102 protein-coding genes and 3 pseudogenes (2 of these 105 cut by a window edge) are annotated in these 115,343 nt (G+C 60.2%); 35 read left to right on the top strand and 70 right to left on the bottom strand.

Annotation, left to right across the window (positions count from 1 at the left end; translation table 11 throughout):
• The 5 genes in view from J2Y86_RS29205 to J2Y86_RS29190 are tightly spaced (at most 30 nt apart) and all read left to right on the top strand, a layout consistent with a single transcriptional unit that may run on beyond the window.
• Nucleotides 1-1,975: the 3' portion of a toxin VasX gene (locus tag J2Y86_RS29205; protein WP_253439601.1), read on the top strand. It extends 1,466 nt beyond the left edge of the window; the window shows 1,975 of its 3,441 coding nt (coding positions 1,467-3,441); its start codon lies off the left edge, out of view; it ends in the stop codon at nt 1,973-1,975.
• Nucleotides 1,968-3,023: an oxysterol-binding protein gene (locus J2Y86_RS29200; RefSeq protein WP_253439599.1), complete on the top strand. Its 1,056-nt coding sequence runs from the start codon at nt 1,968-1,970 to the stop codon at nt 3,021-3,023. The genes J2Y86_RS29205 and J2Y86_RS29200 overlap by 8 nt, the downstream gene beginning before the upstream one ends.
• Nucleotides 3,024-3,049: 26 nt before the next feature.
• Nucleotides 3,050-3,412, top strand: a complete 363-nt coding sequence (locus J2Y86_RS30300; RefSeq protein WP_367399722.1) for a hypothetical protein — start codon at nt 3,050-3,052, stop codon at nt 3,410-3,412.
• Between the two features lie 30 nt (nt 3,413-3,442).
• Nucleotides 3,443-4,153 (top strand): DUF6708 domain-containing protein, encoded by a 711-nt coding sequence (locus J2Y86_RS29195; protein WP_367399732.1) that lies wholly within the window; start codon nt 3,443-3,445, stop codon nt 4,151-4,153.
• Nucleotides 4,150-5,223: a DUF6708 domain-containing protein gene (locus tag J2Y86_RS29190; protein ID WP_367399721.1), complete on the top strand. Its 1,074-nt coding sequence runs from the start codon at nt 4,150-4,152 to the stop codon at nt 5,221-5,223. The genes J2Y86_RS29195 and J2Y86_RS29190 overlap by 4 nt, the downstream gene beginning before the upstream one ends.
• 495 nt (nt 5,224-5,718) lie before the next feature.
• Here the strand turns inward: J2Y86_RS29190 and J2Y86_RS29185 are convergent, their stop codons facing one another.
• The 7 genes from J2Y86_RS29185 to J2Y86_RS29155 form a co-directional block, all read right to left on the bottom strand.
• Entirely contained in the window at nt 5,719-6,303 is a 585-nt protein-coding gene (locus J2Y86_RS29185) for a hypothetical protein (protein ID WP_253439597.1), read from the bottom strand.
• Between the two features lie 86 nt (nt 6,304-6,389).
• Nucleotides 6,390-6,563, bottom strand: coding sequence for a hypothetical protein (locus J2Y86_RS29180; protein WP_253439595.1), 174 nt, complete (start codon nt 6,561-6,563; stop codon nt 6,390-6,392).
• An 11-nt stretch (nt 6,564-6,574) separates the two neighbouring features.
• Nucleotides 6,575-6,817: a hypothetical protein gene (locus tag J2Y86_RS29175; protein ID WP_253439593.1), complete on the bottom strand. Its 243-nt coding sequence runs from the start codon at nt 6,815-6,817 to the stop codon at nt 6,575-6,577.
• Nucleotides 6,818-6,882: 65 nt separating this feature from the next.
• A complete protein-coding gene (locus tag J2Y86_RS29170) occupies nt 6,883-7,950 on the bottom strand; it encodes a lipocalin-like domain-containing protein (RefSeq protein ID WP_253439591.1) in 1,068 nt (355 codons plus the stop codon).
• Nucleotides 7,940-10,411: an ABC transporter permease gene (locus J2Y86_RS29165; RefSeq protein ID WP_253440488.1), complete on the bottom strand. Its 2,472-nt coding sequence runs from the start codon at nt 10,409-10,411 to the stop codon at nt 7,940-7,942. Before J2Y86_RS29165 ends, J2Y86_RS29170 begins: the two co-directional genes overlap by 11 nt.
• Before the next feature lies 1 nt (nt 10,412).
• Nucleotides 10,413-11,081: an ABC transporter ATP-binding protein gene (locus J2Y86_RS29160; protein WP_253439589.1), complete on the bottom strand. Its 669-nt coding sequence runs from the start codon at nt 11,079-11,081 to the stop codon at nt 10,413-10,415.
• Between the two features lie 191 nt (nt 11,082-11,272).
• Complete coding sequence (locus J2Y86_RS29155) at nt 11,273-12,079, bottom strand: class I SAM-dependent methyltransferase (protein WP_253439587.1); 807 nt, start codon at nt 12,077-12,079, stop codon at nt 11,273-11,275.
• Between the two features lie 170 nt (nt 12,080-12,249).
• Between J2Y86_RS29155 and J2Y86_RS29150 the strand changes: the two genes are divergently transcribed.
• Complete coding sequence (locus J2Y86_RS29150; protein ID WP_253439585.1) at nt 12,250-12,645, top strand: hypothetical protein; 396 nt, start codon at nt 12,250-12,252, stop codon at nt 12,643-12,645.
• Here J2Y86_RS29150 and J2Y86_RS29145 read toward each other — a convergent pair.
• The 5 genes from J2Y86_RS29145 to J2Y86_RS29125 form a co-directional block, all read right to left on the bottom strand.
• Nucleotides 12,636-14,066, bottom strand: a complete 1,431-nt coding sequence (locus J2Y86_RS29145) for a sigma-54-dependent transcriptional regulator (protein WP_253439583.1) — start codon at nt 14,064-14,066, stop codon at nt 12,636-12,638. The genes J2Y86_RS29150 and J2Y86_RS29145 overlap by 10 nt on opposite strands.
• Complete coding sequence (locus J2Y86_RS29140; RefSeq protein ID WP_253439581.1) at nt 14,035-15,528, bottom strand: sensor histidine kinase; 1,494 nt, start codon at nt 15,526-15,528, stop codon at nt 14,035-14,037. The genes J2Y86_RS29145 and J2Y86_RS29140 overlap by 32 nt, the downstream gene beginning before the upstream one ends.
• A 101-nt stretch (nt 15,529-15,629) precedes the next feature.
• A complete protein-coding gene (locus J2Y86_RS29135; protein ID WP_253439579.1) occupies nt 15,630-16,643 on the bottom strand; it encodes an SCO family protein in 1,014 nt (337 codons plus the stop codon).
• Nucleotides 16,644-16,660: 17 nt separating this feature from the next.
• Entirely contained in the window at nt 16,661-19,468 is a 2,808-nt protein-coding gene (locus J2Y86_RS29130; RefSeq protein WP_253439577.1) for a multicopper oxidase domain-containing protein, read from the bottom strand.
• 183 nt (nt 19,469-19,651) lie between these two features.
• Nucleotides 19,652-21,097 carry a sensor histidine kinase gene (locus J2Y86_RS29125; protein ID WP_253439574.1) on the bottom strand — a complete coding sequence of 482 codons (1,446 nt, stop codon included), beginning with the start codon at nt 21,095-21,097 and terminating at the stop codon, nt 19,652-19,654.
• 279 nt (nt 21,098-21,376) lie between these two features.
• Here J2Y86_RS29125 and J2Y86_RS29120 point away from each other — a divergent pair, with 279 nt between their 5' ends.
• Genes J2Y86_RS29120 through J2Y86_RS29105 form a run of 4 tightly spaced genes read left to right on the top strand, consistent with a single transcriptional unit; the run spans nt 21,377 to nt 27,002 of the window.
• Entirely contained in the window at nt 21,377-22,723 is a 1,347-nt protein-coding gene (locus J2Y86_RS29120; protein ID WP_253439573.1) for a hypothetical protein, read from the top strand.
• 35 nt (nt 22,724-22,758) lie between these two features.
• Nucleotides 22,759-25,008, top strand: coding sequence for an Ig-like domain-containing protein (locus tag J2Y86_RS29115; protein ID WP_253439571.1), 2,250 nt, complete (start codon nt 22,759-22,761; stop codon nt 25,006-25,008).
• Nucleotides 25,009-25,067: 59 nt separating this feature from the next.
• Nucleotides 25,068-25,529: a curlin gene (locus J2Y86_RS29110; RefSeq protein WP_253439569.1), complete on the top strand. Its 462-nt coding sequence runs from the start codon at nt 25,068-25,070 to the stop codon at nt 25,527-25,529.
• Nucleotides 25,530-25,556: 27 nt separating this feature from the next.
• Nucleotides 25,557-27,002: a curlin gene (locus J2Y86_RS29105; protein ID WP_253439567.1), complete on the top strand. Its 1,446-nt coding sequence runs from the start codon at nt 25,557-25,559 to the stop codon at nt 27,000-27,002.
• A 1,122-nt stretch (nt 27,003-28,124) separates the two neighbouring features.
• Here J2Y86_RS29105 and J2Y86_RS29100 read toward each other — a convergent pair.
• The 20 genes from J2Y86_RS29100 to J2Y86_RS29005 form a co-directional block, all read right to left on the bottom strand.
• Nucleotides 28,125-28,979 carry a CsgG/HfaB family protein gene (locus J2Y86_RS29100; RefSeq protein ID WP_253439565.1) on the bottom strand — a complete coding sequence of 285 codons (855 nt, stop codon included), beginning with the start codon at nt 28,977-28,979 and terminating at the stop codon, nt 28,125-28,127.
• A gap of 30 nt (nt 28,980-29,009) precedes the next feature.
• Nucleotides 29,010-29,444, bottom strand: coding sequence for a curli assembly protein CsgF (locus J2Y86_RS29095; protein ID WP_253439563.1), 435 nt, complete (start codon nt 29,442-29,444; stop codon nt 29,010-29,012).
• Nucleotides 29,441-29,830 carry a curli production assembly/transport protein CsgE gene (gene csgE / locus J2Y86_RS29090; RefSeq protein ID WP_214382344.1) on the bottom strand — a complete coding sequence of 130 codons (390 nt, stop codon included), beginning with the start codon at nt 29,828-29,830 and terminating at the stop codon, nt 29,441-29,443. Before csgE ends, J2Y86_RS29095 begins: the two co-directional genes overlap by 4 nt.
• Nucleotides 29,827-30,366, bottom strand: coding sequence for a type II secretion system protein (locus J2Y86_RS29085; protein WP_253439561.1), 540 nt, complete (start codon nt 30,364-30,366; stop codon nt 29,827-29,829). The genes csgE and J2Y86_RS29085 overlap by 4 nt, the downstream gene beginning before the upstream one ends.
• On the bottom strand, nt 30,341-30,715 hold the full coding sequence (locus J2Y86_RS29080; protein WP_253439559.1) for a type II secretion system protein: 375 nt from the start codon (nt 30,713-30,715) through the stop codon (nt 30,341-30,343). Before J2Y86_RS29080 ends, J2Y86_RS29085 begins: the two co-directional genes overlap by 26 nt.
• Before the next feature lie 4 nt (nt 30,716-30,719).
• Nucleotides 30,720-31,193, bottom strand: coding sequence for a type II secretion system protein (locus J2Y86_RS29075; protein ID WP_253439557.1), 474 nt, complete (start codon nt 31,191-31,193; stop codon nt 30,720-30,722).
• Between the two features lie 2 nt (nt 31,194-31,195).
• A complete protein-coding gene (locus J2Y86_RS29070; RefSeq protein ID WP_253439555.1) occupies nt 31,196-33,034 on the bottom strand; it encodes a secretin N-terminal domain-containing protein in 1,839 nt (612 codons plus the stop codon).
• Complete coding sequence (locus J2Y86_RS29065) at nt 33,031-33,549, bottom strand: hypothetical protein (protein ID WP_253439553.1); 519 nt, start codon at nt 33,547-33,549, stop codon at nt 33,031-33,033. The genes J2Y86_RS29070 and J2Y86_RS29065 overlap by 4 nt, the downstream gene beginning before the upstream one ends.
• A complete protein-coding gene (locus J2Y86_RS29060) occupies nt 33,549-34,097 on the bottom strand; it encodes a GspMb/PilO family protein (protein WP_253439551.1) in 549 nt (182 codons plus the stop codon). The genes J2Y86_RS29065 and J2Y86_RS29060 overlap by 1 nt, the downstream gene beginning before the upstream one ends.
• Nucleotides 34,084-34,629: a PilN domain-containing protein gene (locus J2Y86_RS29055; protein WP_253439548.1), complete on the bottom strand. Its 546-nt coding sequence runs from the start codon at nt 34,627-34,629 to the stop codon at nt 34,084-34,086. The genes J2Y86_RS29060 and J2Y86_RS29055 overlap by 14 nt, the downstream gene beginning before the upstream one ends.
• Nucleotide 34,630: 1 nt before the next feature.
• The gene (locus tag J2Y86_RS29050; RefSeq protein ID WP_253439546.1) at nt 34,631-35,434 is read right to left on the bottom strand and encodes a hypothetical protein; all 804 of its coding nucleotides are present in this window, start codon (nt 35,432-35,434) and stop codon (nt 34,631-34,633) included.
• Complete coding sequence (locus tag J2Y86_RS29045) at nt 35,415-37,121, bottom strand: GspE/PulE family protein (protein WP_253439544.1); 1,707 nt, start codon at nt 37,119-37,121, stop codon at nt 35,415-35,417. Before J2Y86_RS29045 ends, J2Y86_RS29050 begins: the two co-directional genes overlap by 20 nt.
• Before the next feature lie 84 nt (nt 37,122-37,205).
• A complete protein-coding gene (locus J2Y86_RS29040) occupies nt 37,206-37,739 on the bottom strand; it encodes a response regulator (RefSeq protein ID WP_253439542.1) in 534 nt (177 codons plus the stop codon).
• 222 nt (nt 37,740-37,961) lie between these two features.
• Nucleotides 37,962-38,915: a peptidylprolyl isomerase gene (locus J2Y86_RS29035; RefSeq protein WP_253439540.1), complete on the bottom strand. Its 954-nt coding sequence runs from the start codon at nt 38,913-38,915 to the stop codon at nt 37,962-37,964.
• A 15-nt stretch (nt 38,916-38,930) separates the two neighbouring features.
• A complete protein-coding gene (locus tag J2Y86_RS29030) occupies nt 38,931-40,481 on the bottom strand; it encodes a cytochrome c/ABC transporter substrate-binding protein (RefSeq protein ID WP_253439538.1) in 1,551 nt (516 codons plus the stop codon).
• 9 nt (nt 40,482-40,490) lie between these two features.
• The gene (locus tag J2Y86_RS29025) at nt 40,491-41,111 is read right to left on the bottom strand and encodes an SCO family protein (RefSeq protein ID WP_253439536.1); all 621 of its coding nucleotides are present in this window, start codon (nt 41,109-41,111) and stop codon (nt 40,491-40,493) included.
• The gene (locus J2Y86_RS29020; RefSeq protein ID WP_253439534.1) at nt 41,108-41,764 is read right to left on the bottom strand and encodes an SCO family protein; all 657 of its coding nucleotides are present in this window, start codon (nt 41,762-41,764) and stop codon (nt 41,108-41,110) included. Before J2Y86_RS29020 ends, J2Y86_RS29025 begins: the two co-directional genes overlap by 4 nt.
• Before the next feature lie 13 nt (nt 41,765-41,777).
• Nucleotides 41,778-43,724 (bottom strand): cytochrome D1 domain-containing protein, encoded by a 1,947-nt coding sequence (locus J2Y86_RS29015; protein WP_253439532.1) that lies wholly within the window; start codon nt 43,722-43,724, stop codon nt 41,778-41,780.
• Nucleotides 43,725-43,941: 217 nt separating this feature from the next.
• A complete protein-coding gene (mnxG, locus tag J2Y86_RS29010) occupies nt 43,942-49,770 on the bottom strand; it encodes a manganese-oxidizing multicopper oxidase MnxG (protein WP_253439530.1) in 5,829 nt (1,942 codons plus the stop codon).
• Between the two features lie 206 nt (nt 49,771-49,976).
• Entirely contained in the window at nt 49,977-50,585 is a 609-nt protein-coding gene (locus J2Y86_RS29005; RefSeq protein ID WP_253439528.1) for a lytic transglycosylase domain-containing protein, read from the bottom strand.
• A gap of 193 nt (nt 50,586-50,778) precedes the next feature.
• Here J2Y86_RS29005 and gspG point away from each other — a divergent pair, with 193 nt between their 5' ends.
• The 3 genes from gspG to J2Y86_RS28990 all read left to right on the top strand — a co-directional run bounded on the left by gspG (nt 50,779) and on the right by J2Y86_RS28990 (nt 53,127).
• Nucleotides 50,779-51,228, top strand: coding sequence for a type II secretion system major pseudopilin GspG (gene gspG, locus J2Y86_RS29000; protein ID WP_253439526.1), 450 nt, complete (start codon nt 50,779-50,781; stop codon nt 51,226-51,228).
• A 12-nt stretch (nt 51,229-51,240) separates the two neighbouring features.
• Nucleotides 51,241-52,428 carry a type II secretion system F family protein gene (locus J2Y86_RS28995; protein WP_253439524.1) on the top strand — a complete coding sequence of 396 codons (1,188 nt, stop codon included), beginning with the start codon at nt 51,241-51,243 and terminating at the stop codon, nt 52,426-52,428.
• Between the two features lie 150 nt (nt 52,429-52,578).
• Nucleotides 52,579-53,127, top strand: coding sequence for a hypothetical protein (locus J2Y86_RS28990; protein WP_253439522.1), 549 nt, complete (start codon nt 52,579-52,581; stop codon nt 53,125-53,127).
• A 75-nt stretch (nt 53,128-53,202) separates the two neighbouring features.
• Here J2Y86_RS28990 and J2Y86_RS28985 read toward each other — a convergent pair whose 3' ends face one another.
• Nucleotides 53,203-54,099: a LysR family transcriptional regulator gene (locus tag J2Y86_RS28985; RefSeq protein WP_253439520.1), complete on the bottom strand. Its 897-nt coding sequence runs from the start codon at nt 54,097-54,099 to the stop codon at nt 53,203-53,205.
• Nucleotides 54,100-54,258: 159 nt separating this feature from the next.
• On the opposite strand from J2Y86_RS28985, the gene J2Y86_RS28980 reads away from it, so the two are divergent.
• Nucleotides 54,259-55,278, top strand: coding sequence for an alpha/beta hydrolase (locus J2Y86_RS28980; protein WP_253439518.1), 1,020 nt, complete (start codon nt 54,259-54,261; stop codon nt 55,276-55,278).
• Between the two features lie 169 nt (nt 55,279-55,447).
• Nucleotides 55,448-56,884, top strand: a complete 1,437-nt coding sequence (locus tag J2Y86_RS28975) for a mechanosensitive ion channel family protein (RefSeq protein ID WP_253439516.1) — start codon at nt 55,448-55,450, stop codon at nt 56,882-56,884.
• 171 nt (nt 56,885-57,055) lie between these two features.
• Here the strand turns inward: J2Y86_RS28975 and ycaC are convergent, their stop codons facing one another.
• From ycaC to J2Y86_RS28945, 6 genes are all read right to left on the bottom strand, one after another.
• Entirely contained in the window at nt 57,056-57,682 is a 627-nt protein-coding gene (gene ycaC, locus J2Y86_RS28970; RefSeq protein ID WP_008032694.1) for an isochorismate family cysteine hydrolase YcaC, read from the bottom strand.
• 70 nt (nt 57,683-57,752) lie between these two features.
• Nucleotides 57,753-59,591 (bottom strand): amidohydrolase, encoded by a 1,839-nt coding sequence (locus J2Y86_RS28965; RefSeq protein ID WP_253439514.1) that lies wholly within the window; start codon nt 59,589-59,591, stop codon nt 57,753-57,755.
• Complete coding sequence (locus J2Y86_RS28960; protein WP_253439512.1) at nt 59,588-60,178, bottom strand: antibiotic biosynthesis monooxygenase; 591 nt, start codon at nt 60,176-60,178, stop codon at nt 59,588-59,590. Before J2Y86_RS28960 ends, J2Y86_RS28965 begins: the two co-directional genes overlap by 4 nt.
• Nucleotides 60,171-60,587 (bottom strand): DoxX family protein, encoded by a 417-nt coding sequence (locus tag J2Y86_RS28955; protein WP_253439510.1) that lies wholly within the window; start codon nt 60,585-60,587, stop codon nt 60,171-60,173. The genes J2Y86_RS28960 and J2Y86_RS28955 overlap by 8 nt, the downstream gene beginning before the upstream one ends.
• A gap of 1,109 nt (nt 60,588-61,696) precedes the next feature.
• Nucleotides 61,697-62,617, bottom strand: a complete 921-nt coding sequence (locus J2Y86_RS28950) for a LysR family transcriptional regulator (RefSeq protein WP_253439508.1) — start codon at nt 62,615-62,617, stop codon at nt 61,697-61,699.
• Between the two features lie 31 nt (nt 62,618-62,648).
• Entirely contained in the window at nt 62,649-63,632 is a 984-nt protein-coding gene (locus J2Y86_RS28945; protein WP_253439506.1) for an MBL fold metallo-hydrolase, read from the bottom strand.
• Nucleotides 63,633-63,842: 210 nt separating this feature from the next.
• Here J2Y86_RS28945 and J2Y86_RS28940 point away from each other — a divergent pair, with 210 nt between their 5' ends.
• Nucleotides 63,843-64,259 (top strand): helix-turn-helix domain-containing protein, encoded by a 417-nt coding sequence (locus J2Y86_RS28940; protein ID WP_253439504.1) that lies wholly within the window; start codon nt 63,843-63,845, stop codon nt 64,257-64,259.
• 167 nt (nt 64,260-64,426) lie between these two features.
• Here the strand turns inward: J2Y86_RS28940 and J2Y86_RS28935 are convergent, their stop codons facing one another.
• The 3 genes from J2Y86_RS28935 to J2Y86_RS28925 all read right to left on the bottom strand — a co-directional run bounded on the left by J2Y86_RS28935 (nt 64,427) and on the right by J2Y86_RS28925 (nt 67,373).
• Nucleotides 64,427-65,869 (bottom strand): catalase, encoded by a 1,443-nt coding sequence (locus J2Y86_RS28935; protein WP_301308807.1) that lies wholly within the window; start codon nt 65,867-65,869, stop codon nt 64,427-64,429.
• A gap of 71 nt (nt 65,870-65,940) precedes the next feature.
• Nucleotides 65,941-66,765: an alpha/beta fold hydrolase gene (locus tag J2Y86_RS28930; RefSeq protein WP_253439500.1), complete on the bottom strand. Its 825-nt coding sequence runs from the start codon at nt 66,763-66,765 to the stop codon at nt 65,941-65,943.
• 32 nt (nt 66,766-66,797) lie between these two features.
• Nucleotides 66,798-67,373, bottom strand: coding sequence for a flavodoxin family protein (locus J2Y86_RS28925; RefSeq protein WP_253439498.1), 576 nt, complete (start codon nt 67,371-67,373; stop codon nt 66,798-66,800).
• 332 nt (nt 67,374-67,705) lie between these two features.
• Between J2Y86_RS28925 and J2Y86_RS28920 the strand changes: the two genes are divergently transcribed.
• The gene (locus tag J2Y86_RS28920; RefSeq protein WP_253439496.1) at nt 67,706-70,510 is read left to right on the top strand and encodes an ATP-binding protein; all 2,805 of its coding nucleotides are present in this window, start codon (nt 67,706-67,708) and stop codon (nt 70,508-70,510) included.
• Here J2Y86_RS28920 and J2Y86_RS28915 read toward each other — a convergent pair.
• Together J2Y86_RS28915 and J2Y86_RS28910 are read right to left on the bottom strand one after the other, a co-directional pair.
• Complete coding sequence (locus J2Y86_RS28915; RefSeq protein ID WP_253439494.1) at nt 70,475-71,959, bottom strand: ATP-binding protein; 1,485 nt, start codon at nt 71,957-71,959, stop codon at nt 70,475-70,477. The genes J2Y86_RS28920 and J2Y86_RS28915 overlap by 36 nt on opposite strands.
• A 177-nt stretch (nt 71,960-72,136) precedes the next feature.
• Complete coding sequence (locus tag J2Y86_RS28910) at nt 72,137-73,087, bottom strand: GlxA family transcriptional regulator (protein WP_253439492.1); 951 nt, start codon at nt 73,085-73,087, stop codon at nt 72,137-72,139.
• 324 nt (nt 73,088-73,411) lie between these two features.
• On the opposite strand from J2Y86_RS28910, the gene J2Y86_RS28905 reads away from it, so the two are divergent.
• Nucleotides 73,412-74,134 (top strand): pirin family protein, encoded by a 723-nt coding sequence (locus tag J2Y86_RS28905; RefSeq protein WP_253439490.1) that lies wholly within the window; start codon nt 73,412-73,414, stop codon nt 74,132-74,134.
• Nucleotides 74,135-74,228: 94 nt separating this feature from the next.
• Here the strand turns inward: J2Y86_RS28905 and J2Y86_RS28900 are convergent, their stop codons facing one another.
• Nucleotides 74,229-75,104, bottom strand: coding sequence for a LysR family transcriptional regulator (locus J2Y86_RS28900; protein ID WP_253439488.1), 876 nt, complete (start codon nt 75,102-75,104; stop codon nt 74,229-74,231).
• A gap of 112 nt (nt 75,105-75,216) precedes the next feature.
• Between J2Y86_RS28900 and J2Y86_RS28895 the strand changes: the two genes are divergently transcribed.
• The 3 genes from J2Y86_RS28895 to J2Y86_RS28885 all read left to right on the top strand — a co-directional run bounded on the left by J2Y86_RS28895 (nt 75,217) and on the right by J2Y86_RS28885 (nt 78,543).
• On the top strand, nt 75,217-76,428 hold the full coding sequence (locus J2Y86_RS28895; protein ID WP_253439485.1) for a YbfB/YjiJ family MFS transporter: 1,212 nt from the start codon (nt 75,217-75,219) through the stop codon (nt 76,426-76,428).
• Between the two features lie 58 nt (nt 76,429-76,486).
• A complete protein-coding gene (locus tag J2Y86_RS28890; RefSeq protein WP_253439483.1) occupies nt 76,487-77,485 on the top strand; it encodes an NAD(P)H-quinone oxidoreductase in 999 nt (332 codons plus the stop codon).
• A 101-nt stretch (nt 77,486-77,586) separates the two neighbouring features.
• Entirely contained in the window at nt 77,587-78,543 is a 957-nt protein-coding gene (locus J2Y86_RS28885) for an alpha/beta hydrolase (protein ID WP_253439481.1), read from the top strand.
• Nucleotides 78,544-78,546: 3 nt separating this feature from the next.
• Here J2Y86_RS28885 and J2Y86_RS28880 read toward each other — a convergent pair whose 3' ends face one another.
• The 3 genes from J2Y86_RS28880 to J2Y86_RS28870 all read right to left on the bottom strand — a co-directional run bounded on the left by J2Y86_RS28880 (nt 78,547) and on the right by J2Y86_RS28870 (nt 82,319).
• Entirely contained in the window at nt 78,547-80,361 is a 1,815-nt protein-coding gene (locus J2Y86_RS28880; RefSeq protein ID WP_253439479.1) for an ABC transporter ATP-binding protein, read from the bottom strand.
• Between the two features lie 162 nt (nt 80,362-80,523).
• Nucleotides 80,524-81,120, bottom strand: coding sequence for a DUF6338 family protein (locus J2Y86_RS28875; protein ID WP_253440485.1), 597 nt, complete (start codon nt 81,118-81,120; stop codon nt 80,524-80,526).
• Nucleotides 81,121-81,290: 170 nt separating this feature from the next.
• A complete protein-coding gene (locus J2Y86_RS28870; RefSeq protein ID WP_253439477.1) occupies nt 81,291-82,319 on the bottom strand; it encodes an AraC family transcriptional regulator in 1,029 nt (342 codons plus the stop codon).
• Between the two features lie 168 nt (nt 82,320-82,487).
• On the opposite strand from J2Y86_RS28870, the gene J2Y86_RS28865 reads away from it, so the two are divergent.
• The 3 genes from J2Y86_RS28865 to J2Y86_RS28855 all read left to right on the top strand — a co-directional run bounded on the left by J2Y86_RS28865 (nt 82,488) and on the right by J2Y86_RS28855 (nt 84,507).
• Nucleotides 82,488-83,339 carry a 3-hydroxybutyryl-CoA dehydrogenase gene (locus J2Y86_RS28865; protein WP_253439475.1) on the top strand — a complete coding sequence of 284 codons (852 nt, stop codon included), beginning with the start codon at nt 82,488-82,490 and terminating at the stop codon, nt 83,337-83,339.
• Nucleotides 83,326-83,928: a TetR/AcrR family transcriptional regulator gene (locus J2Y86_RS28860; RefSeq protein WP_253439473.1), complete on the top strand. Its 603-nt coding sequence runs from the start codon at nt 83,326-83,328 to the stop codon at nt 83,926-83,928. The genes J2Y86_RS28865 and J2Y86_RS28860 overlap by 14 nt, the downstream gene beginning before the upstream one ends.
• A 165-nt stretch (nt 83,929-84,093) precedes the next feature.
• Complete coding sequence (locus tag J2Y86_RS28855; protein ID WP_253439471.1) at nt 84,094-84,507, top strand: VOC family protein; 414 nt, start codon at nt 84,094-84,096, stop codon at nt 84,505-84,507.
• 60 nt (nt 84,508-84,567) lie between these two features.
• Here J2Y86_RS28855 and J2Y86_RS28850 read toward each other — a convergent pair whose 3' ends face one another.
• On the bottom strand, nt 84,568-85,794 hold the full coding sequence (locus tag J2Y86_RS28850) for an RtcB family protein (protein ID WP_253439469.1): 1,227 nt from the start codon (nt 85,792-85,794) through the stop codon (nt 84,568-84,570).
• 81 nt (nt 85,795-85,875) lie between these two features.
• Here J2Y86_RS28850 and J2Y86_RS28845 point away from each other — a divergent pair.
• Nucleotides 85,876-85,965: pseudogene (locus J2Y86_RS28845) on the top strand (LysR substrate-binding domain-containing protein); the annotation flags it as partial.
• A 17-nt stretch (nt 85,966-85,982) separates the two neighbouring features.
• Here J2Y86_RS28845 and J2Y86_RS28840 read toward each other — a convergent pair.
• Complete coding sequence (locus J2Y86_RS28840) at nt 85,983-86,198, bottom strand: TOBE domain-containing protein (RefSeq protein WP_038983759.1); 216 nt, start codon at nt 86,196-86,198, stop codon at nt 85,983-85,985.
• Between the two features lie 313 nt (nt 86,199-86,511).
• On the opposite strand from J2Y86_RS28840, the pseudogene J2Y86_RS28835 reads away from it, so the two are divergent.
• Nucleotides 86,512-86,729: pseudogene (locus tag J2Y86_RS28835) on the top strand (contractile injection system protein, VgrG/Pvc8 family); the annotation flags it as partial.
• 384 nt (nt 86,730-87,113) lie between these two features.
• Nucleotides 87,114-87,401 (top strand): DUF6124 family protein, encoded by a 288-nt coding sequence (locus tag J2Y86_RS28830; protein ID WP_253439467.1) that lies wholly within the window; start codon nt 87,114-87,116, stop codon nt 87,399-87,401.
• Nucleotides 87,402-87,455: 54 nt separating this feature from the next.
• Here J2Y86_RS28830 and J2Y86_RS28825 read toward each other — a convergent pair whose 3' ends face one another.
• On the bottom strand, nt 87,456-87,650 hold the full coding sequence (locus J2Y86_RS28825) for a hypothetical protein (protein WP_253439465.1): 195 nt from the start codon (nt 87,648-87,650) through the stop codon (nt 87,456-87,458).
• A 235-nt stretch (nt 87,651-87,885) separates the two neighbouring features.
• Here J2Y86_RS28825 and J2Y86_RS28820 point away from each other — a divergent pair, with 235 nt between their 5' ends.
• A complete protein-coding gene (locus J2Y86_RS28820) occupies nt 87,886-88,092 on the top strand; it encodes a hypothetical protein (protein WP_253439463.1) in 207 nt (68 codons plus the stop codon).
• 6 nt (nt 88,093-88,098) lie between these two features.
• On the opposite strand, the gene J2Y86_RS28815 is transcribed toward J2Y86_RS28820, so the two are convergent.
• The 11 genes from J2Y86_RS28815 to J2Y86_RS28765 all read right to left on the bottom strand — a co-directional run bounded on the left by J2Y86_RS28815 (nt 88,099) and on the right by J2Y86_RS28765 (nt 99,174).
• Nucleotides 88,099-89,577 carry an aldehyde dehydrogenase family protein gene (locus J2Y86_RS28815; RefSeq protein WP_253439461.1) on the bottom strand — a complete coding sequence of 493 codons (1,479 nt, stop codon included), beginning with the start codon at nt 89,575-89,577 and terminating at the stop codon, nt 88,099-88,101.
• On the bottom strand, nt 89,570-90,535 hold the full coding sequence (locus J2Y86_RS28810) for an NTP transferase domain-containing protein (RefSeq protein WP_253439459.1): 966 nt from the start codon (nt 90,533-90,535) through the stop codon (nt 89,570-89,572). The genes J2Y86_RS28815 and J2Y86_RS28810 overlap by 8 nt, the downstream gene beginning before the upstream one ends.
• An 18-nt stretch (nt 90,536-90,553) precedes the next feature.
• Entirely contained in the window at nt 90,554-92,062 is a 1,509-nt protein-coding gene (locus J2Y86_RS28805) for an aldehyde dehydrogenase family protein (protein WP_253439457.1), read from the bottom strand.
• On the bottom strand, nt 92,043-93,116 hold the full coding sequence (locus J2Y86_RS28800) for an aminoglycoside phosphotransferase family protein (protein WP_253439455.1): 1,074 nt from the start codon (nt 93,114-93,116) through the stop codon (nt 92,043-92,045). Before J2Y86_RS28800 ends, J2Y86_RS28805 begins: the two co-directional genes overlap by 20 nt.
• A gap of 5 nt (nt 93,117-93,121) precedes the next feature.
• On the bottom strand, nt 93,122-93,466 hold the full coding sequence (locus J2Y86_RS28795; RefSeq protein WP_084317822.1) for a cupin domain-containing protein: 345 nt from the start codon (nt 93,464-93,466) through the stop codon (nt 93,122-93,124).
• Nucleotides 93,467-93,605: 139 nt separating this feature from the next.
• A complete protein-coding gene (locus tag J2Y86_RS28790) occupies nt 93,606-93,974 on the bottom strand; it encodes a cupin domain-containing protein (protein WP_253439453.1) in 369 nt (122 codons plus the stop codon).
• Nucleotides 93,967-95,250 carry a glycosyltransferase gene (locus J2Y86_RS28785; RefSeq protein ID WP_253439451.1) on the bottom strand — a complete coding sequence of 428 codons (1,284 nt, stop codon included), beginning with the start codon at nt 95,248-95,250 and terminating at the stop codon, nt 93,967-93,969. The genes J2Y86_RS28790 and J2Y86_RS28785 overlap by 8 nt, the downstream gene beginning before the upstream one ends.
• A gap of 34 nt (nt 95,251-95,284) precedes the next feature.
• Nucleotides 95,285-96,364, bottom strand: coding sequence for an ABC transporter ATP-binding protein (locus J2Y86_RS28780; RefSeq protein WP_253439449.1), 1,080 nt, complete (start codon nt 96,362-96,364; stop codon nt 95,285-95,287).
• Complete coding sequence (locus J2Y86_RS28775; RefSeq protein WP_253439447.1) at nt 96,357-97,163, bottom strand: ABC transporter permease; 807 nt, start codon at nt 97,161-97,163, stop codon at nt 96,357-96,359. The genes J2Y86_RS28780 and J2Y86_RS28775 overlap by 8 nt, the downstream gene beginning before the upstream one ends.
• Nucleotides 97,160-98,020, bottom strand: a complete 861-nt coding sequence (locus J2Y86_RS28770) for an ABC transporter permease (protein WP_253439445.1) — start codon at nt 98,018-98,020, stop codon at nt 97,160-97,162. Before J2Y86_RS28770 ends, J2Y86_RS28775 begins: the two co-directional genes overlap by 4 nt.
• 98 nt (nt 98,021-98,118) lie before the next feature.
• Nucleotides 98,119-99,174 (bottom strand): polyamine ABC transporter substrate-binding protein, encoded by a 1,056-nt coding sequence (locus J2Y86_RS28765; protein WP_253439443.1) that lies wholly within the window; start codon nt 99,172-99,174, stop codon nt 98,119-98,121.
• Between the two features lie 194 nt (nt 99,175-99,368).
• On the opposite strand from J2Y86_RS28765, the gene J2Y86_RS28760 reads away from it, so the two are divergent.
• Both J2Y86_RS28760 and J2Y86_RS28755 read left to right on the top strand, forming a co-directional pair.
• Nucleotides 99,369-100,301 (top strand): GntR family transcriptional regulator, encoded by a 933-nt coding sequence (locus J2Y86_RS28760; RefSeq protein WP_253439441.1) that lies wholly within the window; start codon nt 99,369-99,371, stop codon nt 100,299-100,301.
• A 96-nt stretch (nt 100,302-100,397) separates the two neighbouring features.
• A complete protein-coding gene (locus tag J2Y86_RS28755) occupies nt 100,398-101,681 on the top strand; it encodes a glycosyltransferase (protein ID WP_253439439.1) in 1,284 nt (427 codons plus the stop codon).
• Between the two features lie 107 nt (nt 101,682-101,788).
• On the opposite strand, the gene J2Y86_RS28750 is transcribed toward J2Y86_RS28755, so the two are convergent.
• Together J2Y86_RS28750 and J2Y86_RS28745 are read right to left on the bottom strand one after the other, a co-directional pair.
• Nucleotides 101,789-102,148 carry a cupin domain-containing protein gene (locus tag J2Y86_RS28750; RefSeq protein ID WP_253439437.1) on the bottom strand — a complete coding sequence of 120 codons (360 nt, stop codon included), beginning with the start codon at nt 102,146-102,148 and terminating at the stop codon, nt 101,789-101,791.
• A gap of 18 nt (nt 102,149-102,166) precedes the next feature.
• On the bottom strand, nt 102,167-103,564 hold the full coding sequence (locus J2Y86_RS28745; RefSeq protein ID WP_253439435.1) for an NAD(P)/FAD-dependent oxidoreductase: 1,398 nt from the start codon (nt 103,562-103,564) through the stop codon (nt 102,167-102,169).
• A gap of 158 nt (nt 103,565-103,722) precedes the next feature.
• Between J2Y86_RS28745 and J2Y86_RS28740 the strand changes: the two genes are divergently transcribed.
• Together J2Y86_RS28740 and J2Y86_RS28735 are read left to right on the top strand one after the other, a co-directional pair.
• Nucleotides 103,723-104,547 carry a helix-turn-helix domain-containing protein gene (locus J2Y86_RS28740; protein WP_437180671.1) on the top strand — a complete coding sequence of 275 codons (825 nt, stop codon included), beginning with the start codon at nt 103,723-103,725 and terminating at the stop codon, nt 104,545-104,547.
• Between the two features lie 57 nt (nt 104,548-104,604).
• Nucleotides 104,605-106,311 (top strand): hypothetical protein, encoded by a 1,707-nt coding sequence (locus J2Y86_RS28735; RefSeq protein ID WP_253439433.1) that lies wholly within the window; start codon nt 104,605-104,607, stop codon nt 106,309-106,311.
• A 244-nt stretch (nt 106,312-106,555) separates the two neighbouring features.
• Here the strand turns inward: J2Y86_RS28735 and J2Y86_RS28730 are convergent, their stop codons facing one another.
• Together J2Y86_RS28730 and J2Y86_RS28725 are read right to left on the bottom strand one after the other, a co-directional pair.
• Nucleotides 106,556-109,645, bottom strand: coding sequence for an efflux RND transporter permease subunit (locus J2Y86_RS28730; RefSeq protein WP_253439431.1), 3,090 nt, complete (start codon nt 109,643-109,645; stop codon nt 106,556-106,558).
• The gene (locus J2Y86_RS28725) at nt 109,642-110,751 is read right to left on the bottom strand and encodes an efflux RND transporter periplasmic adaptor subunit (protein ID WP_253439429.1); all 1,110 of its coding nucleotides are present in this window, start codon (nt 110,749-110,751) and stop codon (nt 109,642-109,644) included. Before J2Y86_RS28725 ends, J2Y86_RS28730 begins: the two co-directional genes overlap by 4 nt.
• 217 nt (nt 110,752-110,968) lie before the next feature.
• Here J2Y86_RS28725 and J2Y86_RS28720 point away from each other — a divergent pair, with 217 nt between their 5' ends.
• A complete protein-coding gene (locus tag J2Y86_RS28720; RefSeq protein ID WP_253439427.1) occupies nt 110,969-112,426 on the top strand; it encodes an efflux transporter outer membrane subunit in 1,458 nt (485 codons plus the stop codon).
• A gap of 316 nt (nt 112,427-112,742) precedes the next feature.
• Here J2Y86_RS28720 and J2Y86_RS28715 read toward each other — a convergent pair whose 3' ends face one another.
• Complete coding sequence (locus tag J2Y86_RS28715; RefSeq protein WP_253439425.1) at nt 112,743-113,363, bottom strand: TetR/AcrR family transcriptional regulator; 621 nt, start codon at nt 113,361-113,363, stop codon at nt 112,743-112,745.
• An 80-nt stretch (nt 113,364-113,443) separates the two neighbouring features.
• Nucleotides 113,444-113,722, bottom strand: coding sequence for a hypothetical protein (locus J2Y86_RS28710; RefSeq protein WP_253439423.1), 279 nt, complete (start codon nt 113,720-113,722; stop codon nt 113,444-113,446).
• A 101-nt stretch (nt 113,723-113,823) separates the two neighbouring features.
• Here J2Y86_RS28710 and J2Y86_RS28705 point away from each other — a divergent pair.
• A pseudogene (locus J2Y86_RS28705) lies at nt 113,824-114,009 on the top strand (integrase); the annotation flags it as partial.
• Nucleotides 114,010-114,084: 75 nt separating this feature from the next.
• On the opposite strand, the gene J2Y86_RS30235 reads toward J2Y86_RS28705, so the two are convergent.
• On the bottom strand, nt 114,085-114,507 hold the full coding sequence (locus J2Y86_RS30235; RefSeq protein WP_301308806.1) for an AMP-binding enzyme: 423 nt from the start codon (nt 114,505-114,507) through the stop codon (nt 114,085-114,087).
• A 162-nt stretch (nt 114,508-114,669) separates the two neighbouring features.
• Between J2Y86_RS30235 and J2Y86_RS28690 the strand changes: the two genes are divergently transcribed.
• Nucleotides 114,670-115,095: a type II toxin-antitoxin system HicB family antitoxin gene (locus J2Y86_RS28690; RefSeq protein ID WP_253439421.1), complete on the top strand. Its 426-nt coding sequence runs from the start codon at nt 114,670-114,672 to the stop codon at nt 115,093-115,095.
• A 100-nt stretch (nt 115,096-115,195) separates the two neighbouring features.
• Here the strand turns inward: J2Y86_RS28690 and J2Y86_RS28685 are convergent, their stop codons facing one another.
• A protein-coding gene (locus J2Y86_RS28685; RefSeq protein ID WP_253439419.1) for a hypothetical protein crosses the window boundary here: on the bottom strand, nt 115,196-115,343 show its 3' portion. 140 nt of this gene lie beyond the right edge of the window; the window shows 148 of its 288 coding nt (coding positions 141-288); the start codon falls outside the window, past its right edge; the stop codon is at nt 115,196-115,198.

Here is a 115,343-nt window from a genome sequence, read left to right as displayed (position 1 = left end):
GGGGTTTTCTAGTCGTCTCGACGGAGCGTTCCTATTTAAAAAAGCAGGGGATGTCCGAAAATGGTTGGACGACGCAAAAAATCTACAACCAGGACTCGATGATGCAAAAGCCAGACTCAACGAAGTTGGTACCTTGCTGGGTCGTCACTGGACCACAAACTTAAACCCAAACGCTCTGAGCACAAGCCATGCGATCAATGCAGCTTATTCTCCAGCGATTGCTTTACGTTTACAAACATGGCTTGCAGAGATTCAAGGCAAGCTGAACGGCCCAGAACTAAAAGCACACCTCGATAAAATTTCAACGCATAGCAACCGAGCACATCGCTTAGGAACACTATATGCGTTGAAACATGGAGGCGCGACGCTAAAAATATCCAACGCTCAAGATAAACAAATCTTCCTTGGCCGACTTGGAAGCCTAGGAACTATTCTAGATACAGAGCAGCAGTTAGTACGCGAACGAAATCGAGCACAAAAGGATAGCAAGCGCCGTGTAGCAAGCAGCGACCAACTGGGAAAAGCAAGGCAAGCTAATGCAAAAGCAGAAAAAAACGAGTTAAATCGCCAACTTCTGCTATTGCGAAAAAAACGTCTTGCCCTGACAACCAAAATCCAAGATAGCTTAATTACAACCAATACACTTGCATCCGGCTATGTTGGAGTTCAACTCAACATCGACGCAGCCCAACAAAACCTACTAAACAATGAAATACAACGATTAAAAATCGGAGCACTTCGTAGCTATGGAGAACCTGGCGGTTCCGCCGTACTAAAGAGCAGCTTTGTTCCGATGGCCGCATTATTATTTCAAGCGTGGAACTTCAGAGAAGCATTGGATGCTTGGAGCAAAGTTTCAGGCAACCCCACGACCAAAGAAAGCGTTGTATTCTTCGGGGCATTTACGGGCGTCGTTTCCGCAGCATTGTCGGTATACCAGAACGCGTATATTTCATTAGTAGACAAGGGGTTCAAAGCAACAGTCGCCAGCACCGGAGGTAAAGGCGGAGCCTTATTTATGGTAAAACTTGGCAAGCTTGGGCTAGGTCTGGGAGCAGTGATAGCGCCGTTGGGCCTGCTAAGTTCCGCTGGCACGACTTTGGACAACTGGAACAAATGGACAGACGCGTTGCTTACTGGTACAGCAGGCGAAAAAGCAGGGGCATTGTTAGCTCTTACGGGAGACGTAGGAAACACTAGTGTGGCCGGGATTACTACGGCTAAGTCGTTAAAGGATATTGGCACAGTTGGTCGAATTTACGTAACTACGCCTAGGGCTGATCGAGTTGTCGCAGTGGGACGAGCATGGGGCACCCGCGGAGTACGATTCTTAAGCTTCTCATCCCGACTAACGCCATGGTCTTTAGGTTTTACCGCCCTTCAATTGGGTGGCGAAGCTCTTTACAATTATTTCAACCTTGATGATCAACAACGTTGGATGCAGAGTTGCTGCTGGGGTATAGAGAACAAGCAATGGGATATGAAAACGCATGCTCAAGGATTGGCCGAGGCCAACTTACGCCCTGTCGTTACAGATATTGGAATAGTAAAGCGCGAACTGGATGGGGAAGGTGTTCGAACAGTTGGAATCACATTTCCAGGCTTATCTTTGGAGACATGGAATGAAAATCCAATTCAAATGCAGGCAGAATTGTCGGCTCAGCTTGCCCATCCGGCGAAAGATGTCAGTGAATCTGTGCGAGATATCTTGCAACTGGCGAGTAGTGACCCGTTACTCCTAAAATTAGATATACCGGAGGAATGGTGCGGAGAGCAATCCGAACTAAGATTACGCCTGAGTGTACAGCCGGATGTAGCAAGTGCACCGCTCAAAGCCAATGATGGATTTCTTTACTACCCTATATCACTACGCTTTTCGGGTACTAACAACCCAATTAAAGGTGAATCTTCGGTCAGACAGAGCAGAACCACGTTGAAATGGGTCGAGATTAAATCGGAGAATCTAAATGCTTGATAGTAAATACGAGCGACTGCCCCATGCGGGAGACTTTGAGAATGATTCGGGCATTGAGGTGGTTTACTTATCCCCCAAGCCAGTACCCACAGGCATGCCTGCGGTTAGCTCTCGCCAACTGCACCGCACCACCAATGAAACCTTTTTAGACTTTGCCGTCGGACAAGGCAATTTTGAATTTATGGCTAGAGTCGGTATCGGCGCAATAATGCTTATTGTGACTTTGCTATTTTTTTTCTCTGCTTTCGCCTCCTATCTTAGAAGAAATGCAGAGCCATTTTTGAGTGGTTGGTTCAATTTTTTTTTCAACCCTATACTTTGGCTTATTATTGGCGCCATCGCACTGACCTATCTTTATTTTTTCCATCAAGCTGCTCGGCAAGTTTCCGCGCACCCACCTGTTCGCTTTAACAGACAGCGCCGCGAAGTCGTGTTTGTGCCTCAAAAGGGCCATAAACCACGATATGTACCTTGGGAAGATGTTATAGCCTGTGTATCAGTGGGAAAACTCATTACCCAATATGCAGTAATGCCAGAATACAAACTGATGATTGGCCTACGAGATGCCAGTACCGGCAATGTATTGTGGTCCGTTATACCGAGCAGTAATTTGAGCCTTGCCGTCTCTGAATGGGAGGCAATTCGCGCCTATATGGAGGATGGTATGTCTGCTCTCCCCCCAGATCAATCGGACGAACTAGAAGAAGGCACAGTCGAATTCTTCCATCTGTGTCGGCGTAGCTATCGGGCGGATCATTCATATTTACGTTATTTATGGGGTTTTTTGACAATACAATTTTTTAGCGGCTGGACACTACCGTGCTACTTATCTAGTTGGGTGAACAATCGGCCAAAGGCAGGTTTCCCTAAAGAAGTCGTGGAATGGTCAAGACCTCTCCCCGTCGAGCAACACGCTAAGCCAAGCGAAGCGTTGCTTAAGGAGAGCGCCGAAATCCGGAAGGCATTTGCCAAAGGGCAGAACCTGTTGGATTACTTCAAGATCAAATTTGCCGAAACGGATAAAGAGACTGCCGTGGACGCGTCCTAGGCCGAACCCACCTTATGGTTTCCTGCATGTCACCTACCTCTCCGCAGTACGATGAGTTCGATATCCGACAGCTGCGCCCTGTCGCTGGGGAAACTCGTCGTTTTCCCACTGGTGAAGCATTGTTCCTCTCACCTCTACCGGTTCCTACCGGACAGACTCCAATGGATCTAGGCGGTAGTTTTGTTGAAGTCAACGACACCTATCTGGACTTGGGCAGCAGCAATCTCACCAAGTCTTTCCAGGCACGATTAGCGGTGTCACTCCCGACAGTCGTAGTTATCGTTTGTTTATTTGTTCTCCCAACCTTGATGGGCTTCGCAGCATTCATAAATCCATTCGACAGAAGCTTTTGGTTTTACTTCAACGATTTTTTTGAGTTCGGGCTATAACTAGCGCTCTGGTGTGGAGGGGGAGCGGCGCTGATTGGCCTGTACGCGATTGTCAGCACCACAAGAAGCAAAGCCCGCACCCGTCCCATCCGATTTAACCGTCAACGCCGAGAGGTCTGTTACTTCCCGAACGACTCCGATGAAGCCGTGATCCAGCCTTGGGAAGACATGGTTGCGTGGATCTCAGTCAGCACCGGATTCACCGGAGTAGGCGTAATCAGTAGCTACACCTTTGGTATGGCCATAGATAATCCCAAGGCCGATACGGTGCACTTTCTTACACAGGAGGTCATGACTCCTTTTCATGGACTAGGCAAATGGGAAGCCATACGTGTCTATATGGAAAAAGGACCGGAGTTTTGCCCTGGCAAAGCACCGTACGAGGGTCGCCACACCTTCGATAAAGAACGACAAGACATGCACGAGGAATACCAGCACAACGAACGTTCCGCTTTAGGAGTTGGTTGGTGGTACCTGACACACCTGATCACCTGGTGGCGTTTTCCGTACTGGGTAGCGGAATGGGACCATCGATTCAGCATGAAATCTCTACCGAAATCCATTGCTGAGTGGTCTAAACCTCTTCCGCCTGAGCAGTGGGCGAAGCCAAGCCAAGCTTTAAAAGAGCAAAGCGCGAAGATCGAAAAAGCCTTTGCTCAAGGACAGGATTTCATGACGTACTTCAACGCAAGCTTAAGTAGAACCGAAGCAAAAGAGTCAGCGGTTAGCTCGGCATTATGAGCGCAGAAATCAAACAGCCCGGTGATTGGCGGGACTTCAGCAGTCAGCGCCCTGTCGCTGGTGAGTCCCGACGCTTTGCCACTGGAGAAGCATGGTTTTTATCGCCTATGCCGGCGCCCACCGGGCAAATACCCTTGGATTTGGGTGGGATCATTGTTGAGGTCAATGACACATATCTGGACATTGGCAACAGCAATTTTGGGAAAGCGTTCCAAACCAGAGCAATGATTGGTCTGTGCATGGGCTTCATCGTTTCATGCCTGCTGGTCCTACCTACAATTATGGGATTTTCAACATTCAACAACCCTTTTGGACGCAACTTCTCATGGTACTTCAGCGAGTTTTTTGAATCTGGAATGTGGATTTCCGGTTGGGGCGGCGCGGCATTTGCCATCATCGGCTGTTACGTAGTGATCAGCTCTACACTCACCAACTCCCGCACCCGCCCCATCCGCTTCAACCGCCAACACCGCGAAGTCTGTTTCTTCCCCAACAACTCCGACGACCCCGTCATCCAGCCATGGGAAGAAATGGTCTCCTGGCTCTCCGTCAGCACCGGCTCAACCGGCGTAGGCACAATGAGCACTTACACCTTCGGCATGGCCTTCGACGACCCAAAGGCCGACAAAGTCCATTTTGTAAATCAAGCTGTGGCGACACCTATCCATGGGCTCGGCACGTGGGAAGCGATCCGCGTTTATATGGAAAAGGGACCGCAATACTGCCCCGGCAAGGTGCCTTACGAGGGTCGGCATACTTTCGATCAAGAACGTGCCGATATGCACGAGGAGTACCGGCACAACGAGCGCTCAGCGCTAGGTGTTGGCTGGTGGTATTTTTCGCATGTAATGACTTGGTGGCGATTCCCGTATTGGGTTGCCGAGTGGGATCATGGCTACAGCATGAAAAGCCTGCCGGACTCGATTTCAGACTGGTCCAGGCCCTTGCCAGCCGAGCAATGGGTGAAGCCAAGTGCTGAGTTGAATATACAAAGCGCCAGGATTGAAAAGGCCTTCGCCCAAGGGAAGAGCTTTAGTGCGTATTTCGAAACCGGGATAAAACCCGAGTAAAAACCAAAAAAAATGGCGATCTAATTGATCGCCCGTTTTTTTCCCCTCGCCTCCAACAACCAATGACGACGCGGCGCAAGGTCGGAGTTGCCAAGTTTGCGGATCAGCGTGGAGGTGTGTTTGAGGTAGCGGAACGGCAAACGCTCAAACGAGTCTTGCGGCCGGCGTAGTGCTTGCGGGAGAAGCGCCAGGCCAGTTGACGGAACAGTCTTTTCTGCCAACGGATCGGCGTACCCGAAGAAGGTGTTCGCCCAGTGTAATGGCCTTGGCAATCCATGCACTGGTAAAGAGCCTTGCCACTGGGCGAACGGGAAGCATTTTAGTAGAACTGTTTGAATATGTCCGCGCATATAACATGAAATTTATCGAACAACGATTAAATGTCATTCCAAATATGACTTACATACACCCACAAAACTCACTGGTTAGGCCATAAAGCCGATTATTCTTGTACAAAAAGTTATACAAGAACAATCGACACTATAGAGTCAATACTCAACTTTCGTGTTGAGTGGTCACTTTCAATACATCGGTGTAAGTCACGACAACGCTTTGCCCTACTTTCAAGTCCTTCAGTTTTTTCTGCACTTCAGGTTTTTCGACGTTGACGGTTTTCGACTGGCCCGCCGGGTTTTCGAAAGTCACCTGGTTTTTCTTCAGATCGATACCTGTGATTTTCAGCTGGACCTGTACCTGGCGGAACGCTTCACCGCCCGGATTGGGGTTGTATTTTGTCGCGCGGATTTCGCCGGTGTGCTCGATGGAGCCAGGCAGTCCTTTGTCGACATCGGTATCGAGATAGGCCGCCACCGAGCGGGTCACTTCGATCTTGACCTGATCCCCGACTTTCAGGTTGCCCAGATTCTTGGCCTTGTCGGTGAGCTGGACATGAACCTGCCGACCTTCGGCACCTTCAAGGACCACTTGATGTTTGGCGGCGTCAACGGCCAGGACTTTGGTCGTGACCTGATCGGCCTCTACGACGGCGGACAGCGGGATATCCGCTGCCACGGCGCTGAAACTGGCGGCGGACAGCACGGTAGCGAGGGCGATGGCTTTGGTCAGTGCATGAAGTTTCATATGCGGTACGTTCCCTGTGATGAATGGCAGCGGACGGCTCTGAACCAAGGCTCAGCGCCGTCCGTGCCACTGAGCATAGACGCTGTTCAGCGATTTTCCGCCGTTTCTTGCGCGGTGGATTCGCCGCGGTCGGTGCCTTTGCCACTGTCCTTGCGGCGAGTGGGATCGGTGGGTCGCAAGGCGTCGTTGTCGCGCTCGACTTCTCCGGGTGGACGCGGTTCGTCGGGGTGTTCCGAGGTGTCAGGCGATTGGCGGTTCACGTTGGTTCTCCTCAGGCGTCGGGGTCGTCGACCTCGTGGGCGACGTTCACGGCAGGCGAGTCTTTGTGGGATTGATCGGCCTTGGCCTTCAGGGTCTGCCACTGGTCGAGGTCGATGGCGCCCTGCCCCAGCAAATCGTCGGCCACACGCAGCAGCTCGGCGTAATGGGCGTCGGGGGATTGCTGCCAGTAGGCCTTGTCTTCAAACAGGCGCTGCCACGCGGCAAGGTCGGGTGGTTTGAGGTCGTCGCTCATGGCGGGCTCCTGTGAACGCGGGCATTCTTGAATTAGGAGGACGCCGCGCTGCCGAGAGTTCCGACTTAATAACCGGTCATTTCCAGATAGCCCTGCCCCGCATGGCTGCCGCGGAGGCGTACCGGGCCTTCCCAGTACGGAATGCGCAAATCCATCCAGGCATTGGGGTTGAGCGCGTTGATGGTGATGTCTAGGTGTTTGGCGGGGATGTTGATCGACCAGCGCACGGGCATCGAGCGCCCAGCGACGGTGGCAGTGTCTTGCGGAATCAGGCGGATATCCGTGGCGTGCAGTAACTGAGTCTGGCCCTGGGCGTCGATCCAGGTGCCGGTGAGATACGGCTCGCCGTTCTTCTGCCGCATGCGGTACAGCATGACCTGTTCGCCGCTGTCCAGATGCAGGGAAAACCAATCCCAACCGCTCTGGTTCGCGGTCAGCGGCTGGCTGCTCCACTCGCGGTCGAGCCACGCCGGGCCGCTGACCTGATAGGTCTTGCCGTCGATCTCCAGCGTACCGCTGGCCTGAAAAAACGGCTGACTGTAGTAGTACGACGCCTGGCCCTCCTCGGATTTCTGGCTGAAGCCCTTGTCGCCTTGCAGCACTGGTGCACGCGTGGACGTGAGCCGCAGTTGGTAGCTGAAAAGCTTGTCACGGGCACTGAGTTGAAGATCAGCCAACGCATCGGTGCCCTGACTGCTGAACCGCCAATCGTCGATCCACGCATTGAAGGGCTGCACGCTCACCCCGGCCTGCCCGACGCCGCCACGGGCGTAGCGTTCGGCCGCGTGATGCGCCGTCGCCGAGGTCACTGCTGCATGGCCGAGCCAGATTGTCTGGTTACCCCACCCTGCCACCTCGGGCGTGGCTTTCAATGCACTGCGAAACAGCGTCCATTGCACGCCGAACTCGCGGCCCTGATCGTCCTTGAGGTTGGCGGTGACGTACCACCACTCGATGCGAAAACCATCGTGAGGCCCGTGATCCGCCGGAAAGCTGAACACCCGACCGGGCACTACCGGGGTAAACGCGGCCGCTTCACCACCGAGGCCGGCGAAGCCTTTTTCGACCGGCGTCGAGTCATCGCAGCCGCTCAAGAAAAGTGCCAGCAACAGCACGCCGAGTTTAATCCTCATGAGCAAACGTCCTCAGCAGGTCCGCCGGTTGCGAGCGATACAGCGAGTACAGCGGCCACGCGGACGCCAGCAAGGTCGCCAGCAACGCCAGCCCCATCAACTGCGCCAGCTGCAACGGAAACACCCGCAACGGCAGGCGCCAGCCGAATGCCTGAACGTTGATCACCGTGTCCAGGCACCACGCCAGTGCGATGCCCAGCGGCAAGGCCAGCACCAGCGTCAGCACCGCCAGCAACCAGGTTTGCCCGAGGTTGAGCAGCATCAATTGTCGGCGCGTCACGCCCAACGCCCACAGCGGTGCGAGTTGCCCGAGGCGGCTCTGGCTCTGGGTCAGCAGGCTGATGAACAGTGCCACGCCCGCTACGCCAAGGGTCAGGCTGTTCAGCGCGGCGGTCGCGGCGAAGGTGCGTTCGAACACTTGGGTGGACCATCCTTTGAGCCGGGCCTGATCGACGATGCGGCTGTCGTCCAGGGCGAAGCGTGTTTGCAGCGTTTTCAGGAACGCCGGGATCAGCGGCGGCTCGATGCGCAGGTTGAAGCGGTTGGGTGTCAGTTGTGGCCAGCCGCGCAGCAGGTGGTCGACATTGACCAGGAGGTGGCCCTTGGGATTGCCGTAGTCAGCGTAGATCCCGACGATGCGCGGTGACCACGTGCCGGTCGGCGTGGGCAGCGTGAGACGGTCACCGAGACGCACCTTCAGGCGCCGGGCCAGTTGTTCGCTGAGCATCAGCGCGTCGTCCTTGGCCAATCGGTCCCACGGGTTGTCGCCCAAGGCTTCCAGCAACGGCCAGTGCTGGCGATAGTTCGGGTGGTCGATCACGCCAAAAACGTCCGCCGGCCAGCCCTGCAACTGGATCGACACCTGCCAGTTGGGCAGCACGGCGCTGAGTGATGGTTGCTGTTTGAGCCAGCTCTGCAGTTCTCTGGCCTGGGCCGGGTTTTGCGGGTTCACGTACAGTTCGGCGGTCAGCCTTTGTTCGAGCCAGTCACTGAAGGTCTGGCGAAAACCGGCGGTCATGCTGCCGGCGCCGATATTCGCCGCCAGTGCCAACAACAGCGCCATCAACGCCAGGCTCAGGGCCGGCAGTTGCTGACGGCAATCGGCGAGAAACCATTGACCGAGCACCGAACGGCTGCGATGCAGCACCAGGTTCAGCACCGTATCGAGCACCACCGGCAGCGCCAGCGCCGCGCCGATCAGCAGCGCGGCCATCAGCAGGAATCCACTGGCCAGGCTGTCGCCAAAGATCAACGCCAGCACTGCGATCACGCCCGCAATCGCCGCCACCCAACCTTGACGCCGCAACCAGCGTGCATAGGCCTGATGCCACGCCTGCGGATCGGCCAGGGCCAGCAACGGCAAACGCGCCGCCCGCAACAGGCTGTTGGCACCGGCCAGCATCGCACCCAGCAGGCTCAGGCCAATACCGCTGAGCCACCACCCTGGACTGAGGCTCAACTGCCCCGCCACTTCGGCGCCGTACAACCCGCGCAGACTGGCGGCGACGTCCGGCAGCAGCACACTGGCCAGCAGGTAGCCACTGGCGACGCCTGCAAGGCCGCCGATCAGCGCCAGCCCACCCAGTTCAACGGCGAGGCAAGCAATCAACATTCGAGCGCTGACCCCACAGGCGCGCAGGGTTCGCAGCAGCCCTCGACGTTGCTCCAGAGCCAGTCCGATGGCGGCGTGGACAATGAACAGGCCAACGACAAAAGAGAGAAAACCCAAGGCATCGAGGTTCAGGTGAAAGCTTTCGGTCAGGCGCGAAAGGTTGTTCTCTTCGTCGCTGGCTTTCAGTTGGAGCTGGCCTTTGAATTGATCAGGCAAGGTGGCAGTGAAATCCTTGGGCAACAGCAAGCGCGACAGTTGATCCGGCAGCCCCAGAATCTGCTGAGCAAAGCCGATGTCCACCAGCAAGACGCCGGGGGCCATGTCGGTTTGCACCTGCAGTGGCGGCAACATCACACCGTTCAAACTGGAAGGACGGTCGCCTTCGCGCAACCCCAACGCCTGCAACATCTGCGGAGAAATCCAGGTCCTGCCCGGCGGGCTGAAAAACTCGACCACCTGCTCGATCGCCAACGCCTGCCCGGCCACGGCGGAACCAGATGGGAGCGACACCGGCTCAATGCCCATCAACTGCAATCGCTGGTCTTCATGCCCCTTGAGCGTGACTCTCCCCTGCAGCACCGGCGACACCGGCCAACCCGCGCGGCGCAGCTCGACAAACAAGGCCTGGGGAAACGTCCCGCCACCCGGTGCACTGAGACTGGCCTGGGGTTCACCGCCGATCAACTGACTGGCCCGCGCGTAACTTTCCCGCGCCTGGCTGTTCAGCGCCTGCACGCCGGTCAACAGGCTGGTGGCGAGCCAAAGCCCGGTCAGCACACTGAAAAACTGCACCGGGTGCTGCCGCCAATGGCTGAGCAGTGCGCGCATGGTTTCGCGAAAAACCCGCACCTCAGCGATCGTCCGCGCCAGCCAGGCGACCACGGTGCAACACCACTTTCTCCGCCAGTCGCGCCGCCACCCTTGGGCTGTGAGTGACCATCAACAACGTCGTGGGGCTGTCGTCGAGCAGCTCCAGCAACAACTTCAGCACTTCATCGCTGGTGGCTTCATCGAGGCTGCCGGTGGGTTCGTCGGCCAGCAGCAGTTTGGGTTGCGACGCCAGCGCCCGCCCCAGTGCAACCCGCTGCTGTTGACCGCCGGACAACTGCTCCGGATAACGCCGCAGCAAATCCCCCAACCCCAGGCGCTGCACCAGATGCGCCTGCCAGCGCGGATCGTGCCGCCCGGCCAGCCGCGCCTGGAACGCCAGGTTGTCCTCCACGCGCAAGCTGCCGATCAGGTTGAACTGCTGGAACACCAGACCGATTTCAGTCCGCCGCCAGTTCGCCAGTTGCCCTTCGTTCATCTGATCCAGCTGATGCACACCACTGCGGATGCTGCCGCGATCGACCTTGTCCAGCCCGGCGATCAGGTGCAGCAAGGTGCTCTTGCCGCTGCCCGACTCGCCCATCAACGCCAGGCTGCTGCCGGGTTTGAGCGTCAGGTCGACACCTTGCAACACCGGCAGCGGACCTTGCGGAGTGGCGTAGCTTTTGAAGACGCCTTGGACCTGAAGCATGGGTGGACCTGAATGAGGGGCGTGGGGCAAAGGATAGCGGGCCTGCATGGGTTTTGTCGGCCCTGCCGCCGCCAATCTGATCTTGGAGGCTGGTGGGAACGATCATGAACCTTTGCATGTGCATTGAATGGGCCGGCCTCTTCGCGGGCAAGCCACGTTCCCACAGGTACAGCGGTGTTACCGATTTGGTCTCAATGCTTCAACGCCACCCACGTAAAACACAACGGCAACTGCGCCGCGTGCTTCTCATAGCGGTCATACAGCTCCTCACGATTGGAGTGCGGATACTCCTTGAAGTGGCTGATCTGCAACCCCGCCTCGATGGCGCCGGTGAAGATCGCGCCCAACGTGTGGACGAACCAGTAGGACGTCGCAGCCTGCTGCTCGACCTTGCCTTCGTAGACGATCGGCTGGTCTTGCACGAATGGCTCGCTGCGAAAGTAGGAACTGGCCAAACCATACGGATCAGCGGCTTCGGGGTCGAACATCTCCAGGAACGGATGGGTTTCGTACACCACCAGCGCGCCGCCGGGCTTGAGGGTGTGTGCGACGTGGCGGAAGAATTCGCCGATGTCCGGCATCCAGTTCAGGACGCCGATGGTGATCAGCGCCACATCGAACCGGCCATGCAGTTCGCTCGGCAGACGATGGATATCGGCCTCGATGAACTCGGGTGCGTGCGGTGAGCGTGACGCCAGCTCCCGCGCCTGTTCGAGAAAGGCCTCGGACTGGTCAATGCCGACGACACTGCGGGCTCCCAACGCAAACAGTGAAAGACTTTCGCGCCCGTTGTTGCAGCCCAGTTGCACCACGGCCTTGCCGTCGACGCCGACCTGTTCCAGCACACCGCGCAAGGTGTCATCGATGCAGGAAAAATCGCCTTGAGTGACCGCCTTCAGAAGTGAGGGCCATTCGGGATTGTCTTTGTGGTGTCGGGCGGAGTCATTCCAGGCATCGCGGTTGCTGGCGATGGCCTTTTCTTTTGACGGCATTTCCATTGCACACTCCAGAACTCGGGGGTTATCAGACCGGCCCGAGTCTAGATCAGCGTTTTTGAAAAACCCATGTGGCGTTTGTTGGAATGTTGTAAGCCAGGCATCGCCCACGTCCGGCAGCTATAGTTAATGACCTTGGGGAAATGCGGGAAAACGATTTCGCAGGTGCAGCCATGAAACACACCGATCTGCCGCTGATGTTCGCCCTCTGCCTGACCGCCGCCACCGGCGTTCACGCGCAAGACAGCCTGGTACCCACGTCCGAGTACAGCAGCGAGTTCAACTATTACGGGGAAAACCAGCCGTTCGCCCACCCCGTTCCGCCGACCCTGAGCACCGTGCCGCCGCGCTCGTACATCCCGACAGCCCCTCCGGATTTCATCCCGATCGCCAGCCAGCATGAGTTCTCCGACTCACGGTTGCCGACGGTCGCAGATGCCACCGTCCGGGTGTTCATCCGCTCCTACGACGCCGAACGCGGCGTCTACGTGAACGAAGAAGTCATCGACCCCACGTGCCTGCTGGCCTGCCTCAGTCGCCAGGGCCAGGCGACGCCCGTTTACCACTGACGTTTGTCCGGGCGCGCGAGGCCGAGTTTTTCGATCCGGTAGCGCAGCATGTCGCGGCTCAGGCCCAGCAGCCGTGCGGACTTGGTGACATTCCAGTCGGTCTTGTCGAGCATCTTGCGCACCATGTCGCGCTCCACTTCCGGCAGGTTCATCGACTCGTTGCCGTTGTAGACCGGTCGTGGCTCGCTGTGGTGTGGCGCCTCCGGCATCGCCAGCGGTTCATCTACCAGGCTCAGGCAGACGTTCAACTGGTGGGCGGCGATGGTGTCGCTCTGGGCCAGCAGCACGGTTTGTTCGAGCATGTTGCGCAGTTCGCGCACGTTGCCCGGCCAGGTGTAGCTGAGCAACAAATCTTCGGCCTGATCACTGAAATACAGGTTCGGTTTGCCATAGCGTTTGCCATGGATCGCCAGGAAATGCCGGGCCAGCAGCAGGATGTCTTCACCACGGGCGTACAGGCGCGGCACCTTGATCGAAATGATGCGCAGGCGGAAGAACAGGTCGCGGCGGAACTTGCCCTGCTGGACCATTTGCTCAAGGTTGCAGTTGGTGGCGCTGATTACCCGTAAATCGACCTTGCGCTCCTTCACCGATCCGACCCGGCGAATGGTCCGGTCTTCCAGCAGCTTCAGCAGTTTGGCTTGCAGCAGCAGGTCCATTTCACCCACTTCATCAAGAAACAGCGTGCCGCCATCGGCCGCTTCGACCAGGCCGACGCGACGGTCCTTCGCGTCAGTGAACGCGCCCTTCTCGTGACCGAACAGCTCCGACTCCACCAGGTTGGAAGGAATCGATGCACAGTTGAATTCAATGAACGGCCCCTTGGCACGCGGACCGTCAAAATGCAGCGCGCGGGCCACCAGTTCTTTCCCGGTGCCAGTCTCGCCTTCCACCAGTACGGGCGGCAGATCGGTGTTGGCCATCCGGCGCTCGGCGTCGAGCAGCTGACCAATCGTGCTTTTCAGATAGAGCATCGGCCCTGATTCGCCGATCAAGGCCTGCACCCCTGACTTCTGCGCTTCACGTTCCTGATAGAACGACAACGTGCGCTCCATCCGGTCGGTGGCCAGGGCCTTGTCCAGCAACAGCTTGAGCTCCGGCAACGCCACCGGTTTTGTGACGTAATGAAACGCGCCCTCTTTCATCGCCACCACGGCGTCTTCGACATTGCCGTAGCCGGTCATCATGATCACTTTCAGGTCCGGCGCGCTGATGCGCAGCTTCTGGATCAGATCGTGCCCGCTCATGCCCGGCAGCGAATTGTCGGTCAGCACCACGTCCGGAGCGACCGTGCGCATTTGCTCCAGCGCCTCTTCAGCCGAGTGGCAGACCGTCACCTCGAAGTCTTTGCGTTCCAGGTAGGTCTGAATGTTCTCGGCGAGGAGTTCATCATCCTCGACCAGCAGAATGCTCTGCCCCATATACCCCTCCCGTTGCCACTTTAAAATTAAGACTGACGCGGGTCCCTTGCTGCTCCTGACTGGTCAGTTCGACCGAGCCCTCGAAGCGTTCCATTATTCGTTTGACCAGGGCCAGGCCCACGCCCAACCCGCCTTGTTTGGTGGTGAAAAACGGCTTGAAGACCATTTGCTGCTGCTGTTTGGTCATGCCCTTGCCGGTATCGCTCAGGGTCATACGCACGTGTCCGGCTTGCGGCGATTCAATCTCGATGCTCAGCAGACCGCCCTTGGGCATGGCTTCCAGAGCGTTGGCAAACAGGCTATTGAGAATCTGCGTGAGCAACACCTGTTGGCTGACTACCGGCGGGCAGGCGTTGGGGGTGAAACGAACGTCGACATTGGAGCGGTTGATCAGCGCGTCGAACGCACTCAGGGTGTCGTCGATGGCGAGCACCAGATCCACCGCTTCATACTCGTCAGTCATCGGCCGCAACGACACCAGCAGCTCGCGAACCCAGCGCGACATGCGATCGACCTGACTGATGATGTCGCCGATGTTTTTCTGTGAGCTCTGGCTGGCGATTTCCTGGGCCAGTTCGGCGCTGGAGCGAATGTTCGCCAGCGGATTGCGCAAACTGTGGGCCACGGCCGAGGACATTTCCCCAAGGGCCACGAAGGTTTCGTTGGCGATCAGCTGTTTCTGCTGGCTTTCGAGCAGCTTGGCGGCACGCTGCACAATCCAGAACAGCCCGAGGTAGATAACGGCCCCGCCGAGCACGGTCGCCACCCATATCGACTTGAAACCACGCTGGATGCGCGCAACCAGATCAACCGGCTCCTTGTAGACCTCGACCATGGCGATGACCTTGCTCCTGTCGGAATTGAACATCGGAATGTAGTTTTCGATGAACAGATACTCCGGCTCGCGCAGCAGTCTTTGCTCGGGACGTTCTTCATCGATCTCGTGGTAGCTGGTGGACACGGCTTCCTTCATCTCGAACGATTCGTCCAGCTCCTCGTCATCTTCAATTCGCACGCCGATCAACTCCGGGTTGGTCGACCAGACCACGGTGCGATCCAGCGCGTACACCGTGGCCAGCAGCATGTCCGGCAGATGCCCTACATGATCGAGAAACTCGTTGCGCGAGGCGGCACGGGCGCCCGGATTGACATCGGGGTAGGCGTTGTCCTGACGCGGGTCGAGCATTTCGCCCATGGTTCTGTTCGGGTTGATCGATGCGTGGCGGATTTCGGCGTCACCGATGGCCTGAACGAATTGCGCGGTCAGCATGGAATCGCGTTTGATGCTCTCCTCGACCACGAAACGCGTGGAAATGTAGCCAAGCCCCAACGCCACGACGGCGATGATCAAGAAGCTGCCGATGGAGAACCAGCGCAGAAGATTGAAGCGGCCCCGCCAGCCCGCGTCTCCCACCGGCGTGTTCGGCGGCGCAGCTACTTTGTGTTGTTCGAGTATCTGCATGGGCGGGTCCTGGTGGCTGGCATAAAGCCTTTTCCGTGGCGTTTCGGATCAGTGTAGGTGGCATTGATCGCGCCTGACGGCTCGATATCAGTAATTAGTCGCTATGGAACCTGCGCGGCCTGCAACGGTTGCTGACGATCGGTTTCCTCCTGCAGGAATTCGACGATGGACTGCGCCGAGCGCTCATCCAGGCGCAGGTTTGGCATCGGGATCCGGTCAAAGCGTTGAAACAGCTCCAGCGCAATCGGGTCCTTTTCGGCGAGCATGCGATCCGGTTCGCGGATCCAGCGATTGAGCCAGGCGGGCTCCCGCAGACGGGTCACGCCGATCAGGTCCGGGCCGATGCTGCGCATGCCGATGCCCTGCCCGTCTTGCGGCCCGAGGCTGTGACACGACGCACAACGGGTACGGAACAACTCTTCGCCGTTGCTCGGTGGGCGGATCTCGGGCGCATCGGCATAATTTTCTTCAATGCTGGGTTGCTTCCAGTTCTGCAAGGTATTGGCCAACTGATCGGCGAGGATCCACGGATTCTCGAACGGTGAGGCTTTCATCCAGCGACCGGTACTTTGGTTGCCCACGATCAGGCTCAGGTTGTGGTCCTTGCTGCGGCCGTTGTCGACGCCTTCGATGAACAGCCCGAGCTTTTTGCGCAAGTCGGTAACGGCCTCGAATTCGCCGGTGAGAAACTGCCAGCCCGGTCCGACCTTGAACCGTTGCGAGTAGGCCTTGAGCACTTCGGGTGTATCGCTCAACGGGTCGATGCTGATCGAGTAGAAAAAAATGTCCTGGCCAACCCGCCCACCCAGCAACTGTTGCACCTGGCGAAGGCGCGCGGTTTCAAGCGGACAGGAGTCGCTGCACGTGGTGAAGATGAAGTTGATCACCACCACTTTGCCCTTGATCAGGTCATCGAAAAAACGCACCTGCCGACCGTCCTGGTTGGTCAGCAAGGTATTGGGGAAGTAATCACCGCCCCAGGGTGTCGCCGATTCCTCCGTCGGCGACAGTTCACCTTCATGAGCGAGCAGCACCCAAGCGGCCAGCCCACAGGTGACCAGCAGCAAAATCAGGTGCATGCCCAGGGCGCGGGAGCGCGGCGTACGTGATGTCATGTCGGCTCCCCTGCGAATCATGGTGTGACCTCTGCTTTGGTGCCGTAGCCGTCGCCGGTGCGGAAGGTTGGCAGCGCCGCAGAGTTTACGTAGCGCACGCCATCCCAGCTCGGCAACGGAGTCGGCATCAACTGCAGTTGCCCCGGTTTCTCAAGGTCCCACCGCAGCAACATGGAGTTGTCCTCGTGTTGCGTGTTGTGGCAGTGCTCCATGTAGGTGCCGGCGAATTCGCGGAAGTTGATCGCAATCTCGACATTGTCCGTACCATCCTTTTCCGAACCGATGCGATACACGTCCTTGCGTGCCCATTTTTCCCATTCCGGTGGTGCCTTGCCGCCACGGCTGAGGATGATCCCTTCCTCGAAGTGCACGTGCACCGGGTGGCTCCAGCCCGTGCCGCTGCCCTTGATGTGCCACACCTCCAGCGTGCCGAAACCCGTGACGCCGGCGTCGGTCGGACCGCTGGCCAGTTTGGTCGAGGTGTTCAGCCGGCGCGGGTCCATGCGAAACCCGAAGCCGCCGTCGGTCTTGATCGTCCAGGGCGCTTCATCGGTGCCGTCGGAACGGCCAAAGGTGTAGGTGCGGTGGCGGGATTTGGCCAGCAGCGCCTTGTCGGCAGCATTGTCGTAGTGAATCTTCAACGGGATCATCATCAAGCCCGCAGCCTTGCCCGGTTTGGCCGGTTCATAAGCGGCCGGGTCCATGGCCAGGTCCTGACCGGTGTAAGCCTTGACGTTGAGTTGCAACACCTTGCCTACCACCGGATCACCGTCTTCCCATTTCGGCCCCTTGCTGGTTTGCTTGATGATCGCCTTGTATTTCTCGGACAGCACGTCAGCCAGGGAGACGGGTTCTTCCGGACCCTTGCCGTCTTCGTGCACCAGCAGGTTGACGAAGAACAGCTTGTCGCCCGCCTTGATCCCGTTTTTCGCGAAGTTGACGATGATGTCGTGACGCTCGGCGATGCCCAGGGTTGGCAGGATCGCGTTGTGGTTCTGTTTATCACCGTCGGCATCCAGGTCCATGCTGCCGTCGAACGGCACGCTGTGTTCCATGATATTGCCGTCGTTGGCAATCATGTGGAACGGCACCCGGGCATACGACACGCCCGACCCGGCAGGCCCTGGGAACTCGCCGGTGGTGCCCTTGATCTCGCGCACCAGCGCCATTTTGAAGTAGCGCGACACTGAACCATTGAGCATGCGGAAGCGATAGCTGCGCGCACGCACGTCCAGGGTCGGTTTCCACCTCCAGTTGACCAGTACCTGGTCACCGAGGAAGCCGTCAGTGTTGAAGGGGTTGAACCACAGTTGACCGTTCTTATCCCATGCCTTGTCGGAAAACATCAGGTTGACGTCGTAGTCGCGGTTACCCCAGGGCAAGGCGCTGCCGCTGGGGAGGCGCAGGTTGACGCCGTCATTTACGGACTCATTGCCGCGGTCCAGGGCGCTGTAGTAGTTCATCATCGCCGCGTTGCCCTTGTAGACGTTCTGCGCGGTGAAATCGAGCATGTGGTCGTGGAACCAGTGGGTGCTCATGGTTTCGCGCCAGTCGCCGCGGACCTTGATCATGCCGTTGTCGCAAGTCTTGCGGCCGGGGCTGAGGTCGTTGGTCCACAGAGTTTCACCCGGTGAGCACGGAAAGGCTGCACGCGGGTCTTCAGCCTTGGTGTTGATGCTGTCGTAGCCAGCCAACTGGATCGGCCAGCGATAGTCGTAAAATTGCCCGGGGAAGAAAAACGCATTGGCATAACCGTCGCTTTCCGCCGGTACGTGACCGTTGTGTTCGTGGGTGGTGATGGTGTGCAGGCCAAAACCCATGTTCGCCGACGGATCGATCGGCAAGCCGTTGTAATGGCGCATCAGCACCGGTTGCCCATAACGGACCATGAGCAATTTGGGCGGCAGGGTGCCGTCGAAGGTCCAGACCGATTTGTGGTTCTGCACTGGCATTTTCGGGTGAAAACGCGGTTCAAATCCTTTGGAGGTGCCTGCGGTCGCCGGCACGCCAGCCACGTTGTAATAGAGGCCACCAGGGCCAAATTCACCCATGGCATAGCGGTGCATCTGACGACTGTCACGCAAGCCGGTATTCACCCGTGCGCCGGTTTGCACGGTCTTGTAAGCCACCTGCGGGTAAAACTCGTTCCAGCGCTGGTGCGACCAGCCTTTTCCTGGCGGACGGCCTTCCGCCGACGAGCCGATACGGCGGTTGAGGAAAAACTCAATCTGCTTCTGCCAGGGGTTGCGGTCGACCACGTTGGAATAATGGCTGGGGAACGGAGTCAAGCCTGGTTGACGCAAGAACGCGTCGAGCGACGCACTCGGTGGGGCACTACGAGCGACGCTGGTGGGATCTTGTTGCGGCAGCGGTCCGATCGCGGCGGGTGGAAACGGCAACAGCGCCGCCGGTGTCGTGGGGTCGAGTTTTTCCAGGCCGAATTCTTCGAACAGCGCCAGTGGCTGAGTAAACGGCAACGCACCATACAGCGGACTGGGTTTTCCGTTGGTGGGGTAATTGAAGCTGGTCTGCACCGCCGGCGGCAGGATGTTTTCCTTGAGTGGGGTGTCTCGGTCGCCTTTGACGCCAGCCGGCAAGTCGAAGGCATCCAGGTTGGCCGGAGGCATGGTCAAAATGGCGTTCAAGGCTCCCTGTCTGTCAGCCGGTTCGTCGTAGTACGCCGAAGGGTCGGACGGTCCGGGCTGTCCTTCGTCGTCGATCGGGCCGGCGCGCAGGCTCGTTGTGCCGAGCATCATTGCGACAAGGACGCTCAGGGGCGTCAGAAGGCCAAGCCTATTGCAGGGGTGCCGCGCTTTTCTGTCCATCACCAGCCGCCTCGAAGTTGTGAAGGGGGTAATGGAGGTTTTGCAAGGAACTCGCCAGATCTGTAACAACTTTATACAAAGCATTAATACCCAGCGAAACAATGGCTTATCAACATCAATTTGCCATACCCGAAAAAACGACTGGGGAAGGACACCCGCTACCGGGGAAAGTTCATCCCCATTTCAGGGAATCCGCTTGAATGACAGGCGTGCACAGGTGCCCTCGCCCTCACAACTTTCAAGGCTCACGGCACCGCCGTAGCGTTCCATGATTCGTTTGACCAGCACCAGTCCGACACCCAGCCCGCCTTGCTTGGTGGTGAAAAACGGCCGGAAGGCCAGGTTGCGTTGTTCCTCGCTCATGCCTTTGCCCGTGTCCCTCACAACCACACTGGTGCCTCGGGCATCAGTGGGCTCCAGGGTGATGGTCAGCGTGCCCCCCTTGTCCATGGCTTCCAGCGCATTGGCCAGCAAACTGTTGAGGATTTGCGACAACTGGATTGGCTGGCTCAGGACCATCGGCGTGTCCTTCGGCTCGAACACCACGTGAACCCCGGCGCTGGCGATCTGCCGTTCGAAAGCCATAAGGCTGTCGTGCAACGCCGCCACCAGGTTCACCGGTTCGGGCTCGTCATGGAGCGGGCGCAAGGATTGCAGCAGTTCCCTTATCCATTTCGACATGCGATCCGCCTGGCCGATGATGTCGGTGATGTTTTTGTGCGCCGGGCCGCTGTCGAACTCCAGCGCCAGCTCGGCGCTTGAGCGAATGGTCGCCAACGGATTACGCAAACTGTGGGCCACCGCCGACGACATCTCACCCAGGGCAACGAACGTCTCGTTGGCAATCAATTGTTTTTGTTGCTCCGCCAGCAGCATCGCCGCCCGGCGCACGATCCAGTACAGCCCCAGGTAAATCAGCCCGCCGCCCAGTGCGGTGGCCAGCCAGATCAACACCAGGCCGCGCTCCATGCGGTCGATCAGGTCCTTCGGTTCCTTGTAGATCTCCACCATTGCGGTGACGTTCTTGCCATCGACATCGAACAGCGGAATGTAGTTTTCGATGAAGATGAACTCCGGTGGCGATATGAACTTCTGTTCCATGCGTGTCTTGTCGACATTGTGATAGCTGGTCGACACCGGCTTCATGGAGGCAAACGCCTGCTCCAGGTCTTCATCGTCGAGGATCGTGGTTCCCATCAATGTCGGGTTTGTCGACCAGACCACCATGCGATCGGGCGCATAGATGTTGGCCAGGATCACGTCCGGCAGGTGCTCGATGTGGTCGAGAAATTCTCCCCGGACACTGGCGCGGTCCAGCGGGTCGACGTCCGGGAAATCCCTGTCCCTGCGCGGGTCCAGCAGCTCGCCCATGGTTCGCACATTCGGAATCGACACATGACGCATCTCGGCGTAAGCGATCGTCTGAATGAACTGCGAGGTCAACATCGCATCGCGCTGTACGCTTTCGGTAATCACGAACCGCGAGGACACGGCGCCCAGCGCCACCGCCACCGTGCCGATCACCGCCATGCTGGTGAGCGAAAACCAGCGCAGCAAATTGAATGGCTGTTTGCGCGAGCTCAGGCGAGTGCCCTCCTCGGACGGGAGCGTTTGCGTAGGCAAGTTCATGGGCGTACTTCTCGGCGGTTCCCCCCATTGGTTATAGCCCACTCATGGCTGTTTGCCCGACCCTGGGACCGCACTTCCCCAGCCTGCCTCCTCTCCCCATCTACCCCCAATGCTGGGGACAGAAGCCCGTATGCCCGAATGCCAAGCAGCCATCGTCTGAGCCTGACAAGCCCTGATTACGGGCCTCTGGCGGCCTTTTTCAGCGATTGGTATGGAAGTTGCCGAAGGACCCTCAACTGACCCATCCCCACGGGCAGGTCTCTGATAGAGGGAATACTCATGCACCCTTTACTGTCCAAAAGCGCGATCGCCCTGGTCGTGTCCGCTCTGGCCCAAGGCGTCACGCAGGCAGCGCTGTTCGCTGTCGACCCGGGGCCTTATGTACCCGCCAATGGTTCGTTCGCTGCCTGGTACCAGGACTCCCACGGTCGGACCCTCGATCTTTGCCTGTCCAAGGCCGTCAGTTCCAGGGTACCGGGCGCGCCCGGTGCGCCCTCCTACATGTGCCTTTTGAATCCGACCCCCGGTGTTTTCGACGACACGCAGCCCATCGTTTTCCCGACCAACTTTCCCGATGAATCGTTCTGGTTCACCGGCGACGGAGCCATCGTCGACGCGGCACGGGGCATCGACCTGACGTATGTCAGCGCCGTCGAAGCAGCCTTCGCCGCCGAAGATCCGGTTGAAGGCGACCAGGTCAGTTTTGGCCGTATCCGTATTCGGGTCGACGTGCCCACCGCGGGCACCTATGTCATCACTCATCCCTACGGCGTCGATGTGTTCAACGTCGATACCCCCGGGCGTCGTGCGATCAACATGACCCGGGACATTGGTATCGGCTCGCCGAAAACCTATGACGGCGCACTCAAAAGCGACATTGGCCCGTTCCTGCGCAGCGTCAATGGCCCCTATACCGAGACCAACCCGGTCACCGGTTCGGCCGAGCAATTCGTGGGTGACCCGAACGTGGAAGAGGCTTTCACCGGCAGCCCTTTCAACACCAACTACATCCGCATTGAAGGACCTAACGGACTGGACCTGCGCACCACGGTGATGGCCATTTCCGGCAAGTTATCGACCGTGACTCGACCCACTCCGATCATTGCCGAACGCAGCACTTACTCACGCAAGCCCGGCACCAGCGCCCCGGTGGCCCAACAGGATGTCTTCGTCCTGGCCCCGCCACCGCCGGCCACCGTGACCCTGGACAGCAACACCCCGGCGCTGCACTTGACCGAGGCCAATACCACCGGCCACTGGTACGTCCAGTCAGCCACCAACCCGACGTTGCCGAGCAATTTACTGGTGACCGCCGACAACCATCTGGCCATCCCCAGCAGCACGCCGACCTCCCTGTCCATGCCGTTGACCGACCTGGTGGTGATTTCACGGGCCGAGTACAGCCTCGGCAGCGGGCAAATCACGGTCGTGGCGTCGACCAGCGATGAAACGTCGCCGCCGGTACTCACCGTCACCTCCGGCACGGGTGTCGCCATTGGCGCCCTCAGTGGCAACGGCGCAGAGAAATCCCTGTCGACCGGCATCTCGCCGATTCCACCGGCCAAGGTTCGGGTGACGTCATCCAATGGCGGCAGCGACACCGAAGAAGTGGTCATCGTGCAATGAACGCTATCATGCCCAGATCCGCATCAGGAGGCATCATGAACAAGTGGCCACGCTTCGCGCTCAACGCGCTCGGGCTGACGCTCTCGCTGTCCGGCAGTGCGTTCGCGCAACTCAATGCCGTCGATACCGGCCCCTACACCTTTGCCACGGGGAAATTTCCCATGTGGTATCAGGACAGCAATCTGCTGTCGCTGGAACTGTGCCAGTCGCGGGCGACCAGCTCGCGCTCACCCGGCGCTCCTGGCGCGCCCTCCTATATGTGCATCCTGAACCCGGAACCTGGGATCTTCGACGACACCCAGCCGATGGTGTTTCCGGATAACTGGCCACCGGAGGCGTTCTGGTTCCTCGCCGAGACCAGCATCAACGATGTCGGAGGCTATGGCGTGGATGCCTACGTGGCCGGGATCGAAGCGGCATTCGCTGCGGAAAACCCGGTCGACGGCGACCAGGCCAGCTTCGCGCGGATTCGTCTGCGGGTGAACATTCCTGTCGCGGGGACCTACACCATCACCCACCCGTACGGCGTGGAAACGGTCAACGTCACCACGCCGGGCCGTCGGGCGATCAACATCACCCGCGATATCGGCATCGGCGCACCGGGCAACTTCTCGGGTGCGCTCAACGGCGAGGTCGGGCCTTTCCTGCGCAGCGTCAACGGTCCGTACACCGAAGTGAACCCGGACACGGGCTCCATCGAAACGTACGTGGGCGATCCGAACCTCACCGAAGCGGTCACCGGCAGTCCGTTCAACAACAACTTCCTGCGTGTCCAGGGCCCGGCCGGGACCATCCAGACCAACCTCTTTACCGTGTCCGGCAAAGTCCTCGACAGCCGTGCGCAAACCCCTGCGGAAATCGGCCGCGCCACTTACCGCCGCACCGCTACAGGTCCCGGCACGAGCAGTACCCGGGTAGAGGTGTTTGGCAAATCGTCCAACAGTTCGAGCCTGTGTTTCCGCGAAACCGTGGCCCTGGTTCCCGGACCACCGCAGACGCCATGCCTGGTCAACATGCTCGGCGACAACACCGGCCAGTTCTTCGCTCATCGCCTGACAGGGACTACCGTTCCTCCGGTGGTGGTGGTCACCGCTACCGACCCGAGCGGCACCAGCCGGCCAACCGCGGTGTCAAGCAAAGTCACCGACGTGGTGAAGATCCAGACCGCTCGCTACAACTGGAGCAATCACAGCCTGCTGATCGAAGCCACTTCGTCTGACGAAGTGGTGGTGCCGGACATGGTTGCCCAAGGCTACGGACGTCTGAGCAAAACCGGCACCCTGCAACGGTTGACGGTTGCCGATCTGACGCAGCCACCGGCCAGTGTCACCCTCAAGTCCGCCGCGGGTGGCAGTGACACCGAACCGGTTGTGGTGGTTGGAACGGCACCGAATAGCGGTGAAAACCAGGCTCCGCTGGCCGTTGCCGACACCGGCAGCACCAGCTTCGGGGTGCCGATCACCCTCAACCTGCTGGCCAACGACAGCGACCCGGACGGCAACACGCCGTTGAGCATCACTGCGCTGACCCAACCAGCCGCCGGGCAAGGCACCGTGGCATTGAGCGGCACGACAGCAGTGGTCTACACCCCGCCAGCCGTGGTCAATGCACCGCTGACCACAACCTTCACCTACAAGGCTCAAGACATCAAAGGCCTGGCCTCGACCACGGCAGCGACCGTGACCATCACCGTGGCGCCTAACCAGCCACCGGTGGCCGTCGCCGACAGCATCGCAACGCTGGGCGTGGCGGTACCGATCAACGTGCTGCTCAACGACACCGATCCGGAAGGCAACGTGCCGCTGACCGTCGCCAGTTTCACCCAACCAGCAGCCGGTCGCGGCACCGTCAGCAGCAACGGCACGGTGCTCACCTACACCCCGCCGGCCACTGTTACCACGGCGTTCACCACGACCTTCACCTACATCGCCCGGGACAACTTCGGCGCTCTGTCGGTGACACCGGCCACGGTCACGGTGCAAGTCTCGCCACGGCCACCGGCAGAAGCGTTCACGGTGACCACGGCGACGGTGTCGGCGCGCTCCAACAACCGCTTCACCTGGGACTTTGCGGGCACCTCATCGGTGATCACCGGCAACACCATCACCGTGCGGGTTTCCACCCCGACCGGGCTGGCAACCCTGGGCACCGCCACGGTGCCAGTGACCGGTCGCTGGCGGCTGACGGTGAGCAACACCACCACGGTGATCCCGTCGGTGAACCCGACCGCCACCATCACCTCGTCCCAAGGCACCGTGCGCTCGGTGTCAGTGATCTCCAACTGAGTCTTCGCCCCATCGACCACGTGGCCGATGGGGCAAGCCTCATCCTGAAGGACAACGTCATGAAAACGTCGACCGCCACCCTGCTCTGCCTGCTTCTGCTCTGCAGCAGCGCGGGTGTGCGCGCCGACGATTTGATGGAGAACGACGACCTGGGCCCCGGCACCGATCTCGGCGAGTTGCCACCGCCGATTGGCCAGCAAGCGCTGATCGACCAGACCGGCCAGGCCAACGTGGCGCTGCTGCAACAGAACGGCCAGTCGTTGCTCGGCACCATCGTCCAGTCGGGAAGCAATCAGGAAGCCTGGATCCTGCAACAAGGCAGCGACCTGATGGCGATGATCACCCAGCAAGGTTCCGGCAACTCCGCCTCGATCACCCAGACCGGCAGCCAGAACCGTGCGCAGATTTCCCAGAACGGCAACAACAACGACGCCAGCATCGACCAGGCCGGAACGGGGCTTTCCAGCGCCGTGAGCCAGTCGGGAAATGGCATGAGCGTTTCGGTCAAACAATACCGCTAAAGCACTGCACCCTCTGGAGGTTTCATCATGTTCAAACTGACGCCCCTCACCGCCGCCATCCTGGTCATTGTCAGTGCCCAGGCGATGGCCGATGACAGCATTTCCAGCCAGGACCAGGTCGGCACGGCCAACGTCGCCGATGTGAAACAGACCCTGGCGCCTTTCAGTACCGCTACCCAACAGCAACTCGGCCAGGGCAACGACGCGGCCGCCGTGCAGGACTCGGCCACCAGCACCATCGACCAGAACCAGATCGGTGATTACAACGCCGGTTACGCCGAGCAGTTGTTCGAAAACAACAGCACCATCAACCAGCAACAGACCGGCAGCTTCAACACCAGCCACGCCAGCCAGTCGATCGGCGTGGGCGGCAGCGAAGTGCTGCAACAACAGCAAGGCTCCGGCAACTTCTCGTTCGTCTATCAGGACAGCCAGGACGGTACGACCGGTCAAACCTTCCAGTTCGGTGACAGCAACGAAGCCAACATCGAACAGATTCAGATCGGCATCGCCAACACCGCGGTGATCATCCAGTACGGCACCACCAACTACGCCACCGCCGAACAGATCAACCACATGGGTGGCCAGATCAACCTCAACCAGGCTGGCACCAGCAACTATGCCTACGGCGACCAGCGCAATGGCGACGGCGGCAACCTGACCATCAACCAGTTCGGCGAAGGCAACGGCACTGAAGTCTGGCAAGACGGACAAGTCGGCAGCGAAACCACTGTCGACCAAATCGGCCTGACCAACGAAACCGTGGTCGACCAGAGCTTCGGCGAAAACAACACCGCCCAGGTCTTCCAGGTCGGCGACCTCAACGCGATCTATGCCGATCAGTTCGAATCCACCGGCTCGACCATCGCGCTGTACCAGACAGGCACGGGCAACACGCACTTCACCTACCAGACCGGCGAGGGGCATTCGCTCACTGCGACTTCGGTGGGTAACGACAACAAGGTCTATGCCAGCAACTGGAAAGGCCCGCAAAAAGGTGGGCAGTTCGGCAGCAACCAGCGCGCAACCATCAACCAGACCGGCAACGCCAACATCGCCAACTTCACGCAAGACGGCGTCGGCCACGTCATGACCACCAACCAGACCGGCACCGGCAACAAAACCACCGTCAGCCAGGCTGAAAACTACAACGAGCTGTACTTCGACCAGAACGGCAGCGACAACATCCTCGTCGCCGATCAGCGCGGCACCACCAACCTGGCCCAGGGCAGCAGCAACGGTATGGGCAACAGCACCGCGTTCGACCAGTCCGGCACCGGTAACCAGGCCTACACCACTCAGTGGGGCAGCGATAACCAGATCACTTTGAAACAGGCTGACACGATGAACGTGGCGTATGTGACACAGGGCGGCACCGGGAACATTGCCAATGTTGATCAGAGCGGCATGACGCAGATGGCGACTGTTCAGCAGTTGGGGACGGATAACCGGGCGACGGTGTTGCAGCAGTAAATGCGGGGGATAAAAAACCGCGGCCCTGGGTGAGGGTCGCGGTTTTTTTGTCTGAGGTTTGTAGGGCTCACCGGTTCCTGTGGGAGCTTGGCTTGCCAGCGAAGGCGGCCTGATAGCCGACGTGTTTTTTTGACTGAGTACATATCCATTTCTGCGGTAACGGCGGCTATTGGTTTCGCCCTTACGGCGAGTCACTTGGAGAAGCGCCAAGTAACCAAGCGCTTTTGCCCCTTTCGTTCGGTGCCTCGCCTAGGCTCGGCATGCCCTCCTTCCGGTCCTGCTCCGTGGGCCCGCCGCCATCGGCCATCCATGGCCGGGGGCGGCTAACCCGGCATCCATGCCGGGTTGCCCACTGCGCAGAACCTCCACTCGGCCTCACGAGGGGGCGACCACCGCCACAGCACCGCGAGGCGGCCTGCGGGCCGACCTGGTTCTTCAGGTATATGCATTCCCCTGTGGGAGCTGGCTTGCCAGCGATGGTCGTTAACGATGACGTGTGCTGCCTGAAGGAACGCGGTGTCTGGACGTCTATCGCTGGCAAGCCAGCTCCCACAGGGTTCTGGGTACATCCGCAAAAACAGATCGTCTCCCACAGGGTTCCGGGTACATCCGCAAGAGCAGGTCGTCTGCGAGGCCGCCTTCGCGAGCAAGCCCGCTCCCACAGTGGATTGTTGGCGGGCATGACATTGGTGTTCTCCCCGATGATCCTGACGGACTTCAGGCCGGCTATCAGGCCGCCTCGCTTTGTTTTTGATCTTGATCTGCCCCGTCGGAAGGCCGAGCGCAGGTTCTGCGCAGTGGGCAACCCGGCATGGATGCCGGGTTAGCCGCCCCCGGCCATGGATGGCCGATGGCGGCGGGCCCACGGAGCAGGACCGGAGTGAGGGAATGGCGAGCATTAGCGAGCCACCGTACGTCAGGGGCGCCGGGCGCTTGGTTACTTGGCGCTCTTCCAAGTAACCCGCTGTAAAAGCGGAACCAATAGCCGCCGTTACCGCAGCAACGGATATGTACACCATCAAACCCTATACTGCCCAACACACAGCCATCGCGGGCAAGCCCGCTCCCACATGGATCGTGGTGAATCTACAAGAGCCTGGTCGGCCCGAAGGCCGCCTCGGCTCACTGTTCTTCAGGCACCTTGTTCTGAGTCAGGTACCGATCAAGCGTCTCACTGCTCTGCGGCGAATTATCCCCCGCCACCTGCCACAAATGCCGCTCGATCCCCTGGGCCAACAGATGCCCCACCGCCGCCTCGATCGCCGACAACACACACAACTGCGCCGGCTCGTTGGTGGTGTACCCGACCTCAGCCTCAAGCAACTTCTTGAACTCGATAAACTTGAACACCCCGGCACTACGGCCCACGGAGTAGATGGTCTTGCTGGTCATCACATTCGCCAGCACCTGCCCACTGCGCACATCCACCGCCCGCAGGTTCACCGTCACCTGATCCACCCGATACTCCCGGGAAATATCGATCCCCAGGTAACGCGCCCCTTCCCCGCCGCTTTTCACATTGGTGTCGTAGGCAATGATCCCGCCCTCGAGCATCATGTTCGCCGCTTGCAGCGGCGGCAGTTCACCCTGGATATTCACCGGCGTGTTCGGTTTTTTCTGCGAGGCGCGGATGATCTTGCGCTCGGTCAGCAGGTTCTGCAGCCCCTCACGTTCCAGCACCACAAACCAGCCGCTGGCCTGCAACGCATCCATGAGCATGCTCGCCGCACCCTGGGTCACGCTGGTGGAAAACGAACTGGCCGGCGTCGGTTTGTATTGCCCGGTCTGGTCGCGAAAACCGTACACCACCGCCATCAACCGGCCCTTGGGTCGTGGCATGTTGATCAAGTCGTAATAGGTCGAAGCCCTCGGGGTCAGCGTCGGGGTTTCGGTGTCCTGCTCAGCCCCGACAGGGTCGCGCAGACTGCACCCTTGTAACGCCGCCAACATCAGCCCTAGCACTATTATTCTTTTCATGTCCTTCACTCCCCATCAACCCGGATCCCGTCAAGGGGCCAGGCCGCTTACCTGAATTTCGGAGACTTCACCGGTCGCTCGGTCAGTCACGACGATGGTCAACTGCCCGGAGTCGTCAACGACGTTGACGATAAAAGCGTCGGTAGTCAGGCTCCCGGTATTGCCCGCGGAGATGTTGTCCAGCAACTGCCCGAGCAACCGCGACTGCAACTGACTGGTGAACCGCTCCAGGGCCGACGTCCCGGCCGCAGCGGTGCGTTTTTTCAAATCAGGATCGTCGTAATCGTTCTGGGCCTGGGCGTTGTTGAGCAGCCAGGTCCCGTTCAACGGGTTGCCGCCAAACGATGGATTGATGGGCGTGTAGACCAGCTCGGTGGCCTGGACCAGGCCGCAACTGCCAAGCCCGAGCAACCAGACGCCTGCCCTTGAAAACAGGGCGCGCTGCGAGAAGTGTATTGTTTTCATAATTCGTCCCTCTCAAGGTCCGTTGTGTCCTGCAACATGGCTTCCAGCTTGCGCTGGACGATCTGCCCGCGAACCCAGTCGGCGGCGTCATAGGCCTCGTCCTTGAGTTCCACGGTGTTCGGCGGCAGAAAACGCCGGTAAACCAGACGCTGCTGATATTCCACGGTGACCAGGGCGCCCCAGCGCGCCGAAGGTCGTTCGCGCACCACCAGGTTGAAATCCATCGGGCTGGTGGCGCGCAGGCGTTCACTGAACGAGTAGTAAAAGTCGTGACCGATGTGCGAGATCGTGTCATCGACGATGAACCCCATCATTTCGTCCTCTTCGCCGGCCGGAGCGGCAGCGGACGTCAGCATCAGGATCACGACCCAACAGAATCTGTTCATGGCTGTAACGCCTGAGGCAATTTCGACTGCCCTTTGGCAGGTCCGGATGTGCCATCGAGGAAGGCCTTCTCGGCCACGAACTGCCAGTCTTTGTAACTGGCCATGCCGGTGAAGTCCGACCATTGCGTGGGGAAATCCGCCTGCTTCAGCGGCTTGTCCGTGGAGGCGCTGTTGAGGCCGGTGATGCGCCCGTCGAAACCGCGCATCAAGACCCATTCGCCGCCGCCAATCGGGTCCGGGTAAAGCTGCCGCAGATGATGTTTCGGGTTGGGAAAGCGCTCGTCCTGCAACAGGTCTTCGAGGGCTTTCGGGTATTGGGCCAACCCGGGCGAACTGCGGTAATAGCTGCGCAATGCCTGAGCGTATTGCGTACCGACCCAGAGCAACTGCCGTTCGCGATCACGGCGCGAAGCGGTCGACCACAACTCCCCTGCACTGGCCAGGCCCATGCCCATCAGCATGATCAGGAACAGCACGCCCAGGTAGGTGAAACCACCCTCGCCGGCCGGCTTACCACTCGGAATAAAGGCTGCCATCACGCGCCCTCCCTGTGGCTCCGCTTTTGATATCGGCGACCCCGCCCGGTACGCCGTCCGGCGGCGCGACCATGACCCAGAGGTCCTTGCGCTCGGCAATCGGGTCCATCGGCGGGTTGCGCAGGTAACGCTGCTCCACCAGTTGCTCAAGGGAATCGGGATAACGCCCGGTGTCGCCGTAGTAGTGATCCAGGGCTTCACGCATCGCCGACAGGCTCTGGCGCAGCGTGGTCTCTTTCGAAGCCTCGAGGCTGTTGAAATAACGTGGCATGGCGATGGTCATCAAGGTCGCGATGATTGCCATGACCACCATCAGTTCCAGCAGGGTAAAACCCTTTTCCCGACGCATAAGCTCACCACTCCCGGTATGCGATGCCGTTGAGACCCTTGCCACGCGCCTTCGAATAAACGTCAAAGACGTCTTCGCCTTCGCGCGGGTTTTGAGCCGTGCTGTCGTAGGCGCGCAGGCCCCAGCCGCCCTCATCGTCGCGCTTGACCGGGGCCAGCGGGTCATGGGGCACGCGGCGCAAAAAGTAAAACTTGGCGCCCTTGGCGCTGCGCACGTCGCGCACACCGTCCACCAGCACCTTGAGGTTCGGCGGATAGCCGCTGCTGTTCAGCGTCTTCTCGATGTAACCGGCGTCGAAGGCGCGTTTGTAGGCGTCGATGGCATCGCGTATCTGGTACAGCGCCGTGCGCAAATCCTGCTCCTTGCCCCGGCGCACCACGGTCTCGGTCAGCGGTGCGGCCATACCGGCCAGCAAGCCGATCAGGGCCAGCGTCACCACGACTTCGATCAGGGTAAAACCACGTTGCGAGGCGCTCATGATCAAGGCTTCCCGACGCTGACTTGCACATTGGTGGTCGCCACCGGCCGGTCGATGGGCGAATTCTGATCCGCTGATTCCATCCGCCGGTCCGGTGCCTGAATGTGCATGCTGGTTTCGGTGCCGGTCGGGAACTCCATGTCCGACGGGCTCTGGTACGGCAGGTTGCGCACGATCCGCGGCGTGATCGACAGCACCAGTTCCGATTTGCTGACGTTATCCTTGTTGCTGCCGAACAACCGGCCCAGGCCCGGGATGTCGCCGAGGCCCGGAATCTTGTTGCCGGTGGCGCCATGGTCGTTGCGCATCAGGCCAGCGAGGATCTGCGTTTCGCCGTCATGCAGGCGCAGGGTGGTCTGGGCATTGCGGGTGTCGACCTGAACCGGAATCGTGCCCTGCCGGGTCGGCTCCAGCGGCGTTGCGTTACTGACTTCCAGGGCGATCTTGATCGCCACTTCGTTGTTCAGGTGCACGGTCGGTTGCACTTCCAGTTTCAGACCGACGTCCAGGTACGTGACGCTTTCGGTGATCACCGGGCCTTGGGTCGACGGCACAGAGGTGGCACTGATGATCGGCACACGCTGACCAATGTGGATGCGCGCCTGCTCGCGGTTACTCACGCGAATCACCGGGCTGGCCAAAGTATTGATGTCGTTGTCCTGGGCGTTGATCTTGAGCTGGGGCGATGGATTGATGGTGATCCGGCTCGAGTCGATACCTTTCAATTGATTGAGCAACGACACCGGCGAACCGTCGCTGTTGACCACGCCAAAGGTGTTCGGCCATTGCAGGCCGAGGTCGAGAATCCGCTGGGTCGCGACCTCCATCACTTCCACTTCCAGCACCACTTCAGGGTTGGACTGGTCTTGCGATTGCAGGAGCTTTTCCGCCATGCGGATGGCGTCTTCGGTGTCGCGCATGGTCAGGGTGTTGAGGCGCTCGTCGACAAACACGTCGCGGGTCTTGAGCATGGTCTTGATCATGTTCAGTGCGGTGTTGGCATCGATGCTGGTGAGGTAGAACGTGCGCATCACCAGCTCCTGGTAATCCTTGAGCTTTTGCGGCGAGTCCGGGTAGATCAGCAAGGTGTTTTCGTTCACCACTTTCTGGTGCAGCTGGTTCTGTTGCAGCAGCAGTTCCACGGCGTCTTCGATGCGCACGTCACGCACGAAGATCGTGGCTTTCATGTCCGGGCGCAGGTCTTTGTCGAAGATGAAATTCAGACCGGCGACCTGGGACAGCACTTCGAAAATGGTCTTCAGGTTGGCGTCGCGAAACTCCAGGGTCACGGGCCGTTCCAGGCGGGTGCGCAGCTGTGGATACGGAATCACGTTGCGGCTCTGGACCAGGCGAATGTTGCTTTGCAGTTCCAGCGCGCCGTCGTTTTTCGGGTCCAGTTCGAGGATCTGTTTGACCTGGCGGTCGGCCCCGTAGATATCGCCACGACGTAAGTCGCCACGGGCCAGCTCGAGTTTTTCATCCAGGCTGCGCATGTAATCGAGCTGGCGCATGGCGTCCTGGGCGCGACGGTTGTTCGGCTCGATGGTCAACACCCGGCTGTAGTTGACGCGTGCTGCGGAAAAGTCCCGGTGCGCACGATCCGTATCGGCTTCGGTCAGCAGTGCGGTAATGGCTTTGGAGTGTGCGGTATTCAGGGCCAGATGCAGTTCGGTATTGCGAGGGTTTTCCCGCAACCCTTCTTCGATACGCGCCAGACCGGCTTCGTATTGCCCTTGCTCGATCAGCTCGGACGCTTCCTTGTTGGCGATCCGCGCGGAACTGCACGCGGCCAGCCCTGCGCAGAGGCAGGCAAGGCTCATCAGCAAACGGCATCTGTTCATGGTGCGCTCCCCACAGACAAGGTCTGGGACACATGCAAAGGCAGGTAGACGAAGCTCAGTTCCACATCGGAAATGCCCTCGATTCGCCAGGTTTCGTCGATCACATCCCCTTTGCGCACGACGTATATTTTTTCGCCGTTCTGCAAAAACACTTGCAGGTCGGAACGGTCATCCAGCCTGCCGACAAACTGGAAAGGCATCGGCGGTACGCTGGGGACTTGCACCACCGGGGTTACGTTGACGGGTTGTTCGATGACGCTGGCGAGGGTCGGTGCCGCTTTCCAGCTGCGGGCGGCGAACAGGTCGCCAGCCGGGCTCAAGTCCTTCACCACCACCGGTTTTCCAGTGGCCGCTGCGGCAGGCAGCGCCCCCCGGGTTTTGCTCTTGCTCACAGTCGTCACGGTGGCAACGGCCGTATCGCCCTCGTCGGCCGGCATCAGGTAGTCAGGCAGCCAGGCCAGCGCCGCCGCAACGCCGAAGAAACTCAGCCAGCCCACTACGCGCTTGGTATTCATCATGACCTCGACAGGTAAAGGGTCATGCGGATCCGCCCGGTCAGGTCGGTGTCGGCGATTTTCTTGCGCTGGAACTCCACGTCCTCCACCACCACCGCCGGCAACTGGCCGAGCAAGGCATGCAGGAAGCGCCGCAGTTGCGGGTAGCTGCCCCGCACCGGCAGCAGAATCTGATAGCGGGCCAGATGCGTTTTAGGGTCGATGCCCAGGGCATATTCACCGCGCGCCAGGGTGATGTGTTCCTGTGCCGCCAGTGCGTAGATCCTGTCGATGGCCACGGTGGCCTGAGGTTGCGAAGGCAGCTTGCTGCGGAAGTCATCGAGTTGGCGTTGCGGCACCACCGGGGCGGCGACGCTGCCGTCTTCAACCCTGGCCAGGTACTCGCCGGCTTCACGGGTCTGCTGGCTGAGCTGTTGCAGCGACTGCCAGTCCGGCATCAGGCCTGCCAGGCCATAGACCAACGCCAGCACCAGCATCGCCAGCCCCGCCAGACCGGGAATGCCCAGGCCTTGCAGGTATTCGTGGACGATCAATCTAGGGATTCGCATCGCCAATCTCCCAGGTAGCCGACAAGTTGAATTGCACCGGGTGCTCCGGCACGTTGGCCACGATTTCGTGGCTGAGCAGCGACACATCGGACAGCTCTTCGCTGGCTTCGAGGTTGCGGTGGAAGTCGAGCATGGCGTCGAGGTCTTTCGCCTCGGCGCTGATCCTCAGTTGGCCCTTGCGGGCATCGGGCGTCAGGGTCAGCAAGGCGATGTTGTCGCGCGGCATGGCCTCGAGCAGGGCGAACAGGTTTTCCCAGGGCCGGCGCAGTTGCTGCGAGACCTTGCGCATCTCGGCGAGGTTTTGCGCCTGCTCGCGGGTTTCTGCCGGAGTCAGGCTGACCTTGCCTGCGGTGTCGCCGGTGAGGACGCGCTGGGCGGTTTGCAGATGGCCCTGCTGTTGCGCGGTTTCAGCACTGATATGCTGCTGAACCAGGATGCAACCCAGCACCAGCATCACGCCCACGGCCAGCAGGCTCCAGCCCAACGGGCCGCAGCGGCGACGCGGCTGAAAATCGAGGTTCAGGGCGCGCATCTCAGGCCACCGCCCGGGACATGACGTACAGGCAATCGCGTACGGGTGTCCGGCCTTCTTCCAGGGTGCGCAAATGCACCTCGGGTACATCGGGCTGCACGTCGATGCGCGCAGGGGCATGCAGGTAGACGTTCAACGGCCGCTCACTGGTGGATGCCTGCAACTGGCTTTCGCGGCCGATCAGCGCGGTGAGTGCGGCGTCGCTGTCGCTGCTGCCCACCGAGCGCACCGAGGTCCAGCGGCCTTCCCGGGCCAGCAGCAACACGCTGCGTACCGGTTCGGCGACTACGAACAGGAAGTCGCCGGCATCGAGGCTTTTATCGAAGTGATTGAACGCCGCCATCAGGTACGGCTGCACCGAACGCAAGCGCAGGCCACGGACGCTGACCAGCGTGCGTAGACGCGCCAGCAACTCCTGGGGCAGCGCGCTGGCGATCCGGTCATGCCCCGCCGGTTCTGCCGACAGCACCAGGCTCCAGGGTTGAGTCGGCGCACCGTAAAGGTCTTCAAAGCACAGCTGGGCAAAGCCGCGCAGTTCATCGGGGCTGCTGATCTGTTCGCTCCAGGGCACCAGACAGAAGCGGCTGAAGTGCCCGGAAATGACCACGCTCAACTCGGCACCGGCACGGGTGTGATCGGCCAGCAAGTGGTCGAGGGTGTCCAGCGCCACCGCCCAGGCATGGAAGCCTTCGTCGATGAAACCGACGCTGCCCAGCCACAGGGTTTCGCTGCCACGGCGCTGGCCGAGGCCGACACTACTGGCGCCGAGCACGGCGACAAAACAATCACGAGACAAAAGTGACACGATTGATCTCCTCGAGCGTGGTCCGCCCATCCGCCACCAGTTCCAGCGCCGACTCGCGCAACAGGCGCAAGCCACGTTTGCAGGCGTGGGCCTTGATTTTCGAAATCGGTTGACGCTCGACGATCATCTGCCGTAACTCGTCATCCAGGTGCAGCAGCTCGGCAATCGCCGTGCGTCCGCGGTAGCCGGTGCCCCGGCAATGGCCGCAACCCTTGCCGTGAACGAAGCGGTAGTGATCGACGTCGTGTGGATCGAGGCCCGAGGCGCGCAATTCGTCGTCGGTCGGGTGGCTCGGTGCGCTGCACGTGGTGCAGACCAGGCGGATCAAACGCTGGGCCAGCACCGCATTGAGCGCGGAAACGAGGCTGTAAGGGTCGATTTCCATCTGGGTAAACCGGCCGATCACGTCGAACACGTTGTTGGCGTGGATGGTGGTGAACACCAGGTGCCCGGTGAGCGCCGATTGCACGGCGATCTGCGCGGTGTCGGGGTCACGGATTTCACCGACCATGATCTTGTCCGGGTCATGGCGCAGGATCGAGCGCAGACCCCGGGCGAAGGTCAGGCCTTTCTTCTCGTTGACCGGAATTTGCAGGACGCCCGGCAACTGGTATTCCACCGGGTCTTCAATGGTGATGATCTTGTCCACGCCATGGTTGATCTCGGTGATCATCGCGTACAGCGTGGTGGTCTTGCCGCTGCCGGTGGGGCCGGTCACCAGCACCATGCCGTAAGGTTCGGCGGCCAGCCTGCGCAGTTGGCGCAGGGTTTCGTCTTCAAAGCCCAGCGCCTGCAATTGCACGCCGCAGACCTTGTCCGCCAGGTCTTGTTTGTCGAGCACCCGCAGCACCGCGTCTTCACCGAAGATGCTCGGCATGATCGACACCCGAAAGTCGATCTGCCGACCGCTGATGCCGATCTTGAAGCGACCGTCCTGGGGCACGCGTTTCTCGCCGATGTCCAGTTCGGCCATGACCTTGACCCGGGAAATCACCTGTTCGGCGAACTCGCTGCCCTGGATTTTGCTGATGTTGTTGAGCACGCCGTCGATGCGGTACTTGATCACCAGACCGCTGCCGGTGGTGCCCAGGTGGATGTCGCTGGCGTGCATTTTCAGCGCGTCGTACAGCGTCGAGTTGACCAGTTTGACGACGACGCTGGCGTCCTCGCTGATGCTGGTCAGGGACAGGCTTTGCAGGGTATCGATTTCGATGTTGGCGTCGGCCTGGGCGTTGAGCGACTCCACCGCGTGGAAGCTCTCTTCGTGGCGCGCCAGATAGGCTTTCAGGTCGTCGGCATGCACCAGGTACAGCGGCGCGCCGTGCAGGCAGTCATCGATCCAGGCCAGACGGGACGTATCGAACGGATCGGCAAACACGCCAATGACCGCATCGTCGTGGCGCAGCAGGATAAATTCGCGTTTGAGGCATTGGGCCAGAGTGACCCGGTCGAACACCGGGGTGGCCTTGAACAGGCTGTCGGTGTCGAGCACCGGGTAATGCAGGGTGGCGCCGAGGCGCTGGATGAACGGCATCGGGGCCAGTTCGCTCAGGCCCCCGAGGGCCTCAAGCATACGTTCGCCGGAACTGGCGGCCAGCGATCGTGCCTGGGACAGTTGCTCACTGGAAAAGCGAGACGGTACACATTCCGACTGCGCCGGTTCGACGGCAAGGGATAGACGGTCCATGGCTTGCTCTCCAACGCCGGGGGCTTTGAGCCCTGTCGACGCGGCGAGCAATTACGGCGGTTACCGGAACGGCTTGTCGCGCCACTACTCCCCGGTGAGCAATTGTTCGTCGTCCGGTGCCCTGGAGGTCGATGAACTTCGTCGACGATCCGCCAGCACCCAACTGCCATCGTACAACTGCAGCGGGAAACTCTCGGTCCTGCTCTGGCGTCGTTCGACAAAACCTTCGGATGTGCTCACGCCTGCTTTGGGTTCGCGCTCCATTCCCAGAAGGTCACAGACTGCACGGGCCAGTTCCGCCAATGGAAACGGTTTGAACAGGATATGGCTGACTCCCAGTTGCCGGGCCCGCTCACAGACTTCAGCGGTGGGGTGCCCGGTAATCAGCACAAAATGACAGTTCCTGTTCTGGCGGACGGCATCGAGCACCTCAAAGCCTTCCATATCGGGCAAGCGATAATCGAACACCATCACATCGGGTGCAAACTGTTCGGCTTCACCGATACCCGTCGCACCGTCATGTGCAATCCGGACGTCCAGTTCTTGCGCCTGAAGGTAATCCTTGAGGTTTTCGGCAAGAAGCTGTTCGTCTTCGACAACCAGTACTTTGTTTAACAAGGTGGACTCCTTGAAACCGCAGGTCCGAGTTCCGAGCCTGGTGGAGTGCGCGCCTTACTGAGGCTAACGCACACTTCATGCCAGGCTGAGCACCGGCTGTTTTACCGCTGCATGTAATTGATATCCATGGAAAAGCCTTTTCGTCCACGCACCCCTCGCCCCCAAAGGCGGGGAAGCACACGGATTCGCGCTGAAGCTTTCCCCACTATTGGGGGGGAACCTTCAGTCATCGTCAATCCGTTCGATTCGATTGCGCGATCGCAACTGCGCCAGAACCTGAAGACGAACCTCGGCCTGTTGCTGTCGGGCAAGGTACGCCCGAACCCTTTCAAGTCCCTGTTGCTCTGAGACATCGGCCGCCTCCAAGTGGTTCTGTAAACCAATCAAGTGCCAGCCCAGCGGTGTGCGAACAGGTTCACTGAGCTCACCGGGCGCCAGGGCAAAGGCTGCCGCTTCAAATTCAGGCAACATACGCCCACGAGGAAAATAGCCCAGATTTCCGCCTTCGCTTGCGGAAGCATCCTCTGATCCGGCCCGCGCCACGTCGGCAAAGTCGGCGCCCTGGCTGATTTTCACTTGCATCTCCACTAAGCGTAGCCGCGCCGCTTCGACTGTGGCGGCATCGGCGCCCTGAGGCACTTTGATCAGGATGTGCCGCGCCTGCACGGCTTCGGGCCGAGTCATTTCGCCGCGGTGTTCCTCGTAAAATGCGCGGACCTGCTTTTCGTCCGGCTCGGCCATCCGGGTCAGCTCGGTGAACACCTGTTGCGCCGCGAGCTCTCGGCGCGTGTATTCGGCAAAACCGGCCTCGTCGAAACCGGCATCTTCCAGGCGGCGAGCGAATTTCTCGGCACCGCCGATGGCTTGCCGGGTCTGTTCAACCTGGCGTTGCACCGTGGCGTCGCTGATCACCACCCCGCGCTTGAGCGCTTCCTGCCACAGCACCTCACGGTCGATCAACGCGTCCAGCGCCTTCTGGCGCAATTGCTTGTACGCCTTGGGATTGCGAATGCTGCCCAGCGCGCGGCCCTGATCCTCCAGGTACTCGGCGAAATAACGCTCGAGGCGAAATTCGGAAATCTCCTCGCCATTGACCCGCGCGGCGACCGGGCCGTTATTGGCGAACGCCACGGGCACCCACATCGATAACAGGAGCAGCAGAGTCTTGAGCTTCATGATCGAGGCCTCCGGTCAGGGTGTCGCAGTAATGGGCTTGTAAGGCGCGACCAGGTAGAAGCGCTGGTCAGGCAGGTCCACGGTGACGATATGCGCGCCGTTCAAGCCCAGGCGGCGGCCCGGTCCGAAGCTGATGCGCGGAGTCAGCCCGGTATCGAAGTCATGCAAGCCTTCCAGCGCATTGATCAGCTTTTCGCGGCTGGCGTCGCGCCCGGCCTGTTTCATTCCTTCGCTGAGCAGCAGCATCGAACTGAACGCGCCGACTTGCAGCACCGCATGCTGGCCGCCAAGCCCCTGCTGTTCGCGCACTTGGGTCAGGGCCAGGCGTCCGGCCAGGGTCCAGTCGCTGGGCACGAAGGGATAGGACAGGAACACCCGCCGGGAAAAACTGCTGGGCACCTGTAAAAGGTCACCCGCCACCTGGTTCGACATGGCGAACAGGTAAGGAACCTGCCCCGCCGTCTGCAACCGATCGGCGAGGTGGCTGAAATCACTACCGCAGCCCAGGTAAAACACTGAGCGCGAGCCCAGCGGCAGTTCGTCCTGTGCCGAGTCGTACGCCTTCAGGCTGACATTTTGCCAGGCGTGATCTTGCAGGTACTGGCTGAGGGTCTGCGCCGCCAGTCGTTGACCTGGATCCTCGGTATAGGTAATCAGCGTCGGGCCCTGGAGTACGCGCAAACTGGCGGTGGCGTAATCGGCCAGGGCGATCAGTTGTTCGCGCACCCCCGGCATCGGTTCAAAAATCTGCCGACTGCTCTGCGCCGTACCCTGTAACGAGAGCGGGCCGATCAGCGGAATGCCCGCCTGCTCCAGACGCGAAACCAGTTGCGTGTCGAGTGCCGGTGCCAGTGGCGCGATCAGGGCAAACACCTGCTCCTGATCGATCAACTGATCCAACGCCCGCTCGGCAGTGATACGGTCCGGCCCCGGATCAAGGATCGTCAGGCGCAACTGCCGGCCATGAATCCCGCCCGCCTTGTTGATTCGCGCCACGCTGCCGTTGAGCACCGCGGCCACCGTCGAGCCCTCTTCCGCCAACGCTCCCTGACTGGGCAACAGCGTGCCCAGGTGCAGGCTGTCAGGCGTCAAGCCGGGATCGCGCTCATCGGCCAGGCGTTTGAGGTAGGCCGTGAGGTTGCGCTGATCGTTCATCGACAGCACGAACCGCGGCATCGCCGGGTCGAGGTGATTGTTGCCGGGATCGCGCCCCTCCTGGATCGCCCGCGCCAGGGTGCCTTCCGTGTAAGCCGGGTAGTTGCGGCCATTGACTTGCCGTTGGCCGTAGGTGCTGGTCAGCCGCGACCAGCTCAGTTGCGGCGGTCGCACCCCGCCCTCGGGCCGGCCCAGACCATCGGCGCCGTGGCAGTTGGCGCACGGCAGGCTGGTGGCCGGCAGCAGCATGCCCGCCGCCCCGACCCGGGCCATGATCGGCTCGCCGCTACTCGACACGCCCTCGCGGTACAACCGCTTGCCGGCGCTTTCGTCAGGGCTCAAGGGCAACGTATCGGCGGCGCAATGAAAACTGCCGATCAGGAGCAGGCCGAGGATCAGGGAGGCTTTCATAGGGCGGTCTCAGCGACCGGCCACGGGCATTGTCAGCAACTGCAAGCGCTGGGCAATGGCGGCGGCCGGGGCATCGGGACGGATTTTGCTCCAGCGCTTGTTGGCCACGTCGCCGACGATCAGCTGTGTCGAATGTTGCTCGGGGGTCGGCACGATCTGGCCGATGCGCCCCAGCACCAGGTCCATTTGCGCCTTGTCGCCGGTGAGAAAAAGCCAGTGGGGGCCATCGACGCCCTGCTTCAAGGTGTAAGCCTTGAGTACCGCCGGGGTGTCCCGCAGCGGATCACTGGTAAGGGAAATAAAGGTGATGCCGTCCGCCTTGTCGCCCAGCAACTCACGCACTTCCTTGAGCTTGCGGGTGATCAGCGGGCAGGCATCCGTGCAACTGGTGAAAATCACGTTCAGCAGCACCACGCGGTTTTGCAATGCATCGCTGTAGAAACGCAGGGTCTCGCCGTTCTGGTCCTGCAACGGTGTGTCGGTGAACCAGGTTTTCGCATCCCGTGTGCCGGTCGCGGGTTGGGCGGCCGCTACTGTCGGCGCGGGTTCTTCGTGGCCTTCGTGGGCAAACGCCATCGCGCTGAAAATCCAGAAGCACACCGTCAGGGTGACCCAGTCGAGGGTTCTCATGGCTGATGCTCCATGGCGATGGCGGTGTGTTTGGCGTGCGCGTTGCGCTGGCCGCTGAGTTTTTCCACTTCACGGGTCAGCACCGCCGGGTCGGTGAAGCCGTAATAGCGCGTCCAGCGGCGGCTGTTGCCGTCGCCGACGAGGATCAATGGCTGATGGTTTTTGAAGTCACCGCTGAAGGTGCCGAGGCCTTTGAGGGTGGCGTTGATCGATTGCGCGCTGCCGGTCAGCCAGCTCCAGCCCGGGCCGTTCTGAAAGGCGCGGGCGTAGTCGTTCAGACGCTTGGCGTCATCGCGCTGCGGGTCGATGCTGATCGACACCAGTTGCACCTCGGTGCCCACTCGCGCACCCAGCTGTTTCTGCACTTTGCCCATGATCGACGACACCACCGGGCACACCGTGGTGCAACTGGTGTAGATGAAACTCATGACCACGATTTTGTTGGTCACCAGGTCTTTTTCCAGACGCACCGCCTGGCCGTTCTGGTCCACCAGCGCCACGTCGGCGAATTTGACCTGGGCACTTTCCGAGCTGGCGCTTTTGGCGGGCATGTCATGCCCGGCGTGTTCATCCGCCGAGTGCGCCAGGGCTTGTCCGGTACCGGCAGCCAACAGGCAGAAGGTCAGCAGTCCACGGTGTGCGAATCGGTTCATGTCGATTTCCTCTTCAGTGGGCATCGCCGGGCTGGACCCGAACGCTGGCAAAAGTCTTGTCGTCGAAACCCGCGCCGAGTGACGCGGCGCGCACGTGCAGGTACCAGGCGCCCTGCTTGTCGAGGGTCACTGGTGCTTCATAGATCCCGTTGCCGATCTCAAGGGCGGCGACTTCCCGGGCGCGCGAAGTCGGGGCGCGGAAGTAGCGCACCTGAACATCCTTCACGCCGCTGCGCTGCGCCTTCTGTTGGCCTTGAACGATGCGAAAGCGCACGGTGTAAGGGCGGTCGAGGACAGCGGTGGACTTGTCGAGCATGAACTCGACTTTTGGCACGCCGGGAAGACGTGTGAGGCTTTTGTCCGGTTCAACCAGCGCGGTGAAGCAATGGATGATGTTGGGTTGATTGAGCAGGAACGCCACATCGAACCGCCCGGCGTTTGGCAGTTTGATCCGCGCACCGTACACCCCCGGTTCGACTTCTCGCAGGCTGCGATCAATGACCATCGCCGCCCGCGCCACTTGCCCGCGATTGGGATAGCCGGACATCGGCGCGTTCATGCCTTCGGCGTAGAAATAGGTGGTGTTGTCCACCGGGTTGACCACGAACACCGCGTTGTCATCCCGCGACACCGCGAGGCTCGACGCCAGCGGCAAATCGCCGGCCAGCCGTGGCGCCTGCGGGCCGGCTTCGAAGCCCTGGCTGATCGGCGTGCGGCCTTCACCCAACGAAGAGAGATTGATCATGGTGACTTTGGCCGAGGCCAGTCCGCGCACGTAGGCGTAGGCCTTGGTGAACACCACTTGGTAGGGTTCGGCGGACACGTCCAGCTCATGGATCAGCGAGTCGGTGGCGGCGTCGATCACGGCAGCCTGGTTCTCCAGCGTGTTGAGCACGATGCCGAAACGACCGTCGGCGCTGAACCCCATCGGGCCCAGGCCTTGTTTGACGTTAATCACACGGCGCACGTCGAGGCTGGCGCCATCGACCACGGTGATGGTGCCGTCCTTGCCATCAGCGACATACACCGCCTGGGACAGCGGCGAATAGGCTACCGACAGCGGGTTCGAGCCGGTCTTGAGTTGCTTGCTGATGGTCAGGCTGGCGATGTCGATGATGCTCAGCGTGCCGTCATCGCGGTTGCTGACGAAGGCAAAACGGCTGTCCTTGCTGAAGGCGATTTCGTGATGCCCGCTGCCGGTGGCCAGGTGTTTAAGGGGCTTCAGGCTTTGGCTGTCGATCACCGTGACGCCGGACGCTTCGGCGTTCACCGCATTGTTGCCGACCCACAGCAAGCGCTCGTCGGGTTGCAAGGCCAGGCGTACTGGCTGGCTGCCGGCGGTGACCGAGTCGATCAGCTTGAATTGCTCACTGTCGATCACCGCCACTTCGCCGGCGGTGGGCATGGAGATGAACACGCGTTTGTTGTCCTTGCGGGTCACCCAATCCATCGGCGGCTGCTTGATGTCGATGCGCGCCAGGGTGCTGGTGATGCCGCCCACCGAGACCGACGGATCGACCACCGAGACGCTGGCATCGCGGTTCATCACCAGCAGGAAATAACTGTTGAGGTCGAGCAGCGGACGCGCGCCGATGCTCGATTTAAGGAACACGCCGACCCGGGACTTGCAGCTCCGGTCACGGCCCTGAGCCTGATCGGCGGCGACGGTTTCCGGGTCCAGCCAGGCACCGGGATTGACGCCTGAAAGGGGTTGGCCCGAAGTGCTGTCACTGACCCGGAAAAGCACGTCGGCAAACTGGCCTTCGCGCAATACGCCGTCCTCGGCCAATGGCCGCAGCTCCAGCGCCACCGACACGCCATCGCGCTGCAGCGTCTGACCGCTCCAGGTGTCGGGCAGCGCCACCTCGCTGAGCAGGGTCGCCGGTGTCGTGCGCCAGACGCCGAGCCAGATCAGCGTCACTCCGAGAATCAACGCAGCAATTCCAATGGTCCTGTTCATATCACCTACTCCCCTTACAGATCTGTGCCTGCCTTGTGGCGAGGGGATTTATCCCCGTACGGCTGCGCAGCAGTCGTAAAAACGTTGCATGCGGTGTACCTGGTCCAATGTAATTGCTGGCTTTGGGGCTGCTTCGCAGCCCAACGGGACGGTGCGCCGTTTCGCTAAATCCCCTCGCCACATTGGTTCACTCCTGCTCGGTGGATGCGCCCTGCCGCTACGGCGCCGGGGCCGGTTCTGGTTCATTGGTGACCCGCAACAATCCCCACAATCCGGCGGTGTTGCCGTACGCGCCGTAATCGCGGAACAGGTAATCGCCCGGTATCGCGTTGCTGCCCCCGGCGCTCGGGAGCATGAAGCTGAAGTGCGCCGCTGGCAGGATGCTTTCACGCGCGCCGATGTACATCGACATCGGGTTGTAGCCGAACCGCACCGAACCCACGCCCGGCGAACTCATCGGATACCCTCCGGTATCGCTCTTCTCCGACTGGAACGGGTTGACCGACCAGACGTGACCGTCCAGTTGGAAGGTCGTGCCGCGGCTGCCACCGGTGGGCATCATGATGTGCGTGCGGAACGGTTGCCCCGGTTTCACATACAGCACTGGTGTCTGCGGATCGCCCCCGATCAGCGCATTGCTGTAGGCCATATGCGCGTTAGGCACGTCCCCGTAACCGGCACCGTCGGCGTGCCCGAACGGTGCATCCGGCGCCAACCCGAAGCGGAACCAGAGTGGCTCGGCCTTGTAGTTGATGGCCATGCTCGAGTTGTCCTGTGGATCGGTCGGTACACCGAAGCCTTCGGCGGCAATGCCTTCCACCGGCCGACCATTGGCCCAGCGGATGTTCAACGCTTTCTGCCAGACCATCGCAAAGTCGCGGTAAGTGGTCTGCCCTGGCGCCGTGACCGTTGCGTTGGTTTTGCGCGCATCCTCAACCCAGGTCGCGCCGACCGGCAGGATGGTCATCGCCCCACCCAAGCCTTTCTGCGGTTGTTTGATGAGGTCCGCCGGCGTGATGTTCAGTCCGCCGAACTCCACTGCCGTGGCGTTGATGTTGTCGACACTGCGGCCCAGTTGCGTGACCGGTTTGCCTTCACGTTCCAGGTGCCCGGCGTAGTACTGATAAGTACGGGTCGGGTACGCGCCGCTGTTGCCGATGCGCGGTGGCACGGTCTGGATCGGGTTGGCGCCGACGTTGGTGCCATCGGATTTGGTGATGTCGTACGCCAGCAATTGCGCGTGCAGACCCACGTGGCTCGACGGCCGGAGCAGGTTGTTGGTGAAGATGGTCGAGCCCTGGCCATTGTTGCGATCACGCTTGACCAGCCCTTGCATCACGGCCGTCTGGGTCAGGTCGGGCATGACCACAGGCAAGCGGTTTTCCAGGGTGACGTTGATGCAATCACCCGCCGTTGCGCGCAATACCAGCGGTTCGACAGGCACGCCGGCTTTCAGCTTGCCGCTGACCGGATCGAGGTCGGACTTGCGCACGTACAGGATCGCAGTCGGATCATGCAACGGGCCGCTTTGACCGCCGATGGTGATGGTTTCGCCATCTTCAGGATCGACCACGGTGACCTGAGGGATGTTCACCGGCCGCGAGTTGAACACCAGGGTGCCACCCGCCGGATTCAGCGGCCCACCCACGTGTTGCCCGATACCGGCCGGATCGCCGATGGTCAGGTTCAACGGATTGCGCAGGATGTCGTTGGCCAGCGCCGCAACCACTTCATAGTTGCGTTGCACCGTCGGCCGGGTGCCGATGCCGTTGGGGTTGGCACTGATCCGTGGGCAGGAGCCATCGAATGCCACGGTATTGCGCATGCCCGCCGGCTTGGGATTGTTCGGCACCGCGAACAGATCACTGCGCTGGGCCGTGTAGTTGCGCATCACGCCCCAGATACCGTTCCAGTAACCTTCAATGGAAGCGTCCATCGAGTACAGGTAATCCCCCGTGGTCGCCGCCGAACTGGACAGCATCGAGACCGGCGCATTGAAGCCCATCTGTTCGGAGATACCGACCATCTGCGACGAGCGCCAGCCTGAGTTGGAGCTGTTGCCGAAACCGGAGCCGCTTTGCAGCCATTTCACGCCGTGCAGGGTCACGTTGTGCTCTTCTTCATGACCGCCGGCATGCACCCGCAGCCGCACGTTGTCACCGGTGTAGGTGCGCAACATTGGGGTGAACGGGTCACCCGGCTCCGCGCCGCCACGGTTGACGTGCGGCGGGAACAGCGTGGTGCCGCCGGTTGGACCGGTGGCCGCGGTGACCAGGTTCGGTGCCAGGTTCATCGCCGGGATGGCGCGGTCGGTGCGGCTTTGCATGGCGTACGCCAGGTCGCCGCCGAGGCCGTCGGCCTGCATGCCGCGCTTGCCGTCCGGGCCGACCTTGTTCGGGTCGTACACCCGCAGGGCCAGTGGTTCATTGCGGTAGTTGACCACGAACATGCCAGGGTCATCGACCGAGATCGCCTGTGGGCATGGCCGAGTCGGACAACCCGGCACCATGCCGCCCTGCACTTCGATGATGCCATCGAGCAAGGTGCTGGCGTTGTTACGCACCGGCGGATTGATCGCGTAGCGGAAGCTGTCGGCGGTGGCCGGGAAGGCTTGCGGATTAGGCACGCCGTTAGGGCCGGCGCCCACATACACACCGGCTTCATAGGCGTGCTGGAAGTCGCTGTATTCGAGGAAGAACTCACGGAAGCTGTCGTTCTTGCCGTCGCCGTCGATATCCCCGGTGGACACCACCGCTTGCCACGACGTCGGCCCGCCGTCCTGGCGCGCGCCGCTGTACAACGGTTCGCCGGTTTCCGCGTGGAACCAGGTGGAACCGGCCGGTTCAGCCAGCACCGTGGCGTACAGACCAATCTGCTGGTGAGTCGATGGGCCGAGGTGGTCGTGGGTGAAAATGGTCCCCAGGCCACGGTCGACACCTTTGACGTTCACCACCGGATCGACGAACCAGCGCTGCATCGCCGTGCGCGCACCGACCCAGTCGGCCCGGCCGAATTGACCGAAGTACGGGTGATTTTTCGCTTTCGGACAGGCCGGTGTGCCGTCACGCGGGTCGCTGCCCGTGCATTGGTTGAACTCGCGAATGGCGTGGATGCGTTCTTGCACCGCACCGGGGGAAAGCACGCCGTCTTCGTAGTTCCAGCCGTTGGCCGAGCCATCGGCGGCCGTCAGGTCCCATTTCGGCAGGTGGATGTGCTGGCCGATCACGTCGGTTGGCGTGCGCACCTGATAGTCGTCCATCTCATAGGTGGCCGGCACCAGGTTGGTTTGTTGATATTGCACGCAGTCGAAGGTGTTCATGCGCATCACCAGCGGCTCTGGCGGACGCTGCTTGGTAATGACCGGCCAGGCGTCTTCCCACAGCGCCAGAATGCGCGCTTGCGGGAAGTGGTAGCCGACCTTGTTGTACACCGCGTCGAACTGGATGTTCGCCGCTTTGTAAACGCGCGGGCGGTCGGCGGTGAAGGTCGAGGCACCGGTGTAGGACATGCCGTCGATTCGCTCGCCGCTATTGAACTCACCGGTGCCGGCGCTGCTGGTGAGGCGTTTTTGCCGGTCATCCATGCACGGTTCGTAGTAAGGCGCGCCGGCTATTGGCAAGGCACCGTTGGTGCGGAAGTTGCGCGCAACGATTTGATTGCCGGGGAGCAAGGCAAAGCTTGGGTGGTCTTTTTTGGCGTGGAAGGCCATGGCGGCCTGTTCGACTTCGGTGCCCTCTTCCGGCATGTAAATCGGTTTGGCGCGGGTCACTTCCTTGGAGAAATCCAGGGACGTGGTCACGGTGTTTGCCACGCCACCGGCAGAGAATCCGTCGAGGGAGTGACGTCCCAGACCACCATCCCAACCACCGGACTGCGCCGGGTCGAGATTCGCCCACAAGGCATTGCCACTGGTCTTCAAGGCTTGGGCCTTGGCGGCGTCAAGCATGTCCAGCGGTGGGGTCGGCGGACGTTGGCCGACCGAACTTTCCATGCCGCCGATCCAGAACGGATAACCAGGGTTTTTCAGGCTGCCGTCGGCGTTGCGGTTGGCCTCGCTGCGATCCACCAGCGCCAGGGAACCGATGGCTTGCGGGCCACCGTTGCCGCCATGGTGTTCACCGTCATCGTCGTCTTCATCGTCGTCATTGCCGGCCACCAGGGTTTCACCGATTTTTGGCACGACTGCGACTTTGCCCGGCATCGGCGCCATGGCTTTGCCCGGCAGCGGCACGACCGCTGGAATCGGTGTGCCGGCAACGATCTCGCCATCGGGCAAGGCTCGGGCGCCAGCGGCCGGTTTACCGCTGCGCAGTGCGTAAGGTTCGCTGTGATAACCATCGGCGCCTTGCTGGGAAACTTCCAGTCTGGTGCCTTCTTCGAACACGTCGTGCACCCGCCACATGCTCCACATGCCCTGGGCGAAGTGCGGATAGAAGTGACAGTGATAGATCGCATCGCCCGCCACCCGGTTGCGGTTGCCTGAACCGCCGTTGGCGATTTCATAGGTGTAGCCGGCGCCCGGGCCGATGCCTTGCGCGTCCACATAGTCGGAGTTGTCGTCATTGGGGTTGAACAGCCACTGATGCCCGTGCAGGTGGAAGATGTGCTGCTCGTGGCCGTTGTGGGTGTTGCGGAATTTGACGAAGTCGCCGATGTAGCTGTGGTTGACGTTGGACGGCTCGGACGGATACAGCGCCATGGTCGCCTTGACCCCGACCTGATCGGCGCGCGGCACTTGACCAGGAAGAATGCCTTCCAGACCGGCGTTGGCCGGTACGTCCACCAGCATCGCCACGTCACCGACGGTGTGGGAACTGAGGAAGAATTCTTCATAGGCGCAGGACAGGCAGTCGTGCATCGGCCCCACGCCCAGTCGGTTGGCGACCACCTCGGCGCCCATGCCACCGGAGCCGTAGTTGATCATGAACGAATCGCGGGTCGGCTCCAGCACGTGGGCCATGACCGGGTCTGCCCAATAGGCAGGGAATGCCTGGGTCGCGGCGGTCTCATCCTGGAACTGCGAAGCAAAATCGCGGAACGGTTCCAGCCGGTTGGGCAGCGCCGGGTTGCGCTTGCCGATGGCTTCCAGCGGATAGGTCGAGGGCGGGAAGCTGCCATCGGCATTGCTGCCCATTACGATCGCATCACTTTCGCTGGAGATAATTTCGTTGCCGTCGACCATGTTGATGATCGGCGTACCAGCCTTGCCTTCACGGATCCACGGTTCGCGCTGCGGGTAACGTGCCTGGTAATCGACAATCGGTTGGCCGGCCGGGGTGCGACCGGTGCTGGCGAGGCGCATTTCTTCTTCGGTCACGGTGTTGCGATAGGTGCGGCCGCCCTTGGGCACCACCACCACTTCGCCGAACAGGCCGTTGGCGACGTTGCCCGCATCGCCTTCGCCACCGAACGTTGCACCGCGGCTGCTGGCGGCGAAGGCACCTTCGCGCTCGGCGTACAAGGTGTAGGAACGGGTTGCGCCCGGCGGGATCAAGGTGTTGGCGTTGCGCCCGGTATAGGACGCGATGTCGTCAATGCTGTTGACTGCCTGCAAGCCATTGACCTGGAAGCCGACGTGGCGGTCGGTGACTTGCTCATCGACTTTGAAGTCGTCTGCGGCGCCGATTTCTACCTCGCCTTCGATCTCGCCCTCTTCCTCCCCGCCGTTGTCGTGGCTGCCGGGATTGGCCTGATAGGCGAGCAGGTTCTGCAGATTGATGGTCAGGCAATCACCGGCAGCCACCCGCAGCACCAACGGACGCGGACGCTTGTCGGGCCGCAGCGAGACTTTGCCCGGCACGGCCGCACCGCCGCGCGTCAGGGACACGTCATGGTCATCGACCACATCGCGACGCAGCGCGAACATCATGCCGTTGGCATTCTGCGCACCCAGGCGGTTGAACATCAGCGGCTGATCCAGCGCCACGACGTTCGCCACCAGATTGCGCTCGCAGCGCAAGGCGGCTTCGGCCATCCCGATGCCCAGCATCGACGCCGTCAACAGCAGCATTTTTAACAAGGACGGAGCGTGGTGCATGCCGGTCATGATCGCGGGCCTCGCTGTGGGTGCTCACAGGGAATAATTCTCGACAACTCCCCTTGAGCAATCCGCATGCCATAAATATTGTTGTTGTTTTTCAGTTAGTTACGTAAACGACTTGATAAGTCGGGGGATATACCCCACCCATTCCCCACTTTCCGGCCGGGGCCACCATGCCCCACTGTTGGGGCAAGGTTCCCCACGTTCGCCAATCACAACGGCGCATCCACGGCCAGGCCCTGCAAGCGACGGTATTGGCGCAGTACGCTCGGCACATAACGCTGGGTTTCGGCGAACGGCGGGATCACTCCGCCACGGCTGAGCACCGCTTGTGGCCCGGCGTTGTAGGCCGCCACAGCAAGGGCAATGTCGTTGTCGAACAGGGTCATCAGGCGCTTGAGGTATTTGGCCCCGCCCTGGATGTTGGCCTTGGGGTCGTAGACGTTGGTCACGCCCATCTCCCGGGCGGTGTCGGGCATCAATTGCATCAGCCCGCCCGCCCCTTTGGCCGACCGCGCCCGGGCGTCGTAGGCGGACTCGGCCTGGATCACCGCATGCAACAATGCCGCCGGCAATTCATTGGCCGTGGCGGCCGCCGACACCAGCTCGGCGTAGGGTTGCCGGGCAATCATCTGCGGCTGTTGATCAAGGCTGACCAGTGACGATTCAGGCTCGTGAATCACCCGTTCATAGGTGCGACCGGGACGGTGGACATTGGACAAAACGTAGCTGCCCTTGGTGTCCACGGAAACGAATACATCGGCCTGAGCTGTGCCTGCCAGCAGCACGCAGCCGAGCAGCCCTGTGGTGAGTGTTTTCATTTTCTGCCTCCCCTGACCGACCCCGAAAAATGGGGCTAATGCCCCAATGGCCGGTAGTGAACCAGCCGTACGCAAGCACTGTGCCGAATGCGCGAAGGCCGGTAATTCAGGGGCTGCAGAAGGAGGTCCGGTGGTGAGCATGGCAATTGCATGAGCCCCATGGCGACTCTTCTGCCGACTGTGTGAGGTCATCATGAATCAGCGTCTGTGTAGTGCACCGCGTCACTGTTCACCGCGAGCTCAGCGCGGGTTCACCCTGCTCGAACTGTTGGTGGTGCTGGTGGTGCTGGGGCTGTTGGCCGGCATCGTCGCGCCGAAGTATTTCGCCCAGTTGGGCCGCTCCGAAGTGAAGGTGGCGAAGGCGCAAATCGAAGGCCTGGGCAAGGCACTGGATTTGTATCGACTGGAGGTCGGCCATTACCCCTCGACCGAACAGGGGCTGCAGGCACTGGTCACCGCCCCCAGCGACGAAACCCGCTGGACCGGCCCGTACCTGCAGAAAAAACTGCCGCAGGACCCGTGGGGCCGTAACTACACCTACCGCTACCCCGGCGAAAACGGCGAATACGACTTGCTGTCCATGGGCAAGGACGGCCAGCCCGGCGGCGAAGGCGAAAACGCCGAAGTCACCAGTTGGCAGTGACGGGAGGCGACCATGCGCTTTCATCTCAAGGCGGTCGGCAAGGCCGGCGTGGTCGCGATGACTGTCGAGGCCCAAGGGGACAGCGAGGCCCGGCGCATCGCCGAAGACCAGGGCCTGCGAGTGGTCAGCCTGCACGCCGAGCGCCATTGGCGCGCCTTGCGATTGCACAAGCGCGAGACGTTCAACCTGGTGTTGTTCAGCCAGGAACTGACCACCCTGCTCAATGCAGGCCTGCCATTGATCGATGCACTGGAAAGCCTGGCGGAAAAAGAAACCGCGCCACAGGCCCGCAAGACGTTGAGCGAACTGGTGCGCCTGCTTTACGAGGGCAAATCGTTCTCCCAGGCGTTGGCCCAGTTATCGGCGGTGTTTCCTCCTCTCTACGTGGCGCTGGTGCAGTCCAGCGAGAAGACCGGCGCCGTGGGCGATGCCCTGGGCCGTTATGTCAGCTATCGCCAGCGCATGGACGAGGTTCGACAGAAGATCGTCAGCGCTTCGATCTACCCCCTGCTGTTGCTGGTGGTGGGAGGTGGCGTGGTGTTGTTTCTGATGGGCTACGTGGTGCCACGCTTCAGCCTGGTGTTCGAAGGTCTGGGCAACAATCTGCCGTGGCTGTCTCAAATCCTGATGAGCAGCGGGATGTTCCTGCATGCCCACCAGGGTGAATTCTTCGGCACCTTGGCGGCCATCGTCGTCGCCCTCGCCTTCCTCCAGCGCCAACCGGCCTTTCGCCGGGGCGTGGACCGGGTGATCGAAAAACTCCCGGCGGTCCATCAACGCATCTTCATGTATGAACTGGCGCGCTTCTACCGCTCTCTGGGGATTCTGCTGCAGGGCGGCATCCCCCTCGTCACCGCCATGGGCATGGTCCGCGGCCTGCTCACCGTCGCCTCCCGCGTGCGCCTCGACCAGGCCTGCGAACGGGTGCGCGAAGGTCAGTCGCTGTCCGCCGCACTGGAGCTCAACCACCTCGTCACCCCGGTGTCCTTGCGCTTGCTGCGCGCCGGCGAGCAGTCCGGCAATCTCGGGCAGATGATGGAACGCAGCGCCGATTTCTACGACGAAGAAATCAGCCGCTGGATCGAATGGTTCGTGCGGTTGTTCGAACCCTTGCTCATGACCTTCATCGGCCTGTTGATCGGGGTCATCGTGATCCTGATGTACATCCCGATTTTCGAGCTGGCCTCGAGCATTCACTGATTCCTGGAACAAGGTCGGGTTGTACCGTTCATCGTTCATCGGCGTTGCAGCCTGAATAAATCAGTTCGCTGCAGTGTTCATCCACTGAATCGAGCAGCACGTTGCATTGTTCATCAACGTTCCAACCTGAATAAGAAGACGGAGAACGACATGCACATCAACAAGCTTTTACTGGCATTAGCTATTGGCGCAGTTCTGTCGGCATCCACGGTATTGGTGCCGGACAGCCTGTCCGGCCTGTCGAGCGCTCAGGCCAAGGATGGAGGGAGTGGTGGTGGAGGCGGCGGTAGCGGAGGTGGTGGTGGCGGTGGTGGCGGTGGTCACGGTGGCAATGGCGGCGGCAGTGGTGGTGGCGGCAGCGGCCACGGTGGTAGCGGTAGCGGTCATGGCGGCGATGGGCGTGGCGGCAATGGCAGCGGTCACAGCGGCAACGACCATGGCTCGGGGCATTCCGGGCATTCGGCCGACTCAGGGCGACACGGCAATCACGCCGAACCGGGTGATGATCACGGGGTTCATCATGCGGGTGAAGTTGGCCATAACCGCGGCGTTCATCATGCCGGTGAAATCGGTGATGACCATGGCGTTCATCGCTCCGGTGAAATTGGCGATGACCACGGCGTTCATCGCTCCGGTGAAATTGGCGATGACCATGGCGTGCATGTCGGTGGCGAGCCGGGGGATGACAAAAGGTCCTGACGAGCACTGAGCAAAAATTCGCCACAATCCCTGTGGGAGCGAGCAAGCCCGCTCCCACAAGGGACCGCGTGAAACCTACAGACCTCCTTCAGCCTGATCCAGCCGCTCGCGCAAAAACTCGATCAGCGCCTGCACCGGTCGCGAACTCTGGCGATGCTGCGGGTACACCGCCGATAACGTCAGCGGCTCGGGTCGGAAATCATCCAGGACCGGCACCAGTCGTCCGTCTTTCAACGCCGCCCCGACAATGAACGTCGGCAGATACGTAATCCCCATCCCCGCAATGGCCGCATCCTTGAGCAACTCCCCGTTATTCACGCGCATCCGCCCGGTGACGTTGACCGCCAGTGGCTTGCCCTGCCCTTCAAAACGCCATTGCACCTGACGCCCGTGGCCGTACGGCAGGCAGTCATGCGCGTGCAAGTCTTCAGGTTTGAGCGGCGTGCCACGCTCGGCCAGGTAAGCCGGGCTGGCGCAGTACACGCGCTGGATGGAGGCGATGCGTCGGGCGATCAGCGTCGAGTCTTCGAGGGTGCCGATGCGCAACGCCAGGTCGTAGCCCTCGCCGAGCAAATCCACCGGGCGATCGCTCAAATCCACTTCCACCGTGACATCGCGATAGCGCTGCAAGAACACCGGCAGCAGGCAGCCCAGGTGCGCCAGCGCAAACGATAACGGCGCACTCACGCGAATGGTGCCGCGCGGTTCGGTGGTCTGGCCGGCGATGCCCTGCTCCACTTGCTCGACCTCGCCGAGCAGGCGCAGCGCCGACTCGTAATAACTCTGGCCCAGCGGCGTGACGTCAAGCCGTCGTGTGGAACGGTTGAGCAGTCTCACGCCGAGGCGCTCTTCGAGTTGCATCAAGCGTCGGCTGACGAACTGCTTGGACAGGCCCAGTTGATCGGCCGCAGCGGTGAAGCTGCCGGAGTCCATCACCTGGCAAAAAATGCGCATATCTTCGAACGGGTTCATTGTCACGCCTTGGTTGACAGTCAAACGCTTTATAGCCGCTTTTTCCTTTTTCGGCATCCTATTAATCTGTGTCCACGGTGTTGCTGAGGCCTGAATCCCAGCGCAGCAGCAACCTGGCCCTTAGGTAAACGATCTCTAATTATTTAAAAGGATTTGCTCATGAACCTCGTCAAGAAAACCCTGACCGCTTCCCTCCTCGCCCTCGCCGTCGGCAACGCTTTTGCCGCGGGCAGCCCAGGTGTCGAACACAACACTCAAGCCTTCCTCGAAGCCCTCGCTGCCGGTGGCGGTAAACCACTTGAACAGTTGAGCCCGAAAGAGGCCCGTGCGGTGCTCACCGGCGCGCAAAACTCGGTGAAGGTTGATCTGTCGGGTGTGGACGTCAGCGACCGTGCAATCAAGGTCGATGGGCAAACCATTAACCTGAAGATCGTGCGTCCGTCCAAGGTCAAAGGTGAATTGCCGGTGTTCATGTTCTTCCACGGTGGCGGCTGGGTGCTGGGCGATTACCCGACTCACCAGCGCCTGATCCACGACCTGGTGGTCGGCTCTGGCGCTGTCGCAGTGTATGTCGATTACACGCCGTCGCCGGAAGCGCACTATCCGACGGCAATCAATCAGGCCTACGCCGCGACCCGTTGGGTGGCCGAGCATGGCAAGGACATCGGCGTCGATGGCAAGCGCCTCGCCGTGGCCGGCAACAGTGTCGGCGGCAACATGGCGGCGGTCGTGGCGTTGATGGCCAAGGAACAGAAAACCCCGGCGCTGCGCTTCCAGCTGTTGATGTGGCCGGTGACCAACGCGCAGTTCGACACCGGGTCGTACCAGCAATTTGCCGAGGGCCACTTCCTCACCAAAGGCATGATGAACTGGTTCTGGGACAACTACACCACCGACCAGGCCGAGCGTGCGCAGGTCCATGCCTCGCCGTTGCAGGCCAGTGCCGAACAGCTCAAGGGCTTGCCGGCAGCGTTGGTGCAAACCGCCGAGTTCGACGTATTGCGTGACGAAGGCGAAGCCTATGCCCGCCACCTCGATGCGGCCGGTGTTCCGGTGACAGCGGTGCGTTACAACGGCATGATCCATGACTTCGGCTTGCTGAACCCGCTGAGCCAGATTCCGGAAGTGAAGGCGGCGGTGCGTCAGGCAGCGCTGGAACTCAAGACTCACTTGAACTGAGTCCAAACGTTTCGCCACACAGAAATGTGTGGCGAAGTTGCCTTTCTGTAGGAGCACGGCTGGCCGGCGAAGGCGTCCTCAAGGACGACTTCGCCGGCCAGCCGTGCTCCTACAGAAAAGCAAAGCGATCCCACATGACAACAAAAAACCAGTCTCCCGGAGTTCTCCCATGTCCTTCATCTACGCCCACCTGCTCTCCTGGAGCGCCCTGCTGCTGGTAATCGACGCCGTGATCTGGCACCTCGCGCCATTCAAGCATCGCGTCACACGGGTCGGTGTGCGCCTGGCACTGTTCCTGATGTTCAGCGCGGTCATCATCAACGCCGGCGTCAGCCCCTTGCAGGCGCCGCTGTTTGCCGATGACCGCGTGGCGCAACTGGGTGCCACGGCACTGGGGATCCTCTGGTGGTTGTACGCCGCGCGTGTGCTCACCGAAGTCATCGGCCTAGTGCTGATGCGCCGCATCGGTCATAGCGGTCGCTTGCTGCAGGATGTCATCGGCGCACTGGTGTTTCTGATCGCCATCGTTGCGGCGGCCGGCTATGTGCTGGAGCTGCCGGTGAAAGGGTTGCTGGCGACGTCCGGCGTGGTGGCCATCGTTGTCGGCCTGGCGTTGCAAAGTACCCTGAGCGACGTGTTTTCCGGGATTGTGCTGAACACCACCAAGCCGTATCAGGTGGATGACTGGATCATGATCGACGGCGTCGAGGGCAAAGTGCTCGACATCGACTGGCGCGCCACGCACCTGCTGACCAGTGCCGGCAGTACCGCAGTGGTGCCGAACTCGGTAGCGGCCAAGGCAAAGATCGTCAACCTGAGCCGCCCCGGCAACATGCATGGCGTGTCGATCAGCATTCAAGTGCCCAACCACATTCGCCCGCGCCGGGTGCTCGATGCACTGGATCGCACGCTTCAGGGCAGCAGCAGTCTGCTGCTGAATCCCGCACCGAAAGCGGTGCTGAAAGAGGCCGGCGAAACCATGTCCGAATACGTGGCCAGCGGGTTCATCGCCGAACTGGGCAAGAAAAGCGAAGTGCGTAATCAACTGTTCGACCTGGCCCATCGGCACCTCGAAGCGGCCGGCATTTCTCGGCAGCTCGATGGCGTGATCGAACCGACAACCCGTGCACGGGCGTTGCTGGATGAAGTGAAAGTTTTCCGTTCCTTGAGCGAGGAGGAACGCGATCAGATGGCACAGTCGATGGTTGCTCAGCAATACGCGGCCGGTCAGGTGGTGCTGGAGTTGGGCGAAGTGCCGGACAGTCTGATGGTCATCGCCACGGGTGTGGTCAGCGCCACCGTTCCCGACGGCGCCGGGCAAACCGAGGCAGGTCGAATGGGGCCAAGCGAAGTGATGGGCGAACAGAGCATCCTCACCGATACGCCATCCCAGGCGACCTTCACCACGCTGACCTCGTGCATCATCTACCGGATCGATAAATCCCTGACCCGTCACTGCATGGAGCAACGGGTTGAAGTCGGTCGGGCGTTGAACAAGTTGCAGGCGGTACGGCAGCAGAACAGTCGGTTGGCGTTGCTGGCGAAACCGGTGCCGGTCAAGAAAGGCGGCTTCCTGAGTTGGCTGCAGAAACGCCAACAGGCCTGACCTTCGGGAACGTTCGCCTGTAGGAGCGAGGCTTGCCCGCGAAGAAGATCACGCGGTCCAACTGAAACACCTGGGCGCCTGGTTCGCGGGTAAGCCTCGCTCCTACAGAAACCTTGTTCGTCAGAAAAAAAATACCCGCACAGTGGCGGGTATTTTTTATGTCCGGTCGGCTTACTTCGAGGTGAGCACCGAATAGCTGTTCATCAGGTTGCGGTAGTTCGGAATGCGTGGCGACAGCAGGTTCGCCAGGCCTTCCATGTCGTTGCGCCAGTCGCCCTGCAGCTCGCACGCCACCGAGAACCAGTTGACCAGTTGTGCACCGGCCGCCGCCATGCGCGCCCAGGCTGCCTGTTGTACGGTTTCGTTGAAAGTACCCGAGGCGTCGGTCACCACGAACACTTCAAACCCTTCGGCCAGTGCGGACAGCGTCGGGAAGGTCACGCACACGTCAGTCACCACACCGGCGATGATCAGTTGCTTGCGGCCAGTGGCCTTGACGGCCTTGACGAAATCTTCGTTGTCCCAGGCGTTGATCTGGCCTGGACGCGGGATGTACGGCGCGTCCGGGAACTGCTCTTTCAATTCCGGCACCATCGGGCCGTTCGGGCCGTTTTCGAAGCTGGTGGTGAGGATAGTCGGCAGTTTGAAGAACTTGGCCACGTCACCCAGGGCCAGCACGTTGTTCTTGAATTCGTTCGGCGAGAAATCCTGGACCAGCGAGATCAGGCCGGTCTGGTGGTCGACCAACAGGACAACCGCATCGTCTTTATTCAGGCGTTTGTACGGAACGTTGCTCATGTGAAGCTCCTCGATGGATGGGTGTTACATAAGGCGCCGACACCGCGGCATCGGCGCTTTTTTGTGATCGTCAGAACGCGAAGCACGAGCAGCCAAAGGCACCCCAGAATCCCGCGAAATCGCTGACCGGCGCATTCGACAAACGCGCCTTTTCATGGCTATGGGAATGCACGCCGCACGGCCCGCTGCAATGGTGAACCTGCGTCTGCATCGGCGACGTCGGGCGCCAGTGACCCGGCACCTTCACCACCGGCGACCAGTCCGGCAGCACCGGCACACTGGCCGGCCCGAGTTTTTCGAAATCACCAGCGGCATACACCACCTTGCCGCCGACCACGGTCAACACCGATTCGATCCACTTGATCGCTTCTTCGTCGACGCTGAAAAAGTCCGCGCTCAGGGCCGCGACGTCCGCCAGCTGGCCGACCTTGATCATGCCTTTCTTGCCCTGCTCGGAAGAGAACCAGGCGCTGCCGTGGGTGAACAGTTCCAGCGCGGTTTGCCGGGACAGCCCCTCGGCGTGCAGCTCCAGACCGCCGACGGTGCGACCGCTGACCATCCAGTACAACGAGGTCCAGGGGTTGTAGCTGGACACTCGCGTAGCGTCGGTGCCCGCGCCGACCGGCACACCTTCGGCCAGCATGCGCTTGATCGGTGGCGTCGCTTCGGCCGCCTTGGCGCCGTAACGCTCGACGAAATACTCACCCTGAAACGCCATGCGATCCTGAATCGCAATGCCGCCGCCCAGCGCCCTCACCCGCTCGATGTTCTGCGGGGTGATGGTTTCGGCGTGGTCGAAAAACCACGGCAACCCGTTGAACGGAATATCGCGGTTAACCTTCTCGAACACATCGAGCATGCGACTGATGGATTCGTTGTACGTGGCGTGCAAACGGAACGGCCAGCGTTGCTCGACGAGGTGGCGGACCACCGGTTCCAACTCGTCTTCCATGGTTTGCGGCAGGTCCGGACGCGGTTCGAGGAAGTCTTCGAAATCCGCCGCCGAAAACACCAGCATTTCCCCGGCGCCGTTGTGCCGCAGGTAATCGTCGCCCTGGTGCAGGGTCACGCTGCTGGTCCAGTTCTTGAAGTCGGCCAGCTCTTCCTTGGGCTTCTGGGTGAACAGGTTGTAGGCGATGCGGATGGTCAGTTGCTGGTCTTTCGCCAACTGCTCGATCACCTGGTAATCGTCCGGATAATTCTGGAAACCGCCGCCGGCGTCGATGGCACTGGTCAGGCCGAGACGGTTGAGTTCGCGCATGAACTGACGGGTCGAGTTGACCTGATACTCCAGCGGCAGCTTCGGCCCTTTGGCCAGGGTCGAGTACAAAATCATCGCGTTCGGTCGCGCGACCAGCATGCCGGTCGGCTCACCGTTGGCATCGCGCACAATCTCGCCACCCGGCGGATTCGGCGTGTTACGGGTGTAACCGGCCACGCGCAACGCGGCGCGGTTGAGCAAGGCGCGGTCATACAGATGCAGCACGAACACCGGCGTATCCGGCGCGGCCTGGTTAAGTTCCTCGAGGGTCGGCATGCGCTTTTCGGCGAACTGGAATTCGTTCCAGCCACCGACCACGCGCACCCATTGCGGCGTTGGCGTGCGGTCGGCCTGATCCTTGAGCATGCGCAAGGCATCGGCCAGCGACGGCACGCCTTCCCAACGCAGTTCGAGGTTGTAGTTCAAACCGCCACGGATCAGGTGCAGGTGCGAGTCGTTGAGGCCGGGAATGACGCAACGGCCCTTGAGATCGATGACCTGAGTGCCGGAACCGCGCAGGGCCATGGCTTCGGCGTCAGTGCCGACCGCGACGAATCGGCCGTCGCTGATGGCTACGGCACTGGCGCGCGGGTTTTCACGGTCAACGGTATGAAATTGGCCATTGAATAGAATCAGATCGGCGTTCATCGCGTTTCCTTGGGCTGAGTGGAAGAGGACAGCCAAGGCGCGAACAACCGCGTCGCCATCGGCATGAACAGGTACACCACCGAAACGACGATGGTCAGCGTGATCAGGAACGTGGCGACCACGTAATTCGAGAGCAAAGCATTGAGCTGCAACAGCGGCCCCCAGATCAGCGGCACCAGCAAGGTGTGCGGCAGAATCACCAACAACGTCACCACGGCCTGCTTCCAGCGCGGCGGCGGTGAACTGGTGTCAGCCTGCGGGGCGAACCAGAACTCATTGACCGGATTGACCTCGGTCTGATCGCCGTCCGCCAGCATCGGTGTGGCTTCATTGACCAGTTGCAGCCGTTGCGGCGAATCGAGCCAGTGCTGCATCGACTCGGTGGAACAGAAGCGCAGCACGCAGGTGTAGAGGTCGAGGCCGGCGCTTTTGCCGCGAATCACGTCAACGCCCAAGTGCCCTTCCTGCTGCCCGGCGATGCTGACGATGTTGCGCAACCAGGCTTCATAGGCCACTTCAAAACCGGCCTTGACCCGATGCTTGATCACCAGGGTCACGACTTCCTCGAAACGATTGGATTCAGGCATAACGCAAAGCTCCGGCGAATCGGACATTGAGCGCCAGCCGTCCCGGCCCGGCGATAAGAATGCTGGTGAACAGAATCAACAGCAGCCAGCCGAACTGCCCTTCATCGAGACTCCATTGCGGATGCACCACCAGCAACGCGACCCACAGCAGACACAGAATCGGCAGGCACGCCAGACGCACCAACACCCCGAAAATGATCAGCAGAGGACACAACACCTCGGCAAAAATCGCCAGCATCAGCGTGACATTCGCGCCCAGGTGAAAAGGGTCTTCGATGACTTGCAGCTGAGCGCTGTAGTTAAGCAGCTTCGGCAGACCATGCACCCACAGCAGAAACAATCCACCGCTGACCCGCAAAAAAAACAGCCCGACGTCCTCAGCCCGTTCATTCCATCGCGAAGCGTTCATGGGATACCTGCACAAATGAAAAACCACCGGCGTCAGTGCGCCGGGACCTCGTTTGATAGTGCCGGTGTGGGAATGAGGAAAATTGAATGTACGTGCTCTTTTTGGATTGCCGTTGCTAATCCACCACCCACAGGGGCTGGAGGCATCTGCGGAGATTGGGGCGGCTGTCAGGTCGCTTTCGCTGGCAAGCCAGCTCCCACAGGGACCGAGGGCATCAGCGGGGTATGGGTCGGTTGGCAGGCCGCCATCGCGGGCAAGCCCAGCTCCCACAGGGATTTTGGTACATCCGCGAGAGCAGGTCGGTTGGTAGGCCGCCTTCGCTGGCAAGCCAGCTCCCACAGGGATTTTGGTACATCCGCGAGAAGAGGTCGGTTGGTAGGCCGCCTTCGCTGGCAAGCCAGCTTCCACAGGGACCGAGCGCATCAGCGGGTTATGGGTCGGCTGTCAGGCCGCCTTCGCGGGCAAGCCCAGCTCCCACAGGGATTTTGGTACATCCGCGAGAAGAGGTCGGCTGGCAGGCCGCCTTCGCTGGCAAGCCAGCTCCCACAGGGATTTTTGGTACATCCGCGAGAACAGGTCGGCTGTCAGGCCGCCTTCGCTGGCAAGCCAGCTCCCACAGGGATTTTGGTACATCCGCGAGAACAGGTCGGCCGGCAGGCCGCCTTCGCTGGCAAGCCAGCTCCCACAGGGATTTTGGTACATCCGCGAGAACAGGTCGGCCGGCAGGCCGCCATCACACGCAATGGATCGGCGTACCCCCACCAAACCACGAGGCCGAGCGTTAGCTCGCCTTGCGCTTTTGATTTTGATCTGCCCGCCCCTTCGGAAGGCTGAGTGGAGGTTCTGCGCAGTGGGCAACCCGGCATGGATGCCGGGTTAGCCGCGCACGGCCATGGATGGCCGATCGCGGCGGGCCCACGGAGCAGGACCGGAGCGAAGGAACGCCGAGCCTAAGCGAGGGGCCGGACGCTCGGGGCAAGACTTTTTGGTTCCTTTTGTGGCGTTTGACAAAAGGGACTCGCCGTAAGGGCGAAACCACCAGCCGCCGTTACCACAGAAATGGATATGTACACCTGCAAAGAACCTGGTCGGCCCAAAGGCCGCCACGTTCACCCCCCAATCGGCAAAGACCTCGACATAAACTCACTGATCCGGGACCGCAGCCACCGCTCCGCCGGATCATTGTCATGCACCCCACTCCAGGCCATCGACAACTGCGCCGCTTCAATCGGAAACGGCGGATCCTCGGCACGCAAGGCACACCCCTCAACCAACGCACACGCCGCATAATCCGGCACCGTGGCAATCATCTCGGTCCCGGCCAGCAACGCCCGCAACCCACTGAACTGCGGAACCCCCAGCACCACCCGCCGACTCCGCCCGATCTTGGCCAGATCCAGATCAATGTTGCCGCTCAAATCACCAGAGAACGACACCATCGCATGAGGCCGTTCGCAATACTCGTCGAGCGTCAGCGTCCCCGGCCGCTTGTCTCCGCGCAGCACCTTGCACGGAATGTCCCGCAACTTCTTGCACTTGGCATTCGCCGGCAAATCCGTGGTGTAACTCACCCCCACAGAAATCTCCCCCGACGCCAGCAACGCCGGCATCAGCAGATAGTTGGCGCGACGCACCACCACGACAATCCCCGGTGCCTCCTCCTGCAATTGCCGCAGCAACGGCGGAAACAAGCCAAACTCGGCATCGTCCGACAACCCGATGCGAAACACATCGCAGCTTGTCGTCGGATCGAATTCCTTCGCCCGGCTGACCGCCCCGGAAATGACATCCATTGCCGGCTGCAACTCCTTGAGAATCGCCAGCGCCCGCCCGGTCGGCTCCATGCCGCGACCATTGCGCAGCAACAACGGATCGTCGAACAGGTCCCGCAACCGTCCCAGCGCAGCACTCACCGCCGGTTGCCCCATGAACAGTTTTTCAGCGACGCGGGTCAGATTCTTTTCGAACATCAACGCCTCGAAAATCACCAACAGGTTCATGTCGACGCGACGCAGATCGTTACGGTTCATAGGCACGGTTTCCTTGGGAGGGCATCGGACTTTACTCGATCAGCGGGACTTTCGCCGCTCGTTTGTAGGGGCCGTATTCGACCGGCACCCACTGGAAGTGCTTGCCCTCTGCGGCGATGTGACCGATACCCGGAAACGGCAAATGCGCCGCCGTCACCCAGGTTTTACTCGCGGCGGCATCGCTGAAGACTTTGGCGCGGCTTTTGATCGCCTGCTGACTGTTGACGTCGAATCCGATCGAGACTTCGGGGTGCAAGAACTGCACCGCGAGGTTATGCACCAGATCGCCCATGAACAGGATGCTCTGCCCCTGAGAGGTGAAACGGTACGTGGTGCTGCCCGGCGTATGTCCGGCTTCCAGCGTGGCCTCGACACCCGGCACGGGCGACTGACCGGCGTCGAACGTTTTGAAGCGCCCTGCCGCGACATACGGTGCCGTCGAGTCCTGGGCAATTTTGAAATACGGTTTGGCACCCTCCGGCGCCTTGGCGAGGGCTTGAGGATCGAGCCAGTAATCGGCTTCTGCCTTCGCGGCGTAGACCGTGGCGTTGGCAAACACCTGTTTCTGCTGGCCGTCGACCAGTCCGCACACATGGTCCAGGTGCAGGTGCGTCAACAGGATCGTGTCGACCTGCGAAGGCTCGTAGCCGGCCGCTTTCATGTTGTGCGAGAGCATGCCCGCCGTCGCACCGATGCATTGACCGGCGCCGGTATCCACCAGGATCAGTTGCTTGCCGGTGTTGATCAGAAAGGCGTTGAACGCGGTCTGCACGCCCGGTGTTTCAATCGAGCGACGGGCCAGCAGCGCACGAATCTGGCTTTGGGTCATGCCCTTGAGCAGTTTGGGCGACAGGTCGTTGTAACCATCGAACAGTGCCGTCACCTCAAAATCGCCTACGGCCAATCGGAAGTAGCCAGGCACTTGCGAGCCGACTTGTGCCGGTGCCTGAGCCGAGGAAACACCGGACGCCAGCGCCACCGCCAGCCCCAACGCGCAAACCAGAGAATGTTTCATGCCTTAACCCTTGATCGAATCGCCAAAGCGGCCCTGCACAGGTCCGCCACATGCCATCAATCATGCAGGGCCCCGCCTCCTGAAAATTGCAGCAATGTGCTGAGTTGGCACGCGGGTCCTTAACTGCGAACAGACGAAATTAACAACGTTTAACTCGCACGGCAGAGCGCTCGCGCCCAAGAATGACGCTCACCGACACGGACATTTGTCATGGCTCATTCTCAGCAAAACGTCGCCTGCGCGACCGTCACTGAAACGCCAAAGAAAAACACGGGAGGCCTGACCCCGTGGCGTGAAAGCCTGGCCAAGCAACTGATCTTCGAACGTCTGGGTGAAACCATCGAAGTGACCGAACTGGCCCGCGCCTGCGCACTCTCACGCAGCCATTTCTCCCGCGCGTTCAAGTGCAGCACCGGCCTCTCGCCCCAGGACTGGATTCGCCACCAGCGCATCGCCCGCGCCAAGCAGCTGATCCAGAGCACCGACCTCAGCCTCACCCAGATCAGCCTCGAATGCGGCTTCTGTGATCAGGCGCATTTCTGCCACATCTTCACCCGCAGCGAAGGCATCAATCCGTTCGCGTGGCGTTGCCGCGCCGTGCGTTCCCTCCCCCGCATAAACCTGTAGGTGCCAGCTTGCGGACGATGGCGATTTCACTGGCGCCTTCGCCGGCAAGCCGTGCTCCTACGGGTTGGCTGGATGTCCGGCATTCACGGTTCACACAAAATCTGTAGGAGCACGGCTTGCCGGCGAAGGCGCCAGTGAAATCGCCATCGCGAGCAAGCCAGGACCGTTTAAACCAGCGGAACCAACCGTTCCAACGCCTCGGCCACGCCAAACCCGTATGCCGGATCAGCCTTGGTGCAATTGTCGATATGGCGCTGGCGAATCGCCTGCGGTACGCCATTCATGGCCCGCGCAGTGTTGTCGAACAGCAACTGTTTACGCACCGGGTCCAGCAAACGAAACAGATTGCCCGGCTGCTCGTAATGATCCTCTTCCAGCCGATGATCATAGTGCTGCGCAAAACCTTCCAGCGGCAGCGGCGGCTCGGCCAGTTCCGGCGAATCCTGCCACTCGCCGACGCTGTTCGGGAAATAACTGGCGGTGCCACCCAGGTTGCCATCGGTGCGCATGGCGCCGTCGCGATGGTAACTGTGGGCCGGGCAGCGCGGTGCGTTGACCGGAATGTGATTGAAGTTCACCCCCAAGCGATAGCGCTGGGCATCGCCGTAGGAAAACAGCCGCGCCTGGAGCATGCGGTCCGGCGAGAAGCTCACCCCCGGCACCAGGTTGGCAGGCGAGAACGCCGCCTGTTCGATTTCGGCGAAGTGGTTCTCGGCGTTGCGATTGAGCTCCATGATGCCCACTTCAATCAGTGGAAACTCGCCGTGCGGCCAAACCTTGGTCAGGTCGAACGGGTTGTGCCGGTAGTTGAGCGCCTGCTGTTCTTCCATCACCTGAATGCACAGTTTCCAGCGCGGAAAGTTGCCCTGCTCGATGACTTCGTACAAGTCCCGCAGATTGCTTTCGCGATCCTTGCCGACCACCGATTCTGCCTCGGCGTCCGAGAGGTTTTCGATGCCCTGCTGGCAGACAAAGTGAAACTTCACCCAAACCCGTTTGTTGTCGCGGTCGATCAGGCTGAAGGTGTGACTGCCGAAGCCGTGCATGTGGCGGAAGCTGGTGGGTATCCCGCGATCGCTCATCACGATGGTCACCTGGTGCAGCGCCTCGGGCAGCAGGGTCCAGAAATCCCAGTTGCTGGTGGCGTTGCGAAGGCCGGTGCGCGGGTCGCGCTTGACCACGTGGTTGAGGTCGGAGAAACGCAGCGGGTCGCGGAAGAAGAACACGGGCGTGTTGTTGCCGACAATGTCCCAGTTGCCTTCGTCGGTATAGAACTTCACCGCGAAGCCACGGATATCGCGTTCGGCATCCGCCGCGCCACGCTCGCCGGCCACCGAGGAAAAGCGCACGAACAGCGGTGTTTCCTTGCCCACGGCGCTGAAAATGCTCGCCTTGGTGTAGCGGCTGATGTCATGGGTGACGGTGAACGTGCCGTAGGCGCCCGCACCCTTGGCGTGCATACGTCGCTCCGGGATCAGTTCGCGGTCGAAGTGGGCGAGTTTTTCCAGCAACCAGATGTCTTGCAACAACGCCGGCCCACGAGGGCCGGCGGTCTGGATATTGAGGTTGTCGACCACCGGCGCGCCGGTGGCGTTGGTCAGCTTTTTCATGGTCATGTACTCGATAAATTCAGCTCATCAGGAGCAAAAGCGGCGCGGATCTACGCCCGCGCCGGTGAGCATCAACCCTTGAGAAACGCCAGCAGATCGGCGTTGAGCTGATCCTTGTGGGTGTCAGTCAAGCCATGGGGCGCGCCGGGGTAGACCTTCAGCGTAGAACCTTTCACCAGTTTTGCTGAGGCAATGCCGGCGGCTTCGATCGGCACCACCTGGTCCGCATCGCCGTGAACCACCAGGGTCGGCACGTCGAACTTCTTCAGGTCTTCGGTGAAGTCGGTTTCGGAGAACGCCTTGATGCAGTCATAGGCGTTCTTGTGGCCCGAGGTCATGCCCTGCATCCAGAACCAGTCGATCATGCCTTGCGACGGTTTGGCGTCCGGTTTGTTGAAGCCGAAGAACGGACCGCTGGCGAGGTCGATGTAGAGTTGCGAACGATCGACCAGGGAGGCCTGGCGAATGCCGTCAAACACTTCAATCGGCAAACCACCGGGGTTGGCTTCGGTCTTGAGCATCAGCGGCGGCACCGAGGAAATCAGCCCGGCCTTGGCCACGCGCCCGGTGCCGTGGCGACCGATGTAGCGCGCCACTTCGCCACCGCCGGTGGAGAAGCCGAACAGAACGACGTCTTTCAGGTCCAGCAACTCGATCAGTTGCGCCAGGTCATCGGCGTAGGTGTCCATGTCATTGCCGGTCCACGGCTGACTGGAACGGCCGTGGCCACGGCGGTCGTGCGCGATGACCCGATAGCCCTCGGAGGCGAGGAAGATCATCTGCGATTCCCAGCTGTCAGCGTTCAGCGGCCAGCCGTGGCTGAAGACGATGGGCTGACCGGTGCCCCAGTCCTTGTAGTAAATCTCGGTACCGTCTCGGGTCGTGAACGTACTCATGCGATATCTCCTTTGGTGAGTGTCGGGGTGAATCAAACCGGTGAGTGGCTCATGCGGTCAGCCAGCCGCGCCACGCGCTCGCCCAGGTGTGCGGCGGTGCAGCGGTCTTCGGCGGGCGGTGCGAATTCGGGGGACTGTTCGACATTCGATTGCGCCATGGCGCCCAGCGAGCTGCCGAGGCGGTTCAGTTGCCCGTCGAACACGCCGATGCCGGAGCGCGCGGGCAGCAGGTCGAGGCCGACCCAGATCATTGAATGCTGCGCGGCGAAGACCGCCATCTGCAGCAAGGTATTGAGTTTGTCGCCGCACAGGCAGCCGGAATTGGTGAAGCCGGCAGCCAGCTTGTCGCGCCAGGGCTGAGCCAGGTAGAACGCCGCCGTGGCTTCCATGAACCCCTTGAAGTGTGCCGAAGCGCTGCCCATGTAGGTCGGCGCGCCAAAGATGATCGCGTCGGCGTTGTGCAAGCGGTCCCACTGCTGGTCCACGTCCTCGACCGATATCAGCTGGCAAGTGCTGCCCAGGTGCCGTTCCACACCTTGGGCCACGGCTTCGGCCATGACCCGGGTGTGCCCGTAGCCACTGTGATAGACCACCACCACGTTGCTCATTCCGGCGTCGCTCCCTGTGTGTTCAATCCCTTTGCATCAATCCCACAGGTTTCAGGCTTTGCTGACCGGTGGGAGTTGAAGAGCCAGAGTTTTGGGCGTAGACCAGACGCAGCACGAGTTAAACGTTGTTAATTTTCCCTGGCGCGCCAAAAGCCCCGGCGACACCTTTGCGAGTGCCCCGCCCAATAAATACGGAACTCGCGAACAGAGACGGCAAACGGCCAGCCAGACGAACACCCGGAAATCGCTGCACCGCGCATTGCGCTGATCAACAAACCTGACGAATATGCTCGAAAACCGCATACCAGACGGTTGCAAGCAGGAGTGCCGCGTTGCCCTTTTCCCCCGTACAGGCCATCCATTTCGGCCCCTACCGAATCTATCCCGGGCAACGTCTGGTGATGGAGGCCGACCACCCGCTGCGCCTGGGGCGGCGTGCCATGGACATTCTGCTGATCCTTCTGGAGCACGCCGGGAATGTGGTCAGCAAACAGGAACTGATCGCCAGGGTCTGGCCCAAAAGCGTTGTCGAAGACATCAACCTGCGGGTGCACATGGCGGCATTGCGCAAGGCGCTGGGCGATGGTCAGGCCGGCCAGCGGTACATCGTCACCGTGGCCCAGCGTGGCTACAGTTTTGTGGCGCCGTATTCGCTGGACTACATCGAGCAACCCACGGAGAGTCAGGCACCGGCGCCGAGTGGCCACAATCTGCCGGTGCGTAGAACCCGCTTGATCGGACGTCAGTCCCTCGTCGACAGCCTGGTGGTCCAGCTGTCGCGCCAGCGTTTCATCACCCTGGTCGGTCCCGGCGGGATCGGCAAGACCACCGTGGCCCTGCGCGTCGCCGAGCAGCTGATCGGGCGGTACCGGCACGGCATTCGCCTGCTGGATCTGGCACCGATCAACGATCCGGCGATGATCACCGCGCATCTGGCGACTCTGCTTGAACTGTCGTTGCACGGCACTGAACCGATGAGCGGCCTGGCGGCGTTTTTGCGCGACCGGCACATGTTGCTGGTGATCGACAACTGCGAACACCTGATCGACGCCATCGCATTGCTGAGTGAAAACCTCCTGCGCGCCGCGCCCGAGGTGCATATTCTGGCCACGAGTCGCGAGAGCCTGCGGGCCGAAGGTGAATACGTTCAGCGCCTCGGGTCACTCGATTGCCCCCCGCCCATCGCTGTGCTTGACCGTGCTCAGGCCCTGACGTTTTCGGCCCTGCAGTTGTTTGTCGAGCGGGCAATGGCCAGCCACGACAGTTTCGAACTGAACGATGACGAACTGCCGCAGGCGATTGAAATCTGCCGGCGCCTGGACGGCATTCCACTGGCGATCGAACTGGCGGCCGCGCAAGTCTGCGGTCTCGGCCTGAACGGAGTGCTGACACAACTGCAAGGCAGCTTTCGTTTGCTGACCCAGGGCTCTCAGACCACGCTGGGCCGGCATCAGACCCTGCGTGCCACGCTGGACTGGAGCTTCGAACTGCTCAGCCCTTGTGAGCAAGTCTGCCTGCGCCGACTGGGTGTGTTCAGGGGCGGTTTCACCCTGGAATCGGCCGCTGCGGTGATCGTCGGCGAACACATCGAACCCCGCGAGGTGTTTGGTTCGATCACACAACTGGTGGCCAAGTCGCTGTTGAATGTGGAGGTCGGTGATGAAGAGGTGTTCTACCGTCTGCTCGACACGACCCGCAGTTATGCGCTGGAAAAACTCGACCAGGCTGACGACCTGCCGGACACCCGCAAACGTCATGCCGAACGCTGCCTGGCCTTGATGCATCAGGCCCAGCATGAATGGGAGGCGATCCAGACGTGCACGTGGATCGAGCGTTATGCCCGCAGCCTGGAGGACATTCGTTCCGCCCTCGACTGGGGATTGAACGCACAAGGGTCGCAAGTATTGGCGATCCGCCTCACGGCGACCTCAGCTCCGCTGTGGCAGGAATTGTCGCTGCTCAGGGAGCACGGCGTGTACGTGCGCAAGGCGCTGATCCTGCTGGACGCCACGCCCGAGCCTTGCCCCCGGCTGAAAATGGCCCTCAAGCTGGCCCTCGGCAGCTCGTGTTATCACACCCAGGGTGGCACGGCGGAGACCGTTGAAGCCTTCGTCAGTGCCAGAACCCTGGCGAGACAGTGCAACGACCTGGCCGGTCAACTGCGAGCCGTGTCCGGCCACATGGCGGTCAACCTCAGTTGTGCGCACTATCAAACGGCCCTCGAGCAGAGCCAGCAGTTTGATCGGTTAGGCGTGCATGGGGATCCGGTGTTGTCCCTCAGCACCCACCGCTTGCGGGTGCTGGCGCTACACTTTGCCGGGGACCAGCCACAGGCGCGCTTGAATGCCGAACAGGTTCTTCAGCGCATGACCCAGAGCGGGCATCTCAACCGCTTCACCCACGGTTTTGGCGTGCAATACGACCAGAGCGTCGCCGCCCTGACCATTCTGGCGCGCATCCTCTGGATGCAAGGTCAACCGGAACAGGCGTGGCGCACTGCCCGACAGGCACTGGACATTGCGCTGCAGATCAACCACGGCACCTCCATCTGCTACACCCTGGCACTGGCCAGTTGCCTGATCGCTCACTATAACGGTGACACCCGTACCGCTCGCGAACTCTTGCGCTTGTTGCTGGAACAAGCGCAAAAACACTCGGTGCTGCTGTTCTACACCTGGGCCTTGCACTACGCGCAGGTGATCGACCACACCCAGGTTCGCTCATCCCTTCTGCCGGGTGAGGGGCTGATCAAGGACATCATGGTCACGCTGGACACCGGCTTCGTCGATGACGCCTTGTTGCAACGGGCGGACACCGGCACAGCCGGCTGGAGCACGGCGGAAATCCTGCGCGCCAGGGCTGATGCGCTGCTGGCGCAAAATTGCCCGTTGAACACCGATGCGGCCGAAGCCGTGCTGATTCGGGCCTTGAACGTGGCAAGACATCAAGGCGCCCTTGCCTGGGAACTGCGTAGTGCCACTTCACTGGCACAGCTTTGGCAACGACAGGGCCGGCACCGGCAAGCCCATGCACTGCTGGCGCCGATCTACCATCGGTTCACCGAGGGTTTTGCCACACCGGACCTGACCAAGGTGCGCCGGTTACTCGACGAGTTGCAGCGCCACCTGCCCGCTTGATGTCCAGCGCGTCCGGCTGATATAGCGGGCGTAACGCATTTCAAAGGCACGCAGCTCACCACTGTGTTCAAGTTTTTCGAGGGCGTAGGCACGCGTGGTGTTGAGGAAGCGGTATCGACTCAATCCACCGCCCTTCTCAAGCGACAGCAGCGATTTGAGCGCCAGACTTTCTACCACTTCAACCAGCCGGCCGGGCAATAACGCCGCGCAACCGAGCACGCCAATCGCCGCGTCCAGTGTAAAGGCCATTTTGAATACCGCCAGACGCTGCAACACCGTTTGCTCCAGCGGACACAGCTGTTCATAGCTCCAGTCCAGCGCCGCTTTCAGGGTTTGATGGCGCGGCACGGCGGTGCGCCGGCCGTGGCTCAGCAGCTGAAAACAGTTGTCGAGTTGAGCTTGCACCCCCACCAGCGCCAACGCGTCGATTTGCGCGGCCGCCAGCTCGATGGCCAACGGTAATCCATCGAGGCGGCGACAGATTTCACCGACGGCCTTGAGGTCCTGTTCACGCAGGGCAAACCCTTGCTGACGGGCGCGGGCGCGACTGACGAACAGCTGCACCGCCGAGTAGCCCATGGCCTCGGCCACACTGTGCAATGCCGACGCCGGTGGCACCGCCAGTGGCGGCAAGCGCTGGACCGATTCCCCCAGCGCATTGAGCGGCTCTCGACTGGTGACCAGGATCGACAGCCGCGGTGCGAATTGCAGCAGGTCCTCGACCAACGTGCGGCAGCGTTCGTGCAGGTGCTCGCAATTGTCCAGCACCAGCAAGGCATGGCGTTGCTGCAACGAATCGAGTGTCGTCCCGACCTCCAGTTCAAGCGCCCGGGTCACCTGATCGACCACACTGGCGGGATCATCGATTACCGCGAGATCGACCAGCCAGACGCCATCCTGATAGTGCTGCAAAAGCAATTCGGCCACACGCAACGCCACGGTGGTCTTGCCGATGCCGGCAGGACCGACCAGGGTCATGAGGCGCCGAACCGGCAACTGCCGGACCAGGCTGCCCACAATCGAGTCGCGGCCAGTCACTGGTGTCAGCCGCGCAGTCAGGTTGTGCTGAGGTTTCTGAACGGTCTCGATCGACGCCAGAGAACAGGCAGGCACGCGCTGCACCACCGCGATAAAGCGGTAGCCATGCTGGGGAATGTTGACGATATAGCCCTGCCCGTCCGGCCCATCGCCCAAGGCACGACGCAGCGCCGCGATGTGCACGCGCAGGTTGATGTCCTCGACCACCGAAGTCGGCCAGACGAGGGCGATCAGTTCTTCCTTGCTGACGACGGTGCCTGCACGCTGGACCAGCACCTGCAGAATATCCAGGGCTCGCCCGCCCATGCGCAGCGGACGGTCGCCGTCCAGGATCAACCGTTGCCGCAGGTGGAATGCGTAGGGGCCGAATTGCAGCACCGCGTCGCTGTTCAAACTTGTCATGCTGTTCATGCACGTCCACGTGCGCAAACCCGGGGTGGCTCGAAGGACTGCACATCCATCGCGCGCCAGGCTCCCGCACCTCCATTGCAAAGAGTTCAACGGTATCTTGGCAGGCCTCGGTGACGGTACAACTGCGATGATGGGAGCGTCACGGCCATCACGGTGCGCAAAACGGACAAGAGGGCTCTAACTCGACTGTTCCCGATACAGGGTCGGCGTCAACCCAAGCTTTTCACTGAACAAAAACCGCATGTGCCGCACACTGCCGAAGCCACTTTTGAACGCCACGGTCTTGAGCGGCAAGTCCGTGGTCTCCAGGAGATTTCTGGCGCAGTCGATGCGCGCGCTTTGCAGAAATTCCATCGGGGTCATGTTCACTTCCCGGGCGAAGACCCTGGCGAAATGACGGGGACTCATGGTGGCCAGGCCCGCCATGCGTTCGATGCTGAACGCCTCATCCAGATGCTCAAGCACATAGTTCTGCACGCGGGTCACCGGCGTTTCATGGGGCGAAACAGCGGCCATCAACGGACTGAACTGCGCCTGGCCGCCCTGGCGTTTCATCACCACCAGCAACACCTTGGCCACGTCCTGGGCGACTTTCTTGCCGTGGTCTTCGGCGACGACTGCCAACGCGAGGTCGATACCGGCCGTGACGCCGCCGGAAGTGATGAGGTTGCGGTCCTGCACGTAAATCCGGTCGGTCTCCACCGTCGCCTTCGGGAAACCCTTGATCAGCCGTTCGGTGTAATGCCAGTGGGTGGTGACGCGATAACCGTCGAGCAGACCGGCGTGCCCAAGCACAAACGCGCCGGTGCAAATCGAGCCATAGCCGCCTGCGCGGCTGACGGCGCGTTGCAGCCAGTCGAGTAACGGCGGGTGCTTTTCGTTGTAGGCACCGGGACCACCGGGCACCAGCAACAGGTCATAGGCTTGATCCGCGTGATCAATGTGGACGTCGGGGTGAACGTTGACGCCGTTTGATGCACGCAATGCCCCGTGTTCCGTGCCGATGGTCGTCAGCTCATAGCGCTGCGCCGGATCGAGGTAGCGATTGGCGATGGAAAACACTTCCATGGGCCCCGCCATGTCGAGCAGGAGGAAGTCGGGGAACAGCACCATTGCTACGGTTTTCATGGGTTACACATCACTGAAGTCATAAGAAGATCTGCCTGCCGAACACCCGCCCTGTGAGAGCGGGCTTGCTCGCGAAGGCGGCGTCACATTCAACACCGTTGGTGACTGACACACCGCTTTCGCGAGCAAACCCGCTCCCACAAGTTTACGTGCTCGGCATCTGGACATGCTGTGCATTATCGCCAAGTGAGACATTAACAGCCCACCTATATTGTCAACTTGATAGAGACAGTATTTCAATTTCCATCTACTTATTGCACCAACCGATAAACATTAACCTTCTCCTCACTCGGACGAATCAACGTCCCAACAGGAGATTTCATCATGCTGACCCTTCGTAAAGCTTCCGATCGCGGCGCGGCCAATCACGGTTGGTTGAAGTCGTTCCATACCTTCTCTTTCGCCAACTACCGCAACCCGAAAGAGCAAGGTTTTTCCGACCTGTTGGTGATCAACGATGACCGCGTCGCCGCCGGCAAAGGCTTTGGCCAGCACCCGCACCGCGACATGGAGATTTTCTCCTATGTGCTCGAAGGTGGCCTGGAACACAAGGACACCCTGGGCACCGGTTCGGTGATCCGCCCCGGTGACGTGCAATTGATGAGTGCTGGCAGCGGCGTGGCGCACAGCGAGTACAACCACTCGGCCACCCGTGGCGTGCACTTCCTGCAAATCTGGATTGTGCCGGACGTCAGCGGCGCCAAACCGCGTTATCAGCAAGAGCATTTCAGCACGCAGAAAAAACGCGGCCGCCTGCAGCTGATCATTTCCCCCGAGGGGAAAAACGGTTCACTGAAGGTGCGCCAGGATGCACGGGTGTATGCCGGGCTGATCGACGGCAAGGAATCCGCCACCCTGGAACTGGCCGCCAATCGCTATGCCTATGTGCATGTGGCTCGCGGCAGTGTCGAGCTCAACGGCATGGCATTGCAGGAAGGTGATGGCGTGCGGGTTCGGGATGAACAATTGCTGAGCTTGAGCAATGGCGTCGATGCCGAAGTGTTGGTGTTTGACCTGCGTCCTCAGGAATTGCCGGAAATGCCATAACGCCGGGGATCGCAGCCTCGCTCCGCTCGACAGCTCCTACATACCAATCCCTGTAGGAGCTGTCGAGTGAAGCGAGGCTGCGATCTTTCAGGCTTTACTCACCCGTCCCCGAAAACACCGCAACAATCTCATCGATAACCACACGAACCCGGGCGGTATGCCGCAAATCGGCGTGCGTCACCAGCCACACGTCATACGGCACCGGTCGCGTGCGCTCCGGCCACAGCCTCACCAGTCCGTCCCTCTCCCCCATGTACACCGGAATTTCCCCCAGACCGAGTCCGGCAGCAATGGCTCGGCGCACCAGCAGGCCTGAACTCAGACTCGAGACGATGCGCCCGCGCCCCAACGGTTCCGAGACCAGCGTCATGTCCTTGTGGCCCTGCAAATACGGTTGATACACCACCAGATCATGTCCCTCGAACGCTGAACCCGGCGCCGGCACGCCGTGGGCGTCAACATAATCTCTGGACGCAAACAGCCCCACCGGCCAACGCGCAATGCGCCGGGCGATCAGGTCCGGGTTGTCCGGCCGGGTATTACGCACCGCGATGTCGGCTTCGCGTTTCGACAGGCTGATAATTTGTGTTGAGGCGTCCAGTTGCACTCGCACGTCGGGGTGTTGCGCATGCAAGCGGGCAATGGCCGGGATCAGGAAGTCGATGGCCATGGAGTCGGTGGTACTGACCCGAACGGTGCCTGTCAGTCGATCATCAAGCCCTTGAATCTGTCGCTGCAGTTCCAGTGCGGAATGCTCCATTTTTTCCACGGCTTTCAATGCGGCTTCGCCCACGGCGGTCATCGCGTACCCCTCGGACGTGCGCAGAAACAGCGTCGCACTCAAGGATTTTTCCAGCGCCGTGATTCGTCGGCCGACGGTGGCCTGATCGACACCTAGCACCCGCGCGGCACCGCGCAGCGTCGATTCCCGGCAAACCGCGAGAAATACCCGTGCGTCATCCCAATTCATACGGCTCTCCATTGATGCATATATGCATCACGATAGCGCAAACTCGCTGCGTTATTGAATCAGTAAATCTGGGTAAGCTGGGCACCAGTGATAAACCTACAGGACAGCCCCCATGCTCAGTACCTCAACCACCCCGCGCAGCGCGATCTGGCTGCCGATCCTCGCCGGTCTCTGCGCCAGCCTGGTCAGCATCGGTCTGGCGCGGTTTGCCTACACGCCGTTGATTCCTTCGTTGATCCAGGCGCACTGGTTTTCCGCCAGCGACGTGGTGTATCTGGGTGCCGCCAACCTGGTTGGCTACCTGATCGGTGCGCTGATCGGCCATCCGCTGGCCCGCCGCACCTCCAACAAAACCGCACTGCGCCTGATGATGCTGGCGGTGACGCTGTCGTTTTTCGCCTGTGGCTTTCCGTTGTCGGTGAGCTGGTTCTTCGGCTGGCGCCTGCTGTCGGGCATCGCCGGCGGCGCGATCATGGTGCTGGTCGCCGCGACCGTGCTGCCCCATGTGCCGGTCGCCCGCCGAGGCTTGGCCAGCGGTGCGATTTTTCTGGGCATCGGTTTGGGCATTGCCGGTTCGGGCACCATCGTTCCGCCGCTGCTGAGCCTGGGTTTGCAGAACACCTGGTTCGGCCTGGGTTTGCTGGCGCTGGTGCTGACCGCCGCCAGCTGGTTCGGCTGGCCGTCAGCCGCGCCCGCTGCAACCGTCGCGACCTCTGGTGATGAATCCAGTGTGCCGACCGATCCTCGGGTGTATCTGTTGTTTGCCCAGTACGCGTTCATGGCGGCCGGGCTTGTGCCTGCCATGGTGTTTCTGGTGGATTACGTTGCTCGCGGGCTCGGTGCCGGGTCGCACGTTGGCGCGCTGATCTGGGTGATGTACGGTGTCGGCGCGATCATCGGGCCGGTGAGCTACGGTTTTCTCGCCGACAAACTGGGCGCACGGTTGAGCATTCGCCTGGTGCTGGTGGTACAGGCGCTTGCCGTGGGGTTGCTGTCGATTTCCAGCTCGTTTACCGCGCTGGCCTTGCTGGCAGTGATCCTCGGCTCCTTCCCGCCGGGCATCGTACCGCTGGCGCTGGCCCGGGTTCACGAACTGATCCCCCGGCATCACCAGCAACAGATTGCCTGGAGCCGCGCCACGGTGTCGTTCGCCACATTCCAGGCGATCGCCGGGTTTGCCTATTCGGCACTGTTCAATGCCAGCGGCGGTCATCACGGGTTGTTGTTCATCATCGCGGCGGGAGCCATCGTCGTGGCACTGCTGCTGGAACCGGCCATGCGCCTGCTGAACCGCCACGATCGGATGCAACCGGCATTGAACTGAGTCACTGACACCTTGATGTGGTCCCACTTACTGAACACCTTCCAGACAGGACGCTCCCATGAATCTGCCTTCTACCATGACCCTGATTGAAATCACCGAACCCGGCGGCCCCGAGGTATTGAAGCCGCGCCAGGAGCCGGTGCCTGCCGCTGGTGTCGGCGAAGTGCTGATTCGCGTGCACGCCGCCGGGGTCAATCGTCCCGACGTGATTCAACGGGCCGGCAAGTACCCGATGAAGCCCGGCATGAGCCCGATCCCTGGGCTGGAAGTGGCCGGCGAAGTGGTCGCAGTCGGCAAGGACGTGAGCGAATTCATCGTCGGCGACAACGTCTGCGCACTGACCAACGGCGGCGGCTACGCACAATACTGCGTTGCACCGGCCAGCCAGACACTGCCGATTCCTCAAGGCATGGATTGGGTGCAAGCGGCGGCGGTCCCGGAGACGTTCTTCACGGTGTGGGCAAATCTGTTCGACATGGGTGGCGCCAGCAAAGGCCAGCGCGCATTGATTCACGGCGGCACCAGCGGCATCGGCACGACCGCCTTGATGTTGTGTCGCGAGTTCGGCGTCAAGGCATTCGCCACGGCCGGCAGTGAGGAAAAGTGCGCGGCGATCCGCACGTTGGGCGCGGAGGCGATCAACTACCGCGATCAGGACTTCGTCCAGGTGATTCAGGAAAAAACCGCCGGCAAGGGCGTCAATGTGATCCTCGACATCATGGGCGGCTCGTACCTCAACTCGAACATCTCGGCCCTGGGTATGGAGGGTCGACTGGTGATGCTGGGCTTTCTCGGCGGCGCCCACGCCAAAGACGTCGACTTGATGGCGATCATGGGCAAACGCGCGACGATCACCGGTTCACTGATGCGCTCACGAACCCGCGAAGAAAAAGCCTCGATCGCCGAGCAACTGCGCGAGTATGTGTGGCCGGTACTGGCTGCCGGGCGTTGTCTGCCGATGATCGACAAGGTTTTTCCGTTGGTCGATGCGGCGCTGGCTCATGCACGGATGGAAGGTGGCGATCACATTGGCAAGATTGTGTTGCGGGTGGATTGATCTGCCACAGGGGGCCGTGAACGACTGTCGAAATTATTCCCGCCCCCGCTGCGCTTCTGTTAAAAACCGAACTTCAGTTTTATTTACCGGTAGACCGAGCCATGCCCTCCTCCCTGCTCACACGACTGCGCCGACGCTGGCTGCCATTGCTGTGCATGGCCGCGCTGGTCGTCGGTCTGCCGGTGAGTTGCGGGGTGCTTGAACACACCGAGCGCGAGCTGTTGTTTCGTATCGAGCCAGGCACCGCCGGCTGGTATCGGGGCTTGCCGAAGGATGTTCAGGAGTTCGACATCAAGTCCGCGAGCTTCAAAGGTGGGCAGAACCTGCATGCCTGGTGGTGGCCTGCCGCGCGTCGTGATGCACCGTCGATCCTCTATTTGCATGGCGTGCGCTGGAACCTGACAGGTCAGGCATTCCGCATCGAGCAATTGCGCGCCATGGGTTACTCAGTGCTGGCCATCGACTACCGTGGTTTTGGTCAGAGCAAAGGAGATCTGCCGTCGGAAGCCAGCGTCTATGAAGACGCCCGAGCCGCCTGGGAACGTTTCAAGACGATGCAGCCCGACGCCAGCAAGCGCCTGATCTATGGCCACTCCCTCGGCGGCGCCGTGGCCATCGACCTGGCGGCTGACCTGGCCGCACAGGCAAAAAAAGACCACGTTGCCGTCCCGGTGCGCGGCCTGGTGATCGAGTCCACCTTCACGTCGCTGGGCGATGCCGTGGCACAGGTGGCCGAAAGCAACCTGCCGGTGAAATGGCTACCAGTGCGCTGGTTGCTGTCGCAGAAATTCGATTCCATCGACAAGATTGTCGACATCGAAATGCCGCTGCTGGTGGTCCATGGTCTGGCCGACGCATTCATGCCCTCGCGATTCAGCCAGCAGTTGTTCAATGCCGCCAGTGAACCCAAAAGCCTGCTGCTGGTGCCGGGTGGTACGCACAACAACAGCATGAGCCTGGGCGGCACCCAGTATCGACAGGCACTTGAAGGTTTGATGAAGGCAAAACCGCCGCAGATGGCCGGGCCGGCGCTGACGCGCGGCCCTCAGGATTCCTGACGGCTATCGATAACCTTGCGCCTGCAGATTGAACAACTGCGCGTACCGCCCGCCCGCCGCCACCAGACTGTCATGGTCGCCGCGCTCAAGGATCGCGCCCTGATCCAGCACGATGATATGGTCGGCATTGCGCACGCTGGAAAACCGGTGGGAAATCAACAACGTCATGCGACCTTCGGTGTGCTCGCTGAAATGTTCGAACACCGCTGCTTCCGCCGCCGGGTCGAGGGCTGAAGTCGGCTCATCCAGAATCAGTATGTCGGCATCACGGCGCATGTAAGCGCGGGACAAGGCGATCTTCTGCCATTGCCCGCCGGACAGCTCCTGCCCGCCGGCAAACCAGCGACCCAATTGCGTGGCATAGCCGCGATCCAGACGCTCGATGAAAGGTGCAGCCATGCCCTCGGCGGCGGCGGCCTGCCAACGTTGTTCATCGTTGAATGCCAGGGTGTCACCGACGCCAATGTTCTCGCCCACGGAGAACTGGTAACGGATGTAATCCTGAAAAATCACGCCAATACGTCGACGCAGTGCGCCTTCTTCCCACGCCTGCAAATCGCTGCCGTCCAATAGAATGCGGCCCTGATCGGGACGGTACAGACGGGTCAGCAACTTGATCAGCGTGGTCTTGCCTGAACCGTTTTCCCCCACCAGCGCCACGCTGTGCCCCGGCACGAGATGCAGATCGATGCCCTCAAGCGCCGCGCGGCTCGCGCCCGGATAGCGGAACCCGACGTTCTCGAACCGCAAACCATCGCCGGGCAACGCGCCCTCGGTGAGATGTCCGGTATCCGCGACGACGGGTTCAGCCAGGTATTCATAAAGGCTCGACAAGTACAGGCCATCCTCGTAAAGACCGCTGATGGCGCTCAAGCTGCTGCTCACCGCGGTCTGCCCCTGCTTGAACAGCACCAGGTACATGGTCATCTGACCGAGGGTGATACTGCCGTGAACGGTGTCGACCACCACCCACGCGTAAGCCAGGTAAAACGCCCCCGTGCCCAGCAACCCCAGCACAAAACCCCAGCCATCCCGGCGCAAGGTCAACCGGCGGTCCTCGGCGTAGAGTCGCGCGAACGTTTCGCGATACCGCTTCAACAGCAGCGGCGCGAAACCGAACAGCTTGACCTCCTTGATGTAGGCCTCGTGGGAGAGCAGCGTCTCGATGTAGTTCTGCTGCCGACTCTCCGGCGCACGGCGGGTGAACAGCCTGAAAGCGTCACCGGAGAAATGCGCTTCGGCAAAAAAAACCGGCAGTGCGCCAACCACCAACAGCACCAGCGCCCACGGCGAAAAATGCACCAGCAACACGCCGAAGCTGATCAGCACGATCAGGTTCTGGATCAGCCCCAGCGACTTCATCACCAGCGCCAACGGCCGGGTCGACGCCTCGCGCCGCACCCGAACCAGCTTGTCGTAGAACTCCGAATTTTCGAACTGCACCAACGACAACGTCTGGGCCTTCTCCAGAATCATCGTGTTGACCTTCTGCCCCAGCTGCACCCGCAACAGCGACTGCTGCACCGACAGCGCCCGCTGAGTCCCGGACAACAAAGCAAGCACGCCGGCTTCAAACAGCACGTAACGCACGACCGGCCATAACGGCGCACTGCCCTGCTGTGCATGCAACTGCATGGCGAATACCACGGCATCAACGATGCGTTGACCCAGCCAGGCGGCCAGCGCCGGGAGCACGCCGGCAATCAGGGTGGCCAGTACCAGGCCCAGAAACAACCCGCGAGAGGTTCCCCAGACAAGGAGCAAGGCGCGTCTGGCCTGGTCGAGCAGTGAGGTGACGCGGGAAAGGCTCGCAGGCATGTTTATCTGCTGCGCTTGCGCGGTCTCTGAAACTCTCTTCTTGAAGGTGGAGGACCGGTTGGAATCACCAGTCCGGGGGGAGGAGGACCACCATTTTCCCATTCCTCCATTAACCGCCTCAGCTCAGGCGGCATTTCTGTAGGCATTTTGCATGTCATTTGATCACCCTATTGTTTTTGCGAATTCGACCCACTGTACTTTTGAAGCATCAATAACAATAACCTTGGCCCTGACAGGCAACGGATTGTCGTGGTTATCAATCCAGCGAGGAAACTCGAGAACAAACTGTCCGCGTGCAGGCTCCGATGGCCATTCGCTTGGCCAGCCAAACAGACGTTTCCCTCCGGTCAAATGCAGTATTACGAATCCCTGTCTCGATAAAAAAGCACTGTACCACTCGCAGGGGAACGAATTTTTTGTGGTGACTTTCAGCTTCCTGAGTAACGCATGAAGCTTGTCGCTGTTCGCGACGTGGCACGAAAGAAATCCCATCACCACCGCAATCACCGCTGACCATAAAGCCTCCGATTTCTTGTCCCAGGCGCCAATTGAAAAAACGTGTTCCCCCGTTAAAAGCAGCAACGCTCCCAAACCGACAACCAGTGAATGAATCACAAACGTGAAAATCAGCGCCTGGACGATCGGTCCAAAGGTATCCGGACGTTTGAACGCCGTGAGCGAGTAAAAAATCCAGGCCGCCAAAAACCCCGGGAGCAAATACTGCAGTAACGGAATCACTTCCTTGACCAAGCCATCCATGCCATTTCCAATCCATTGAAAAGTTCGACCCGGGGCAAATAAATACAGCACCTCTACAGCCCGTGTCATCCACTGCTGAAGTGCGGTCGTCACAAGAGATTTCGGGACTACAAGCGGGACTACAAACGGAAAATCCTCCTACATTTAACAAAGAACAGTTGGACAAAAACTCAATCCGGATCCGACGTCATTTGCTCCTGAAACCGCGCCCGATACCGCCCCGGACTCTCCCCCGTCCACTTCTTGAACGCCCGATGAAACGCACTCGGTTCCTGAAAACCCAGTTGCTCGGCAATGTCGCCAATGCTCGCCTTGCTCTGACGCAACTGTTCAAACGCCACGCCGCGTCGCACTTCGTCCTTGATCTCCTGATACGAACACCCTTCGCGCTCCAGCTTGCGGCGAAAGGTGCTGGGGCTGAGGTGTTGTTCAAGGGCGAAGGCTTGCAAGGTCGGCCACTGGCTGTAATGACTGTTGCGCAAACGCTGATGAACCTGCGACGCCAGGCCATGCTGGTTGCGGAAGCGGATCACCAGCCATTGTGGCGCGGTGCGCAGAAACACTTTCAGCGAGGCGAGGTCCTGAACCACCGGCAGGCGCAAGTAGTGGCTGGCGAATTCGATCTCGGTGCGTTCGGTGCCGAAGGTCAGATTGGGGCCCCAGAGTAATCGGTCATCGCTGAGGGCTACGCGCTCATGACGAAAATCTGCGCGATCGATGGGAATGCGCCGACCGCCCAGCCAGCACAGCAGGCTGATCATCAGCACCAGAAAAGTCTCTTCGCCCAACCGCGCAAGATCATCGTTTTGCGCGCAGGTATCCAGGCTGATGACCGCACGTTTGCCACGTACCGTCAGCGTGCCGCGAAAATCGCGAAGGAACAGCGAAAAGTTGTTCAGGCACTGGCGCAGGGCTTTGTGCAGATCGGGCTCCTGAATCAGGGCGCGGCAAATCAAGGCGAAGCTGCCCGGCGGCATGCCGTGGGAGTCGAGCCGGAAGAACTCGTCGTCGAGCTCGCGGATCTGGATCAACCAGAGTGCGGCAAACGCACTGGCTGGCACCCGTGCCACGGGCTGTTCGATCAGCACCGGATCGATACCTGCCTGTTCCAGCGCAGCCCGTCGCCGTTGCGGATCGTCCCCCAGCCCATGGATCATCGCCTGCACGAAGTAGGCGGCTACCGAGTCCTTTTCCCGCATCTGAACGCTTCGCTCCCCAATTACCCGAATGGCAAAAAACACCAGCTCCATTGAACAGTTTCGGCATAGGACAACCGCCCCGCCGGTTCTAGACTCGCGGCCAATAGTACGCCTTCGGCCGTTACCTGGGCCAAGGTATCGCAGGGTTTGACCGGAAGGACGTGCGACATGAATCTGCAAAACATTGGCGTGATCGGCGCTGGCACCATGGGCAACGGCATCGCGCAAGTCTGTGCCCTGGCGGGTTTCAATGTGACCTTGATCGACATCTCCGAGAGCGCTTTGCAAAAAGCCATCGCGACCGTCGGTAAAAACCTCGACAGGCAGGTCAGCAAGGACACGCTGACCCAGGAGCAAAAGCTCGCCGCCCTCGACAAGATCCGCACCAGCACCGATTACGCTAGTTTGCAGAGCGCGCAACTGGTCATCGAAGCCGCCACCGAAAACCTCGACCTGAAACTGCGCGTGCTGCAACAGATCGCTGCGCAGGTCAGCACCGAGTGTGTGATCGCCTCCAACACGTCGTCGCTGTCCATCACCCAGCTCGCCGCCAGCGTCAGCCAGCCTGAGCGTTTCATCGGCCTGCACTTCTTCAACCCGGTGCCGGTGATGGGCCTGATTGAAGTCATTCGCGGCCTGCAAACCAGCGACGCAACCCACGCGCTGGCGCTGGACATGGCCACGACCCTGGGCAAAACCGCGATCACCGCCGGCAACCGTCCGGGCTTTGTGGTCAACCGGATTCTGGTGCCAATGATCAACGAAGCGATTCTGGTGTTCCAGGAAGGCCTGGCCAGTGCCGAGGACATCGACGCCGGCATGCGACTGGGTTGCAACCAGCCGATCGGCCCGCTGGCGCTGGCAGACCTGATCGGCCTGGACACCGTGCTGGCAATTCTCGAAGCTTTCTACGACGGTTTCAACGACAGCAAATATCGCCCCGCGCCACTGCTCAAGGAAATGGTCGCCGCCGGCTACTTGGGACGCAAGACGGGGCGCGGCTTCCATGCCTATGCCTGAGCGTTGCTCACGTTTCGCCGAGTACCGGGACAAGGTGCTGGAGCTGTTTGCCAGCAAGGGTTTCGGCCAGGTCGGCATGCGTGAGCTCGCGACGTGCCTGGGGCTCTCCCCGGGCTCGTTGTATCACCACTACCCCAGCAAGCAGCACTTGCTGCTCGACCTGATCGAAGAGTTCTATGAAGAACTGCTATCGACGCTTGGGCGTATCGATCAAAAAACTGCAGCGAAACGCGACAAACTGCAAAACCTGATCCGCGCACACCTGAATCTGCATCAGGAAATGCCCTGGCATTTCCGCCTGGCGGAACGCGACAGCGGTTGCCTGAATGATGAGCAGCAGGCACGCGTTCGGCAGTTACGCGAACAATACGAACGCAAATTGCTGCTGATGCTCGGCACCAGACCCCGCCTCAGCGAACAGGCACAACGCGCCGCCGCACATGCCATCGCCAATCTGCTCAACAGTGCGCCGAGCTGGCTGGCGCACCAGGCGCTGGAAGAACATGAGCGGGTCGAGATGCTGGAAAATCTCGTGGGTGGAGCCATTGAACGTTTACTGCGCCCCTCGCTGCCACGCGCAGTGGCCTGAAAGCGCAGTTGCGCAAAGCCATAAGCCGCGTCGGCCCAATAGGAAAAACATCTAAACGAATGTTGCGAATTACCACCTCTAACGCTTTGCTGATGGAGCCCAACCATTGCAGAGCCGCAGGTGAATAGCGCCTCCCTCTGTCTCCTTTATCACCGGGAGTAAAACATGAAAATCAATCCCTACCTCATCTTCAACGGCGACTGTAAAGCCGCGTTCACCTTTTATGCCCAAGCCCTGCAAGGCCAGATCGAAATGATGATGACCTTCGGTGAAAGCCCGGCGCGCGAGCACTTTCCGCCAGACCTGCACAACCTGATCATTCATACCCGCCTGTCGGTGGGCGACCAGGCGATCATGGGATCGGATACCACACCTGATCGCCCCACGGATGACATGGCCGGTTGTTCGGTCTCGCTGAACGTCGACAGCATTGCCGAGGCGGAACGCGTCTTCAACGCATTGGCCGAAGACGGCAGCGTGCAAATGCCCCTGGAAGCGACCTTCTGGGCCGCGCGTTTCGGCATGCTGGTCGACCGGTTTGGCGTGTCGTGGATGGTCAATTGCGAAAAGGATCAGTGACTGTTCAGGCAAGCAAACGCCCAACCTGAAAAAGTTGGGCGTTCTGGGTAGCGGCTGTGCCTATCCCTTCACGCAAACCACCTGACGCAGGGTATGCAGCACTTCCACCAGCTCGCGCTGGGCGTGCATCACGTGGTCGATGTCTTTGTAGGCCATCGGTATTTCATCGATCACCGCCGCATCCTTGCGGCACTCGACGTGGGCGGTGGCGCGGATCTGATCTTCGACGGTGAACAGGCTTTTCGCTTTGGTGCGGCTCATGGTGCGGCCAGCGCCGTGGCTACAGGAGCAGAACGATTGCTCGTTGCCGAGCCCGCGAACGATGAAACTTTTCGCGCCCATCGATCCTGGAATGATCCCCAGCTCACCCTTCTGCGCCGACACCGCGCCTTTGCGGGTGACCAGAATCTCCTGACCAAAATGCCGCTCTTTCTGCACGTAGTTGTGGTGGCAGTTCACCGCCTCCAGGGCGACGTCGAACGGCTTGCTGATCACTTTCCGTGTCGCCTGAATCACCGATTGCATCATCAGCGCACGGTTCTGCCTGGCGAAATCCTGGGCCCAGCCGACGGCTTCAACGTAATCAGCAAAATGCCGGCTGCCTTCTTCGAAGTACGCCAGGTCACGGTCCGGCAAATTGGCGATGTGTTGGCGCATATCGGCCTGAGCCAGTTGAATGAACAGGTTGCCAATGGCGTTGCCAACCCCGCGTGAACCGCTGTGCAACATGAACCAGACCCGGTTGGCTTCATCCAGGCACACCTCGATGAAGTGGTTACCGCTGCCCAACGTGCCCAGGTGCGCGCGATTGTTGGTGCTGGCGAGTTTCGGGTACTTGTCGGTGATCGCCTTGAACCGTGGGTTCAAGGCAGCCCAGGCATGATCGGCCTGTTTGGGAACGCTGTCCCAGGCCCCCGTGTCCCGGACGCCACGACCAACGGTGCGGCCATGGGGTACCGCTTTCTCGATCGCGCACCGCAAACCATGCAGGTTGTCCGGCAGATCAGCGGCGGTCAGCGACGTGCGCGCGGCGATCATGCCGCAGCCAATATCTACCCCGACGGCGGCAGGGATGATCGCGCCCACGGTAGGAATCACACTGCCGATGGTCGAGCCCTTGCCCAGGTGCACGTCAGGCATCACCGCCAGGTGTTTGAAGATGAACGGCATCTTCGCGGTGTTGATCAGCTGCTGCCTGGCTTCGTTTTCTACCGGAACGCCTTCGGTCCAGAGCTTGATCGGTTTGCCGTTGGCGACTTCCAGCAATTGATAGGTGCGGTCTTGCATGATTCGGTTCTTTCCAGTGGCCGATGATTCGGCGCTGCTCTGATAACTGAGCCGTACATTGAGTCCTCATAGTATCGCAGCGAACGCGCGAACATTCCCTGGCGTCAGGCGTGCCTGGCGTCGAACCTGATCAGCACCAACGCCGCGACGCGCGCGGGGCTGGGCTTGTCCTTTTCCTGAAGGTCGATTCAGAGCTTCGCGATCGAGACTTCGGTGGATTTGACGAAAGCGATCACCTCGCTTCCCACCTTCAATTCAAGGTCTCGAACCGACCGCGTCGTGATCACCGAAGTGACGATCCCGGAGGCGGTTTGCACATCGATTTCCGAGACCACTTCGCCTTCGACGATTTCCTTGATGACGCCCTTGAACTGGTTGCGGACGTTGATCGCTTTGATGGTCATGTTGAAGCTTCCTGTGTGAAGTCGAACGCATCCGAACGGATGGGCAGGCGTTCAAAGTGCACCTCACGGAAAAACATTAAAAGGAATATATAATTATCTATTTATACCTTTTAGAAATATGAGTCCTGAGACTTACACGAAACCTGTGGGAGCCGGCTTGCCGGCGATGGCCCTCTCAAAGCTCCCTTCGCAGGCAAGTCTGTCAGATAGGTAACGCCAGTTCAGGAACCGTCTGACATCAATCACGGCCAAATTCATGGCGTGGTCAAAGGCACTCTCGATAATGGCCTGACCCGTTACAGAGTGACCAGTACCCGGTCGTTTTACCCAGAGAGATCGCGGCAAGCTGTTGAGTCGACGCGAACAGGAACGTCACGGCGCCAAGTGTCGGGTGGCGCGAGGCAGAAGCGATCAACCGATGCTGCTCTCCGGACATTTGCTGCCGCTGTCCGAACATCCGGACGAAGAATGGAACGACCTGTGGTTGCTGACCGAATCGAGCATGAAGGTGCGCAGCCGCAAGTCCTGCAACACCGCACACGCTGGATATCGATTCGATCTGTTAAACATGCCCGTGTTTAAAAGCCTCACCGGTTACTTCGCGAAAGCTACAGCGCCTTGCGTCATTGCCTACGGGTACGCCAGAATCCGCCGGCTTGTGCGCCTTGGGCCCGGGTTCTATCGTTGGTCGGTCGCTGAAAATCAGTGATCGGGTTTGGTAGCCCGGATTGTCCAGGCGCATTGCGCCACCTTTTGCAGAGCTGCTTCATCTCTGCTCCTTTATGGTGGCCATGCGCGGGGCGTCTTCGGACGCGCCGGGTTCCTGGACCGGTCTACCAACCTGCGTATGGCTGCCACCCATCGTTTGGTAGCGAGGGGTGATGGTTCCTCATTTACATCCCGGGAGTTTCATCAATGATCAAACCAACACCCAACCCACCGGAAGCTGCCCCCTCCGTCGCCGACATCCACGCCACCCCACGAACACCAAGCACGATGTACACCCTCGATCCACACATCAACACCGAAGACCTTTTGGGACACGCTTGCGAATCACTGGCCTCGGCCCATGTCATGACCATGGATCTGGCGGACCGTACGCACGGGCCGAGTCGCAATACCCTGCTGGGCATTGCCCAAGTGATCATGCTCGGCGAACTCAATGTGAACCGGGCGCTGGATCAACTCGACAGCCCGACATAGCCGAGCCTGGACGCCCATGAAAAAGCCCAACCCCAACAGGTCAGGCTTTTTCATTTACTGGCGGGTTTCCATCATTTTGTCAGCGAGCGCCTTGGCTCTTTCAATCAACAGATTCTGCCTGTCCTCATGAGTGGCCCCTCCTACAACCGGCGCCGTCAGATTGCTTTCCGCAATCAGCGCAGCGCAGAAATATTGATCCCAGACAGCTTTGTCCGCGGACGCCTGTGCGGTCGTTCGGTCGGCAGTCATAGTGCGGCTCCTTTTGATGAAGTAGCCCTGCCAATTTACGCCCGATTCATAACAGGCAAAGGACCACCATTCGTCGCCTGAAAACGCCCGTCAAGAAATTGTAACGACCTCTGGCGCAGGCTTTGCAAACGCTGGCCGTAGCCGCCCCGGAACGACGGAATTCTGACGTGGCGGCCAATCAATCAATATTTATGGGCACCAGCAATACGCTGGGTCCGGTACCCGGAGATGTAACGTGTCAACTCTCAATGAAATCGCAGCGAACCACGCGAAAATGGCGAAAAAACTGGCGGGAGAGTCGACCGAAATGTGTGAGCGACAGCCGCTGGTGGTGGGTGGGTTTGAGGTCACTTCAGTGGATGAGCAACCCCATGTGCCCATGCATCTCATCGTTGCCGGCCAGGACAACCACCTCGTCCACACTGGTGGCTATCTGCCCTGAGCCGTCTCAGCTCAAATACCTCCCCCAGGGTCCGCCGTTGTATCGAGTGATTTGCTTGGTCTCGAGGTAATTGTTGTAGCCCCACTCACCCAGCTCACGCCCGATACCGCTCTGCTTGTAACCGCCCCAAGGGGCCTCGACAAAAGTCGGTTGCGAGCAGTTGACCCAGACGATCCCGGCGCGAAAGCGTCGGGCCACTCGTTCGCAACGCGGGATATCGCGGGACATGACCGCGGCCGCCAGACCGAATGGTGAATCGTTGGCCAGGCGAATCGCTTCGGCTTCTGTGTCGAAGGCCCGCAGGCAGACCACCGGGCCGAAGATCTCCTCGCGCCACACCGAACTGTGCTCCGGCACATCGGCGAAGATCGCCGGGGTCAGGTAATAACCTTTCTGCAGATGGGCCGGACGTGTGCCGCCGGACACCAGTCGCGCACCCTCTTGCTGACCGGCGGCAATGGCGTCGAGCACCTTGTCCAGTTGCCCCTGACTGACCAGCGGCCCGAGTTTCACACCCTCGGTAAAGCCTTGGCCGATACGAATTTGCTCGGTGGCTTCGATCAATCGCCCCAACAGTGCCGGATACAACGCGCGCTCCACCAACACTCGCGACGTGGCCGAACAGACCTGGCCCTGGTTCCAGAAAATCCCGAACAGAATCCACTCCACCGCGGCATCGAGGTCACTGTCGGCGAAGATCACGAACGGCGACTTGCCGCCCAGCTCCAGGCTGATGTTTTTGATCTCGGCCGCCGCCGCTTGCATGATCTTGCGCCCGGTCGGCACGCTGCCGGTGAAGGCGATTTTGTCGACGTCCGGGTGCTCGGCCAGCGGCGCGCCGGCCTCACGCCCCAGTCCGCTGACGACGTTCAACACCCCCGCCGGCAAGCCAGCCTGATCGGCAATAGTTGCCAATTCAAGGGCGGTCAGCGGCGTCAGTTCCGACGGTTTGAGCACGACCGTGCAGCCCGCCGCCAGCGCCGGTGCGACTTTCCACGACGCCATCAGCATCGGAAAATTCCAGGGAATGATCGCGGCGACCACGCCGACCGGTTCCTTGATCACCGAGGAATTGAAGCGTTCATCGGGTACGCTGATCGACTGCTCGCTGTGTGGGTCCGAGCCTTCGGCGAGCCCGGCATAGAAATCGAAACAACCCGCGGTGTCGGCGATGTCCCACAGCGCTTCCGGCAGCGGCTTGCCGTTGTCGCGCACTTCGATGGCGGCCAGTTCGCCCTGACGCGCACGAATACCGTCAGCGATTCGCCGCAGAACCTGCGCTCGCTGCGCACCCGTCCAGCGCGGCCAGTCACCTTCGTCGAACGCCTTGCGCGCGGCGGCGACGGCCAGGTCGATGTCTTCCGCCGTGGCGGCCGCGACCTGTGCCAGCACCGATTCATCGCTGGGGTCAAACGTTTCAAAAACACCACGCTGCACTGGCGCGATCCACTCGCCGCCGATGTACAGCCGTTGATAGTCACGCATGACACACTCCTTCATTCACCGGCTGCTCCAGCCGAACATTTTCCAGGCGACTGAACGCATCCACCCGCACCCCGCTGCCCACGCTCACCCCCGGCCCGAACACCACGCAAGGCTCGATGTGCACGTCCGTGGCCAGTTGCGTATCGGCACTGAAAAACACCGTCTCCGCCGCCACCAGGCTGACACCAGACTGCATGACTGAACGTCGTCGGCGCTGCTGAAAAAGTTGTTCGGCGGCATGCAATTGCTCGCGGTCATTGACCCCGAGCACGTCGTCTTCATCCACCTCCACCGCCGTGACCGGCAGACCGGCGCTGTTGGCCACCGCCACTGCATCGGTGAGATAAAACTCGCCTTGTGCGTTCTGGTTGCCGATCCGGTCCAGCAGCCACAGGCAGGTGTCGGCACGCAAACCCATGACGCCGCCATTGCAGAAGTTGACCTGAAGCTCTTTCGGGCTGGCGTCCCTGGCTTCGCGAATGGCCAGCAAGCGGCCCTCTTCCACCAGCAATCGTCCGTAAGGCCCCGGCTGTGCGGTGTGAAATCCCGCGACCGCCACGGCGGCACCGTCGATCAGCGCCTGACGTAATTGCAACAAGGTTTGCGCGCTGATCAATGGCGAATCGCCGAACAGCACCAGCACGCAACCCTGCTCATGGGCCTGCAATGCGGGCCGGGCGGCAAGCAACGCATGGGCCGTTCCCAACTGCTCTTGCTGGGTAAACGTTCGCGCAGTCGGCGCTGCCTGTTTCAAGTAATCGGCAACCGCCCGACTGCCTGCGCCCAACACCACCGCGCATTGATCGATATCCGCCGCCTCGACCGCCGCCAGTACATGGCCGAGCAACGGCCGGTTGCCCACCGGATGCATGACTTTCGGCAGCTGCGAACGCATGCGGGTGCCCTGCCCGGCGGCGAGAATCACCGCCAGGGTCGGCCAGGAAATGTTGTCGCTCATTGCGACCCTCCCAATGAGTCAAGCCTGATCGCGATAGAACACGTCGTCGGCATACGGATACCACCAGTCCTGAATCTTCGGCTGGTGATCGATGATGACCATTTTCGAGCGCCGGAACGCTTCAAGGCCCTGACGTCCGAGTTCGCGTCCCAGGCCGGACATCTTCCAGCCGCCAAACGGCAGCGCGTCGTTGTCGATCAGCGGGTTGTTGACCCAGACCATTCCGGCTTCAAGACGCTCGGCGGCTTCCATGGCCTCGGCAAGGTCGGTGGAAAACAGCGACGCACCCAAACCGAACGGCGAATCATTGGCCAGTCGCACCGCTTCGTCGAAATCGCTGACACGACAGATCGCCGCGACGGGGCCGAAACACTCTTCCTGGAGAATCGCCATGTCAGCGGTCACGCCGGTGAGGATGGTCGGCTCATAGAACCAGCCCACGTTGTGCTGCGGCGGAATCCGCCCACCACAGACCAGCGTCGCGCCTTTGGCCACGGCGTCGTCGACCAGGCGCATGACTTTATTGCGCGCGGCCTCGCTGACCATCGGCCCGATTTCCGTATGTTCCAGGCCATGGCCGATGCGCAAGGCGCGGGTGCGCTCGGCGAATTTTGCGACGAACTCATCGTGGATGTCATCGACCACGTAAAAGCGCTCCGCCGAGGTGCAAATCTGCCCGCTCAGGTGGAACGCGGCGGTCACCGCGCCTGCTGCGGCGACATCCAGCGGCGCATGTCTGGAGATGATCAGCGGGTCGCTGCCACCGGCCTCGATCACGCACGGTTTCATCTGTTCGGCACACGCCACCGCCACCGCTTTGCCCGCCGCCACGCTGCCGGTAAAGGCCACCGCGTGAGTGCCAGTCGACTTCACCAGCAACTGCGCTGTCACCGCATCGCCCGGCACGCAAGACACCAGGCCCGGCAGCAGCGAGGTGAAATGCTCCATGAACTTGAGCGTGCACAGGGTCGTGGCTTCCGCCGGTTTGACGATGCAGGCATTGCCCGCGGCCAACGAGGCAGCGACCGTCCAGCACATCAACAGGATCGGAAAGTTGAACGGCATGATGTGCACGCTGACGCCATACGGTTCATAGCGCACATGCTGGAACGAGCCGATCTGCGTGGTACCGGCAACCTTGCCGGCATCGTCCCGGGCCATTTCCGCGTAGTAGCGAAAGATCGGCGCGCAGTTGGCGAGTTCGCCCATGGCTTCGGGAAACGGCTTGCCCATTTCCAGGGTCATCAGCCGCGCGACTTCACGGTTGCAGGCAATGTCCTGCTCGATGGCATTGGCCAGTTTGTGCAAAAGCGCGGCGCGGCTTTTCGCGTCGATCAGCCGCCACTGTTTTTGCGCAGCGGTGGCGGCATCGACGGCAGCCTGCACATCGCTTTGGTCGCCGAAGCCGACCTGTCCGACAGGTTGCAAGTTGGCCGGATCAAGCACTTCGCGGGTGCGGGCATTCGAAAGCGGCAGGTACTCGGAGTTGATGAAACGCAGTGCAGTGTCAGTGTTGAACGTGGCCATGGGGTAATCCTTGAACCAATCGATAAGGGGTTTCGCGCAACGCCGCGAGGGTCGCGGGCGGTAGCTCATCGCGCCAGCCCGGTACATGCCCATTGAGCCAGGCGCGCAGTGTTGCAAATGCCTCGGCCTCCAGCGCCCGAACAAACAAACCCAGGGTGCGCGGCAGATGCGCCAGGTAACCGTGCTTGCCATCGCGGCCCGCCAGGCGCACAAAAATTCCCAGCACCTTGGCGTGACGCTGGGCGGCCAGCCGCCGGTAATCCTCGAGAAAACGCGGTGCATCGAGTTCCGGGCGTTGCATCAGGTAATGCGTCAGCAGCGCCACGCGCAACGCTTCGGGCACGTCCCGGCGCGCGTCTTCGAGCAGCGACATCAAGTCGTACGCCGCTGCACCGATCAGTGCGTCCTGAAAATCCAGCAGACCGCAGGCCGCAACGCCTTCGCGGCCTTCGAGCAGCATCAGGTTGTCGACGTGGAAGTCGCGCAATACCAGCGCTTCACGACGTTGCGCGACATCGCTACAGGCCTCGGCGAACAGCGTCAAAAACGACTCGCGCAGGTCCAGCGCCGCTTCCTTGCCAATCAGCAACGGCACGTACCAATCGATAAACAGCGCACACTCGTCACTCAGTTGTCGGGCATCGTAAGGCGCCATTTCCGCCGTCGGTGGCGCGCGGTGCAACGCCACCAGCGCGTCGATCGCCAAGCGATACAGCGCCGTTTCCGGATGCCCGGCTGCCAACAATCGGGTGTAGGTGTCGTGACCGAAATCCTCGATCAACGCCAGCCCTGCTTCCTCGTCGACCTGCAGCATGGCCGGCGCGGAAAGCCCCAGTCCGTGCAAGTGCCGGGCAACCTGGACAAACGGGCCGATTGGCTCGCTGTGCGGTGACGAATCCATCAACAGCAGGCCTTCACCGCTCAAGCGGAAATAGCGCCGGGTCGAGGCATCCGCCGGCAGCGCGACCAGTTGCGCCTCGGCGAAGCCGGCGCGCGCCAGAAAGGCTGCGCGCTGGTCCTCACGGGTAGGCGATGACGCACGTGTCTCAGTCATGGCAATCACCGGATCATGTAGACCTTTTTCACCGTCTCATGGACGGTGCACACGCCTTTCCAGTCCTTGCGAAAAAAAGCTGCGGTGTCGGGTTTGATCTCGATCACTTCGCCGGATTCGTGGACGTAGGTGCAGCGGCCTTCGAGGAAATGGCAGAACTCATCACTGGTGACATGGCAAAACCATTTGCCCGGCGTGCAGATCCACACACCACACTCGGACTGGCCTTCGGGGCCTTTGTGCAGCACCACGCCGGAAACACGGGATTCACCTTCGAGCATGGTCGGGATCACGCCCCAATCCTTGACGTCAGTGATGCTCAGCGGGTCGTACAGAAACGGGGTAGTCATGTGTTGCTCTCCAAAAGAATCGAGGTGTTGTAGGAGCGAGCTTGCTCGCGATGGACGTCAACGATGACGCGTACTGTCTGGATGACCGCGTTGTATTGACGTTTTTCGCTTGCAAGCTCACTCCTACAGGTATTGAGGTTCAGGCCAGCATGTAAACGTTGCGCAGGGTTTCCCGGACGTGGCATTCGCCGGTCCAGCCGGCCGGGAACAGCACCAGGGTGTTCGGGCGAATGTCGATCACTTCGCCGTTGTCATTGCGATAAGTGGCGACGCCGGCGATGAAGTGGCACAACTCGTCACGGGGAATCGACAGCCGCCAGCGGCCGGGCGTGCAAACCCAGAGCCCGGTTTCGGGACTGTTATTCGGGCCTTTGAACAGCAGCCGGCCGCTGGAATGCGAGACGCCTTCGACGGCGTCGCTCTGCACGCCCCAGTCCACCAGGTCGGTGCGACTGCTGACGGCTTCGAGGTACGGCGTGATACCCGCCGTGGTGTTTTGCTCAGGCATTGTTCAGCACCTTGTCGAGAATGGCGGCCGCGTCCGCTGGCCCTTTGCGTGATTGCATCTGCGCGCTGGTGCGCTGAAGACGTTGGCGCATTGCCTCGTCGTTGAGGCACGCCGCGAGCTTCTCCGCGAGCTGTGCTTCGCTCCACTCGTAGCGATCGAGCTTGAACCCGTGACCGCTTTCTTCGGCGCGCATGGCGTTGTCGTGACCGTCCCAGACGTAGGACATGACGATCGCCGGCTTACCGAAAAACAGGCACTCGGTGAAGCTGTTGTTGCCGCCGTGATGGATCACCGCATCGACCTGGGCAATCACCGACGGCTGCGGGAACCAGTTGGAGATCAGCACGTTGTCGGGCAGGTCCGGGTACTCATCGAGGTGCTCGCCGACATTGAACAAGGCGCGGTAAGGCAACTTGCCAACGGTGGTGATCAGACGCTGGAGCAGATCGACGTCGCCCGAACCGAGGCTGCCGAAACTGACGTAGAGCAACGGCTTGTCGTTGTTGGCGCGAAACTCGGGAATGTCGTAGGCCGTATCGTGGCGAACGCACCCTTGCAGGTAATGGAAACGCTCGGCTGGCAACGGGTGACGGCGCTCGAACTTGACCGCGTCCGGGTACAGCAGCAGGTTCATGTACGGCGAGGCTTCGAAGAAAGTGCCGAGCGGGTACGGCTGCTCGCCATGGGCTTGCAGGAACTGGTTGAAGTCCTCATGAATCGGCCCGACCACCTCTTCGAAACGCTGGCGAAATTGCGCGTGGCCCGCCTTGTCGTGAATGCTCATGCCCGACAGGTGCGGCGGGATATCCGGGTCTTCGATCTCGTTTTCCGAGCAGGAAATGATCCGCACCCAAGGCTTGCCGTACTGCTTGATCGCGGGAAACAGGATCACGTTATCGACGCAGATCAGATCGGGTTTGACCTTGTCCAGCACCGCCGGCAGATCCTTCTGCGCCCACTTCGCGGTGTCGACGATGGCGGCCCAGCATTCCTTCACGTAGTTGTCGATTTGATCGATTGGGGATTTGCGGAAATTGGGAATGTGGCCGTTGATGAAATCGACCCAGTAGCGGGCCATTTCTTCGGCGGGCATCGGCGCCGACATGTTGACCATGTGTTCTTCAAAACCGTAGCCGGCATACACACCGCTCATGCCGGGGTCGGTGAGGAAAACCGCCTTGTGGCCGAGGGCTTCGCACGCCTGGGCGATGCCAACCGAGTTCAGTGCCGGGCCATAAGCGGCTTCCGGAAAGAAGGCGATCACTTTCTGTTTCATCGAGCGGTACTCCTGCCTGGTCTTTTTTTATTGTTCAGCGCGTCAATACACGGGCGTGGCGAGCCTGCCAGCCGAGATGGACGCTCATACCGATAGCAAAATGAGCAAATTCGAATTGCGAGGACGGCACCCGGACAATCAACGCCTTGTCGCTGAGTGCCGTCTGCACATGCACGTTGGTGTCGAGGCCGTGATAGGCGATTTCGACGATGTTGCCGGTGACCTGATTGGCACAGGTCTCGCCCTCCTCCGCGAGCACCTGCAGACGTTCAGGGCGCACGACGACGGCGACCTTTTGCCCCGGCACCAGCGGCGCGTCGGTCTCGACAGCCAGCTCCTGACCATTGACGCGCACCGAGTTCGCACCCGACCGCACGCCCTCGAACAGATTACTGACGCCGATGAAGTTGGCGACAAAACGGCTGTTGGGGTTTTCGTAGAGCTCGGTGGGGCTGCCGCACTGGCAGACCTTGCCGCCGTCGAGCACCGCCATGCGGTCCGACATCACCAGCGCTTCTTCCTGATCGTGGGTGACGATGATGAAGGTGATGCCGCTCTCCAGTTGCAGGCGCTTGAGTTCGAGCTGCATCTTTTCCCGGAGTTTTTTGTCCAGTGCGCCCAGCGGCTCATCGAGCAGCAACACCCGAGGGCGTTTCACCAGCGCCCGCGCCAGCGCAACGCGTTGGCGCTGACCACCGGAGAGCTGATCCGGCTTGCGCTCGGCCAGTTCACCGAGTTGCGCGGTGCTCAGCACTTCATCGACCCGGCGACGAATTTCCGCCTCGGGCAAGCGTTCCATTTCCAGCCCGTAGGCGATGTTCTTGCGCACGGTCATGTTGGGAAACAGCGCATAGGACTGGAACATCAGATTCAACGGACGCTTGTTGGCCGGCAGCGGCGAGATGTCTTTGCCATCCAGGTAAATGCAGCCGGCGCTGGGGGTTTCGAAGCCGGCGAGCATGCGCAACAGCGTGGTCTTGCCGCAGCCGGACGGCCCCAGCAATGCAAAGAACTCGTTCTCGCGGATGTTCAGCGACACCTCGTCAACCGCCAGACCGTTGCCATAAGACTTGCTGACCTTGTCCAGGATCAGTACCGCAGATGAATTATTCATGGGTGCGAGGAGCCTTGTTGAGACGCTGCGAAGCCAGCAGCGCGGTGATGCTGACCAGCATCACCAGCGTCGCCAGGGCATTGATTTCCGGGGTGACGCCAAAACGGATCATGGCGTAGATCTGCATCGGCAACGTGGTGGAGGCCTGGCCGGAACCGGAGTTGAAAAACGCGATGATGAATTCGTCCACCGACAGCGTGAAGGAGAGCAAGCCACCCGCCAGCACACCGGGAAAAATCGCCGGCAACAGCACCCGGCGAAAGGTGGTGAACCAGCTCGCGCCCAGGTCGATCGAGGCTTCGAGGATCGAATAGTCAAAGTGTTTGAGCCGCGTGCGCACCACCGCGCAGACGAACGCGATGTTGAACACGGCGTGGCTGATGATGATCGAGTGCAGGCCCAGTCCGACCTTGAGCAGGTTGAAAAAGCTCAGCAGCGCAATCGCCAGGACGATGTCGGGAATGATCATCGGCGCCATCAACAAGGTGTCGACCACTTGCCCCTTGTCGTTGCCCTTGCGGCGCAGCTCGATGCCCAGCGCAAGGAACGTCCCGAGCACGCAGGCAATGAACGTCGCCGACAGCGCCACGATCAAGGTATTGAGGGCTGCCGAGAGAATCGCCGAGTTATGCGCCAGCGACACGTACCATTTCAGCGATACGCCGCCCCAGGCCGTCGGTAATCCGGACTTGTTGAACGACAGCAGGATCAACACCAGGATCGGCACATACAGGAAGGCATACACCAGCCACAGGTGCGCATTGAGTGCGGTGCCGCCCAGCGAACGAGACTGACTCATGCGCGGCCCCCTTCTGCACGACGGGCCACCAGTGCCTGGACGAACAACAGGATCAGCATGATCGCGATCAGGAAAAAGCTCAGCGCCGCACCGAACGGCCAGTCCCGCGCCGTGAGGAATTGCGAGTAGATCAGGTTGCCGACCATCTGCACCTGCTTGCCGCCCAACAGGTCGGCGGTGATGAAGTTGCCGATGCTCAGGACGAAAACAAACACGGCACCGGCGGCGACACCGGGCACGCTCAGCGGCAGGATGATCCGGCGAAAGGTCATCCAGCCCGAGGCGCCGAGGTCTTTCGAGGCGTCCCAGAGTTCGTTGTTAATGCGTGACAGCGACGAGAAAATCGCCAGGATCACAAACGGGATGTAGTTGTAGACCAGCCCCAGCACCACCGACGCCTCGGTGTACAGCAGGCTGATCGGTTCGCCGCTGTAGCCGAACATCTGCAGCATTTTGTTGATCAGGCCTTCGCGGTTGAGCAGGACGATCCAGGCATAGGTGCGGATCAGGTAGTTGCTCCAGAACGGCAGCATCACCAGAAACAGGAACACCGCTTGATGGCGCCGCGGTGCTCGGGCAATCGCATACGCCGCCGGGTAGCCGATCAGCACCGCAAACAGCGTCGCCAGTCCGGCGATTTTTGCCGATTTGAGCAGGATGCCGAGGTACAGCGGATCGAATGCGCGCTGATAGTTTTCCCAGGTAAACAGCCAGTCGATGCCGCCGTAAGCACCGCGCTCGACGAAGCTGTAGACCAGCACCAGAACGCACGGCACCACCAGAAATATCAGCAGCCAGCCAAAGCCGGGCGCAAGAAGCCAGGCCGACAGACGCCTGTCAGCATGCAAAGCACTCATTACCCATATCCTCCCGCCCCGGAACAGAGGCGGCTTGCGAGCGTGGCGAGGCATGCCGGGCATGCCTCGTGATCGATGCGGCTTACGTTTTGCGGGGCTTAATTCTGCGCCGCCATGATTTCGGTGACAGCCCGGGTGTAGGCCTTTTGCGTAGTGCCGCCCAGATCGCGCAATTGCTCCATCTTCAACAGCTCGCTCGGGGCGATCGTCAGGTTCGGGTATTGCTTGAGCAGGTCAGCGGACAAACCGGCCATTGCGGCCTGGTTCGGGACTTTGTAGAGGATGTTTTCCGCCACCCAGGCGTGGTTTTCCTTGGCGAGCATGAAGTTGACGAACTTGAACGCCTCCTCCTGATGCTTCGAGCTTTTCAGCACGACCATGGTGTCTACCCAGAGGTCGGAACCTTCCTTGGGCACGACAAACTTGATAGCCGCATTGGCCTGGGTGCCGTAGTTGCACCAGCCATCCCACGCGTGCGCCATCAGCGACTCGCCGGACGCGAGCTTGGAATAGAAGGTGGTGTCGTCGAAGGCGAGGATGCGTTTCTTGGTAGCGATCAACTGATCGCGGACGGCGGCGATCTGTTTGGGATCGCTGTCGTTGACCGACCAGCCCTTGGCGAGGAACCCGGCGCCGAGCATCCAGCGGTCGGTGGCGAGCATCGTCACTTTGCCTTTGAGCGCATCGCTCGGGTTGAGCAGTTCGTTCCAGCTTACCGGTGCCGGCGTGACCTTGTCGGAGCGGTAGCAAATCCCGGTCGTGCCCCAGGTGTACGGCACCGAGAAATGGTTGCCTGGGTCGTATTCCAGTTTGGTGGCTTCGGGATAGAGGTTTTTAAGGTTGGGGACTTTGACGGGATCGATATCGGCCAGCAGACCCTGCTTGTGCAGGACTTCGGCGAAAGGAGAGGAGACAAACACAACGTCATAGCCTTCACCGCCAGACGCCATGAGCTTGCCCATGATTTCCTCGTTGGTCGCGTGCAAAGCCTTGTCGACGTCAACGCCGCTGGCTGCTTTGAACTTGTCCAGCGCATCCGGGGCCATGTAGCCGTCCCAGATCGAAATCACCATGTCTTTTGCACTTGCGGCCTGTGAAGCGATCGCCAGGGAAACGCTCAATCCCAGACACATAAGGCCTTTCAGCTTTCTCATAATACTCACCCGACGATTGATTATTGTTGTGTTCGAAGGCAGTACGGCGAAAAGAGAAACGGTTGCACGTGTTTTTTTTTAGAAATTAGGACCAGCATTGAAAGTTGTCAACGCTTTTTTCGTGCCTGACGACTCAGCGGTGCATGGCATAAGATGAGCACCTGAGTCCAAAGCGACCAAAAGAGATAAGACGCTTGAGCACGACACCCGAGAAAAAACCTCGCACCAATCACCTGGAACTCGCCCGCCGGATTCTGGAACACACCCAGGAAACCGGGCTGGTGGCCGGCGACCCGGTTGCCGAGCAAGCGTTGTCGCGCACCTTCCAGGTGTCCCGCACCTTGATTCGTGGCGCACTGAAAGTGCTGCTGGAAGAAAACCTGCTGAGCCATGAAGCCGGCAAAGGCTATCGACTGCTCGCCGCGCCGAGGGGCCAGGCCTTCAACGCCGCCTTGCCACAGGCCGAGGAAGAAGAACTGGCGACCTCGGTATTGCGCGATCGCATGGCCGGACGCCTCGGGGACAGCATCAGCATCAGCGAGTTGATGCGTCGTTACGACATCGGCCGCCCGGCAGCGCAGAAAGCCCTGCAGCAACTCAGCGAAAGCCAGGCGATAGAGCGCGGCCCCGGCCAGTCCTGGCTGTTTCGCCCATCGCTGAACAGCCTCGCCGCCCTCGAAGAAAGCCTCAAGTTCCGCCTGATCCTGGAACCGGAAGCGCTGCTCAGCCCCCACTTCAACGCCGATCCGCAACGCTTGGCACTGCTGCGCAGCGCCATGCAAACCCTGCTCGCGAGCCCGGTCGAACACTTCGACATCCAGCAATTCCGCGAGCTGGACATCAGCTTCCATGAACTGATCGGCCAGAGCTGCGGCAACCGATTTATCGGCGACGCCCTGCTCCAGCATCAGAGCCTGCGGCGCCTGCCGAATCTGTTGCCGACCGTCAGCGTGCACCGCCTGCAGGAAGCACTGCGCGAGCACCTGCAAATCATTGCGCACATCGAGCGCGGACAACTGGAGATCGCCGCCGACCTGCTGCGCCTGCACCTGCGCATGAGCGCCGCCCAGCGCCCGCAAACCGCCAATCGCGGGATTCCGCAGGGCCATTTGTTCGGGCGTCGCTGAACACCACAAAAAACAGGATGATTTTTTTTATAAAATAAGACAGCATCCAGTCATCTCAGGCACGGCGGGCTTTACCCGCCATGGACTTTCTTCGCCATGCACCCACACAAACTGATCGCCTTGTTTCCGGAAGCCAGTTTCGGCGCGGCCTTGAACTGTATTGGTATTGCCCAGTCGCTGCGTGAACTGGGAGCAAAACCGGTCTTTATCTGCCACGAACATTTCCAGGGACTCTTCGCCGAATACGGCTTCGACGAGTATCCGATTCCGCAAGCCAGTCCACTGTCGGCAGCGGAGCACCAGCATTACTGGGAGCGCTTTATCGAGCGCAACATTCCCTACTTCGACCAGACTCCACTGGCACAGATCGACAGCTATGTGGCGCCGGCCTGGGAAGCGATCATCGACACCGCGATCGAAGCGGAAAAGCCACTGCAACAGTTGCTCGCCCGCCTTAAACCGGACGTCATCGTCCTCGACAACGTGGTCATGTTCCCCGCCATCGCCAATGCCGGATGCCCGTGGGTGCGGATGGTTTCCTGCGCTGAAACCGAATTGCCGGATGCCGCCGTACCGCCGTACTTGTCAGGCTGCCTGGCTGGCGACAAAGAGGCCCGCGAACGGTTTACCGAGCATTACCGCAACGCCGTCGCACCGGCCCATGAACGCTTTTCGCAGTTTCTCGCCAACAACGGCACCGCCCCCTGCCCGCCCGGCCAGTTCCTCGTCGATTCACCGTGGCTCAACCTGTTGCTGTCACCAACGCCGGTGCGTTATGACCGCCAGCCACCGCTGGACCCGAAACGCTATGTGTACCTCGACGGCTGCGTGCGTCGCGAAGCACCCTACATCGTTCCCGACTTCCCAAGGCACAACGACGCACCGCTGATTTACATCAGCTTCGGCAGTCTTGGGGCTGCCGACACCGACATGATGAAGCGCCTCATCGGCACCATCGAACATCTGCCCTATCGCTTCCTCATCAACGTTGGCGCCTATCGGGACATGTACACCACCGTCCCGGACAACGTGTATCTGGACAGCTGGTTTCCACAGCCGGCCGTGCTCAAGGAATGTCAGCTGTTCATCCACCACGGCGGCAACAACAGCTTCTGCGAAGCGCTGTACTTCGGCTTGCCGTCGTTGATCATTCCTTATTGCTGGGACGGCCACGACAATGCCGCACGCGCCGAGGAAGTCGGCGTTGGTCGCTACTTGCCACGGTTTGCCGATCCGCTGGCCGCGCTACCTGCGGCTCTCGAACGACTGCTGGCGGATCAGGCGATGCAGCAACGTCTCGAATCGTTAAGCAAGAATATGCAGGCGACTCGCGGCACTGACATTGCCGCAAAGGCGATCATGGCGCTGCCCAACACTTAAGCGAACGCCACCCTGTAGGAGCGAAGCTTGCTCGCGAAGGCGATTTCCAGTGAACAACGCTGCGACTGACCTACCGCTTTCGCGAGCAAGCTTCGCGCCTACAGGCATCAGCCCCTGAGGATCATGAATACCTTGCGCACCGGCGTCAGGTTCTCCCAGGTCCCTTTGAATCCGGCGGCGACCACGAACGTGGCGCCCGCCTTGAACTCCTGACTGACGCCCTTGCTGTCGGTCAACCGAACGTGCCCTTCGAGCAAATGGCAAAGCTCGTCGTAATCACACTCACAGCGCTCCAGGTGCTCAGGGGCCTCCCAGATGCCTGCGACAGCATTTTTCTCCGGCGCCACAAAGTGCCGCCAACTGCGACTGCGATACGCGGTGTCGACCAGCGCAGGATCGCTGGTTTCCAGTTCGACGACGGGCAACTCGGGGTTGGCGAAATCGATGATGTGATCGGGGTTGTTCATGGTCATGCTCCCTTCAGTTCAAGAATCAAAGCCAATGCCCAACGCATCAAACCCCTTGAGCAGCCAGTCGCGGTGCCCGGTAAGGTCTTCGCGAGCCAGCGAACGCTGCGCCAGGGAGACGCCCGCGTATCGCAAGGGCTCGGGTGGAAACGGGAAAGGCGCCGTCGAGGTCATCGCCAACTGCGTGCGCTCGGTCGATTGACCTTCGAGCAAATCGAGCATGGTCAACGCTGCGAAACGACTGGCAGACACGCCCTGCCCCGTGAACCCTTGGGCATAGGCAATGCGGCCGTCGGACGAAGTGCCGCAGAACATGGTGGTGCGCGCAGAGGTATCGATGATGCCGCCCCAGGCATGGCTGAACGTGACGTCCGCCAATGCCGGAAAGGTTGATTGAAATTGCCGGGCCAGTGTCACGAAGCTGTCGGGACGCTGGGTCAACGCCTCATCGCGTCGGCTGCCAAAATGATAGATAGCGTCGTAGCCCCCCCAGAGAATGCGGTTGTCCTCGGTCTTGCGCAGGTAATGAAACTGGTTGCCACTGTCGGCGATGCCGTAGCGACCGACCCACCCGATGGCGCGCAGCTGCGCATCGTCGAGGGGCCGGGTCGCCAGGGCATAGTCATAAATGGGGATGACCTTGGACTTCAGCGCCGCCAGCAACGGCGGCGCGATGTTGGTGCCGAGGGCGACTTTCGCCGCTTTGACGATGCCCAGCCCCGTCTCCAGAACCTGATGAGTTCCGTCCTGACGCAGGCCGGTTACCGGAGAATGCTCAAACAGCTGCACACCATGCGCAAGACACACGCGGCGCAATTCCGCGACCATTTTGACCGGGTTCAGCAATGCATAGTTGGGCTCGAAAACACCGGCGACATAGGCCGGTGAATCGAGGTGGGACTTGAGCGCCTCGCCTTCGAGATAGTCGCAATCGATACCAAAGCGCTCGTAGTTGCGCTGCATCGACTTCAGCCCTTCAACCTGCCAGGGCTGGCTCGCGACGTTCAACTTGCCGGAGCGCTCGAACGCTACGTCCATGCCGTAGCGCTGAAGATCTTCTTCAAACGCCACGAGGTTTTCCCTGCCGAGTCGAACCAGTTGCTCCGCTTCCCCGGGCCAACGTTTCAGCGCATTGGAAACACCGTGAGAGATACTCGGCGCGCAGAACCCGCCATTGCGCCCACTGGCTTCACCGCCGCATTGCCCGGCTTCAAGCACAACGATCGTTGCATCAGGCCAACGCTGACGCGCTATCAGCGCCGTCCACAACCCGACGAATCCGCCGCCCACTATCGCAATATCACACGGCACTTCGCCGGTGAGCCTCGGTGCAGCAGGCGCAGAAACTCGCGTCTCCTGCCAGACGGGATAAGGCCGGGCATCTGCCAGGGATCGGTTCGCGGTGTGAAGCGTCATGCACTCATGCTCCGAAAAAATCATGGGCTGACGCTAAAGCAATCGCCGGCGCTTTCACAGGCACAACGACGCGGCAAACCTCGCAGCGGACACGGGCGGAAAACCACGGCATCTGGAATACTCGTGGCTTCGCCCTGATCTGCGCCATGGAGTTCGTCGTGGAAGCACCCGATTTACACACCACCCCCACCTTCCTGGCGGACCCTTCGAGTGTGCAGACTCATGAAGTTGCCGTGCGTTACCACCAGGCCTGGAAAAGACGCGACCTGGACAGCGTGATGGCGCTCTATCACCCGGCGATCGAGTACAACGATTTTTTCCAGAACCGGACCATCGAATACGCGCAGCTGCGCGACTATCTCGCGGCGAGCATGCCGGTAGGATCAGAAGAGTTGCAGACCTACACCGATCGCTTGCGCATCGACGGCGACACCGCGTTCCTGCAGTACCGGGTGACACTCAATGGCAGCGACGGCCTGGTTTCATTTCGCACTGTCGAGGCGCTGACGGTGAAGGAAGGATTGATCGTCAAGGTCAACGAACATGCTGTGCTGGTCAGCCAGGCGCCCACTGTGATTCGTCCGGCATACAGTGCCGATGCCGTGAGCCGACTGGGATTGTCTGCGCGCCAGGTCGGGGCGCTTTCCAATGATTTGCAGCAGTACTTTGAGCAGTCGAAACCTTATCTTGATCCACGATTGGACCTGTCTCATGTGGCGGCATCGACGGGTTACACGCGCAACCAGATTTCGTTTTTTCTCAATCAGGTTCGGGGGCAGACGTTTTATGCGTTTCTCAATCAGTTGCGGCTTGATGAGGCGCTCGAACGCTTGAATGGGCAACGGCATGCGTCGCGAGTGGATGAGATTGCGGGCGCTGCGGGGTTTAACTCGCTGTCGACTTTTTATCGGTGCTTCAAACAGCGGACCGGGTGTTCGCCGAAGGTTTATGTGCAGCGACTTGGCAAGGCTGGTTCCATTTAACCCAATGAAGCCTGATAAAACCCCATGCATATGGGATTAACACAAACTGAGATAAATATGACTACTGGCGAACTCGATCAACCCACTGAAATCATTCCACATGCAAAGGACCTGATTGACCACAACCAGGTGGCTTCCCCTATTCCTTTCGCACCTCGCGGCGCAAGCTCGGTACTGTCTACCGTGGAGTCGGCACTGCAGCGCAGTGTCCACGCCGACGACTACTGCCTGCCGGGGCTGGTCGACAACACAGAGGGTCTGGCAAATGCGGTTGCTGCTCTAGGCTCACTCGGCGGTACCGTACTTCTGGGGGCACGAACTTACGTAGCCAGCACCTTGGTAATTCCAAGAGGGGTAATTATCCAGGGTGAGAACCCCATGGTATCGATTCTGCTGCAGCAAGCGGGGTCCAACATAGACTTTGTGACATCAGAAAACTTCTCTGCTTTGACCGGCACGGGCTTGCCAGTCGCAACAGATAACCGGGTACCTTCCTGGTTCGGACTAAGAAACGTTCAAGTCAATGGCAATAGAGAAAACAACAGCACTGGCCGAGCATGTTGCTTCTATGGCGCCTACACCATCATTGATCACGTTGTTATCGGATGGGGGGCTAACGGCGGCCTATACACCGAATACGCAACGAATGTCACCAGCAATGCTTCGGTTGCCGATCAAGAAGAAGGCTTTGTTCGCGACTTGATTGTTCGTGACAACAACGGAGACGGCTGGACAAACCGTGGACCGCACAATGTTCACATGGACAATATCACTGGGATGCGAAATGAGGGCTGGAACTATTTCAGTGAAATTCTCGACGGAACGTACAACGGAGCACCCACTTACTGCACGATTTTGCATTGCTTCCAAGGCGACATGAGCTGGACAAGTGCGAGCGGTCGCAAACGCAAGAACATCTATATCGGCACTAATGGCTCATTCGGCCAGATCACAGTGGATGGTGGCTCATTGGAAATTAATGCGGACTCGTGCTTGATTTCCAATCTCAACCAGTACTTCGGTGGCCAGGGTGGCGACATGGTTACGATGTCAGGCTCTCGCAACATGATTGGCGTGTGGCGAGGCCTCGCTCGCGCGGCAGGATCTACCGCCACACCCGACGCCTGGGTTGCCAGGATCACAGGGGACTTTAACAGCATCGGCGTTATGCAGATTTACGACAATTCAGAAGCCGCTGCATTTTCCAATGGTGTTTTTATCAGTGGCGTAGGTACTGCAATTGCAGATCTGTTTATTCGTGGGGCCAGGACTGGCCTGAAAGTGACTTCAAGCCGCAATAGAATCCGGGGCTGGGTTGCGAACACGTTGGTGTCAGGCTTTGAATACATCACTCCAGTGGACTCACACGGAGGCAGAAACCGGATCAGCCTGGACATATCTCCGTCCTCAGGTGCCTACACAACAGGAAATGCGCCCGCGGTTAACTCGGACCGTTTCAATATCGAAGGCACGGGTTTGAGTGGCGGCAGCAAGTCGACGATTCTTTCCAAAGAGCAGTCAACTTTAGCCGGCGATCTGGATACTGCCGGGGTCAAGACCATGATCATTCCTCACGGCTTGCTTTACACGCCCAGACGTCAAGATATCAAACCGTCATTGACAGGGCTTACGGTAAAAACATTGGACCTGGGCTTCATGCGTTGCTCTGTGGTGGACGCTACGAATATCACTATTGAATACCGGGTGATAACACCGGCGGTTGGAGGTGTTATGAGCATCGCCGTACAAACGACCGCACAGTAAATCCTGTTACTTGCCAGCCTCGACGACAGACGCGGCTGAATATACGATCTGCGGAATTGAAGCGGCAGGCCATGGACTGGAGCAATGTGTCATCAACCCCGATGAGCGCGACCATACCAGCACGACATCATTCACCTGTAGTCCTGCGGGTGGGGCGTGAGGCCTGCCGCGGATGCTCGGCCAAAATGATGCGCTCCGGGTCGTAACCCGCGGACGGGGGCGTCTTCTCTTCTGGGCTCGCGTACTACACGAGTTTCGCTGTTTCAGTTGCCCCTTTGTTGACAGGACGGATCTTGAACCAGATGGAGTACATCGCTGGCAAGAACACCAGTGTCATTATGGTGCCGACGAACGTGCCTCCGATCAGCGTGTAGGCCAGAGTCCCCCAGAAGACAGAGTGTGTCAGGGGAATGAACGCCAGGATTGCGGCGAGTGCTGTCAGCAGTACCGGGCGGGCACGTTGGACCGTGGCTTCGACCACTGCGTGAAACGGGTCCAGTCCTTCTCGCGCGTTGTGATGGATTTGCCCAATCAGAATCAGCGTATTGCGCATCAAAATGCCCGAAAGGGCGATTAGACCGACCAGAGCGTTAATACCAAACGGTTGCTGGAAGATGAGCAGTGTCGGCACCACTCCAATCAACCCCAGTGGCGAGGTGAGGAACACCATGATCATTGCCGAGATCGAACGAACCTGCAGGATGATGACCAGCAGTGTCATGGCAATCATGATCGGGAATAAAGGCAACATCGCTTTACCCGCCTTGCCCGACTCCTCGATTGCACCCGCCTGCTCAATCCGGTACCCACCAGGCAGCTTGTCGATGACCGGCTGCAACTCCTTCATGATCACGCTCGAGACGTCCGGTGGCTGCAAACCTTCGGCAATGTCACCGCGCACGGTGATAGTCGGTGTGCGGTCACGACGGCGCAGGATCGGATCCTCCATCCGCACATCGACCGCTCCCACCTGAGACAACGGAATCCGCTGACCCGCCGTACCGACCAGCGTCAAGCCTTCTATCTTGGCGGGATCGAGCCGGATATCACCCGCTGCGCGACCAACCACCTGGACCGAGCGAATGTCCTCACGAACCGCAGTGATCGGCACTCCGGCCAGCAGAAACTGCAGTTGCTGCGCGACTGAATTTGACGTCAACCCCACCGCCTCGAGGCGATCCTGATCCAACGCGAAATGCAGCGTCGGCGTCAACGGTCCCCAATCGGTGTTGACGGTTCTCATCATCGGGCTCGACTGCAACACGTCCTCTACCTGGCCCGCAATCTTGCGCAACGTTGACGGATCGGGCCCCATTACCCGATAGGCAACAGGGAATGGCGAATACGGACCAAACACAAGCTGAGTCACCCTGACCCGCGCTTCTGGGGCAAGTCCCTCAGCTGCTGCCTCGCGGATACGAAACTTGAGGGCCTCACGCGCCTCTTGGCTGTCCGTCAGCACCACAATCTTCGCGAAAGACGGATCAGGGAGTTCCGGCGCCATAGCCAGATAGAAACGCGGCGCGCCTTGCCCGATATAAGCGGTGACGATTTTTGCCTCACTCTGCTTTTGCAGCCAGGCCTCTATCTTGGCAGTGGTGGCGTTTGTCTGTTCAATGGACGTCCCATAAGGCATTTGCACTTCAATCAATACCTCTGGACGGTCCGAGGTAGGGAAGAACTGTTTTTTGACCAGGCTCATGCCCAGGATTGCCACGACAAACGACGCGATAACAGTACCGGCCACCAGCCATTTGCGAGCGATGACCCGCGTCAAAATCCGGCGGAAACGGTTGTAGTTAGGAGTGTTGTAAATAGCCGCGTGACCACCCTCGACCTTCTTGATGTTCGGCAACATTTTCACCCCCAGGTAAGGGGTAAAAGCTACCGCAACTACCCAGGAGGCAATCAGGGCGATGCCCACGATCCAGAACATGTTGCTGGTGTACTCGCCGGCTGTCGACTGCGCGAAGCCGTTGGGCATAAAGCCGATAGCGGTCACCAACGTACCGGAGAGCATCGGCGCGGCGGTATGACTCCAGGCATACGCGGAAGCTTTGATGCGGTCGTAGCCCTCCTCCATTTTCACTACCATCATTTCGATAGCAATGATGGCGTCGTCCACCAGCAGTCCAAGCGCCAGAATCAACGAGCCGAGGGTAATACGGTCAAAGTTCTTCCCAGTGGCCGCCATCACCACAAACACCACGGCCAATGTCAACGGCACAGCCGCGGCGACCACTACGCCTACACGCCAGCCCATGCTGAGAAAGCAGACAAGCATCACCACAAGCAACGCGACGAAGAATTTGACCATAAACTCGCCGACTGCCGAACTGATATTCACAGATTGATCGGTGACCTTGGAGAGCGTCATGCCCAGCGGCATGCCTTCATTTATCTTGGTCGTCTCCGCGTCCAACGCTTTGCCGAGGTCAAGGCCGTTCCAGCCCTCACGCATTACAATCCCCAGCAACAAGGCCTCCTCACCGTTATTGCGCACAAGAAAGGTTGCGGGATCTTCATACCCACGCTCAATCGTAGCCACGTCAGAGAGTTTGAGCGTGCGCCCCTGAACGGCAATGGGCGTGTCACGAATCTTCTGCACCTTATCGAAGGCGCCATCCAGTCGCAGGAAGACCTGAGGCCCATTGGTTTCGATGGAACCGGCGGGCGTGAGCACGTTTTGATTATTCAGCGCAGCAAAAATGTCCTGTGGAGAAATGCCCAAGGTAGCCAGCCGATCATGGGAAAAGGAAACAAAGATACGTTCGGGCTGCTCCCCAATGATGTTGACCTTCCTCACACCCGGCACATGTAACAGTTGTTGGCGCAACGACTCCGCATCACGCACCAAACGTCGCTGCGGCTCGCCTTTGGCTTTCAAGGCGAACAGCGCAAAGGTCACGTCCGAAAATTCGTCGTTGACCATTGGCCCGATGACTCCCGCTGGTAGCTTCCGGGCCTCATCGTCGAGCTTTTTACGCGCCTGATAGAACTCCTCCTGCACTTGCGAGGGCGGCGTGCTATCGAGCAGTGACACCATCGTGAAGGCGAGGCCGGGACGGGTGTAGGTTTCCGTGCGGTCGTACCATTTCAGTTCTTGCAGGCGTTTTTCGAGTGGCTCTGCGACCTGATCCTGCATCTCCTGCGCCGTGGCGCCCGGCCAGGCGGTAATGACCGTCAACTGCTTGACCGTAAACGGAGGATCTTCCGCACGCCCCAGTTGAAAGAACGACAAGATGCCCGCGACGGCAATCAGGAAGATCAGAAACACCGTGATGGAACGCTCACGAACGGCGATCGCGGAAAGATTGAAGCGACCCTCGCTCATGGACGCCCCCCGGCAACTTTGGCGTCATCCTGTTGAGGCAGTCTCACCTCTTCACCCTCGCGCAACAGATGCGCACCTAACGCTACGATCTGCTCGCCGACCTTGAGATCGCCTGCGACTCGCGCTGAGTCGTCGCTCAAGCCCAAGACTTGAACAGGTTGCCAAGCCACCTTCGCAGGTGCGCCGACGATGACCCACACGCCAGTGCCTTTACCCGGGTCATAAATGGCAGCAATCGGCACCTGCATTGAATTCCCCTGCGTGGCGCCTTCAGCGATCCGAAGTGTGACCGTCGAACCTATCGGTGCATTGGCCAACGCACCCTCAAGCACATACCGCGCCTCAAAGGTGCGCGTCATACGGTCAGCCGAATCAGAAAGCAGCCTCAGCCTCGCTGTAACTGCGCCGGTGGCATTGCCATAAAGCGTCGCCTGCGCAGTGGATCCTGCTGCGGGACGCAACGTCTCGGGCAGATGCACGATCGCTTCGCGCTGACCTGCCCGCGCCAGTCGAACCACAGGCTCCCCCGGGCTGACGACTTGCCCGGGCTCGGCGAGCGTCTCCACCACAACGCCGTCGGAATCGGCAAACAACACCGCATAACCAGAAGCATTGCGGGCTACATCAGCCTGCGCTTCAGCGGCGCTGAGCTGCGCCTTTGCGGTATCCGCTGCGGCTTTGATCTGGTCGTAGGCCGATGCGGAAATAGCGCCTGCCGCGACCAGGTTGCGATATCGAGCCTCGTCATCCGCTGTCTGCTTGGCTCGGGCCCGAGCGGCTATGACCGACTCTTGCTGTGCACGCGCCTGCAACCCGAGGTCGATGGGATCGAGGCGCATAAGTGGCTGACCACGCTTAACGGTTTGACCGGTATCAACCAGACGCTCAAGCACCTTGCCTGCTACCCGAAAACCCAGGTCGCCCTGGACGCGGGCAGCCACCACTCCCGTGAAAGAACGTGAGGCGTCGGAGGCCCCCTGAACCGCTGCGGACCTGACCAGAGGAACATGCGTGCGCGGATCTTCAACGGTGGATGAATCACCGCACGCCGTCAGGACGAGAGGCAACAAGCAAGCGGCAATGGAGATGAGTCGAAGCCGGAGCATAGGTTCCCTTACTTAAAAATAGGACGACCGTCATATTCTCAGACAAGTGACTACATGTGTCAATGGTCACAACCCGCCAAGCATCCAGCTTCTCCCTGCGACATTAAAATCCGCATATATCATTGAAAATAGCCGGAACCAGCTCAAATCACGTCAATTGACAGGATGTGACCAATAAGTAATATAGTCACAAACATCCCCTGTTGAAGGAATATCAATGCCTCCCCTCCGTCCAATAGCTCTCTGGGTCAGCACCGGCTTGATGGCAGGCTGCGCGGTCGGTCCGAATTACCATCGTCCAGACGCTCCGCTTTCGGATCGTTACTTGGGCCAGCCTTCTGTCGAACAGCGGCCTGGCGCGACACCGACCAGCCTTGTCACCTGGTGGGAAGGCTTTGGTGATCCCGTGCTGACCGACTTCATCTCCAAGGCACTTGAGCAGAATCTGGACCTGGCGCAGGCTTCGGCGCGAGTCACTCAGGCGCGGGCCGGACTAGGAGCAGCAAATGCCGCGTTACTGCCCTCGGGAAACATCAGCGGCCAGGCCGCGCGTTCCTACCAGTCAATTGAGACGCCACTCGGCCAGGTGTTGAATTCAACACCTGGCTATGATCGGTACGGAAGTTCCTACGAGGTCAACCTCGATGCCAGCTGGGAGGCGGATGTCTTTGGCGGCCTGCGACGTGGACGCGAGGCCGCTCTCGCCGAGTATCAAGCATCCCGGGCGGGCGTCGCGGCCACACGATTGGCTATCGCTGCGCAGATCGCCGATATCTACATCACTGTCCGCGGACTGCAGGCCCGGCTGGACATAGCGAATCGACAAGTCAAAACGCAGCAGGAGTTACTAGAGAAAGTCCAATTGCTCTACAGCAAGGGGCTCGCCGCCAACTATCAGGTTCGTCAGACGGAGGGGGCGCTATCGCAGGTCCAGGCGACTGTGCCAGTCCTGCAGACCGGTCTGGATGCGGCCATGAATGCGCTGGATGTCATGCTCGGCACGCCGCCTGGCACTCACCGCACGCGATTGGCAAATACGGGGAACATTCCTGTAGCGCCGCAGTTAAAGGCGATGGGAACGCCGGCTGATTTGCTTCGCCGCAGGCCAGATCTCATCGTGGCTGAGCGCCGTCTTGCGGCCTCAAACGCACGCATCGGGGAGGCTATTGCCGAGTATTACCCGAAGTTCTCCCTTAGCGCATTGCTGGGGAGTGCCACCGCTGTATCCGCAGGCAATCTTTTTACCGGCGGTGCCAGCCAATCGGCGGGCGTACTGGGACTGCGCTGGAGACTCTTCGACTTCGGTCGCATAAACGCCCAGATCGACCAAGCCAAGGGACAGGAAGCCGAAGCCCTGGCCGCTTACCGTCAGTCTGTTCTGCGTGCTACCGAGGATGTCGAGAACGCGCTCTCCTCTCTGGTGAATCGCGAAGCTCAAGCAACCACCCTCGCTGGGGGAGAGGCGTCTCTGACACAGGCTCGACAATCGTCGTTCATTGCTTATGAAAAAGGTACGGCCAGCCTGATCGATGTCCTGCACGCTGACGAGACGATGCTGCAGGCTTCCGATGCTCGGGCGCAAGCGCGAACGGAATCTGCTCGAGCGGCGGTTGCGGTATTCAAGTCACTCGGTGGCGGCTGGCAACCTTGGGATGTCACGGTGACGAGTCGATGAAGCTTGAGGGGGGAAGGCTCGAGATGTGTTCTTGAAAGTCGGGAGGCAAGGCTTTTTGTTCAGTAAGGATGCAAGTACGACAGCAAGGCCAAATGGGCTCTTGAGCACTATTTTTTTTCACTGTTCGAACGCTATGGGATCACTGAGATGACGCAGTAGATACGACGGACCACCATATTTACTCATGTAACCAACTCAGTAAATGGTCACAACACGGATAAATAAATGCCCTTCGCCGGATGGCAGAAGGGCCAAGTGAAAAACCGTTTGATGAACTGTTGCTTGCCCGGGGATGCCGTAAAGCTTTAGTCGAAGGTCAAGGCATGAGGCTACGCAAGATGAGGTTGGAGGTGAGCATGGGCGCCTCCTCGACAAAATCGAGATTGTACTGCAGCAGCAAAGGGTTGACGAAGGGTCGCAGCGCGAGATGTATCGCTTCTACTGTTTCATCCAGCGGAGTCTTGCGTTCAAATTCGCCAATCTCTCGCCCCTCCCGAACGATTTGCGACACGAAGTTTTTGATCTGTGCGTCATAAGCCTGCGTACTGGGCCAGCTTTCCGACGCCGCGAACGCTGCAATGTCATAGAGTTTTCGATCGTTAAAGAACAGATTCACACCTGTGGCGATAACAGTTTTGACCAAACGTCGAAAACGCTCCGTAGGAGACAGGCCTTCCACATTGATAGCCTGCTCCACAGTCGCGACGATTTCTGCCAGACAATTAGCGCAGATGGCCTCACCGATTGCTTGCTTGGAATCAAAGAACTTGTAGATGTAAGCCTTGGAAAACCCGATGGCCTTGGCCAGGTCGGAAACCGTGGTTTTGGCATAGCCGTATTGACTGAAGTGCTCGTTGGCCGCCGCGACAATCTGGTCTCGAATGTCGTGATCGGCTGGGCCACGGAAGCTGGGCGAAGATATTGATGGCTGATTCATTGGAATAGCTTACTCACCCTATCGAGGACTTACAAATTGTGACCAATAGCAAGCATGGTCACGAATCGAATACTCGGACCTTAAAAGTAAACCGACAAAAACCAGATGTTTATCGCAGCAATTATCACCGCGCTTAGCAAGCCAGGTATACGCATCAGCCCGAGCAACACATACAGAAACGGACTCATCAAACCGATCATCAGCTTGACGAGCACTTCTATTCTCGATGCTTCAGCGTCAAACATGGCCCAGATCAATATCCCGGCCCATATCAGCCAACAGACATACATCGTCACGCCGTCGACTCGATAGAAGGCTCGCTTGAATGCGTATTCGACGGTATCCGTATCGTTAAACATCTGCGCTTCAATACGTGAGTCGATTCGCTCGAGAGTAACTGAATCGCTGCGCGAAGCTCTACTCCCGCCCCCTTCAAAGTCAGCCTCCGCCGTCAACGCCGATACGGATGGTCGCAGAACGGCTGGACCCTCTAACACCGCGCACAGCGAACCAATGCCGCGCCCTCCTAATCGACATTTTCAACCACGCCGCGGCCGCGGGTCTGTGCCCGGACAACCCTGCGGCCAGCGCCATCAACCGCATCGAGAAGAACCAACGCAAGCGCCATACCATCGAGGGACTGAAAGTCGAAATCGGACTGATATGAAATAGAAAACCTCGCGATGAATGGTGAGGGTTGATGTAGCCTCCGCCGCGCCTTTTAGCCCAATTCGCTTTCCCGGATGAGCTTCTTGTTAATCTTCCCGACGCTGGTTTTAGGGATCTCGGGGACGAACTTGAACTGCTTGGGGATCGCCCATTTATTGATCCGGCCACGCTCGACAAACCCTTGCAGGTGCACCTCCAGCATCTTGCGGTCGAGGTATTGCCCTGGCTCGCACACCACCAGCGCCATCGGCCGCTCGCCGCCGATGGCCTGGACCACACCAGAGGCCTCAACCCCCATGCCATTGGGCATCGGAATCGGGTAAGTGCCATTGCGAAAGTAGGTATCGGCATAGTTCAGGCCCACCGCCACATGACGAAGACGAACCTGGCCTGGACCGGGATCGCCGACTTCGACCTCTTCATAACGAAGGACTTCGGGACCACCGGTTTCGTAGAAGCGTACGGCGTGGGCCATTTTTTCTTATTCTCCAGTCTCAAGTTGGGGCGTGCTGCGTCGAATTGCGCTGATTGGACTGTAGGACGCCGTCTGGCGAGTCGCTTCTCATCAGACGACAATGGCTTTTCATTTCATGACAGATGGCTGCGGGCATTAACCCGCTGCACGGGGGAAGTGACCATGTACGATTACGCAATTCGCTTTGAGGCGGATGCCAGTCCAGGGCTGGCCGTGTTCTGCCGGGATCTTCCGGAGCTGAACAGTTACGGCGATGACAGGGCTCACGCGATCAGTGAGGCACTGGATGCCATCGAGACCACTCTGTCCCTCTACGTCGATCAGCGCCGCGTCATTCCAGAGGCAACACCCGTTCAGGACGGCGAGCACGTCGTTCATTTGCCAGCGGTCATCGTGGCGAAGATCGCGCTATGGAACGCCATGATGGAGCGGGATATGCGCAAGGCTGACCTGTGTCGGTTGCTCGGCGTGCACCAGGCCCAGGGCGATCGCCTGGTCGATTTCCTGCACACATCAAAAATGGAACAACTGGAAAACGCTTTGGCTGCGCTCGGCAAACGGCTTTCGGTGTCTGTCGAGACGGCCTGAACAGGTGTGCGGTTTTTCCCGAGAGCGGCCCTAGCCACCGTTAAATTCGAAGCGTAAAAAAGCCCGCGCTGTGCGGGCTATTGAAATGATCCGAACGTGTTCAGGCGCCTGACTCAGGATCGCTCGCAGGCATGCCGCGAGCCTCCTTGTCATCTTCATCCTGATCCGAATTATCGACGCGACCGCTCTTTCCAGCGTCGGGATGTTCACTCGATACCGAGTTGTTGGCTTCCACGTCTGTCATATCT

Origin of the sequence: Pseudomonas migulae, from assembly GCF_024169315.1 — a bacterium.
Taxonomy (GTDB): Bacteria; Pseudomonadota; Gammaproteobacteria; order Pseudomonadales; family Pseudomonadaceae; genus Aquipseudomonas; species Aquipseudomonas migulae_B.
This window is presented reverse-complemented; position numbering and strand designations above follow the sequence as displayed.

Coding starts and splice junctions, on each gene's coding strand:
- J2Y86_RS29200 (WP_253439599.1), top strand. CDS start 1,968: ATGCTTGATAGTAAATACGAGCGACTGCCCCATGCGGGAGACTTTGAG.
- J2Y86_RS30300 (WP_367399722.1), top strand. CDS start 3,050: ATGTCACCTACCTCTCCGCAGTACGATGAGTTCGATATCCGACAGCTG.
- J2Y86_RS29190 (WP_367399721.1), top strand. CDS start 4,150: ATGAGCGCAGAAATCAAACAGCCCGGTGATTGGCGGGACTTCAGCAGT.
- J2Y86_RS29185 (WP_253439597.1), bottom strand. CDS start 6,303: ATGAAACTTCATGCACTGACCAAAGCCATCGCCCTCGCTACCGTGCTG.
- J2Y86_RS29175 (WP_253439593.1), bottom strand. CDS start 6,817: ATGAGCGACGACCTCAAACCACCCGACCTTGCCGCGTGGCAGCGCCTG.
- J2Y86_RS29170 (WP_253439591.1), bottom strand. CDS start 7,950: ATGAGGATTAAACTCGGCGTGCTGTTGCTGGCACTTTTCTTGAGCGGC.
- J2Y86_RS29160 (WP_253439589.1), bottom strand. CDS start 11,081: ATGCTTCAGGTCCAAGGCGTCTTCAAAAGCTACGCCACTCCGCAAGGT.
- J2Y86_RS29155 (WP_253439587.1), bottom strand. CDS start 12,079: ATGGAAATGCCGTCAAAAGAAAAGGCCATCGCCAGCAACCGCGATGCC.
- J2Y86_RS29150 (WP_253439585.1), top strand. CDS start 12,250: ATGAAACACACCGATCTGCCGCTGATGTTCGCCCTCTGCCTGACCGCC.
- J2Y86_RS29145 (WP_253439583.1), bottom strand. CDS start 14,066: ATGGGGCAGAGCATTCTGCTGGTCGAGGATGATGAACTCCTCGCCGAG.
- J2Y86_RS29140 (WP_253439581.1), bottom strand. CDS start 15,528: ATGCAGATACTCGAACAACACAAAGTAGCTGCGCCGCCGAACACGCCG.
- J2Y86_RS29135 (WP_253439579.1), bottom strand. CDS start 16,643: ATGACATCACGTACGCCGCGCTCCCGCGCCCTGGGCATGCACCTGATT.
- J2Y86_RS29130 (WP_253439577.1), bottom strand. CDS start 19,468: ATGGACAGAAAAGCGCGGCACCCCTGCAATAGGCTTGGCCTTCTGACG.
- J2Y86_RS29125 (WP_253439574.1), bottom strand. CDS start 21,097: ATGAACTTGCCTACGCAAACGCTCCCGTCCGAGGAGGGCACTCGCCTG.
- J2Y86_RS29120 (WP_253439573.1), top strand. CDS start 21,377: ATGCACCCTTTACTGTCCAAAAGCGCGATCGCCCTGGTCGTGTCCGCT.
- J2Y86_RS29115 (WP_253439571.1), top strand. CDS start 22,759: ATGAACAAGTGGCCACGCTTCGCGCTCAACGCGCTCGGGCTGACGCTC.
- J2Y86_RS29110 (WP_253439569.1), top strand. CDS start 25,068: ATGAAAACGTCGACCGCCACCCTGCTCTGCCTGCTTCTGCTCTGCAGC.
- J2Y86_RS29105 (WP_253439567.1), top strand. CDS start 25,557: ATGTTCAAACTGACGCCCCTCACCGCCGCCATCCTGGTCATTGTCAGT.
- J2Y86_RS29100 (WP_253439565.1), bottom strand. CDS start 28,979: ATGAAAAGAATAATAGTGCTAGGGCTGATGTTGGCGGCGTTACAAGGG.
- J2Y86_RS29095 (WP_253439563.1), bottom strand. CDS start 29,444: ATGAAAACAATACACTTCTCGCAGCGCGCCCTGTTTTCAAGGGCAGGC.
- csgE (WP_214382344.1), bottom strand. CDS start 29,830: ATGAACAGATTCTGTTGGGTCGTGATCCTGATGCTGACGTCCGCTGCC.
- J2Y86_RS29085 (WP_253439561.1), bottom strand. CDS start 30,366: ATGGCAGCCTTTATTCCGAGTGGTAAGCCGGCCGGCGAGGGTGGTTTC.
- J2Y86_RS29080 (WP_253439559.1), bottom strand. CDS start 30,715: ATGCGTCGGGAAAAGGGTTTTACCCTGCTGGAACTGATGGTGGTCATG.
- J2Y86_RS29075 (WP_253439557.1), bottom strand. CDS start 31,193: ATGAGCGCCTCGCAACGTGGTTTTACCCTGATCGAAGTCGTGGTGACG.
- J2Y86_RS29070 (WP_253439555.1), bottom strand. CDS start 33,034: ATGAACAGATGCCGTTTGCTGATGAGCCTTGCCTGCCTCTGCGCAGGG.
- J2Y86_RS29065 (WP_253439553.1), bottom strand. CDS start 33,549: ATGAATACCAAGCGCGTAGTGGGCTGGCTGAGTTTCTTCGGCGTTGCG.
- J2Y86_RS29060 (WP_253439551.1), bottom strand. CDS start 34,097: ATGCGAATCCCTAGATTGATCGTCCACGAATACCTGCAAGGCCTGGGC.
- J2Y86_RS29055 (WP_253439548.1), bottom strand. CDS start 34,629: ATGCGCGCCCTGAACCTCGATTTTCAGCCGCGTCGCCGCTGCGGCCCG.
- J2Y86_RS29045 (WP_253439544.1), bottom strand. CDS start 37,121: ATGGACCGTCTATCCCTTGCCGTCGAACCGGCGCAGTCGGAATGTGTA.
- J2Y86_RS29035 (WP_253439540.1), bottom strand. CDS start 38,915: ATGAAGCTCAAGACTCTGCTGCTCCTGTTATCGATGTGGGTGCCCGTG.
- J2Y86_RS29030 (WP_253439538.1), bottom strand. CDS start 40,481: ATGAAAGCCTCCCTGATCCTCGGCCTGCTCCTGATCGGCAGTTTTCAT.
- J2Y86_RS29025 (WP_253439536.1), bottom strand. CDS start 41,111: ATGAGAACCCTCGACTGGGTCACCCTGACGGTGTGCTTCTGGATTTTC.
- J2Y86_RS29020 (WP_253439534.1), bottom strand. CDS start 41,764: ATGAACCGATTCGCACACCGTGGACTGCTGACCTTCTGCCTGTTGGCT.
- J2Y86_RS29015 (WP_253439532.1), bottom strand. CDS start 43,724: ATGAACAGGACCATTGGAATTGCTGCGTTGATTCTCGGAGTGACGCTG.
- mnxG (WP_253439530.1), bottom strand. CDS start 49,770: ATGACCGGCATGCACCACGCTCCGTCCTTGTTAAAAATGCTGCTGTTG.
- J2Y86_RS29005 (WP_253439528.1), bottom strand. CDS start 50,585: ATGAAAACACTCACCACAGGGCTGCTCGGCTGCGTGCTGCTGGCAGGC.
- gspG (WP_253439526.1), top strand. CDS start 50,779: ATGAATCAGCGTCTGTGTAGTGCACCGCGTCACTGTTCACCGCGAGCT.
- J2Y86_RS28995 (WP_253439524.1), top strand. CDS start 51,241: ATGCGCTTTCATCTCAAGGCGGTCGGCAAGGCCGGCGTGGTCGCGATG.
- J2Y86_RS28990 (WP_253439522.1), top strand. CDS start 52,579: ATGCACATCAACAAGCTTTTACTGGCATTAGCTATTGGCGCAGTTCTG.
- J2Y86_RS28985 (WP_253439520.1), bottom strand. CDS start 54,099: ATGAACCCGTTCGAAGATATGCGCATTTTTTGCCAGGTGATGGACTCC.
- J2Y86_RS28980 (WP_253439518.1), top strand. CDS start 54,259: ATGAACCTCGTCAAGAAAACCCTGACCGCTTCCCTCCTCGCCCTCGCC.
- J2Y86_RS28975 (WP_253439516.1), top strand. CDS start 55,448: ATGTCCTTCATCTACGCCCACCTGCTCTCCTGGAGCGCCCTGCTGCTG.
- ycaC (WP_008032694.1), bottom strand. CDS start 57,682: ATGAGCAACGTTCCGTACAAACGCCTGAATAAAGACGATGCGGTTGTC.
- J2Y86_RS28965 (WP_253439514.1), bottom strand. CDS start 59,591: ATGAACGCCGATCTGATTCTATTCAATGGCCAATTTCATACCGTTGAC.
- J2Y86_RS28960 (WP_253439512.1), bottom strand. CDS start 60,178: ATGCCTGAATCCAATCGTTTCGAGGAAGTCGTGACCCTGGTGATCAAG.
- J2Y86_RS28955 (WP_253439510.1), bottom strand. CDS start 60,587: ATGAACGCTTCGCGATGGAATGAACGGGCTGAGGACGTCGGGCTGTTT.
- J2Y86_RS28950 (WP_253439508.1), bottom strand. CDS start 62,617: ATGAACCGTAACGATCTGCGTCGCGTCGACATGAACCTGTTGGTGATT.
- J2Y86_RS28945 (WP_253439506.1), bottom strand. CDS start 63,632: ATGAAACATTCTCTGGTTTGCGCGTTGGGGCTGGCGGTGGCGCTGGCG.
- J2Y86_RS28940 (WP_253439504.1), top strand. CDS start 63,843: ATGGCTCATTCTCAGCAAAACGTCGCCTGCGCGACCGTCACTGAAACG.
- J2Y86_RS28935 (WP_301308807.1), bottom strand. CDS start 65,869: ATGAAAAAGCTGACCAACGCCACCGGCGCGCCGGTGGTCGACAACCTC.
- J2Y86_RS28930 (WP_253439500.1), bottom strand. CDS start 66,765: ATGAGTACGTTCACGACCCGAGACGGTACCGAGATTTACTACAAGGAC.
- J2Y86_RS28925 (WP_253439498.1), bottom strand. CDS start 67,373: ATGAGCAACGTGGTGGTGGTCTATCACAGTGGCTACGGGCACACCCGG.
- J2Y86_RS28915 (WP_253439494.1), bottom strand. CDS start 71,959: ATGAACAGCATGACAAGTTTGAACAGCGACGCGGTGCTGCAATTCGGC.
- J2Y86_RS28910 (WP_253439492.1), bottom strand. CDS start 73,087: ATGAAAACCGTAGCAATGGTGCTGTTCCCCGACTTCCTCCTGCTCGAC.
- J2Y86_RS28905 (WP_253439490.1), top strand. CDS start 73,412: ATGCTGACCCTTCGTAAAGCTTCCGATCGCGGCGCGGCCAATCACGGT.
- J2Y86_RS28900 (WP_253439488.1), bottom strand. CDS start 75,104: ATGAATTGGGATGACGCACGGGTATTTCTCGCGGTTTGCCGGGAATCG.
- J2Y86_RS28895 (WP_253439485.1), top strand. CDS start 75,217: ATGCTCAGTACCTCAACCACCCCGCGCAGCGCGATCTGGCTGCCGATC.
- J2Y86_RS28890 (WP_253439483.1), top strand. CDS start 76,487: ATGAATCTGCCTTCTACCATGACCCTGATTGAAATCACCGAACCCGGC.
- J2Y86_RS28885 (WP_253439481.1), top strand. CDS start 77,587: ATGCCCTCCTCCCTGCTCACACGACTGCGCCGACGCTGGCTGCCATTG.
- J2Y86_RS28880 (WP_253439479.1), bottom strand. CDS start 80,361: ATGCCTGCGAGCCTTTCCCGCGTCACCTCACTGCTCGACCAGGCCAGA.
- J2Y86_RS28875 (WP_253440485.1), bottom strand. CDS start 81,120: ATGGATGGCTTGGTCAAGGAAGTGATTCCGTTACTGCAGTATTTGCTC.
- J2Y86_RS28870 (WP_253439477.1), bottom strand. CDS start 82,319: ATGCGGGAAAAGGACTCGGTAGCCGCCTACTTCGTGCAGGCGATGATC.
- J2Y86_RS28865 (WP_253439475.1), top strand. CDS start 82,488: ATGAATCTGCAAAACATTGGCGTGATCGGCGCTGGCACCATGGGCAAC.
- J2Y86_RS28860 (WP_253439473.1), top strand. CDS start 83,326: ATGCCTATGCCTGAGCGTTGCTCACGTTTCGCCGAGTACCGGGACAAG.
- J2Y86_RS28855 (WP_253439471.1), top strand. CDS start 84,094: ATGAAAATCAATCCCTACCTCATCTTCAACGGCGACTGTAAAGCCGCG.
- J2Y86_RS28850 (WP_253439469.1), bottom strand. CDS start 85,794: ATGCAAGACCGCACCTATCAATTGCTGGAAGTCGCCAACGGCAAACCG.
- J2Y86_RS28840 (WP_038983759.1), bottom strand. CDS start 86,198: ATGACCATCAAAGCGATCAACGTCCGCAACCAGTTCAAGGGCGTCATC.
- J2Y86_RS28830 (WP_253439467.1), top strand. CDS start 87,114: ATGATCAAACCAACACCCAACCCACCGGAAGCTGCCCCCTCCGTCGCC.
- J2Y86_RS28825 (WP_253439465.1), bottom strand. CDS start 87,650: ATGACTGCCGACCGAACGACCGCACAGGCGTCCGCGGACAAAGCTGTC.
- J2Y86_RS28815 (WP_253439461.1), bottom strand. CDS start 89,577: ATGCGTGACTATCAACGGCTGTACATCGGCGGCGAGTGGATCGCGCCA.
- J2Y86_RS28810 (WP_253439459.1), bottom strand. CDS start 90,535: ATGAGCGACAACATTTCCTGGCCGACCCTGGCGGTGATTCTCGCCGCC.
- J2Y86_RS28805 (WP_253439457.1), bottom strand. CDS start 92,062: ATGGCCACGTTCAACACTGACACTGCACTGCGTTTCATCAACTCCGAG.
- J2Y86_RS28800 (WP_253439455.1), bottom strand. CDS start 93,116: ATGACTGAGACACGTGCGTCATCGCCTACCCGTGAGGACCAGCGCGCA.
- J2Y86_RS28795 (WP_084317822.1), bottom strand. CDS start 93,466: ATGACTACCCCGTTTCTGTACGACCCGCTGAGCATCACTGACGTCAAG.
- J2Y86_RS28790 (WP_253439453.1), bottom strand. CDS start 93,974: ATGCCTGAGCAAAACACCACGGCGGGTATCACGCCGTACCTCGAAGCC.
- J2Y86_RS28785 (WP_253439451.1), bottom strand. CDS start 95,250: ATGAAACAGAAAGTGATCGCCTTCTTTCCGGAAGCCGCTTATGGCCCG.
- J2Y86_RS28780 (WP_253439449.1), bottom strand. CDS start 96,364: ATGAATAATTCATCTGCGGTACTGATCCTGGACAAGGTCAGCAAGTCT.
- J2Y86_RS28775 (WP_253439447.1), bottom strand. CDS start 97,163: ATGAGTCAGTCTCGTTCGCTGGGCGGCACCGCACTCAATGCGCACCTG.
- J2Y86_RS28770 (WP_253439445.1), bottom strand. CDS start 98,020: ATGAGTGCTTTGCATGCTGACAGGCGTCTGTCGGCCTGGCTTCTTGCG.
- J2Y86_RS28765 (WP_253439443.1), bottom strand. CDS start 99,174: ATGAGAAAGCTGAAAGGCCTTATGTGTCTGGGATTGAGCGTTTCCCTG.
- J2Y86_RS28755 (WP_253439439.1), top strand. CDS start 100,398: ATGCACCCACACAAACTGATCGCCTTGTTTCCGGAAGCCAGTTTCGGC.
- J2Y86_RS28750 (WP_253439437.1), bottom strand. CDS start 102,148: ATGAACAACCCCGATCACATCATCGATTTCGCCAACCCCGAGTTGCCC.
- J2Y86_RS28745 (WP_253439435.1), bottom strand. CDS start 103,564: ATGACGCTTCACACCGCGAACCGATCCCTGGCAGATGCCCGGCCTTAT.
- J2Y86_RS28735 (WP_253439433.1), top strand. CDS start 104,605: ATGACTACTGGCGAACTCGATCAACCCACTGAAATCATTCCACATGCA.
- J2Y86_RS28730 (WP_253439431.1), bottom strand. CDS start 109,645: ATGAGCGAGGGTCGCTTCAATCTTTCCGCGATCGCCGTTCGTGAGCGT.
- J2Y86_RS28725 (WP_253439429.1), bottom strand. CDS start 110,751: ATGCTCCGGCTTCGACTCATCTCCATTGCCGCTTGCTTGTTGCCTCTC.
- J2Y86_RS28720 (WP_253439427.1), top strand. CDS start 110,969: ATGCCTCCCCTCCGTCCAATAGCTCTCTGGGTCAGCACCGGCTTGATG.
- J2Y86_RS28715 (WP_253439425.1), bottom strand. CDS start 113,363: ATGAATCAGCCATCAATATCTTCGCCCAGCTTCCGTGGCCCAGCCGAT.
- J2Y86_RS28710 (WP_253439423.1), bottom strand. CDS start 113,722: ATGTTTAACGATACGGATACCGTCGAATACGCATTCAAGCGAGCCTTC.
- J2Y86_RS30235 (WP_301308806.1), bottom strand. CDS start 114,507: ATGGCCCACGCCGTACGCTTCTACGAAACCGGTGGTCCCGAAGTCCTT.
- J2Y86_RS28690 (WP_253439421.1), top strand. CDS start 114,670: ATGTACGATTACGCAATTCGCTTTGAGGCGGATGCCAGTCCAGGGCTG.